The organism is Pseudomonas sp. 28 E 9 (assembly GCF_900004785.1).
Lineage (GTDB): Bacteria > Pseudomonadota > Gammaproteobacteria > Pseudomonadales > Pseudomonadaceae > Aquipseudomonas > Aquipseudomonas orientalis_A.
This window is the reverse complement of the sequence record NZ_CVTK01000011.1, coordinates 1-112,654: the sequence shown is the minus strand read 5'-3', so window position 1 is coordinate 112,654 and position 112,654 is coordinate 1. Positions and strand designations below refer to the sequence as shown.

Sequence of the window (112,654 nt, the reverse complement as noted above, 5' to 3'; positions counted from 1 at the left end):
TGAGGAAGTGCTTGCGGGCGATATTCAGCGTCCGGTCACAGGCTTCGCGGTAGCCGACGGCCGCAACTTTGTAAGCGTCGATAAAGATCATCAGCTCCAGGCCTGTGTGGACGGGGCAGTCGGCCCGTTACGGCCTTCACCGGCGCTCGCCATCAAAACACTGGCGCTGGATCATGAAGCGAATCTTTATGCACACACTCAGGGGGGCGAATTATTCAAGCTCGATCGCCACGCCTGGCAAGGCCGCGAGGGGGCTGCGCCGCGCTGGAGCCAGGTTGAACTGCCGCAGGGTCAGTCTTTGGAGTCCCTGCGGATGGGGGCTGACAAACACTTGATTGGTGGTTGGGACAAGCAATTTCATCGACTGGATAACGCAGACCCAGGCGCAATGACATGGGGGCCAGTGCAAGCGGCGGTGCCGGAGGCTTCATTGGCCGATACGTTAGCGGCCGGCCAGATGCGCACGCCTGTGTCAGGGGGCGCGCTGACGGCCAGCAGCAATGTGCTTGGGCAAACACGCGAAGGGATACCCACCAAGCGCCATTTTTTCCAGGGGATCAAGGCGCACTTCCATCCTTTGCAGGCGCAGGGCGAGAAAGGCCGGTCCATTGCGCATCACATGCAGGGTCGCCGGGGATTGGAGAGCGTATACGTGGACGACAAGCGCCTGCACCAACAGCTCGAGTCGCTCTCCAGGAGCAAGCCGGTTGGCGCCGGCCTGAGCACTCGCCTTGCGGCCCTGAGCGAGCCCGGGCCGCGACAGGCACTGGCCGGGCAGCTCAGCCAGGCGCTGCTCAAGGTCGAAAAAAGCAGCCAGGCGTGCGCCCGCCTGTTAGGCGACCTGCATGGGCTGACAGTTGACTCACAGCCCAGGCTCAGCCGCACGGTGGTGAGCGCCGAGTCGACGCTGCACCGCTTGTTTGAAGCGTTCAAGCGGGTCGAACCTTCATCACAAAAGCTCACCGCCGCACTGCTGGCCAACTTCGAAGGGCAGGGCTTGAGGTTGCCCGAGTGGAAGCCGGAGCGTCAGCGAGATCTCGGTCATCCTTCGGCGCTCGTCGAAGGTGATTTGATTCACCATGCCCGCACGCTTGAACAGTTGGCCGGGATGGTTGAGGCACTGAACAGCACATCCGGCCATAGCCCGAGCGCCTTGAAAAGAATCGAGGCCTCGCTTCAGGCGGTGATGAAAGGCTTTGAAGAGGGCCCGGTGCACAAACTGTCCAGCCAGCAGATCGTCAGCTACGACCAGGCGGAATCGCTGTATGACAACTTCAAACTGCTGGCCAAGGATCTTGGCACTCCAGGGTCCGCCTTGCATTGGCACCTGTCGGGGCTGCTGGGATTGCCCGCCGATGCGTCCATACAGGACGCCATGACGCAGCAAGTGCGGCAACTGCAAAGTGGTCAGACCCTCAGCCCCAGTCGAACCCAGGGCCAGGCCCTGGGTGTGATAGTGACCGGCGTAAAACCGGTGGCGCCGTTGGAGTTTTTCCTGGAGGCCTCGAAGTCCCATACCCATGGTGTGAGCATCAGTCGTACCGACCAGGGGGCACACGTTGAGATCAGCACCGACGACATGCGGCGCATGACCGGCTCCTTGGGTCTGGGGGTGACGTTAGGCCAGGGCGGTGGCGCCGTGGGGCCTGGCCTGAGGGTGGCGGGTGAGTTGTTGGCGAGCGTTGAGAAAAGCAGGGAGACGAGCATTGGTTTTGACGTGAGGGAGGCTGACTTCGGCAAGATGATGTCGATCCTGACGGGGCAGTCCGGAGGGTTCCAGGACTTGTTGGCGTTGGGCAAGGAACACGCGTCTGGAGAAGGTTCCAAGGTCAGCGCTGATCTGAGTCTGGATGGGCTTGCCCAACTGCGGCTGATGTACAGCCCCCAGGATAATATTGCCGAGTTCGACTCGGTGATACGCGCCGGTATCGGCGGGGTGGGCCATCTCAACCTGATACACGCGGATGCGAGCCGGTCCGGCGTGCGTTCAGCGACGGACACCCGTCTTAACGAAGGGCGCAACCTGCAATGGCTGAGGGAGGCTGAAGCAGGGGCCAACTTCGCACCGGTCAACGCGCTGGCGCTGGGCAGAGGTGAGGCGGGCGGGCCGACGGCTATCGCCTTTGCCTTGCCGGAAGTGTCGGCCAGGGTGAAATTCGACCGTGGGCAATCCCGGGCCGTCGATTTGTCCTTCAAGCCTGCGCAACCGGTAACGCAGGCTCAGATCGAGGATATCCACAAGCGTCTGTCGCAGTACTCACCGCAGTTCAGGCAGGACCTGGCCGTCATGGCACCGTCGGCTGACCCGCAGGAGCAGTTGGCGATGTTGCAGCGTTTCATGGCGGCGCATCCTCCTTCAGCGACGAAGCTGGATGACTATCACGCCATCGGCCAGTCGCTGGAAACATGCATGACCCAGCACACCCTGATGAAAGCCGGTTTGCGTCAGCTGGCGTCGGTCGAATCCAGCGTGACAAGGGTGGGGCTGCAGGACAACGGGCGATTTGCCTGGCTGGACGATGTCGCACCGGGCAACAAGGCCGCCATCGTGCAGTGGCTCGGGGAGGACCCGCAGTTCGCGCGGATCATCCAACAACTGCAGCAGGGTGAAGGAACTTCTGTGACGCTCGGCATGGAGCTCAAACCGCAGGTTCTGCGCACGATCGAGCGTCGTCACCTGGCGGGCGAAAGCACCGAGCCGTTGATCAAGCGAGCGCTGAAAGATCCCAACAACCTGCGTGTGAAAAGCATGAGCATGAACTACACCGCGACCCAGACCCATGGCATGTCATTGCCGGCCCTGACCACGCTCAGTTTTTTCAGCAGCGCGTCGCTCAGTCACACGCAAAAACACGTCAACGTCGACTTCGAATACGGAGCGAATGCGGACAAACCGTTGCGCATGAACCTGAACGATACGTTGAGCCCCCTGCCACGCCACGACCTGACCATCGACTTGGCGGACCAGCGTATAAGAACGCCGAATGCGGTGGCCTGAGGGCTGCCAGGATGAAAGCGGCTTGACGTAAGGCAAGCCGCCTCGTTTACAGATAAATCACACCCTGCATGTACAGCACGGCTTTACCGGAGATGATGACCCGGTCACCCTGCAGCTCGCAGCGCAATTGACCTTTGCGCGTACCGCCTTGCTCGGCGGTCAATTGCGATTTGCCCAGGCGCTCGGCCCAGAACGGTGCCAGCGACGTATGCGCGGAACCCGTGACCGGATCTTCATTGACCCCCACATTCGGGCCAAACCAGCGCGAAACAAAGTCAAAACGTGTGCTCCTGGCAGTGACGGCAATCCCGCGTTTGGGCAGGCCCTTGAGCCTTGCGAAATCCGGCGCGAGTGCCGCCACTTGTGCTTCATCTTCCACCAGCACGATATAGTCATCGGTGCCGAACACCTCGGCGTTTTCGATCCCCAATGCACTTAGCATTCCGCTTGGCGGCTCGCAGCGCTCGGGTTGCCTGGCCGGGAAGTCCATGGCCAGTTCATCGCCATTGCGCGTCACCCGCAGCTCGCCGCTGCGCGTGGCGAAGCGCAACACGGCGGGCGCGTCCGGCAACTTGTGAATCAGCACCCACGCCGCTGCCAGGGTGGCGTGACCACACAGGTCCACTTCGACTTCCGGGGTAAACCAGCGCAGTTCATAAAGGTCACCACGGGGTACGAAGAACGCGGTTTCCGACAGATTGTTTTCAGCGGCGATGTGTTGCAGTTGCTCGTCCGTCAGCCACTCGGTGAGCGGGCATACCGCTGCGGGATTGCCGCCGAAGGCGTGCTGGCTGAAGGCGTCGACTTGGTAGATGTCCAGTTGCATCGGGAGCGCTCCGTGGTGGGGGGAGTTGGACACTAACAGCGGCTCCTGGGGGCGTCAAAATACAGATGGGAAGTATTTTTGAGTGTAAGCACCTTTGCGAGACTTTCCTGCGGGCATAAAAAAACGGCCTACCTTTCGGTAAGCCGTTTTTAGTACTTGGTGGTACACAGACATTTGAACCAGTAGCGTAAATTTATGTTTTTGTTGGTTTTATGTTTTTTTTATTTTCAAGGGATACACATGGGGATACACGGCGCTGTCTGCTGGGGTGTTTTTGGCCCGTTTCACTGAGGCTAAGAAAACCGCCGAAGCTCGTTCTTGGTCCCCCGACGAACGGTAAAGACATTTTGATGAGCCCGCTCAGGCGGCAGGCCTGATACTCGTCATCACGTCATTTAGACCACCAGGCCACATCCTCGCTTTTCAGTTATGGTACTGGCATATAGTCGAGCTTTCTTACCGGCACTACCTCGGGGCGGGGTAGTGACTTTTCTTATCCACCCTCAATGGTGGCTCCAATCGTTTGGATCTATGCTGGCGGCAGCAATTAAGGAGTGCTTAGCTATGCCAAAAGGAATGCCGACGGCTGCTCAGTTATGGGAGGGAGAGGTTTCATTCTTTTCGCTGGACACCGATCTGATACAAAGCGCTGGATATAATTTTGCTGAAGGCGCGTTGAAGCAGCTACCAAAGCAACTTCCGGACACGATGTCCTTGTACCTATCAGATGTGGTTGTCCGAGAAATCGTGGCTCACCGAATGGTGAAAGTTATGGAGGCTGTCGATAGTTTCAACGGCGCATCAGCGAACCTAAAACGTCTGACCTCAGTGCCAACAGAGGGAATTGATGCTCTTTTTGCAGGCTTAGAAGTTGAGAAGGCGGCTTCGCAGGCTTTCCGAGAGGTCGTTGAGAATTACGCGACCAATTGCGGCGGCGGCGGTGTGCTTTCCGTCCGTGGTGATGAACTGGTCATGCAAATGTTCAATCTCTATTTTGCTGGCGAACCTCCATTCGCTAAGCGAAAAGATAAGAAATCAGAGTTTCCTGATGCGGCCTCGCTTCTTCTGCTTGAGGGCCATGCCCAGAGGGAGGAGACGATGGGCATCGTTGCGTCCGGAGACGAAGGGTGGAGCGACTTTGCAGATGAGTCGGATTATCTCTATTGCGTAAAATCGATTGAGGCGCTTGCCGCATTATTTGCCGCAACCGATGAGCACGCTCAGGCCGTAGAGAAAAAGATTATTGCGGCAGTCCAGACGGATGGCGCATCGGTAAGGCAAGAAGTTACAGATGCGCTCACGCAGCATGTTGCCAATGCCTCTTGGAGTGCTGAAAACGTTTCAAGTGGTTCCGTGTCACGGGTAGAAGCGGAGGTCTATGAAGCGGTACTTACGAGCTATGAAATTGAATCGGCTGAGGTCTGGTCCCTTAGTGATGACAAGACAACTTGGGTCATCGATCTCGTAATACAAGCTACAGTCGAAACTGCGGTCAGTGTTGATTTTTATGCTTGGGATTCAATTGACCGGGAGGAGGTAACGGTAGGCTCGGAACCTTTTGAAGCATCTACAACAATTGAGGTGCAAGCGTTTCTGACTTGTTCAGGCGTGCAAGGGGATTCCGACCCCGAGGACTGGCAAATTGAAATCGATATCGCTCAAGGAAGCTATGACTGTGAGTTAACGGACGTAGAACCCGATTTTCGCGATTGAATCTTAATTGGCTGAGGTCTGGCTTCGTCTCATCCCTCCAGCTAAAAAAAGGCGCCTGGTCTTCCATACTGGTATGTCAGGTATTGGGCAGTTACCCGGATACTGGATCTCTCAGCCGCTTACAGGCGCATTTCCACGATGATCCGTCGAGAATCTGCGCCTTGTGACAGTGCCCGCCGGACGTCCTTGGTGAGTTGGTCGAGCGCTTGCTCCTCGAATGCTGCGGCCATTGCGCTTGCCTTCCTGACAATCAGCAGCGCCAGTTCCGGCGGAAACACCACCTTGTCGGCGGGTAGATAATCACAGTCAATAACGGACACGGCTCTATCCTCGGTGCGCGGTTGATGCTGGCGCCGGAATGAGGCGGGGCCAGCAAATGACCTGCAGATGTTACCAGCGGAACGTGAGCAGCTACCTGGAATCCGGGGGCTGGCCAAGATGGCAGGCCGACCGGTTTCCGCTCCAGGGTGAACGACTCGTTCACCACCTGCTCCGACCTGCTGTCAGGTCGCTGGAAGCCCCGGAAAATACTAGACGAGCATCTAGCGCCAGCATGCCACCTTTGATGCTGGAAGCGGCGCATTGCTTGGGCTGCGGGCAATTGACTCTTGTTCTGTCGTCGGGAATCCGTCTAGTGCCTGTCTAGTATTGCCTGGGGCCCTAAGGGTTTGTCTGGCCCGGTATTTCACCACCCCATCCCGCCAGCAGGGCCTTGATATTGATCGAGCAATTACCTTGACGGGTACCTCTAGAATTCTTGACGAGGCTAAGGCTGGCCAATCTGCGCGAATGCCCGCAAAGCTTTGTCCTGCGTGGCTTTCAGCGATCCAACTGCTGGTGGCACCAGATAAATCCGTCAAGACCTGTCAAGAATTTCGTCAAGGTTGCGTCAAGGCTGGTCAAGGATTCTGGAGGCGTTTGCCTGGTTCGATTCTGGGCCACTGGTCAAGCAAATGACCGTCGCGGCTCTCCCCGATTCTGGACGAGGTAGCTATCCGGTCGCCTCCCAGATCTGCCGCCAGCCGGCGCACGCGTTGGTTCCTAGGCGGACTTGGATGATCCGCGGCCTCCACATCTGTCCAGAGCCTGTCCAGAATCCGTCAGGGGTATGAGACGGAAAAACCCTTAACTTTGACGGCATCCGCACGGGGTTAGCCTCAGACGGCCACGCTCGCCGAATCCGTCTTATGCCTGTCTCACATTCGCCAGCGATTCGGTAAAGGCCGGGTAAAAGTAAGCGGGACATAAGGGGGTATCCGCCTAGGGGCCTTCAGGGGGTTCAGTAGCACGGATACTTCGTAGGCGAGGGCGATTACAGAACTTCTTACCCCCCACTGGGCGCGTTGTGCCATATGCGTTTTTCATTTTAGATATGAGTCAGGATTCAGCTTCGCTGATGGGAGCGGACTTACTAAGAGCGGGTTTTGTTTACGTCCGAAATTTTATCGTAGATTCGGGCTCTAGCCTTGACGCTTTTGTTCGTCTCTCCTGGGAATGCTCCTGTAGATCCCATCTTGATTAGATCGTTAGGCTCTGGTGCTCGATATCCATTCTCGTCGCAATGTCCGAGCAGCCAGTGATAGTTCGTGGCTATCAGAGTTTTCCATTGCTCTGTTATGTACTCAGCGTCAGTGGAAGATGTGCTGATCAACGACAGGGCAGTAAGCCTACGCTTGATGTCATCAATGTATAAAGGCAGTGTTTCAGCATACCGCAAGGAAATATAATCACTCAGTGAGGCCACGTATATGAGGACGTAGGGGAGTCTGCTGTAAAGAAATGACCACTGCCCTTCTATTTCTTCTTCCCCTGAAAATATAAAGTTCACGTTATGTGGCTCTGTTCTTAATGCATGATGCTCTGTGAATAAGTGCATCGCCTTATTGCATATTCCGTCAAAGCTATCTTGCTCCAATTTGTCATACCGAAGCTTTGCTAAATATTCGGCATCAAATTTATCCTGCTCGCCGATTATCTCTAGCACCTTTTGAATGCGCTTGGTATGCCCCGGTACGCCACCAGCATTTTGCGGGCGTAATTTCAGCGGATCTATAGAAAGCTTCTCGGCAAAATCTTCTTTATTTGCAATTACCGATTCGAGTAGATAAAGGCTTTCTTGCAAGGGCTTCCTAAGCAGCATGTAGGAAATAGCAAGCTTGCCTTTGCGGGAGGTCTCTAACGCCTCAAAAATACAGTGCAACATATCGGATAAAACAGCAGGGAAAACCAAGCTTACTAGTACATCTACCTTATCCTCCAATCGGCCGCTACTTTTGAACCATTCAAAGATGTCATCTGCCTCCTCAAAGGAAGCTTTATCTTCGTGATTTTGAAATTTAATATTTTTTACGAACAGCCCAGCCTCCATACCAGATACAAGTAATTGAGCGATGACGTCATGTGCTGCAAAACATAGCTCAAATGCAGCATGGAATTTTTCAGGTAGGTGGGTGCTAGGTGCTTTGAGCCGTGGGTGCATAGACTTCACTCCTTCGATCCTATGGGCAGCATACAGCTTGCAACTGTGACCAATACGAGGTCCGAGGTAAAAGAAATTCGTAATGAGATAGGTTGGTCTTCGATTACCGTGTGGCACGTCCTGATTGTAGACTTTGTCCTTTTTATAAGTCGACTTTCAGTGGAAACCACTACAAAACCCTGGAAACCAGTGCCTGGCAACCATAACTTTTCATAACAGGCTGGCCGCCTGGTTCGCACCTGGTTCGCGTAAGAGGGTGCGAACCAAAAGTGCGAACCTCCGCGCGAACGTGCTACTGGTACGTACCCGAACGCGTAGCAACCGTGCGCGTACCCAAGCGACGAGCCTTCGTCGTTGCTGGGCTGTTTACGGTGTTGCACGAGCATCACGCTGGTCCAGTGGTGCAGGAGATTCCCGGATTTTCTAGCAATCATAGGTTCAATAGGCGAAGACAAGACTTTGTGCTAAATAAACCCTTGCCAAGATGGCGTCGTGCTATCAAGCAAACTAAAAGGACAAGGGAATGCAATTTGTCACTAATGGTCCTGACATCCCAGAGGAGCTATTGCAGGCTCATGAAGAAGGTCGGGTTGTCTTTTTCTGTGGTGCTGGGATTTCTTATCCTGCGGGGCTGCCAGGCTTCAAGGGATTGGTAGAGCAAATTTATAAGCTGACCGGCACGGCGCTTACAGACATTGAGAAAGAGGTATTCAGTCAAGGTCAGTTTGATGCAACGCTAGATCTGCTAGAGCGACGACTGCCTGGACAGCGCCTCGCGGTAAGACTAGCTCTAGCAAATGTGCTTAAGCCTAAGCTTCGTCGCAAAGGCGCGACAGAGACACATGAAGCTTTGCTTACGTTGGCTCGGAGCCGCGAAGGAGCGTTGCGACTGGTCACAACTAACTTTGATCGCGTTTTCGATACCGCAGCAAAGCGCTCGCATCAGAGGTTCCAAGCATACGCTGCTCCGATGCTGCCTATTCCTAAAAAAAGTCGCTGGAATGGTCTCGTTTATCTGCATGGCCTACTACCAAAAAACGCAGATGAAACGGCCTTAAATCGCTTAGTGATGACGAGCGGTGACTTTGGTTTGGCATATCTCACGGAGCGTTGGGCTGCGCGCTTCGTGAGCGAGTTGTTCCGAAACTATGTGGTTTGCTTTGTGGGATATAGCATCAATGATCCCGTCTTGCGCTACATGATGGATGCATTGGCTGCAGATCGAATGCTGGGGGAGATTACGCCACAGGCTTGGGCATTAGGAGACTGCGTGCCCGGGCAAGAACATCTCAAGAAAGTAGAGTGGGAGGCTAAGGGCGTTACCCCGATCCTTTACGACGTGATTGCCGATAGCCATGATCATTGGGCCCTGCATAAAACCTTACAGGCCTGGGCGGAAACTTACCGTGATGGTGTTACGGGTAAAGAGCGGATAGTCATAAACCATGCCCTAGCTCGACCATCTGCGAGCACACGCCAAGATGATTTTGTTGGTCGAATGCTATGGGCTTTGTCCGACAAGTCCGGACTGCCAGCTCGACAGTTTGCAATGTTTAATCCAGTTCCGTCACTTGATTGGTTGCTCGATGCTTTTTCCTTGGAGCGATATCAACACGGTGATCTGTCCCGTTTTGGCGTTCCTCCGCGTGTCGAGGTTGATGCAAAGCTGCGCTTCAGTTTTGTTCGCCGCCCAGCCCCATACCCCCTTGCGCCAGCTCAGATGCTGGTTTCTGGAGGTCCTTCTGGGTCTCAATGGGATGAGGTGATGTTTTATATTGCCCGTTGGTTAGTGCGGCACCTAAATGATCCCCAGCTCGTTATTTGGATCGCCCAGCGAGGCGGGCAATTACATGAGCGTCTGCAGTTTCTGATCGAAGATCGCCTAAATGAGTTTGCTCGGTTGGAGCGTGAGGGTAAATCGGCAGAGCTGGACGAGATTCGCAAGCATGAGCCCAACGGAATCCCAGGTTCTTTAATGCGAACGCTTTGGCGTCTGTTACTCACTGGAAGGGTCAAGTCGCCTTGGCGCGAGCTAGACATTTATCGTTGGAAAGATCGCTTGAAATGGGACGGGCTGACTGCAACGCTGCGCTTGGAGTTGCGAGAACTACTCGCGCCTAAGGTTACATTGAAGAAGCCATTTCGATGGTATGAAGAGCCAAGTGTAAACGTCGAGCCCACTCGCCTTCGACAGATCGTAGATTGGGAAATAGTGCTGGCAACGGATCACGCTCAATCCACATTTCAAGACTTCTCGGGTGATGACTGGGCGTCCGCGCTGCCGTTGTTGTTAGAGGATTTTCAGCAACTACTGCGTGATGCATTAGATCTACTGTGCGAATTGGGCGAGGCGGATGATCGCAGCGATCGTTCTTATTGGGACCTACCCTCGATTATTCCGCATCGTCAGAACCGCGGCTTTCGTGAGTGGGTTTCCTTAATCGAGCTTGTGCGAGATTCTTGGTTGGCAGTGCGCAAAACTGATGCCCTTCGCGCGCTGCGTATTGCCCAGGGATGGTTCGAAATTCCCTATCCCACATTCAAACGATTGGCTTTTTACGCTGGCGGCCAGGGTGGCTGTATTGCTCCAGAGCAATGGACAGAGTGGCTGTTGGCCGACGAAGCATGGTGGTTGTGGGCACCTGAAACCCAGCGGGAGGTTTTGCGTCTTCTTGTGTTGCAAGGCCAGTTATTGACGCATCCCGCACAAGGCCGGTTGGAGGAGGCAATTATGGTGGGACCTCCTCGTGAAATGTATAAAGAGGACCTCACCCCTGATAGATGGAAACATTTGGTCGAGCGCTCTGTATGGCTCCATCTTTCCAAGTTAAAGCTTTCCGGACTGGTGTTGGGCCCCATGGCGTTAGGACGTTTGGATGAGATTTCAATAGCCCACCCTCAGTGGGAATTGGCTACAAACGAGCGCGATGAGTTCTCCCATTGGATGAGCGGAACAGGAGATCCTGACTTTGACGAGCATCGAGAATTAGAAGTTGCACCGCGTAAGCGGGTAGACCTAGTGCGTTGGCTTCAGCAACCTGCTCCGGAACACCATTTCCGCCATGAAGATACTTGGCGCGAAGTCTGTCGAAAACACTTGCTGAATAGCCTTTACGCGCTGAGTGACTTAGCAGAAGCGGCAGTTTGGCCTGCAGAACGCTGGAAGGAGGCGCTATATGTCTGGAGCGAACAGCGAAGGGCGCAGCAGTCGTGGAGATATGCGGCACCCATCGTACATGGAATGCCGGATGAGATTCTCTTGGAGCTTCCCCATGCCTTGGGCCGCTGGCTGCAAGAAATTTCCAAAGCTATTGGCCGACATGAGTTAATTTTTCTGGAGTTATGCAGCCGGTTATTGGCACTGCCGTTGGAGGCCGACTCGGGCATGATGCAGAATGGCGCACCACTCAACCAACCCGTTACGGAAGCGATCAATCATCCCGTGGGGCACGTCACACAGGCAATAATAAATTTCTGGTTCAAGCGTGGGCCGAATGATGGTGATTTTCTTCCGAGTGATATCGAGCCTATCTTCGCTCAGCTATGCGATGTAAGGGTCGACCGATTCCGTCACGGTCGCGTGTTGTTAGCTGCCTCTTTAATTGCTCTCTTCCGTGTGGATCGCCCGTGGACTGAGCAGTACCTATTGCCCTTGTTTAGCTGGGCTACAAATCCAATAGAAGCCAAGGCCGTGTGGGAGGGTTTCCTGTGGTCACCTCGGCTTTATCGTCCACTACTAGTCGCATTCAAACCATATTTTCTTGAAACGGCAGATCATTATGTTGACTTGGGTGAGCACACCCAACAGTTTGCTGCATTTTTGACTTACGCTGCCTTAGAGCAGATTGATGGCTACACGGTGGAGGAGTTTCGGGCCGCTTTCGGTGCTTTACCTCAAGAAGGGCTTCAAGAATCGGCCCAAGCACTCTCGCAGGCGCTTGAAGGTGCTGCTGATCAACGCGAGGATTACTGGAGGAATCGAGTTCAGCCATTCTGGCAGCATATCTGGCCGAAAAACCGAGCGCTCGCAACCAGTGGTATAGCCGAGTCTTTGGTTAGATTAAGTATTGCTGCGGGCCCTGAGTTTTCGAGTGCGTTTTTGGCTGTACAGGATTGGTTGCTCCCGATAGAACATCCGCACTACGTAGTGCATCAATTATATGAGTCAGGATTATGCAATCATTTTCCTATGGATGCCTTGCGACTTCTAAACGCAATAATTGATGATCAGCCGTGGGCTCCACGTGAGCTGCAGCAGTGTCTCAATGCGATAGCGCAGACAAGCCCTTTGCTGACTCATGAAGCCCAGTATCAGCGACTCACCGAGTACTCTCGTAGACGGGGAAGGTAATTCAGTAAAGGCGGCTAAACGGTCTTTTTTAAAAGGCCGTTGAAGTCCGCTTCAGCAAGAAAAAATAGCTTGAGCGTCTTCGACTTTCGCATTGAGCATTAGCTCGACTGGGCACACCGACCTTCTACGGTGGATACCAGAGTGGATACCGCCCGATCTGGTCAGCGCCGGCGACTTAACAAAACTTAACCTTTTTTCAGGTCGAGAACTTGTCAAAACTTGACATAAAGCGCGCACCAGAACCTGACAAAACCTGACATTGGATCGAGTGCGGGCCTGGCGCGATGTTGATAAATGTTGACATCGGATCGGCCTGGAGTCGATGAGAGCGCTCGCGGACTGTTAGCAAAAGTTAGTCCCTAGGGAGGTTGGCCAACCCGTTACCCTGTTAACAAATGTCAAGCTTGGCGGGCGTCGGGCGACTCGGTGACGGAGATCACTGTGATAGATTGTAACCTGGTGGGTATCGAGTCACGAGTTGAGCGGTAATACACCGTTTACACCCCAGTCACCTAGTAATGCGGGCGACAATGTCGCTGCGGATGAAGCCTCCCGCGGCCAAGCTTTGAAGCTTTTTCACCAGCACTCCTCTCTCAATTTTCGACGTCACCGGGTCGACAATTTGATATTGACGATCGCACCACTGCTCAACTTGACGAAGCCAGAAAGCCTTCACAACGGGTTCTGTATCCAGCCGGTCCAGCAGATATGCCACTTGCTGCCATCCCGGTTTCAATTGAAGTATCGCTTGGCGGCGGGCTGTCGATAGTTCATGCCAGTCTTGATCTAACTTTGCGCCCAAACCCGTGCCCACGGAGTTCCATGGTTGTTTGTCTAGCGCCGTCACCGCCGCGCGAAACACCTTGTCCGACGGATCATCAAGCGCCTCAAACAGTTCGGGCAATTGGTCATCCCCGAGCAGGCGCACAGCCGCATGCCGTACGGTGGAATAACTAGAACGTAGCGCTTCTGTCAGCCATCGCTCGTCGAGTTCGGCGTTAAGCTCTGCTGCCAGGCCAAGAACACCGAGCCAATCACGTTTCCCTGTGGGCACATCTTGGTTCACCCGTTCTGATAGCACCGCCAGTGTGTCGACGTTATTACGTGGTGCCTCAAAGCGTGCCAGGCTACGGATCGAGGGCGATGCATCCAGCAAGGCCTGGCGTAAAAGCTGGCTTGGATTGTCGAGCAACGGGAGCAGCGCTCGTAGTACGCAGACCCGCACTTTGGCTCCTGGCTGTGACAGGGCTTCAAGCAGCATTGGCGAAGCTTGCGCAACTGGCAGCTTCTGGCATGCAGACACGGCTGCTAGCCTTACGGTCAGCTCACGATGAGCCAGGGCGCTACGAAGAAGGGCTTCTGGGGCGGTATTTTTTTCCAGCAAAAGCGCAAACAGATAGCGCGCAGCTTTTCCTTGCCGAGTAAGGAAATTTGCGTAGACCTCATCTTGGATGTCGGGAGACTGTAGTACATCTCGCACGGATATTAACGTGGGGCCATGATCGGCTCTCTGCCGCGCAGCCAGCGCCATAAGAGGCTCCAGCACAAATAACAACGCTTTAGTCTGTGAGATCGACAGATAGTGAGTCATGCCTACTAACGCCAAATCGCGAACCTGTGGAACCCAATCATTCAGCCGATCTATCAAAGCCACTAACGCCTCGGGAGAAGGGTGGCTGCACAATTCCCTGACTGCGACTTCTCGAATAAAACCGTTGTAGTGGGTGCTGAGTTCTACCCAGGTCTCTTTACTCTTGGCATTTTTGAGTAGTTCCAAGGCTTCGTTGCGTCGATGTTCAGACCATGAGGTAGCAGGTACTTGTTTGTTCCTCAGTCTATCTAGCCACTTCTCTATGGAGGTCATGCTTCAACCTTTTCCAGGGACGCTTTCCGAACACCGGGAAGACTGGCCGCGCCAGGTGGGAGATGATTCGCTTCGCGGTGCCCGCATCCCAGTTGGTGAGACGTGAGGCGTACCACTCTCGTGCTAGTGGCTCGAATGTCTCGCCAGCGATATCCCTCTCTGCTTTCTTGCGGGCTTGTTTGGTAACGATCGGTTTTTTTGCCGTCGGCGGCGTCGGTACGCAATTCGGCAGGCTTCTGCCTGGCGAATGATCCGCTCACCTCGGGGTAACCGCCAAGCCCAAGCCATGACCACTTGCCGTCAGGCTTCTTGTAGCGAAGCTGCCAGGACTCTTGGCCCTCAGGATTCAGGGGGAAATAAAGGCCGCTCCCGTCCAGCTCGCGATACTCGTTGGCATCAGGCTCTAGGCCGGCCAATGCGGTATCGGAAAGGGGGCGGCGTTTTATCTCAGATAGCTCCATTTGGACTTGCATCCCCTCGGTTCAATTATTTGTCGAGGATACACGGAGGGAGGGTATGGGGGGATAAAAGGAGATATAGCCAGAAACAAGAAAGCCCGCACGAGGCGGGCTTCTTGAGGTGGTTTAGAGACTCACGTAGACATCTGTAAACCGGTACTTGGTGGCTACACAGGGACTTGAACCCCGGACCCCAGCATTATGAATGCTATGCTCTAACCAACTGAGCTATGTAGCCAAGTGGCGCGCATTATTCGCGTAGAACGGGAATGCGTCAAGGGCTTTTGTTAAGTTTTTTTCTACGCTTTCAACTGTTTAACGAAAAACAGGCTAAATGGCGACGAGTGGCGGGGTGAACGGCGGTGGGCTTTTCAGGCTGCGGTCTTTTGCCGCCGCTTACGTAAAGCGTCGGTCGAGTTGGGCAGATATCCTTTTCGCCCAACGTTTTTCATAGCGAGGGCTTACGGCTGCGGCGGGTTGTGGGTCACGCGTTTAAGTTGTTCGCGCGCCCGTGACAAGCGTGAGCGTACGGTGCCGATGGGAATGTCCAGCGCATCGGCGGTGTCCTGATAGCTACCATCGGTTTCGAGCGAAGCGTATAGCGTCTTGCGCATTTCCACCGGCAGGTGGTCGATGGCGTTCAGGGTTTTTTCCAGGCGTCGGTTGACTTCAAATTCCCAATCCAGGCTGTTGCGTTCCTCCTGACCATGCCACAACGATTCATCGAACTCGCAATGCACGGGTTTGGCATACATGCGCCTGAAGTGGTTGCGGATCAAATTCTGAGCGATCCCGCACATCCAGGTGCTGAGCGTGGCCTGGCCGCTGAAGCGTTCTCGGTTGCGCCATGCTTCCAGGTAGGTCAGTTGCAGCAGGTCGTCCGCGTCTTCGGGGTTGAGCACGCGTTTATGAATGAAACGTCGCAGTTTCTTTTGCTGGTCGTCCGTCAGTTGAACCATGAACTGAGGCGAACTGCCGACGAGGTGAGCGAGATCACCAATAGGTATTTTCATGTTGTTTTTCCTCCGGAAAGGCTCGATCGAAATGGTTTCGATAGGAACCCCTTTTGCACTGGCTGTGCCAAACGGGAAAAACACATAACTAGTTGATTTATATAAATATATATTCTTGATCGTACAGCTGTTTGTGCCGTAACTTGCAAAAGGTTCGATGTGGATGTGCAAGTATTTTCATGCCCATCGGCTTGAAACGTTTTGATGGAACTGGACCGCAGCGGCTTGCCACATAGGGACACAAACTTCCCATTCTGGCCCGCCCATGAAAGTCGAATCCTTCAACGATGTGCAGCAGATCCAATCCCTGGACAAGCCCAGTGTCAGCACTGTCGAAGCGCCAAGCCGTTCGCTGGCCCTGGATGACATTGCGCAGATTTTCGCCGAAGAAGTGACACTTAATGCGCAAGCCCTGGGCCTGCGATCCATTGGCGCGAAAGTTTCGCCTGTGGCGGAGTTCGTGCATCTATATGAACAACTGGGTCACCCTGGCCAAACCACGCTGGAAACCATTGTTCGCCGGCTTCGGTTCGAGTTGCTGCGCAAGCCCACGGTCGAAAAACTGGTCAGCCTTGCCGGCAGTGATCCCGCTCGTGCCTTCGTGGTGCTTGGGCTTATCGCCAGCGAAGCGAAGACCAATGGATTGAGGATCGAAGAGGACCTGGCACGCGGCGCGCTCAGAGAGCTCAAGCGTGATTTCGGCGGCCCGATCCAGGCAGGTCTGAATATCGCCCTGGCATTGAAACAAGCCAGCGCCGACCCGCAGGAGCGTCAGGACGTGCGTGCGCTCTATTACGCCTCTGTGGTCGTGCGCCAATCCTTGGCGTTGATGCTGCAAACACTGTTGAAAATGTACGGCCCGACGGAGTTTTCCAGGGGCGTCGGCCTGATGACTCAGGCGCTGAACGGTGACATCGCAGCCCACACACAGTCTGTGCCCACGGAAAAATTGCGTCTCCTGCTCAAAGGGTTGGGCGAGTGTCGCGAGTTGCGCTCGGTGCTGGGCAACTGCGAGGCGTTGATCCAGCGCCTTAACGTTGAACAGAATGCGGTGGATCTGTTGCAGCGTTTTCTGGGCTACGCCAGTACCGGCATCGATTCGGCCGAGGTGCAAAGGCTGGCCAGTGAATTTGGCGGCACGCTGCTTGGTGCCCGGCTGCGTTCACTCAACGAATTGTCCAGGGAGATAAAGGCCCTGCCCCTGGCCTGGTGGCTTGATGCTCAATCCCAGGCCAGCGCCGTGAAAGCCTTCAAGGACGTGATGCTTGAGTGGGCCCGCGAAGAACGCGGCCCCCTGAAATTCCCCGGCGAGACGAGGACGTACGGGTGACACTGCTGTCGTCGATCAATGGCGTGCTGCTCAAGGTGGCGCGGCGTGCCGAAGTGCTCGGCGCGGTGGTGGTCATGGCCATCGTGTTTATCTTCATTGTGCCGTTGCCCACCTGGCTGGTGGATATCCTGATCGCGTTGAATATCTGTATTTCCTGCCTGTTGATCGTACTGGCGCTCTACCTGCCGGGGCCGTTGGCGTTCTCGTCGTTCCCATCGATCCTGCTGCTGACCACCATGTTTCGCCTGGCGTTATCGATTGCCACCACGCGCTTGATCCTGCTGGAGCAGGACGCGGGTGACATTGTGGAAGCGTTCGGTAATTTCGTGGTGGGCGGCAATCTGGCGGTGGGCCTGGTGATCTTCATGATCCTGACCATCGTCAACTTCCTGGTGATCACCAAGGGGTCGGAGCGGGTCGCTGAAGTGGCCGCCCGCTTCAGCCTGGATGCGATGCCGGGCAAGCAGATGTCGATTGACAGTGACTTGCGCGCCGGGCTGATCGACGGTGCACAGGCGCGGGACAAACGTGAGCAGCTATCGCGCGAAAGCCAGTTGTTCGGGGCTATGGACGGGGCCATGAAGTTCGTCAAGGGCGACGCCATTGCCGGTTTGATCATCGTGGTCATCAACCTGCTGGGGGGCTTCTCGACCGGGATGTTCCAGCACGGCATGAGCGCAGGCGAGTCGATCGCGCTGTATTCGGTGCTGACCATCGGTGACGGCCTGATCGCGCAGATTCCCGCGCTGCTGATCTCCCTCACGGCCGGCATGATCATCACCCGCGTGGCGCCGGACGGGCGCAAGGGCGTCAGCAACATGGGCGCCGAAATTGCCCGGCAAATGACCAGCGAGCCCAAGAGCTGGATGATCGCGTCGGTGGGCATGCTGGCCTTTGCCACGCTCCCCGGCATGCCCACCGTGGTGTTCATTCTGATTTCGATGATGACCGGTGCCCTGGGCTACTACCTCATGCGCCAGCGTCAGCGCGAGGAGGCCCCTGCGGCGGCGGACGAGAAAGCGGTGCGTCCGGAAGAGAACGGCAGTGAAGACTTGCGTGGCTTCGACCCGTCACGGCCGTATCTGCTGCAATTCAACAGTCAGATGTTCGGGGCCCCGGAGGTCATCGACATCGTGCAAAAAATTCGTCAGGCCCGAAATGCGCTGGTTGCCAATATCGGCTTGACGCTGCCGCCGTTCGAAGCCGAGTTCAGTGAGTCACTGGCTGTCGATGAGATGCGCTTTTGCGTGCATGAAGTCCCGGTCGTGACGGCAACCTTCAGTGACCGTGTCGCGGTCGAGTACGCCGCCCTCGCGCAGCCTCCGGACCGGGGCGAAAGAGGACTGCCTGAACGGGACGAAGCCGATTGGCTGTGGCTCAGCCCTGATGATCCGTTGCTCGACGATCCGCAGGTCGAGCGTTTCAGTGCCCACAGCCTGGTCATCGAACGCATGAAGCGGGCGATGTTGCTTAGCGGGCCACGGTTTCTTGGCATCCAGGAAAGCAAGTCGATCCTCAGCTGGCTTGAACACAACCAGCCGGAACTGGTGCAGGAGCTGCAACGCATCATGCCGCTTTCACGTTTTTCTTCAGTGCTGCAGCGCCTGGCGGCCGAGGGCGTGCCATTGCGTGCCGTACGGTTGATCGTCGAATCGCTGATCGAGTACGGCCAGCATGAGCGCGAACCGGATGCCCTGGCCGATTACGCCCGTATCGCGCTCAAGTCGCAGATCTTTCACCAGTACAGCGAGGCCGATGGCCTGCACGCGTGGCTGCTGTCGCCGCACACCGAGAACATCCTGCGCGAAGCCTTGCGCCAAACCCAGAGCGGCGTGTTTTTCGCCCTCGATAACGACAGCAGTGCTGCGCTGGTCGGCCTGCTCAACCAGGCGTTTGCACTACGGCCGAAAACCAAGAGTGTGCTGCTGGTGGCCCAGGACCTGCGCAGTCCCTTGCGCGCGCTGTTGTTGGATGAATTCAACCATGTGCCGGTGATGTCGTTCGCCGAGCTGGGGAGCAATTCCAAGGTAAAGGTCCTGGGCCGATTCGACCTGGGTCAGGACGAGCTGCTGCGCGGGGCCGTGGCATGAACCCTTTATTGATATGCCCGCCGAGGGTGGCCCCATGATGTTCGAGCTGCGAGTGCTGGATGGCTTGCACCAGGGCGCCGCGCTGCCGTTATTTGGCGAGCAGTGGAGCCTGGGCGCCAACCCGGACGCTGATCTGTTGTTGAGCGATCCCGAGGTCGTCGAGCATCACGCACGTTTGCGCTTGGCCAATGATCGTTGGTCGGTGCAGGCCGAAGCCGGACTCATCAAAGACAGCGATGGGCAGGTATTGGCGCAGATCGGCGAGCTGGCGCTGAACACGGTCTTCTTGATCGGCTCCGTTCGCTTGTGTGTCAGCCTTGCCGATCAGCCCTGGCCTCCGGCGCCCGTGGCTGTACCGCCGTCTTCCGAGCCTGGGGGGCAGGCCCCGCTGGCGTTGAAACTGTCATCGATTCCATCGTCCCAACAAAAGCGTTTGCTCAGCCTGGCCCTCGCGTTTGCCGTGCTCATGGCGGCGGTCGGCATTATTTTCAGTGGAGAGCGCAATGCTCAGGCATCGCTGATGCCACCGGTGATTCAAAAGCCTGAACTGGCCTCGCCGTTCGAGGTGCGCCAGCAGTTGTTGAAGATGCTCAACGATCGGGAATTAAGCCAGCGGATCACTTTGCAAGTGATCAATGGGCAAGTTGCGCTCAGTGGGGACGTTTCACAGGACGATGTGGATCTGGTCGCGCGCATGCTCAGCCGTTTCGGCGAGCAGTTCGATAGCGCAGTACCGGTGATCAGTCGTGTGCGCGTGCGGGATGGAGCCCTGCCCTTCAAAATTGTGCAGATCGTGGGCGGGCCCAATGGTCACGTGGTTCTGGAGGAGGGCAGCCGACTTTTTGTCGGTGATGAAGTGGACGGCTTGCGCCTGGTGCTGATCGACAACAGCAAGGTGGTCTTCGATGGCGTACAGCGTTATGAGGTGCGCTGGTGAACGCGCAGTTGCAAGCGCGCCTCGACGCCTGGCAGGAACGCCAGGCGCGCTCGTTGGCCAGTTTCTCGCCTGTAACAATGCGGGGCCGAATCCAGCGCGTAAATGGCATGTTGCTGCAATGCCGGCTGCCTCAGGCGCGCATCGGTGATTTGTGTCAGGTGGAAAAGAAGCCAGGCGACTACATGCTGGCGGAGATCATCGGTTTCGATCAACAGGACGCCGTGCTCAGTGCCTTGGGCAACCTTGAAGGGGTGCAGGTGGGGGCCGGCGTGGAGCGTCTTGGGGTCTCGCATCGGGTGCAGGTCAGCGCGGCATTGCTGGGACAGGTGCTGGATGGTTTCGGCCGGCCGATCACGGGAGAAGGTGTCAGTGCGTTTGTCCAGACGCACGTGTCTGACTCAAGCGCAGTGTTGTGCGAGGCACCGTTGCCCACCGAGCGACCACGCATCAACCGCGCGCTCGCCACCGGGGTGCGTTCGATCGACGGCTTGCTGACGCTGGGCGAAGGCCAGCGTGTAGGCCTGTTCGCCGGGGCGGGCTGCGGCAAGACCACACTATTGGCCGAGATCGCCCGTAACGTTGATTGCGATGTCATCGTGTTCGGCCTGATTGGCGAGCGGGGCCGGGAGCTGCGTGAATTCCTCGATCATGAACTCGACGAGCAACTGCGCGCCAAAGCGGTACTGGTGTGTGCAACGTCCGATCGTTCCAGCATGGAGCGGGCACGTGCAGCCTTTACGGCCACCGCGTTGGCTGAAGGCTTTCGGCGCAAGGGCAAACGGGTATTACTGCTGATTGACTCCCTGACCCGTTTCGCCCGCGCCCAGCGTGAAATCGGCCTGGCCGCCGGCGAACCCCTCGGGCGCGGCGGCCTGCCGCCTTCGGTGTACAGCCTGTTGCCGCGCCTTGTAGAGCGCGCCGGGTTGACCCGCGAGGGTGTGATCACTGCGATCTATACCGTACTGATCGAGCAGGACTCCATGAACGATCCGGTAGCCGACGAAGTTCGCTCGCTCCTCGACGGGCATATCGTTCTGTCCCGTAAGTTGGCCGAGCGTGGGCACTATCCGGCGGTGGATGTACTGGCCAGCCTTTCGCGAATCCTGAGCAACGTCGCCGAGCCTGCGGATATCCAGGCGGGTACGGCCTTGCGACGGTTGCTGTCGGCCTATCAGCAGATCGAACTGATGCTCAAGCTGGGCGAATACCAGCCTGGCAGCGATGCGCTGACTGACCTCGCCGTGGACAGTCGCCAGGCTGTCGATGGTTTTTTGCGCCAGGACTTGCGTGAGCCCGCACCGATGGAAACCACGCTGAGACACCTCAAGGAGCTGACCGCCGATGTCCCATTCTGACGTGCTGCTCGGTGAAGTCGAGACGCTGCGTCGCCTGCGCCGACACCGGGCTGACCGGGCCGAGCGTGCGCTGCGTGAAGCGAAGCGGGCCCAGCAGGCTCTACTTGCGCATATCCAGCAGGCTCAGGATGCGCTTGAGCGAACCCGGCAGGAGGAGGCGCAGCAGAGTGCTCAATTGCTCAACCAGCACCAGGGGCAGGTTATTACCTTGCAGGCCCTGAAATCCTGGGGAAGACAGGAGCGTTCATTGTCTGCCAATACCCAGCGCGAAATGGGGCAGCTAGAGGCATTGAGGGGGCAGCGCGAAGAAAAGCAAGCCAGCGTCGGCAGTGCCCAGAAACACGTCACTGAATGCCTGCGGCAGGTTGAAAAGCTCCAGGAATTATCCCTTTTACTGGTGCAGGAGCCGACATGACCCAGGTTTCTGATAAACCCGCTGAGCGTCCACGCCTGCGTGAAACACGAGAGGACCGTGAGTCTGGAACCGTAGGCGTGGCGCCTGCGGAGTTGACGCGGTTGTTTGCTCAGCTGTGGACTGATGCAGGTGACGGTGAGGGTGCTGGTGCGAAGGCCTCACGGTCGGCGACGCAGCGTTCAGGCAGTGCGGCCATGATCGAGGCGCTCACCGAACAACTGACGCCTCGTATGCAAGCCGTCTCGCAGTGGCCGCTTCAAGCCACGTTGTATTTGCCTCGTCTGGGACGAATCAACGCCCGCGTGCGCCGCGAACAGGGCGCCTGGAGTATCGACCTGGAGGCGCAGGAGGATGCGACGGCGCGTTGGCTCAGCGGCGTGCGCAAACCCTGTGAAGATCAGCTCGCAGCGGCGCTGGGGCAACCGGTCAGCCTGCACCTGTCCACTGTCGGCTGCGCATGATAATGCGGCCGCTGAGTTTGCGTTCGGTCAAGAGCGACACGGTTGCGGCGCGTCATCAACTGGGCCGTGGCCTTTGCCTGCCGTTTCAGGTGGGCGGACAACGGGGGCAATTAAGACTCGAACCGGGCCGTGCTCCCGCGACAGGCGAGGTCATGTGCCTTGAAACCTCGTGTGGTGTGCTGGCGCTCGCTGAAGCGGCGCCGTTGCTCAGCCTGTTGGGTGAATGCCCGGTGACATTGGCCCCGTCCGGCAATGATCCGAACTCCTGGTTCTGGGCGCTGTTCCAGCATCACCTGAGCCCTCAGATAAGAGCGCTGCTGGGTTATGTGCGGTTGCTGGAGGCCCCGCGGCCCAAGGCATTTGGCTGCCGACTCACTGTGGCGCTGGGGGCGGCCCGGGTCGAGGGCTATGTGTGGCTGCTCCCCGAAAGCTTCCTGGCGCTGTGCGACGCCGGGCCATGGCGTACCACGGCCGGGCCGCTGCCGCCGGCGTTTCCATTGGTCATTGCGGTGACCCTCGGGCGTTTGCAGTTGCCTATTGAGCAAGCCCGCAGCCTGGGGGCCGGCGATGTGGTGCTGCTTGAGCAGACGTTTTTTCGTGCCCAGGGAGATGGCTACCTACAGGTGGGTACTCAGCGTTTGCATGGATGCATCGACGATAACAGCGGGCCGTTGTGCCTGACCCTTACTTCAATCGAGGAAGCGTCTGTGGACGAAGAATTCATAACCCCCCACTATCCTGGGGACGAGGAGGGCGAGCCCGTGGTGGATGTGTTCGGCCACGAACCGTTCGATGAGCTGAGCATGGCACTGAACGTGCGCTGCGGCACGCTGAACCTGACCCTGGGCGAGTTGCGCAACCTCGCGCCGGGTGCGGTGCTGGGCATTGCCGGTTATGCGCCGGGGATGGCGGGTCTCTATTACGGTGATCGGCCGATTGGCCAGGGCCAGTTGGTGGAAGTCGACGGGCGCCTGGGTTTGCAACTGTCCCGTGTGATGTTCGGGCGATGACATTTCAGGGGATAGATCCCCTCGTCCTGGCTGTATTCGTCGCCGCGTTGTCGCTGATGCCCATGCTGTTGATCATCTGCACATCGTTCCTGAAGATCGTCATTGTGTTGATGATCACCCGCAATGCCATCGGCGTTCAGCAGGTGCCGCCGAGCATGGCCGTCAACGGCATCGCGCTGGCGGCCACGCTGTTCATCATGGCGCCGGTCGGTTTCGACATCGCCGAGACCGTCAAGGTCGCCCCTCTGGACACGAGCAGCTTGACGATGTTTCTACAGACAGGGCATGAGGCCATCCAGCCGTTGCGCGCATTCATGCTGCGTAACGTGGACCCTGACGTGCTGACGCATCTGCTGGAAAATACGGCGCGCCTGTGGCCTCCAAAAATGGCGCAAGAGGTACAGCGCGAAGACCTGATCCTGGTGATCCCGGCATTTGTGCTGTCGCAACTGCAGGCGGGGTTCGAGATCGGCTTCCTGATCTATATTCCCTTCATCGTCATCGACCTGATTGTCTCCAACCTGCTGCTCGCGCTCGGCATGCAAATGGTCTCGCCGATGACCATCTCACTGCCGCTCAAACTGCTGTTGTTCGTTATGGTGTCCGGTTGGTCGCGCCTGCTGGACAGCCTGTTTCTTTCCTATCTCTGAGCGGCTTATGGAACCGATCGTACTGTTCAAGCAAGGCATGTTGCTGGTCGTGGTGTTGTCGGCACCGCCGTTGATTGTGGCGGTGGTGGTGGGTGTCATGACGTCGCTCGTACAGGCGCTGATGCAGGTCCAGGACCAGACGTTGCCTTTTGGTATCAAACTGGTGGCGGTGGGAATCACGCTGATCATGACCGGGCGCTGGATTGGCGTGGAGCTGATCCAGCTGATTAATCTGACCTTCGACATGATCGGCCGCTCGGCCCTGAACTGAGGTATCGCCAGTGCTGTTGTATCTTGAATACCTGCCCAGCCTGCTCATCGGGATGGCGCGTATTTATCCCTGCGCCATCTTTGTGGCCGCGTTCTGTTTTCAACATATACGCGGCAGGCTTCGGGCCACCATTGTGATGGTCATGGCGCTGCTGCCGGCGCCGGGTATCCATGCGGCGTTGGAAGGGCGGGATTACTCGGCGTTGGTATTGGGCGGGCTGGTGCTCAAGGAAGTCGCCCTGGGATTGTTGCTGGGGGTACTGCTGTCCATGCCGTTCTGGTTGTTCGAGGCGGTGGGAGCGTTGCTGGACAACCAGCGCGGCGCTTTGGCCGGTGGCCAACTCAACCCTTCGCTGGGGCCGGACGCCACGCCGATGGGGCATTTATTCAAGCAACTGGCGATCTTCCTGCTGATGACTACCCTGGGGTTGGGCGCGTTGACCCAGTTGATCTGGGACAGCTACCTTATCTGGCCTCCCACCGTGTGGTTCCCGCTGCCAGCGGCGAATGGCATGAGCCTGTTTGTCGACCTGCTGGGCGACACCTTCACGCACATGATGCTCTATGCCGCCCCCTTCATCGCGGTGTTGCTGTTACTGGAATTCGGCATCGCGCTTTTGGGCGTCTACAGTCAGCAGCTACAAGTCAGTACGTTGGCGCCACCGGTCAAATGCCTGGCAGGCGTCGGTGTCCTGCTGCTCTACTTTGCGCTGCTGCAGGACCTGATCGTCGGACGCATGGGCCTGCTGGGCGACCTTAAACACTCGCTCGGATTTTTGTTCAAGGCGCCGTTGTCATGAGCGACTCGGGCGAAAAAAAACACCCGGCGTCAGCCAAGAAGCTGCGCGACCAACGCAAGAAAGGCCAGGTCGCGCAAAGTCAGGATATTGCAAAGCTGCTGGTGCTGACGGCCATCAGCGAGATTGCTCTATTCACCGCCGAGACCAGCCTGCAACGTTTCCAGCAATTGATCCTGCTGCCGATGTCGCGCCTGTCTCAGCCCTTTACGCGAACGTTGGAAGAAGTCCTGTTCGAAGGCCTGGTGGTGTTTTTCTCATTCGCCCTGTTGATGGTCGGCGTTGCGATTACCACGAAGCTGGTCAGCAGTTGGATGCAGTTCGGCATGCTGTTTGCGCCCGAGGCCTTGAAGTTGGATTTCAATCGACTCAATCCGCTCAGCCAGGTCAAGCAGATGTTCTCTGCCCAGCAGTTGATGAACCTGTTGATGAGTGTCGCCAAGGCCTGCTTCATTTCGCTGATCCTGTATGTGGTGATCCGCCCTTCATTGGGTACGTTGATCAACCTGGCCAACAGTGATCTGCAGAGTTACATCCTGGCGTTGATTGCGTTATTCCGCCACCTGTTGCATGTGTGCCTCGGCATGTTGCTGGTGCTGGCGCTCATCGACCTGGTGCTGGTGAAGCACTTTTTTGCCAAGCGCATGCGTATGACCCAGGTGGAGGTCGTAAAAGAGTACAAGGACATGGAGGGCGACCCTCACGTCAAGGGCCAGCGGCGTTCGCTGGCCTATCAACTGGCGCAGGAGGAGCCGAAGGTCAAGCTGCCCAAGCTGGAGGAGTCCGACATGCTGGTGGTCAACCCGACACACTTCGCTGTCGCCCTGTATTACCGCCCGGGTAAAACCCCGCTGCCCTTGCTGGTCAGCAAGGGCACGGATACCGAAGCCCGCAAGCTGATCCTGCGCGCCAAGGCAGCCGACGTTCCGGTGATCCAGTGCGTATGGCTGGCCCGCACGCTTTACACGAAAAAGCTGGGAGCAAGCATCCCCCGCGAAACCTTGCAGGCGGTGGCACTCATCTACCGTACCCTGCGCGAGCTGGATGATGACGCCAAGCGTGAAACCCTTGAGTTGCCGGAGCTTGAGCGGCGCTGATCAGCGGTTTGAGACCCTGTCCAGGGCTTGCAGATTGGCCAGTGACAGCATCCGGCTGAGGATACTGTCGAGCGCGCTGTTTGTGGCGGGCAGCGCGTGCCAGATTACCAGGGCGTCCTGGGCGTCGAGGTAGACAAAACAGCCATTGAACGCCAGTGCCTGCTCAAAACGCCGCTCCAACACACGCTGCAGTTGCCCGGCCTGCACGGCTTCGCAAGCCACCTGCAGGGCCAGCCCCGGCCGCGTTCCTACCTGCAGCGCGCAGACCTTGATCCCGGGCGCCAGTGGCAAGTGAGCGGCATTGCCGCTCACCAGAGAGTCCAGGAATACCTGGCGTTGATTGTCGGGCATGGGTTGAGGCCTCAGCGTTCCAGCGATACCGTCTGGTAATCCGACCGCTCGCCGGCGGGGCCGGGCTCGACACGCATCTGCGGTGGCCACCAGATCACCATCTTGTCCTTGGTCGATTGCGGGCGCGAGCATGAATCACCTTTGCAGGTGGGAACGCAGCCGGTGATGAGCATCGCTGCGCCGATCAGGGTCATGTACAAGAGTCTGAGTTTCATGGCGTAGCCTTCTGGGCAGGAGTAATCAAGGAAGGGCGCGGCACACTGAGGTGTTCGTCCTTCACCACGGGACGCATGGCGATAAAGACTTCGGCCTCTTCACCTGGCTTGAGCCAGGCGTGCGGCCACACGGTGACCGCCAGGGTCTGCGAGTTGCTGCATTCCTTTTCGTCGATACGTACATTGCGTTTGAACTGATTGCGCAGCACCACGACCGCCACGTTGTATTCCGGGCCGGCGAACCACTGGCTGCGTTCGTTGTTGAGTGCCAGCAAGTCACGGGTGCTGCACAAGGTGTTGAGCCCCAGCGGCATCGGCGCTGCTTTGAAGGCCTTGGGCACTTCCCCGCTGACCAGGCGTGCCAGGGTACTGATGATGTCACTGCGCTTGATCACCGGCTCATGGGGGGAATAGCGCCTGGCCAGTGGCGTGAGTGCGGCTTGCAATTCGGCCTGGTCGGCCTGCGGCAGATAGCGCGACGGGTCGTCCTGGTCGCCGATGACCCGCGGTGTGAGGATAAACAAGCGTTCACGCCGGTTGTTCTTGCGTTCGGTCGACGAAAACAGCGCCTTGCCCAACAGCGGAATATCCCCCAGCACAGGGATCTTGTTTTGTTTGTCGGCACTCTCGGTGACATGGAAACCGCCGACAACCAGCGAACGCTTTTCCTGTATCACGGCCTGGGTGCTGACCTTGCCTCGGCGTACGTCAAGGTGGTCAGGGTTGCGGTCAGGGTTGCTCTCGTCGAAATTACCGTCTTCTATATCCACCGCCAGATGGAGCTGGTTGACGCCGCGGCTGGTGGTGACCCTGGGCACGACCTGAAGACTGGTGCCCACGGTAACGGGCAAGATGGTTACGTAATCTCTGCCGGGGGTGAGGTATTGGGTGCGGTTGAAGTCGATCACCGCCGGTTGGTTTTCCAGCGTCAGCACCGAAGGGTTCGAAACCATGGTCGCCAGCCCCTTGGCTTCCAGTGCGCGGATATCAGCGTAGAAACGGTCACGGTTTCCGATCGACAGCTGCGATGAGCTGCCCGGCGCCATGTTCACGCCGCCCCGAAAGCGGCTGTTCTGGAAGCCCCAGTTCACGCCGAATTCGCGCAACTGCGTGCGCTCGATATCGAGAATGATTGCATCGATCTCGATCAGCTTGCGCGCAACGTCAAGCTGAGTGATCAGCTCACGGTACATGCCCTGGCGTTCCGGCGAGTCATAGATCAACACGGCGTTATTACGTACATCGGCTTCGACGCGTATACGGCTGTTGGACACCGGGGCGCGCGGGGTCAACGTCGGCCCCGGGTCCAACTGCCCTGGATTGCCATTGGCGCCGAACATTTGCCCCAGCAGCGGATTGGCCAACCGAGGTACGTTGGGTGTGAGAGGGGTTGGTTGGGACGTAGGGCGTTGGCTCAGTCCAGAGAGCGACGAGGTGGACCGGGGTTCCAATAGCTGCCGCAAAATCGTGGCAACCCCGGGGACGATGAGCTTCTCGCCGCGGTAATCCACATGACGGTCCGCCGCATTGGCAAACTTCAACGGATAACTCAGCACGCTCAGCTTTTCATCCGGCGAGCGGCGTTGGCTGCTGAACTGCTTGATCTGTTCGATATAGCGTTTGGGACCGGAAACCAGTACCACTCCGTCCTCCGGCAGCTCTCCCCAGCCGAAACGGCTATCGAGCAGGCCGATATCGGTCAGCGCCTGCTTGAGATCTGAAATCGTCTCTGACGAGACCTCCAGGCGTGCGGACTCCTGTTGATCCAGGGTGCTGATGTGAAGGGTGTTGTTGTAGAGGTACCATTGAAAACGGTGCTCGACGCCCAGCCTGTCCAGCATGGATTGCGGGGTGTTAGCGCGGATCTTGCCGTTGACGTCCCCCTCCAGCAGGCCCTCGATCTGCAGTTGCGTGCCAAAGGTCTGGGCGAAGTCTTCGAGTACCTCGCGCAGAGGTTTGTGTTCGGCCTCGTAGGCGTAGGCGGTGTTTTTCCATTCGGCGGGGATGGCCGCAAGGGCACTTTGCACCGGGGCGAGCAAGCAGGCGAGCGCGAGCAGGCATGCCAGTTGGGGACGTCTGGATGAAGTTTCAGACAAGTTGGGGCCCAAGCTGTTGTGCTTGTAAATGTTGTTATACATAGGTGTTTCCCTGATTACGCAACAACGAACGTAGCGAAGTAGGTCTGAGTGGATGGGCCGGCTTGTTCAGGCGTGCGAAGGTGGCACGCCAGGTATCGCGTTGGTTGAGCAGAGATTCGATACTGCGCTGCAAATCCTGCTCGTCGCAGGGCTTATACAAGCAATGAATCAACCAGAGTTCACCACTGGCTGGGCATTGAGCGAGCGCACCCTGATAGTGAGCCAGGCTGATCGCTCCCTGTCGCATCCAAGTTGCCAGCGTTGATTTATTCGGCGCTTGATGGGTCAGTTGAGCACTTAGCAGTATGGCGTCGGAACAGTGACGTAAGATAATTTCGTCATCGCTCTCGAATAAACTGAGTTCCCCGGAGCCACTCTTCAAATACTCCGCAAGTGATTTTTTCACTTACTGTGCGCTGTCCAGGCCGGACTTAAGTAACATGAAATTTACGCGGGTTTGCTCATTGACGAGATATTCGGTTTTACGCTGTTTTGCGATAAGTTCGTAAAACAAAGCGGTGTCTTCTTCTGAACCCGAAAAGTTTTCGGCTGCATAGTTTACTTCCCTGTCAACGAATTTTGCGTCTCTAACAAGCTTGTCTTTAAGGCCATCGAAAAAGTTCATGTGAAATGCCTTTGTGGGTGTGTACTCCTTTATGGCTTTTATTTCGAAATGGTTCCATTTGTAGCTATTTATATGTCATGAAATGTGTCCCTGCCGCTTTCTACCAGGAGGCTTTCATCGTTTTTCATGACGGCGTTGACCATGGATATCCAGTCAATACGAAAATCTCCCTCGTCGGTATTCAATATCAGCGTTTGAGGCTTGATCGTATTTTCCGCGCGTAGCGTCCAGTGAACATCACCGCCGCTGTCGAGGTATTGCCTCACTGTCTCAAGTTCATGTGGATGACAAACCAGTGTCGCCTTAATCGCAGGAATATGGCAGGCCAGCAGTTGCTTGATCAGGGCTCCAATCCGTTGTGTGTGGGGCGTTTCTTCAAGCAAGAGCTGAATAGTCTGGTTGGCAATTGAAGTGGCGTAGTGTTCGAGGTTGTCACACAAGGCCTGGCGCTCGGCTTCCCAGCGCTTGAGCTGGGCATCGGCACGCTGCCATATTTCAAGCCCCGCCTTTTCAAGCAGGTTTTTGCGTTGTTCGTGTGCCTCTCTCAGCAATTGTTTGGCCCCAGCCTTTGCCTGCTCTATCACGTCGCCGGCCTGGGTATAACTTGCCAGGGCTTCGCGGGAGATCAGGCTTCCCGCCAAGGGGGGCGCTCCGCCAGGTGAGTTGATTGTGCGCCGACATAACATTGTTAATCTCCTTGCGCCCATGATTCGTAAGCGCCGTCGCTGTGGCTTGGCGCGCCTATTCGCCAGACCACTGCATGCCAGAGGGTATCGAGACGGCTACGCGAGCCATTGAGCATCAGGGGCTTTTCTTCCAGAAAAAGCACACGCTGGCGAGGGAAACGCAGTCTGATCCGTTGCCAGGTAGCAGCGGTTATCCAGGCGCGTAGCAACCGCAGTGGGTCATTATCAGTCTGCACGATATCCAGGGGCAGAGCCTTGGACAGGCTTTTACACCACAGGAGATGGTGCTCATCCAACGCCGTTGCACTGGCAGGACGGCAGATCCCGTCAACCAGTGCCAGCCCCAGGTCCAGCTGGGCTGCTGGAGCAATTACGAGTTGCAGTAAGGCTGGGTCGGGCATGGGCGGCAGGCAGGGAGCGATACCGTAATGCGTGCCTGTGACTACCAGCCCGCTGCGATGAAGTTCTACAAGCGTTGTATATATATCTGTGCTTTTCCAGTCGTCATGTGCATATAACCAAGGGGCCGCCCACCACTGGGTCCATGCGAGATTACTCATTGCTTGAGTGAACAGGAGCGTCAAGGGATGGCCCATGCGTGCGAGCCGGCGTCATACGTTGCTTTCGCCTCTGCCAGAACATGCCTGCCGACACTATAAATACCAAAGCGAGCAACGAGACCGTCACACTGGTTTGCCAAAAACCCAGGTCATCCCCCGGAACCAGAAAAGGCCCGAAGTAAACCAAACGTTGTTGCTCCAGATAGGCTGTCGCAGGTACGAACACGACTGTTATTTTTTGCGGGTTATCGACCGCCGTGGCCATACCCGGAATGCTACTGGCAACCATCCTGCGAACACGTGCCCTGATGTTGTCGGGGTCGAGCCGCGGATCATGTTTGATGAACACCGACGCGGAGGCCGGTTGCACAGGTTCACCAGGCGCAACGCGTTCGGGTAGAACTACATGTACTCGGGCCACGATAACGCCATCAATGTTCGATAAAGTGGTTTCCAGTTCTTGGGACAAGGCATAGATATAGCGTGCTCTTTCTTCCAGCGGTGTAGAGATCACGCCTTCTTTACGAAAGGTGTCGCCCAACGTAGCGCGTGCTGTTCGAGGGAGCCCCACGGCCTCCAGCGTTCGTACGGCGCGCGCAATATCGGTGACATTGACGACCACGATAACGCCATCTTTTGCGGGAACCTTCGTGGCACGAATATGTTTGTCGGCCAGCTCCGCTATAACTTCATTGGCCTCTTGTTCCGTTAATTGGCGGTGAAGCTCGACACGGTCGCTGCAGGCGCTCAGTAGAAGTGCGAAAGACAGTGTTAAGACAGTAAGCAACGTGCGATTCATTTTTACCTACTGGAGGTTACTGATTTTATCGATGCCCTGAGCGGTTTTACCAACGCACTTCGTTAACATATGCTGAAGCAGCACCGCATTGGAAAGTTGATGCGGGTATTTTCGAGCCTCTATAGATTTATCTTTGCCAGCCAATGCGCGCAGGCTCCTGCTCATGCGATGGGTCAAGGAGTTCAGCGTGTCTGTTGCCTCGGATAACAGGTTCGGTGATTGTGCAGGGCTGGGAGCGCTCGCCACTGGTGAGGGGAGCATCATTGAGTTAAAAAAATCTACATCCGAGCTTAAGACGGGCGTGTCATGCGTCGTTTGAAGTGTACCGAGACCCTTGTCGCGTATGCTTTCTACGATCATAGAACTCCCCTTACTCCAAGCCATGAGTAAACTTATTCGTCGTTGGCAATGACGGTATTGCGTTTGAATTGACTGTCCCGATGCGGCGCGCCGGGACAGTGTATAGGCGTTACTTTATGAAAGTCGGATAGTATCGGTGACGCCTTTTTTACCGTTGGTCTTTTCCGCTTCTGCTTTTTCCATCGCGGTTTCTATGCCATCCCTCCGCTTTTTAGCGTCAATTTGCTTAAAGGCCGCTTGTGCGTCCGCGTCAGAGAGTCCGCCGCCGTAGCCGCCGAACGAGGAGGAACCATAGGGGTTAATTGGGGAAGTCATATTTTTCTCCGTACATAACGTTAGTTTCACTGAACTCGGCGATGCCTGGGTAGTCCGGAACCCTGCCAAAGCCGTTCCATAATTTATGTGGTTCAAAAAATTTATACGTTCCATGCATATTTAGCGGTGGATTTTTAATATGTAACGTTTCTATACCGGGCGCACGACGGGTGCTCTCAGCTCAGCGATACACCCAAGTGTTTCATCCGGTGATAGAGCGTTCTTTTCGCCACCCCCAATTCTGTCGCCACACTGTCGACACAATGGCTGTTTTGACGAAGGGACTGCTCGATCAGCGACTTCTCCATCTGGTGCAGGCGGGCTTTCAGGTTCATCTCTATTGTCTGCCGGCTGGTCACGGTTGTTGAGAGTGGAGGCAGGCCCAATACAAAGCGCTTCGCCGTAGATCGCAGCTCGCGGACATTGCCGTTCCAGGGATGACACAGCAACTGTTGTAACAAGTGGCTGCTGGGAGGGGGAGGGTAGACGAGTTTGAAGTGATCCGCTTCTTGCTCAATCATGTCGAGGAACATAGGGATGATTCTCTCTCGCCGATCCCGTAAGGACGGGAGGTGAATGCTGACGACATTCAAGCGGAAGTAGAGGTCGCGCCGAAAGGTGCCTTGCTCGACCATCTCATGCAGGGCGCGTTGGGCGGATGCTATGACGCGCATATCCACTGGGATGAACCGGGTCGAGCCCAAACGCTCGACTCCACGAGATTCCAACACGCGTAACAGCTTGGCTTGCAGCGTCAGCGGCATGCTGTCGATTTCATCGAGATACAAGGTGCCCAGATGGGCCGCTTCAACGAATCCAGCCCGGGATTGCATGGCCCCCGTATAAGCGCCGCTGTTTACGCCGAACAACTGGCTTTCGGCAAGGCTTTCCGGAATGGCGGCGCAGTTAACGGCAATGAAGTTTCCCTTACGATGGGACAAGTGATGAATATGTTGCGCCAACGTATCTTTACCAGTTCCTGTTTCTCCCAGCAGCAGAATATCTATATCGAGAGCGGCTGTGTTGCTTACAGTCGTTTCGATGCTCGGGTAATCAGAGAAGTTGATGTCTGCTATAAGACTATTCTGATTGAGCGTCGACATATTGATTTTCTCCAATGCGGTGGCCGCAGGATGAGGGCTATTTCCATATGAACTCAGTTAAACAGGATTTTTTTGGAGTGTCATGAACTAGTCAGGACGTTGAATAGCGGGCGGGATCTACGTTGCAGGTAATAAAAAAAAGTTCAAGTCTTACTGGGCGAGTTTGGCCGCTTTAGGTGTAGGGCGAGGCTTAACGTTGCAGGGAATTGTTTTAAAGAGGCGTTTTTGCACTAATTTTTGTGAGCGGATAGTTTCAATTGAATTTTTAAAATTTATGAGCAAATTTCTCATTCATGGAATTTTTTAATCTTATCGTTAGCGAAATTCAGTCGCCCACAAAAAAGCCGATGCAATGCATCGGCTTTAGGTGCGGTATAAACCGCATGTAACCTTTACACGTTGAAGCGGAAATGCATCACATCGCCATCTTTAACGATGTATTCCTTGCCTTCCAAGCGCCACTTACCTGCTTCCTTGGCGCCCGCTTCGCCCTTGTACTGGATGAAGTCGTTGTAAGCGATCACCTCAGCACGGATAAAGCCTTTCTCAAAGTCGGTGTGAATCACACCAGCGGCCTGCGGCGCGGTGGCGCCGACCTTGACGGTCCAGGCGCGGACTTCTTCTACGCCGGCGGTGAAATAGGTCTGCAGGTGCAGCATTTCGTAACCGGCGCGGATCACGCGGTTCAGGCCAGGCTCTTCCAGGCCCAGAGCCTCAAGGAACATGTCCTTTTCTTCGCCGTCATCGAGCTCGGCGATTTCCGCTTCGATCTTGTTGCACACCGGGACCACGATGGCGCCTTCTTCGTCGGCGATGGCCTTGACCACGTCGAGCAGCGGGTTGTTCTCGAAGCCGTCTTCAGCGACGTTGGCGATGTACATCACCGGCTTGGTGGTCAGCAGGTGGAAGCCCCTTATCACCGCTTTTTCGTCGGTGCTCATATTCTTCATCAAGCTGCGCGCAGGCTTGCCTTCGGTGAAGTGAGCGATCAACTGCTCCAGCAGGCCCTTCTGGACCACTGCATCCTTGTCACCACCCTTGGCGTTGCGCGCGACTTTCTGCAATTGCTTCTCGCAGCTGTCGAGGTCGGCGAAGATCAGTTCCAGGTCGATGATTTCGATGTCGCGTTTCGGGTCGACGCTGTTGGAGACGTGAATCACGTTCTCGTCTTCAAAGCAGCGGACCACGTGAGCGATGGCATCGGTCTCACGGATGTTGGCGAGGAACTTGTTGCCCAGGCCCTCACCTTTCGAGGCGCCGGCGACCAGGCCGGCGATGTCGACGAATTCCATGGTGGTCGGCAGGATGCGCTTGGGGTTGACGATGGCCGCCAACGCGGCCAGGCGCGGGTCAGGCATGGCCACGATACCGCTGTTGGGCTCGATGGTGCAGAAGGGGAAGTTCTCCGCTGCAATACCGGACTTGGTCAGAGCGTTGAACAGGGTGGATTTGCCGACGTTGGGCAGGCCGACGATGCCGCAATTGAATCCCATGGTGTTTCCCCTCGGTAAAAGTCAGGCCTTCTGGCTGTGCAGGTTTTTCATCGCACGGTTCCATTCACCGGCGAAGATATCCGGCAGCACGCCGAGGGCAAAGTCGATGCTGGCATCGAGTTTTTCCTGTTCGGCGCGTGGCGCACGACCCAGGACGAAATTTGAAACAATACTGGCAACGCCTGGGTGGCCGATGCCGAGTCGCAGACGGTAGAAATTATTCTGATTGCCCAGCTGCGCGATGATGTCGCGCAGACCATTGTGCCCGCCATGCCCGCCGCCCAACTTGAGTTTGGCAACGCCGGGTGGCAGGTCCAGTTCGTCATGGGCCACCAGGATTTCTTCGGGCTTGATCCGGAAAAATCCCGCAAGTGCCGCGACGGCCTGGCCGCTGCGGTTCATGTAGGTGGTGGGAATCAGCAGACGAACATCCTGACCCTGGTGCGAAAAGCGCCCGGTCAGGCCAAAATATTTGCGATCGGCCACAAGATTGATGCCTTGGGCGTGGGCGATACGCTCAACAAAAAGGGCCCCCGCGTTATGCCGGGTCTGTTCGTATTCGGCGCCTGGATTTCCCAGGCCAACGATCAGTTTTATGGCAGTCACGACAGGGGCCCTTCCTTTGGAGTTGTGGATAACATCGCCAGACCAGCGTGCGGCGAAAGTGGACAACATTACATCATTTACTCAAGAGTAAACGCCGCGTTATCGCCCGCTTTCTCGCTACGTTTCGGTCCGCGATGTTTCCTCAAGCTCCTTCGTTACAGAGCGTATTACTCTGCAGCGGATTCTTCAGCTTCATCTTCCGCTACAACACGTGGCGCGTGGACGTTGGCAACAGCCTTGTCGTCGTTGTGAGCCAGTGCAACGAACTCAACGCCTTTAGGCGCCTTGAGGTCGGAGAGGTGAATGATGGTGCCGATTTCAGCGTTCGACAGGTCGACTTCGATGAACTCAGGCAGGTCTTTCGGCAGGCAGCTGACTTCGATCTCGGTGGTGGTGTGGGAAACAACACCGCCTTTCTTGACCGGAGCTTCTTCACCCACAAAGTGCACAGGCACGATAGCGGTCAGTTTCTGGCCAGCTACAACGCGAACGAAGTCAGCGTGCATGATGAACTGCTTGGAAGGGTGACGCTGCATCGCTTTAACGATCACGTTCTGCTTGGCGCCATCGACGTTCAGTTCGATAACGTGGCTGTAGGCCGCTTCGTTTTCGAACAGCTTGGCGATTTCCTTGGCCAGAATGGTCACGGATTCAGCAGGCTTGTTACCACCGTAGACAACGGCTGGGATGTTGGCGGCGTGACGCAGGCGGCGGCTCGCACCTTTCCCCAGGTCAGTACGCGCTTGGGCGTTCAGAGTAAAATCGTTCATGTTGTATCTCCAAAATAGCCATCATCGAGGGGCGTTTGCGACCAGCGCCGAACTCGATATGGGCAAAAAAGCCCCGCCCCAGCGGAATGCTGGGGCGGGGCGCTTTTCGTCAGTGGATGGTCCGCAGGTCTGACCCTTAGCGGAACATCGCGCTGATCGATTCTTCGTTGCTGATGCGGCGAACCGCTTCGGCAACTACCGGTGCGATATCCAGTTGACGGATACGCGAACAGGCTTGAGCTGCAGCGGACAACGGGATGGTGTTAGTCACCACCAGTTCGTCCAGCATGGAGTTCTCGATGTTTTCGATCGCTCGGCCCGACAGCACAGGGTGTGTGCAGTAGGCGAAGACTTTTGCGGCACCGTGCTCTTTCAAGGCTTTCGCCGCGTGGCACAGGGTGCCGGCGGTGTCGACCATGTCATCAACCAGAATACAGGTACGCCCTTCGACATCACCGATGATATGCATCACTTCAGAGTGATTGGCTTTCTCACGGCGTTTGTCGATGATACCGAGGTCCACGCCCAGGGATTTGGCAACTGCTCGTGCACGCACGACGCCACCAATGTCCGGGGACACGATCATCAGGTTTTCAAAGCGCTGGTCTTCGATGTCATCCACCAGAACGGGGGAGCCGTAGATGTTATCTACTGGAATATCGAAGAATCCCTGGATCTGGTCAGCGTGCAGGTCAACCGTGAGCACACGGTCGATACCTACCACGGTCAGCATGTCAGCAACGACTTTCGCGCTGATGGCCACACGTGCGGAACGCGGACGGCGATCCTGACGGGCATAACCAAAGTAAGGGATTACAGCTGTGATTCGAGTCGCTGAGGAGCGGCGGAAGGCATCAGCCATCACGACGAGTTCCATCAGGTTATCGTTGGTCGGAGCGCAGGTCGGCTGGATAATGAAGACGTCTTTACCGCGGACATTTTCATTGATCTCGGCTGTAATTTCGCCGTCGGAGAATTTACCGACAGAGATGTCACCGAGAGGGATATGCAGCTGACGTACGACACGTCGAGCCAGATCGGGGTTGGCATTCCCCGTAAAGACCATCATCTTGGACACGCGCAGTACCTAGAGGCTGAGGGTAACCTGGATGAGTATTAGAAAATGGCAGGGGCGGCTGGATTCGAACCAACGCATGGCAGGATCAAAACCTGCTGCCTTACCGCTTGGCGACGCCCCTGTATCTGTTGCAACGAGTGCCTAACACTCGATTCCTTTTAGAGCAGATTTTGCAGCTTGCGATGCAACATCGAAACGTTGCTTCCCTTTGCTACAAACCCTGTAAGGGTCTCTGTAAGAAGGGCCGAGACTTTATCAGCTTCAGCTTTGCTTGGGAAGCCCCCAAACACACAACTTCCAGTTCCGGTTAATTTTGCTTCGGTAAATTTACCTAACAAATTCAAAGCGTTACGTACCTCTGGATAACGCCTTGCTACAACCGGTAAGCAGTCATTTCGACTGTTTCCCTTGGGAACGGGGCGCACTTTAATGGGAGAAGAGTTACGTGTCAACAACGGATCTGAAAAAATTTCTGCTGTACTTACAGATACTTGCGGCACAAGCACGAGATACCACGGCTCTTCGGGGTCTACAGGGGTCAGTTTCTCCCCCACACCCTCGGCAAATGCGGCATGCCCACGCACGAAAACCGGGACGTCGGCACCGAGCGCCAGGCCCAGCGCGGCCAGGCGATCCTGGTTCCAGCCCAGCTGCCACAAGTGGTTGAGCCCGAGCAATGTGGTGGCGGCATTTGAGCTGCCGCCGCCGATACCGCCGCCCATGGGCAGGATTTTATCGATCCAGATATCAATGCCGAGTGGGCAGCCGGATTGCTGCTGAAGATTTTTCGCCGCTTTCACGATCAGGTTGCTGTCGTGGGGCACGCCTGGAAATTCGGTGTGCAGCTTGATCACGCCATCGTCACGCACGGCGAACGTCAGTTCATCGCCGTAGTCGAGAAATTGAAACAGCGTCTGCAACTCGTGGTAGCCGTCTTCACGGCGACCAAGGATGTGCAGCATCAGATTGAGTTTGGCGGGGGAGGGCAGCGTGAGTTTTGCGACTGTCACGTTATTGCCCCAGCTTGCGCGGTTGCCAGTCCTTGATCACCAGCGTGACGTCAAGGTCGGTGCCGTGCAGTTTGATGCGCTCGGGCAGCCAGTAACCGTTCTGTTGCACGTAGCTCAGGTACTCGACCTGCCAGCCATCCTGCTCCAGGGAGGCCAGGCGACTGTCGCCATTGAGGCTCAAGCGACTTTTGCTGTCCGGCGCCGGGAGTCCGCGCACCCACCACACCAGGTGCGAGACCGGCAGTTTCCAGCCGATCTGCTGCTCCAGCAGTTCTTCCGGGGAGGTCGCTTCGTAGCGGCCCTGGTTGGCCACTTCAAGGCTCACTTGTCCGGGGCGCCCGGTCAAGCGGGCCGCACCGCGACCCAGCGGGCCGGAGAGGCGAATATCGTAGTAATCCTGGCGCTGCAGCCAGAACAAGGTGCCGCTGCCGGAATCTTTCGGCGCGCGCACCCCGACCTTGCCTTCGATCTGCCAGCCGTCGATGCTGCTGAGCTGGTCCTTGTGCTGTTGCCATTGTGCCGGGTTGCCCTGGCCTTCAACGGATTCGCGGGAACCAAAACCCGCGCAACCGGCGAGCAGGGCGATGAAACTGAAAACGATAACGTGGCGCAAAAACATAAGCTTATAGGGTCTCGGATCCGGTCAGGCGCTTGATGGTGCTGCGCAGGATAGGGCTTTCGGGTTGTTCCTTGAGGAATTTTTCCCAGATCTGTCGCGCTTCGCGTTGCTTGCCGTTGGCCCACAACACTTCGCCCAGGTGAGCGGCGACTTCATGGTCGGGGAAGCGCTCCAGGGCCTGGCGCAGCAAGCGCTCGGCCTCGTCGAGGTTGCCCAGGCGATAATTGACCCAGCCCAGGCTGTCGAGCACGGCCGGGTCTTCCGGGTTGAGCTTGTGGGCCTGTTCGATCAGCACCTTGGCTTCGGCGTAGCGCGTGGTGCGGTCGGACAGGGTGTACCCAAGGGCGTTGAGGGCCATGGCGTTGTCCGGGTCGCGCTTGATGATCAGGCGCAGGTCTTTTTCCATCTGCGCCAGGTCATTGCGTTTTTCCGCCTGCATGGCGCGGGTGTAGAGCAGGTTCAGGTCGTCGGGGTATTGCAGCAACGCCTGTTGCAGCAATTTCCAGGCGCGTTCGCCCTGTTTGTTGGCCGACAAGGTTTCGGCCTGGATCAGGTACAGCTGGATCGCGTAGTCCGGTTCGGCATCGCGGGCGGCGGCCAGGCGTTTCTCCGCTTCGTCCGTACGACCGTTGCTGATCAGGATATCGGCCTGGCGCAACTGGGCCGGCAGGTAGTCATTGCCCGGGCCGACCTGGGCGTACTCAAGCAGAGCCGCTTGCGGATCGTTGCGCTCTTCAGCGATGCGGCCCAGGTTCAGGTGCGCCGAATCCACATGGCTTTCGCGTGCGACCAGCTCTTCCAGGTAGCCCTTGGCCTCGTCCCAGGCCTTGGCTTCCAGGCACACCAGTGCGAGGGAGTAGCGCAGTTCGTCGTCGTCCGGGTACTGCTGGACCAGGTTGGCGAACTGCACTTTGGCGTCTTCCATGCGGTCCTGCTCTACCAGCATCCGCGCATAAGTCAGGCGCAGGCGCTTGTCGTCCGGATACTTCTTGATACTTTTTTCCAGCAGCGGAATCGCTTCCTTGCCGCGGTTGAGGTTCTGCAGCAGGCGTGCGCGCAGCAGGATCGGTGCGATTTCACCGTCTTCCGGCGGGTTCTGCTCCAGCAGCTTGAGGGCGGCGTCGGCTTCATCGTCCTGTTGCAGCAACAGCGCTTTGCCGAAAATCAGCTGGCTGTTCTTCGGATGCTTTTGCAGCAGGCGGTCGAAACTCTTCATCAGGCCATTGCGCGTGTCCGGGTCGGTATCGGCAGCCGACAGCGCCAGGAAGTCGAAATGCGTGTCGCCCTTGCCCTGCAAGACTTTTTCCATGTAGACCATGGAGTCGTCATAGCGCCCGGCGCGTGCCAACTGCACGGCGGCTGCACGCTGAGCCTCCAGGTCGTCCGGGGCGTTTTTCGCCCAGATCAACGAGGCGTCCAGCGCGGCCTGGTCGGCCCCCAGGTACTCGGCGATGCGAAACGCGCGCTCCGAGATACCGGGGTCCTGGGTATTGATGGCCTGGGTGACGTAGTTGTCCAGCGCAATATCGAAGCGATTACGCTGGCCGGCCAGTTCTGCGGTCAGCAGGCTGTAGACCGTTTCTTCGCTGAACGAGGAATAAACCTTGGGCTTTTCAGGGGCTGGGGTGCTGTCTTCCACCGGCTGTGCAGCATCCGGCGGCACGGGTGCCATGGCCTGGCAGCCGCTGAGGAAGACAAAAGCAAGGAGCAACGCGGAAGATCTATTCATATAGGAAGAGGACGACTAACCTGCGGTCGGATCATCATGACACAAGCCTTCGGCCAAACATAACCGAGGCACCCGTAATACGCTTATTGCTCCACCTTGTAGGAGCGAGCTTGCTCGCGAAGATCGTCAACGATAACGCTGGAAGCCTGGCACTCAGCGGTGTTCCTGCGTTTTTCGCGAGCAAGCTCGCTCCTACAGAGTGCCTTTATAGGCACAACGTATAGGGACAATAGACGACGGTGGTTGTTCTGGATCTTTCGAAGTAGGACAATTGTCGGCTTCCCGACATCATCAGCGATATTGAATGGCCTTCCTCGCACTCGGTATTAACCACAAGACTGCCTCAGTAGACGTGCGCGAGCGCGTTGCGTTTACGCCGGAGCAGTTGGTTGAGGCCTTGCAGCAGCTCTGCCGGCTCACCGACAGTCGCGAAGCTGCGATCCTTTCGACCTGCAATCGCAGCGAGCTTTATATAGAGCAGGAGCATCTTTCGGCGGATGTCGTGCTGCGCTGGCTGGCCGATTATCACCATTTGGACCTCGACGACCTGCGCGCCAGCGCTTATGTGCATGAAGAGGATGCGGCCGTTCGTCACATGATGCGCGTGGCGGCCGGTCTGGACTCGCTGGTGTTGGGCGAGCCGCAGATTCTGGGCCAGATGAAGTCAGCCTATGCCGTGGCCCGAGAGGCCGGCACCGTCGGCCCGCTGCTGGGGCGTCTGTTCCAGGCCACCTTCAATTCCGCCAAGCAAGTACGCACCGATACGGCCATCGGCGAGAACCCGGTGTCCGTGGCGTTTGCCGCCGTCAGCCTGGCCAAGCAGATTTTCAGCGACTTGCAGCGCAGCCAGGCGCTGCTGATCGGTGCCGGCGAAACCATTACCCTGGTCGCCCGCCACCTGCATGAGCTGGGCGTGAAGCGTATCGTGGTGGCCAACCGCACGCTTGAGCGCGCGAGCATCCTCGCCGAGCAGTTCGGCGCGCATGCCGTGTTGCTGTCGGACATCCCGGCCGAACTGGTGCGCAGCGACATCGTCATCAGTTCCACCGCCAGCCAGTTGCCGATCCTGGGCAAAGGCGCGGTCGAGAGTGCGTTGAAGCTGCGCAAGCACAAGCCGATCTTTATGGTGGATATTGCCGTTCCCCGGGATATCGAGCCTGAAGTCGGCGAGTTGGACGACGTTTACCTCTATAGCGTCGATGATTTGCACGAAGTGGTCGCCGAAAACCTCAAGAGTCGCCAGGGTGCTGCCCAGGCCGCCGAGGAAATGGTCAGCATCGGCGCTGATGATTTCATGGTGCGCCTGCGCGAGCTGGCGGCGGTGGATGTGCTCAAGGCGTATCGTCAGCAGGGCGAACGCCTGCGCGATGAGGAACTGATCAAGGCCCAGCGGCTGTTGGCCAATGGCAGCAGCGCCGAGGAGGTGCTGATGCAGCTGGCCCGTGGCCTGACCAACAAGCTGCTCCACGCGCCCAGCGTACAGTTGAAAAAGCTTACCGCCGAAGGCCGCCTCGATGCGCTGGCCATGGCCCAGGAACTCTTTGCCCTCGGTGAGGGCGCGTCAGATAGCTCTTCGGATAAAAAACCGCAATGAAAGCGTCACTGCTCAATAAACTGGACGTGCTCCAGGACCGTTTCGAAGAACTGACCGCCTTGCTCGGCGATGGCGAGGTCATCTCCGATCAAAGCAAATTCCGCGCTTATTCCAAGGAATACGCCGAAGTTGAACCGGTCGTGACCACCTACAAAGACCTGCTGAAAGTGCAGGCCGACCTCGAGGGCGCCCAGGCGCTGCTCAAGGACAACGACCCGGACATGCGCGAAATGGCCGTGGAAGAAGTGCGCGAGGCCAAGGAAAAACTCGCCGAACTGGAAGGCGACCTGCAACGGATGTTGCTGCCCAAAGACCCTAACGATGGACGCAACGTGTACCTCGAAATCCGCGCCGGCACCGGCGGCGACGAGGCGGCGATTTTCTCCGGCGACCTGTTTCGCATGTACTCGCGTTACGCCGAGCGTCGCGGCTGGCGTGTGGAAATCCTGTCCGAGAACGAAGGTGAGCACGGCGGCTATAAAGAAGTCATCGCGCGGGTTGAAGGCGATAACGTCTACGGCAAGCTCAAGTTCGAGTCCGGCGCGCACCGTGTGCAGCGCGTCCCGGCGACGGAGTCCCAGGGCCGTATCCACACGTCGGCCTGTACTGTGGCGGTGTTGCCCGAGCCGGACGAGCAGGAAGCGATCGAGATCAACCCGGCGGACCTGCGCGTCGATACCTACCGCTCGTCGGGCGCGGGCGGCCAGCACGTCAACAAGACCGACTCGGCGATCCGGATCACCCACTTGCCGTCGGGCATCGTGGTGGAATGCCAGGAAGAACGTTCCCAGCACAAGAACCGTGCGCGGGCGATGTCCTGGCTGTCGGCCAAGTTGAATGACCAGCAGACCAGCGCCGCCGCCAACGCGATTGCCAGCGAGCGCAAGCTGCTGGTGGGCTCGGGCGATCGCTCCGAACGCATCCGCACCTACAACTTTGCCCAGGGCCGGGTCACCGACCATCGGGTCAACCTCACCCTGTATTCCCTGGATGAAATCCTGGCCGGTGGCGTTGATGCGGTGATCGAGCCGCTGCTCGCCGAATACCAGGCCGATCAATTGGCGGCGATAGGTGAATAAATGACCATCATTGCCAGCCTGTTGCGCGCCGCCGACCTGCCCGACTCGCCCTCCGCGCGCCTGGATGCCGAGCTGCTGCTGGCCGCGGCCCTGGGCAAGTCCCGCAGCTACTTGCACACCTGGCCGGAAAAGATCGTCAGCAGCGAGCACGCCCTGACGTTTGCCGACTATCTGCAACGCCGTCGCGGCGGTGAGCCGGTGGCCTATATCCTCGGCCAGCAAGGCTTCTGGAAGCTGGACCTGGAGGTCGCGCCCCACACGCTGATCCCGCGTCCGGATACCGAACTGCTGGTGGAAGCCGCCCTGGAATTGTTGCCGGCCCTGCCCGCCAAGGTCCTGGACCTCGGCACCGGCAGCGGTGCCATCGCCCTGGCCCTGGCCAGTGAGCGTGCGATGTGGCAGGTCACGGCGGTCGACCGCGTGCTGGAGGCCGTGGCCCTGGCCGAGCGCAACCGCCAGCGGCTGCACCTCAATAATGCGATGGTGCTCAACAGCCATTGGTTCGATGCGCTGCAAGGCCATACCTATGACCTGATCATCAGCAACCCGCCGTATATCGCCGCCAACGACCCGCACCTGGCCGCAGGTGACGTGCGCTTCGAGCCGGCCAGCGCACTGGTGGCCGGCCATGACGGGCTGGACGACCTGCGCCTGATCATCCAGCAGGCCCCGGCCCACTTGAATGCCGGCGGCCGTCTGTTGCTGGAACATGGCTACGACCAGGCCGCTGCCGTGCGTGACCTGTTGCTCAGTGAAGGCTTTGAACAGGTGCACAGCCGTATCGACCTCGGCGGCCATGAACGCATCACCCTGGGACGCCGCCCGTGCTGAGCGACCACGAGCTGTTGCGCTACAGCCGGCAGATTCTGTTGCAGCAGGTCGACATCGACGGCCAGTTACGCCTGAAAAACAGCCGCGCGTTGATCGTCGGCCTGGGAGGGCTGGGGGCGCCGGTCGCGCTTTACCTGGCCGCCGCCGGGGTCGGCGAGCTGCATCTGGCGGATTTCGACACAGTCGACCTGACCAACCTGCAACGCCAGATCATCCATGACAGCGACAGCGTCGGGCAGACCAAGGTTGATTCTGCCCTGCGTCGGCTGAGCGCAATCAACCCCGAAGTCACGCTGGTCGCCCATCGCGCCGCGCTGGATGCCGAATCATTGGCCGCGGCCGTTGCAGCGGTGGATGTGGTACTCGATTGCAGCGACAATTTTTCCACCCGCGAAGCGGTCAACGCGGCCTGTGTGGTCGCCGGCAAACCGTTGGTCAGTGGCGCGGCGATTCGCCTTGAAGGGCAGTTGTCGGTCTTCGACCCACGGCGCCCCGAAAGCCCCTGCTACCACTGCTTGTACGGGCACGGCAGCGACACCGAACTGACCTGCAGCGAAGCCGGCGTCGTCGGCCCGCTGGTGGGGCTGGTCGGCAGCCTGCAAGCGTTGGAAGCCTTGAAGCTGCTGGCCGGCTTTGGTGAGCCGCTGGTAGGGCGCTTGTTGCTGATCGATGCGCTGACCACACGGTTTCGTGAGTTGCGGGTCAAACGCGACCCGGCTTGCAGCGTGTGCGGGACGCACCATGCTTAAGGACGCGCCCATCGGTGTGTTCGATTCCGGGGTCGGCGGCTTGTCGGTACTGGACGAAATCCAGCAGTTATTGCCCCATGAGTCACTCTTGTACGTGGCCGATTGCGGGCATATCCCCTATGGCGAGAAAACCCCGGCCTTCATCCGCGAGCGTTCGCGGCGGGTTGCCGAGTTTTTTCGCGGGCAGGGCGCCAAGGCGTTCGTGATTGCCTGTAACACGGCGACGGTTGCCGCCGTCGCCGATTTGCGCCAGGACTACCCCGATTGGCCCTTGGTCGGCATGGAGCCTGCGGTAAAACCGGCGGCTGCCGCGACGCGCAGTGGCGTGGTCGGCGTGCTGGCCACCACCGGCACCCTGCAAAGCGCCAAGTTCGCCGCCTTGCTCGACCGCTTCGCCACTGACGTGCGGGTGATTACCCAACCCTGTCCGGGCCTGGTGGAGCTGATTGAAACCGGCGACCTGAGCAGCCCGGCCCTGCGCCAGTTATTGCAGGGCTACATCGAACCGCTGCTCAGCGCCGGTTGCGACACCATCATCCTCGGCTGCACCCACTATCCCTTCCTCAAGCCGCTGCTGGCGCAGATGCTGCCCGCAAGCATCATCCTGATCGACACCGGCGCCGCCGTCGCGCGCCAGCTCAAGCGTCTACTGGGTGAGCGGGACTTGCTGGCCGGTTGTGCACCTCGCCCAGCGCAGTTCTGGACCAGCGGTGATGTCAGTCACCTCAGAAATATCCTACCGACACTTTGGAAATATCCTGGAGTTGTGCGAAGCTTCGCCTCGTGAAAATTTCGTGAAATCTCGCTGAACTTCTGGCTCTACGCTGGCTTCTATTGCGAGATGGCCTGTAAATAATCAATAACTTCGTTCGCAAAGGTAGTTTCTATGAAGCGCTTGTTCTGTATGGCTGCTATTGCGGCTGTGATGGTGGGACACTCTATTACCACCCAGGCCGCCGGCCTGGAGTTCGGGCTGGGCAGCACCAGCGATTCAACGCTGACGTACCGTCTGGGCCTGACCTCCGATTGGGACAAAAGCTGGATGCAGAGCAATGTCGGTCGCCTGACGGGCTACTGGAGCGGCGCTTATACGTACTGGGAGGGTGATGACCGTGCAGGCGCCAGCAGCCTGTCGTTCTCGCCGGTGTTTGTGTACGAGTTTGCCGGGGAATCGGTCAAGCCGTACATCGAGGCCGGGATCGGGGTGGCGTTGTTCTCCCGCACCAAGCTGGAAGACAACAACATCGGCCAGTCCTTCCAGTTCGAAGACCGCCTGGGTTTCGGCCTGCGGTTTGTCGGCGGGCATGAAGTGGGTATTCGTGCCACGCACTATTCCAACGCCGGTATCAGCAGCAATAACGATGGGGTAGAGAGCTACGCGCTTCACTACACCATGCCGCTGTAAAAGCACACCGAAAAACCAATGTGGGAGGGGGCTTGCCCCCGATGGCGGCCGGTCAGTCAAATTATAGGTGACTGACCCACCGCTATCGGGGGCAAGCCCCCTCCCACATTTGGATCTGTACTCATTTGAATATCAGCGATACACCGTGGCAATGCCTGCACGCTCTTCAAGGCACTCCGGTGCCCCCATCTCGAATTCCCTGCATATCAACGGCCGAAGCTCATAGATCGTGCACATCATCGTGTCCCGGTCCAGCGCCGCACACCAGCCATCATCCAGGCGCAGCATCACTTCGCCGCCCCAGTCATCGGTGTCGATATAGCGCTGCGGCACGCCGGTGTCGGTGATCAGCATGACTTCCAGCTGGCAGCAGCAGGCTGCGCACGTCGAGCAGGTGACGGCGGGTTCAGTAATTTGGGTGTGAGGGATGTTGGTCATAGCCCGGCAGCTTCAAGCTTTAAGCGGCAAGCTGCAAGCAGAAGCCGACCGGCTTCATCTTTTAAGCGTTGTTGGAAGTTCGCCGCTTGTGGCTGCCGCTGCCAGCAGCGGGAAAACCACGGCCCAGAGTACCGCCAGCCCGGCCATTGTCGGCCCCAGGCCATAGCCGAACTGCACGCCGGCCAGTTGGCTGCCGGCGTAATACGACAGCGGTCCGCCCACTGCGCCCAACAACGCGGCGCGCCACCAGGGGCGGGCGCTCCAGGCCAGGCAATGGCGCAAGGTAGTGCCCAGCAAGGCCCACAGCAACATCAGCCAGAAGGGAATCAACGGCCCCGGCTCGCTGAAGTGGAAAACCCCGAGGGTGCGCAACAGCGTGTCGAGCAACGTGCCGGCGAGTGTCACGCCGATGATCAGCGCGCCTTCATCGGTCAATGAGCTGATCCACAGCAGATGGATGAGCAGCGCCGCCAACCCTGCCAGCAACCATGGGCTGTCGCCGCCGAGCACACAGGCAAACCAGCCGCATTGAAACAGCGCGGCGTTGGCCAGGGATTTAAGCATTAAAGCGCCCGAGCAACGGCGGGTTGATGGCTGCGGGCTTGGCCAGCAGCAACTGCGCGGTGCCGATCGTACGCTCCATGAAGCCGCCTTCGCAGTAGCACAGGTAGAACTCCCACAAGCGCAGAAAGTACTCGTCGTAGCCAAGCTCCGCCAGGCGCCCATGGGCACGGCGAAAGTTGTCATGCCACAGGCGCAGGGTGCGCGCGTAGTGCAGCCCGAAATCCTCCATGTGCAGCAGGTTCATGTCGGTGTCGCGGCAGACGATCTGCAGCATGTTCTGCACGCTGGGCAGGGCGCCGCCAGGAAAGATGTAGCGCTGGATAAAGTCGACGCTGTTCCTGGCCTGCTCATAACGTTGTTCGCGGATGGTGATGGCTTGCAGCAGCATCAGGCCGTCGGGTTTGAGCAAGTGCGCGCACTGTTTGAAATACGTGGGCAGGAAGCGATGGCCCACCGCTTCGATCATTTCGATGGACACCAGCTTGTCGTACTTACCGGTCAGGTCGCGGTAGTCCTGCAGCAACAATGTCACCTGCTCTTGCAGGCCCGCCGCTTCGATGCGCTGCGCGGTGTAGGCGAACTGTTCCCTGGACAGGGTCGTGGTGGTGACCTTGCAACCGTAATGCTGCGCCGCATACAGCGCCATGCTGCCCCACCCGGTGCCGATTTCCAGCAGATGGTCGGTAGGCTTGAGCGACAGTTTCTGGCAGATGCGTTCCAGCTTGTTCAGTTGCGCCTGTTCCAGGGTGTCGTCGGCGCTGAGAAATTGCGCCGCCGAATACATCATGGTCGGGTCGAGAAACTCCTTGAACAGCTCGTTGCCCAGGTCGTAATGGGCTTCGATGTTTTTCCGCGAGCCCTTGCGTGTGTTGCGGTTGAGCCAGTGCAGGCCATGGGTGAACGGCCGCGCCAGGCGGGCCAGGCCACCCTCCATGGCATCGAGCACCTCCAGGTTGCTGACCATTACACGCACCACGGCGGTCAGGTCGGGGCTGCTCCAGTAGCCATGGATAAACGCTTCGCCGGCGCCGATCGAACCGTTGGCGGCCACCAGGCCCCACACCGCCGAATCGAGGATCTGGATTTCCCCCAACAGATGCGCTTCCCGTGCGCCGAACACGTGTCGCTCGCCGTCCTCGACGATCACCAATTGGCCGTGGCGCAATTGGCCGAGTTGGCGCAACACGCCCTTGCGCAGCAGCGCAGCGGTCATGCCATTGACGTTCAGGCGATGGGTCTTGACCGATAAGCTAGGGGATTTCATGGCGGCGATCCTTGGTATACCCGACGGCGGTGCTGGAGGCGCCATCGGCGGCCCGGTGGGAAAAAATCGGTGTGCGTTTGAGCAACAGGCGCAGGGCCTGCCAGTAAATCGCCAGGCAGGTCTTGGCGGTCATCCACGGAAAGCGCCATAGATAGCGATGCAGGCTGGCGCGGTTCAGGGCTTCTTTTCGCAGGCTCAAGGTGGCGTCGAAGACTTTATCCGCGCCCTGCCAATCGGCCATGTGCACGCCGAGCCTGGCGCCGGGCGGGCTGAAGCTCATGCGGTATTCCAGGTCGCGCGGCAGGAACGGCGACACATGGAACGCCTTGGCCACGGCGAAGTGCTGGTGCTCATCGGCGCCCAGAGCCTGGGCCGGCAGCACGTAGTGATAGCGCTCGCGCCACGGGGTGTTGGTGACTTCGCACAGGATCGCCGCCAGTTGCCCGTCGGCTTCGAAGCAATAGAAGAAGCTCACCGGATTGAATGCCAGGCCCCAGCTGCGCGCCTGGGTCAGCAGGCAGATAGCACCCTGTGGCGTGCGTCCCAGCGCCTTGCCGACTTCATGGCGCACCGCATCGCTCAAGGAGGTGCCGTGGCGGGTGAACGCGCGCAGATAGTCCTGCTGGCGAAAGCCGAAGGGCGCCAGGCGGCTGCTGCCTGCCAGGGGCGAGAGCGCGAGCACGGCGTCCTGCTCGCTGAGGTCCAGGTACAGCAGGCCGATGCGGTAGCGAAAGGCATGGGCCTTGGGCGTAAACCGGCGATGGGCGATCCAGCCGCTGTACAGGGCGCTGTTCACAGGGTTTCCCCAAACGCCTGGGCCACGCGCAGGGCGCTGACCACGCCGTCCTCATGGAAACCATTGGCCCAATAGGCGCCGCAGTAGAACGTGTTGCGCGCGCCGTGCAATTCTTCCCAGCGCGCCTGTGCGGCCACTGCGGCCAGGCTGTATTGCGGATGGGCGTAGGTGTAGCGCGCCAGGATCTTCAGCGGGTTGATCACCGATGTCTGGTTGAGGCTCACGCAAAAGGTGGTGGCGCTGTCGATGCCTTGCAGGATGTTCATGTCGTAGGTGACGGCGGCCTGCTGCTGCTGATTGCCGCCCAGCCGGTAATTCCAACTGGCCCAGGCCAGCTTGCGGTCGGGCAGCAATCGTGTGTCGGTGTGCAGCACCACGTCGTTGTCGGCATAGGGCAGGGCGCCGAGGATCTGCCGTTCGGCCTCGCTCGGGTCGGCGAGCAATGCCAGGGCCTGGTCGCTGTGGCAGGCGAACACCACGCGGTCGAAGGTCTCGCTGCCGAGCGGGCTGTGGATAACCACGCCGTCGTCGGTGCGTTGCACGTTTTGCACCGGGCAGTTGAGGCGTATCCGTTCGCGAAAGTTGCGGGTCAAGGGCTCTATATAGCTGCTGGAGCCCCCGTCGATCACGCACCATTGCGGACGGTTGCTCACTGAAAGCAGGCCGTGGTTCTTGAAGAAGCGCACGAAGAACTGCAACGGAAAGTTGAGCATGTCGGCCAATGACATCGACCAGATCGCCGCGCCCATCGGCACGATGTAATGCCGGATAAATCGGGGGCCGTAGCCGCCGGCGTCGAGATAATCGCCCAGGGTCATGTCGGCATTGATGCGCTGCTCTTGCAGATCCAGCGGCGCCTGGCGGTTGAAGCGCAGGATATCGCGCAGCATGCCCCAGAACCCCGGCGACAAAATATTGCGGCGCTGGGCGAACAGGCTGTTGAGGTTATTGCCGTTGTATTCGAGCCCGGTACTTTCGTCGCACACCGAAAAACTCATTTCGGTGGGTTTGAACCTGACCCCGATCTGCCCCAGCAGGCGGATAAAGTTCGGATAGGTCCAGTCGTTGAACACGATGAAACCGGTGTCCACCGCATAGCGCTCGCCTTCGACTGTCACGTTGGCGGTGTGGGTATGCCCGCCGAGGCAGTCGCCCGCTTCGAACAGTGTGATGTCGTGGCGACGACTGAGCAGGTAGGCGCTGGTCAGCCCGGCGATGCCGCTGCCGATAATGGCGATCTTCACAGGTCGTCCTTGTGCGGCGGCGGGCTGCGCAACATGCGTTTGCCGATGATCAGCTGTGCGCGGTTAGGCAGCTTCGACAACGGCCACAGGGTAGCGATGAACAAGGCCGGAAAGGCGATCTCCAGGGGGCGCTTTTCCAGCTTGGCGAAGATATGCCTGGCGGCCTTGTCGGCTGGCCAGCTCAAGGGCATGGGGAAGTCATTGCGTTCGGTCAGCGGCGTGTCGACAAAGCCCGGGCTGATCACGGTGACGTCGATGTTCTCCGGCGACAGGCCGATGCGCAGAGACTCGAACAAATAGCGCAGCCCCGCCTTCGAAGCGCCGTAGGCTTCAGCGCGAGGCATGGGCAGGTACGTCACGGCGCTGGCCACGCCCACCAGATGCGGCGTACGCCCGGCACGCAACAGCGGCAGTGCCGCTTCGATGCAATAACTGCTGGCCAGGAGGTTGGTGCGCACCACGTGTTCGATGATCGACGCATCGAATTGCCTGGCGTCGACATATTCACAGGTGCCGGCGTTGAGGATCACCGTATCCAGCGAGCCCCAGGCCTCGCTGATGCGCTCACCGATTTCGCGCACGGTCTGGCTGTTGGTCAAGTCGCCGGCCACCACCAGCACTCGCCCCGGATAACGCTGGGCGAGCGCCTCGAGTGGGCCCTTGGTGCGGGAACTGAGCGCCACATGGGCGCCGCTGTTGAGCAACTCCACGGCGAGCGCTGCACCGATGCCACTGCTGGCGCCGGTCAACCAATAACGACGGGGCGGTGTCAGGCTCATCCCATTCTCCTTTTCAGCCAACTGATGACGCCGCCGAGGACCGGCAGGTGTTCATAAAGCAGAGCGCCGGCATCGAAATAATCGCGGTGTCGGTAAACCTTGTCGCGCCACATCAGGTGGGAACAACCTTGCACACTGATCAGCTCGCCGCCGGCCAGGCGCGGGTGACGAAAGTTCATGGTCCAGCGCAGGTAGCCTTCGCCTTCGCCCGTTTGGTCGAAGCCGTGGAACTCGAAGTCCAGCTGGTTGACGTTGCTGTACAGCTGCGCGAAGTAGCGATGCAGCTCGGGCAGGCCGTGGACTTCATGCAGCGGGTCGGCAAACAGGATGTCGTCGCTGTACAGGCTGTCGAGCAGGTGCAGGTTGTGCTTGTTCAGCGTGGCAAAGGTGTGGCCGAAATGGCGCAGGAAGTCACTCATGATCGGCCATCTCCTGACGCGAAGGCAGGCTGCGAAAGGCGGCGAGGGCGCGTTCGCGGGATTTCTTCAGGTCGACAATGGCGCGCGGGTAGTCGGCCACGCCGAACAGACCGCCAGCGGCTTCGGGGTTGTGCACTTCTTTTTTATTCAACGTGGCCAGTTCCGGCAGCCAGTGCTTGATGAACAACCCTTCGCTGTCGAATTTTTCCGACTGGCTCAGCGGGCTGAAAATCCGGAAATACGGCGCCGAGTCGGTGCCCGTCGAGGAACTCCACTGCCAGCCGCCGTTGTTGGCTGCCAGGTCGCCGTCGATCAGGTGTCGCATAAAGAAGCGCTCGCCTTCGCGCCAATCGATCAGCAGGTTCTTGGTCAGGAACATCGCCACCACCATGCGCAGGCGGTTGTGCATCCAGCCGGTTTCCAGCAGTTGGCGCATGGCCGCATCGATGATCGGCAAGCCGGTGCGCGCCTGTTGCCAGGCGGCCAGGTCCTTGGGGGCGTCGCGCCAGGCCACCGCTTCGGTTTCGGGGCGGAACGCACGGTGGCGGGAGACGCGCGGGTAGCCCACGAGGATGTGTTTGTAGAATTCACGCCACAGCAGTTCGTTGATCCAGGTGATCGTACCGATGTCACCGCTTTCGAATTCGCCCTGGTTGGACTGCAACGCGGCGTGCAGACACTGGCGCGGCGATACGACCCCGGCGGCAAGGTAGGCGGACAACTGGCTGGTGCCGGGCTTGGCGGGAAAGTCGCGCTCGTCCCTGTAGTAACTGATCTGCTCATCGGCGAAGGCGTCGAGGCGCCGGCGCGCCTCGTCTTCACCGGCGGGCCAGAGGGCGCGCAAGCTTTCACTGGGGGGCGCGAAACCTTCGACGGTGGTGGGGATGGCATCGCTTTGCAGGTCGAGCACGGCCTGGGCCTTGGGGCTTGCCACCAAAGGCGGCAAGGCGCTGTGCAGACGGGTGTAGCAGACCTTGCGGAACTGGCTGAACACTTGAAAGTAGGTGCCGGACTTGGTCAACACACTGCCCGGCTGGAAGAACAGCTGGTCGAGGTAGCTGTGGAAGGTCACGCCGTCTGCTTCCAGGGCCCGGGCCACGGCACTGTCGCGACGGCTCTCGTGAATCCCGTATTCCTCGTTGACGTGCACCGCCTCAACCTTGAGCTCCCGGCATAGCTGGCTCAATACGCCTGGCGCCTGGTCCCAGGTGTCGGCCTGGCGGATCAGCAGCGGGATGTTCACGTCTGCGAGCGCTTGCTCTAACGCGTGCAGGTTGCGCAGCCAGAAGTCCACCTTGCACGGCGCATCATCGTGGGCCAGCCATTGTTGCGGGGTGATCAGGTAAATGGCCGCGACCGGGCCTCGCTGGCTGGCGGCAGTCAGGGCGGTGTTGTCGTGAAGGCGCAGGTCGGTGCGCAGCCAGATCAAGTGCATTTAGACGATTCCACGCTGGATCAATATCTGGTGGGCCGCCAACGGGTCTTCGGCGACGAACAACTCGGGGATATCACGGGTTAATACGGCCAACTCGGCGTGGTGGATGCAGACCGCCGGTCCGGCAATCAATATCGGGCAACCAATGCCCGCCAGCAGTTTCGTGAGTGCCGCGACCTGCAGCGCCTTGCTGGAATACAGCAATACGGCGCGCGGTTGCAGGTGTTCCACCGCCAGCGCCAGTTCGCCGGGGGGCAGCGGCCAGTCGAACACCTCCACCGGGCAGTCGGCGCTGCTGGCCAGCCAGGCGCTGAGCCACAGGTGCGGCTCCAGGAGCAAGTCGGAATGGTTGATCAGCAGCAGCGGGGCGCCGTGTAGTTGCCGGTTGTTGTGGTAAATGCGCGCGCCGAACTTGCTGCGCAACCAGGACAGGAAAAATACCCGCTCCATCTGTGCGCCGAACTGACCCTGCCACTTCTGTTCCAGCTCGCTGAGCAGTGGCAGCATCAATTGCTCGCACAAGGTGCGTGGCGGGTAGAGCGCCATGGCCTGATTGAAGGCATCGTCGACCCGACGTTCGGCCAGCTCAGCGATGGCCGTCAGCAAGGTTTGGCGCAAGGTGTGCCATTCGTTTTCCATCGGTTCGGGGGAGGCTTGGGCGGAGTCGATCAGGCCTTTTACCTGGCTGACCGGCACGCCGCGATTGAGCCAGGTGAGGATGGCATGGATGCGTTGCACGTGGTCGGCGCTGAACAAGCGATGCCCCTTGGGCGTGCGCTGGGGCACGATCAGGCCGTAACGGCGCTCCCATGCGCGCAGGGTCACGGCATTGACGCCGGTCTGGCGCGCCACCTCGCGGATCGGCAGCCAGCCATTTTGCAGGGCTTGGGCGATGTCTTCGCCGGGTTCGTCTTGCAGGGCAACTGTCATGGTCTAGATCGCATTGCGCAGGCTGAGGTTTTCCGGGTGCGGCTGCAGGTAGGCCTGCTGCGCAATGTAGCGGTCCGGGTGTTGACGAAAGTGATGCTTGAGCAGCGTGAGCGGCACCACCAGCGGCACGATGCCCTGGCGGTACTGGCTGATGACGGTTTGCATTTCCTGTTTGTCATCGGCGCTGATCGCCTGCTTGAGGTAGCCGCTGATGTGTTGCAGCACATTGGTGTGGGTGCCACGGGTAGCGCACTTGGTCAGGCCGGTCATCAGGTCGCTGAAGTAGCAACTGGCCAATTCGTCCAGGTGGGTGTCCTTGGTCATGCTGCCCAGCAGGTGGCCGAGGCTTTTGTAATGCGCCGGGCTGTGGGCCATCAACAAGTATTTGTAGCGCGAATGGAAGGCCAGCAGGCGGTGACGCGTCAGGCCTTCGGCGAGCAATTGTTGCCAGCTGGCGTAGACGAATACGCGGGTGAGGAAGTTTTCACGCAATACCGGATCATTCAGGCGACCGTCCTCTTCCACCGGCAGGTTGGGGTGGCGCGCGCAGAACGCCTGGGCGTAGATACCGCGCCCGCCGCCATCCACCGGTGCGCCGTTCTCACGGTACACCTTGACCCGCTCCAGGCCACAGGAGGGCGACTTCTGCATAAAGATGTAGCCGCACAGGTCGGTGTGCTCGGCCGCCATCTGCTGGCCGTATTCATCCAGCGGCTGGGTCACGTTGAGTTCGCGGTGTACGGTGCCCACGGCCTGCGGGTTGGCCGCGTCGCCGACCAGGCGAATGGTTTCACGGGGAATGCCCAGGCCGATGGCGACTTCGGGACACAACGGCACGTAGTGGAAGTAGTCGGCCAGGGTCTGGGTGCACAGGAGGGATTGCTTATGCCCGCCGTTGAAACGCACGTTTTCGCCCAGCAGGCAGGCGCTGATGCCGATCTTGGGTTTCACGGAAGGGGGCATGGGTAAACCTCTGCAAAATTCCTGTACAGTTTTTAATCCCTGTACAACTAAGTCTCATCATAGATTTGATCTTGTACAAGTCAATAATTTTGTATAGGTATTTTCGCCCGGATTTACGTCCAGCCCATTTTCCAGCGTTCAGGGTTCTGCAGGGCCTGCCATGGGAGGCGTTCGCTGCGCCGCGTCATCACCGCTTGCAGTTCGATTTCCAAAACGGTGCCTTCCTCGTCACGGAACAGTTCGGTGACGAGGAAGTGTTTTTCCTTGTTTTTCGGGGATGTCGCGGTCCATTTCGACAGCAACAATTTGGCCGGATTCAAGCGGTTCATTGCAGGTGCTCGATCAACCGTCGCGCCGCCTCCTGGCCGCTGAGCCAGGCGCCTTCGACGCGCCCGGACAGACACCAGTCGCCGCAGACGAACAGGCCCAGGTCGGCATCGGCCAGCACGCCGAACTCATGACTGCTGGACGGCCTGGCGTAGAGCCAGCGGTGGGCCAGGCTGAATGACGGCGCGGGCATGGCGCAGTGCAGCAATTCGGCGAAGGCGCCGTGCAGGTGTTCGATCACGGCTTCCCTGGGCAGGTCCAGGTGTGCCTTGCTCCAGGTGCTGGTGGCATGCAGCACCCAGGTGTCGAGGCTGACGTCACGCCCGGGTTTGCTGCGGTTGCGCGCCAGCCAGTCAAGCGCGCTGTCTTGCACGAAGCAGCCTTCCATCGGCGTATCCAGAGGCGTGTCGAAGGCCAGGGCGATGGCCCAGGTCGGCTCCATTTTCACCCCGGCCACGGCGCTCGCCAGCTTCGGTGCGGCGGCCAGCAGGGTGGTGGCCTGGGGCGCCGGCGTGGCGATGATCACATGGCTGAACGGGCCGTGACTGCCGCCATCGGCATCGAGCAGGTTCCAGTGCCGGGTGCCCTGGAATACTTCGGTAATGCGGCAACCGAACTCCACCGGCAGGTCATCGAGCAGGGCGCGGGTAATGGCGCTCATGCGCGGGGTACCGACCCAGCGGATCTGTTCATCGGGGGAGGGCGTCAGCTGGCCGGCCTTGAAGTTGTACAGCTGGGGTTTCCACTGTTCGGCCCAGCCATGGCTTTGCCAGCGCTGCACCTCGTTGACGAAGCGCCGGTCGCGGGCGGTGAAATATTGAGCGCCCATGTCCAGCGCGCCGGCGTCGCTGCGCTTGCTGGACATACGGCCGCCGCTGCCGCGGCTTTTATCGAAGAGGTGTACAACGTGCCCCGCGTCTCGTAACGCTCGGGCGGCGGAGAGACCGGCGATGCCGGCACCTATGATCGCGATGGGGACAGTCATGGGAGGCCTCGTTTTACCGTTGGGTACAGACTACGCCGACACTAATAGCTGTACAATATTGTTTTTTGGTATAAGTTTTGGCGTGCCTGATTGTGTGACGTGACCTATGGTTAAGCCAACAGGCTAAACGATCGTCACGCTCGAATATCAAATCGATCCCTGCTTATAAAATAGACCAGTGAGCGGCGGCGAACGTTACATGAGGAGAGTCCCATGCATATTTTGCTGACCGGCGGTACCGGCTTGATCGGCCGTCAACTGTGCCGGCACTGGCTTGCCCAGGGCCATCGCTTGACCGTGTTGAGTCGTACACCCGAATCCGTGGCGCGTATTTGCGGCGCGCAGGTGCTGGGCGTTGGGCGCCTGCAGGGCGTGATCGGCGCGGTGGACGCGGTGGTCAACCTGGCCGGTGCACCGATTGCCGACCGTCCCTGGACTCACAAGCGCAAGGCATTGCTGTGGAGCAGTCGCATCAGCCTGACCGAAAGTCTGCTGGCGTGGTTGGAACGCCTGGAGCAGAAACCGGCGGTGCTGATCTCGGGTTCCGCCGTGGGCTGGTATGGCGACGGCGGCGAGCGCGAACTGACTGAAGACAGCGGCCCGGTGCAGGATGATTTTCCCAGCCAGTTGTGTATCGCCTGGGAAGAAACCGCCGCGCGTGCCGAGGCCTTGGGCATTCGCGTGGTGCTGGTGCGTACCGGCCTGGTGCTGGCGGCCGAGGGCGGCTTTTTGTCGCGCCTGTTGCTGCCGTTCAAACTGGCGCTGGGCGGGCCTATCGGCAATGGCCGCCAGTGGATGCCATGGGTGCATATACGCGATCAAATCGCCCTGATTGATTTTCTTCTGCACAAGGCTGACGCCCGTGGTCCTTATAATGCCTGCGCGCCCCACCCGGTGCGCAACCGCGAGTTCGCCAAGACGCTGGGCCAGGTGCTGCACCGTCCGGCGTTCATGCCGATGCCGGCCTTTGCGCTGAAGGTCGGGTTGGGCGAGTTGTCGGGTTTATTGCTTGGCGGGCAAAAGGCACTGCCTGAGCGGCTGCTGGCCGCAGGTTTCACTTTCCAGTTCACTGAATTGCGTGCGGCCCTGGACGACTTGTCCAGCCGCCTCTAAAGATAGGATGTTGCATGACCGATCACGCGTTGTTACTGGTCAACCTGGGCTCGCCAAAGTCCACTTCGGTGGCCGATGTGCGCAGCTACCTCAATCAGTTCCTGATGGACCCTTATGTCATCGACCTGCCGTGGCCGGTACGTCGCTTGCTGGTGTCGCTGATCCTGATCAAACGCCCCGAGCAGTCGGCGCATGCCTATGCGTCCATCTGGTGGGACGAAGGCTCGCCGCTGGTAGTCCTCAGCCGTCGCCTGCAGCAGCAGATGACCGCGCAATGGACCCAGGGCCCGGTAGAACTGGCGATGCGTTATGGCGAGCCATCCCTTGAAACGGTGCTGACGCGCCTGGCCGCCCAGGGCATTCAGAAAGTGACGCTGGCGCCGCTGTACCCGCAGTTTGCCGACAGCACTGTGACCACGGTGATAGAAGAAGCCAGGCGCGTGGTGCGTGACAAGAAACTGAAGGTGCAATTCTCGATCCTGCAGCCGTTCTACGACCAGCCTGAGTACCTCGATGCCCTGGCCGCCAGTGTACGACCGCATGTGGAACAGGCTTACGATCACCTGCTGTTGAGTTTTCACGGCTTGCCCGAGCGTCACCTGACCAAGCTCGACCCGACCGGCCAGCATTGTTTCAAGGATGCCGATTGCTGCAAAAATGCCTCGCCTGAGGTGCTTGCCACCTGTTATCGCGCGCAATGCTTCAGCGTTGCCCGCGACGTGGCCGAGCGGTTGGGGCTGCCGGATGGCAAGTGGTCGGTGGCGTTCCAGTCGCGCCTGGGCCGCGCCAAGTGGATCGAACCCTACACCGAGGCGCGTCTTGAGGCATTGGCGCAGCAAGGCGTGAAAAAACTGCTGGTGATGTGCCCCGCGTTTGTCGCCGATTGCATCGAGACCCTGGAAGAAATCGGTGATCGCGGGCTGGAACAGTTCCGTGAGGCGGGAGGCGAGGAGTTGATATTGGTGCCGTGCTTGAATGATGACCCGCAGTGGGCGGCGGCGCTCAATACCCTCTGCGAAAGAGCGCCGGTTAGGCTGTAATCACGCCTTGCGGTGATCCAATTGTGGGAGGGGGCTTGCCCCCGATGGCGGCCTCTGGGCCGACCAGGATGTTGGATCAGATCGAGTACATATCCGTTTCTGCGGTAACGGCTGCTAACGGTTCCGCTTTTACAGCGGCTCACTTTTGAAAAGTGCAAAAGTAAGCAAAACGCTCTTGCCCCACCACTCGGCACCTCGCCTAGGCTCGGTGTGCCCTCTCTCCGGCTTGAATCCGTGGGCCGCCGCAATGGGCCATCCCTGGCCCAGTGCGGCTAACCCGGCGTCCTGCCGGGTTACCCACGGATTCAAGCCTGCGTTCGGCCAGCGTGGTTTAACGGGGCGCCTGAGATCAAAAGCAAAAGCGCGGCGGCCTTAGAGCCGACCGGTATCATTTGCCGGTCCGCGATCCAAATGTGGGAGGGGGGCTTGCCCCCGATGAGGGAGAGTCAGTAAGTACATCAGTGACTGACACATCGCCATCGGGGGCAAGCCCCCTCCCACATTTAGCCCCATATCTGTCAGAGGTTTAGGCTCAGGCTGACGGTGACGTTGCGCGGCTCGCCGGGGTTGACCCAGTAGCTGCTGTAGGACCGCTCGTAGTACTTCTCGTTGAACAGGTTGTTGAGGTTCAGCCCCACGGTGACATTCTCCGTCGCCTTGTAATGCGCCAGCAGGTCGACGGTGTGGTAAGCGGGCAGTTCAAAACCTGTCCCCGCCTCACCGGAGCGATCACCGACATAGGTAAACGCCGCCCCCAGGTCCGAACCGCGCAATGCGCCGTCCTGGAATTGGTACACCCCCAACAGACTGCCGCTGCGTTTGGCGACGCCGAGGATACGGCTGCCGGCAGGAATGGTTTTATCGCCCTTGGTCACTTCGGCGTCGATGTAGGCCAACGCGCCGATCACGCGGATGGCGTCGGTGACCTGCCCGGTCAGTTGCAGATCCAGGCCCTGGCTGCGCGCCTTGCCCATGGCGCGGTTGGTGTTGGTCGCCGGGTCCAGGGTCAGCACGTTTTCCTTCTCGATATGGAAGGCGGCGAGGGTGGCGCTGAGGCGGTCGTCAAACAGCTCGCTCTTGACCCCGACTTCATACCCCACACCTTCTTCGGGCTTGAAGGTCTTGCCACCGGCATCCAGGCCGCTGTTGGGCTTGAATGAGGTGGAGGCGTTGGCGAATACCCCAACCTGCGGTGTGAGTTGATAGAGCAGACCGGCGCGTTGGGTGAAGGCGTCGTGGGTTTGCCGGCTTTTGGCGTGGTTGCGGGTGAAGTCGTCGGTGCTCTGGTCGAAATGCTCGAAGCGCGCGCCCACCATGCCGCGCAGGCGGTCGGTGAAGACGATCTGGTCCTGCAGGTTCAGCGCATGGCTTTGGGTCTGCTCGAAGAAATCGGTACCGGTGCGCGTGCCATTGGGTTTTGGCTGGCCGTAGACCGGGTTGTAGAGATCAATGGGGTAGTTGCTGCCGCCAATGGCGGTCACTCGTTCCTTCTTGCGGTAGTCCTCGTACTCGGTGCCGACCAGCAGTTCATGCTGCCAGCTGCCGATATCGAACAGCCCGCGCAGTTCCAGTTGGGTGATGCTGTCGTGCCAACCGGTAGAGCGCTCGCGGTAGCGGCGGTTGACGGAGTGGCCGTCGGCGTTCAGCGCACGGCTTTCCGAGGCGTCGCCCCACAGGCTGCCTTGTTTGTAATGACTGGCCAGGCGCAGCTTCCAGGCATCGTTAAGGTGATGTTCCAGCGCGGCCTGGATGCGGTTGTTGTGGTTGCGGATATTGCCGTCGTCCGGCTCGCCAAGGAACGTGGAGTGGGACATGCCGGTGTTGGCGACAATGCCGCGGTCGAAGGTGGAGGCATGGCGCACGAATTCGCTTTCCACCAGCAGAGTGGTATCCGGGTCCAGTTCCCAACTGAAGGACGGCGCGACGAACACTCGCTTGGCGTCCACGTGATCGCGGAAACTGTGATTGTCTTCAACCGCCAGGTTCACCCGCGACAGCACGCGGCCTTCGCTGTCGAGCGGCGTATTCACGTCCAGCGCGGTGCGGTAGCGATCCCAGCTGCCCGCGCTGGTTTGCAGCGTGGTGAAGGCCTCGGGCTGGGGTTTCTTGCTGACGATATTCACTGTACCGCCTGGATCGCCACGCCCGTACAGGCTGGCGGCCGGCCCCTTGAGCACTTCGATGCGTTCGATGTTCGCCGCGTCCGGCGTGCTCGGGTAGCCGCGATTGGCGCTGAAGCCGTCCTGGTAGAACTCTGAGGTGGTGAAGCCGCGCACGCTGTATTCGTAAAGGGTCAGGCCGCCGAAATTGTTTTGCTTCGAGACGCCGCCGGCAAATTCCAGTGCACGCTCCACACTGGTGCTGCCCAGGTCCTTGAGCACCGTGGCGGGAATCACGCTGATCGATTGCGGGATATCGCGCAGGGCGGTGTCGGTCTTGGTGGCGCTGGCTGAGCGGGTCGCGCGGTAACCCTGCACCGGGCCGGTTGCCGACTCATAGGCATCGGTGGTGACGCTGATGGTGTCCAGTTCCAGGGTGTTTTCTTCGGCGTAGGCAGGGTCGAGCAGCAAACCCAGGGCCAGGCCGGCCAGGGGGGCAAATTTTCGAGACGGCATGATAGAGCGTTCCAATGTCGATATTGAAACAATATAACATGTCTAATGAGAAAGATTGCTATGTCATATCAATGCACCAGCGCCCGCGAACGGGCACGGGTGCACTGCCGCTTATTCCTCTTCCTTCACCGGTGCCGTGGCCGGCGGCGGGCGCAGGCCGATTTCCGCCGAAAGCTTGATTTCCTTGCCGTTGCGCATCACCTGGATCGCCACCTTGTCAGTCGGCTTGATCCGCGCCACCTGGTTCATCGACTTGCGGCCATCACCGGCGGGTGCGCCGTCGATGCTGAGGATCACATCGCCCAGTTGCAGGCCGGCTTTCTGCGCCGGGCCGTCGCGGAAGATCCCCGCGACCACGATGCCCGGGCGCCCGGTCAGGCCGAACGACTCGGCCAGTTCCTTGGTCAAGGGCTGGACTTCAATGCCCAGCCAGCCGCGAATCACCTGGCCGTGTTCAATGATCGACTTCATCACCTCCATCGCCAGCTTCACCGGGATCGCAAAACCGATGCCCTGGGAGCCGCCGGACTTGGAGAAAATCGCCGTGTTGATGCCTGTCAGGTTGCCATTGGCATCCACCAGCGCGCCGCCGGAGTTGCCGGGGTTGATCGCCGCGTCGGTCTGGATGAAGTCTTCGTAGCTGTTAAGGCCCAGCTGGTTACGCCCGGTGGCGCTGATGATGCCCATGGTCACCGTCTGGCCGACGCCGAACGGGTTGCCGATGGCCAGCGCCACGTCACCCACGCGCAGGCCGTCGGAGCGGCCGAGGGTGATCGACGGTAAATCCTTCAGGTCGATCTTCAGTACCGCAAGATCGGTTTCCGGATCGCTGCCCACCACGCGGGCCAGGGTCTCGCGGCCGTCACGCAGGGCCACCACGATCTGGTCGGCGCCGGTGGTCACGTGGTTGTTGGTGAGGATGTAGCCTTCCGGGCTCATGATCACCCCGGAACCGAGGCTGGACTCCATGCGGCGCTGCTTGGGCCCGTTATCACCGAAATAGCGGCGGAACTGCGGGTCTTCGAACAGGGGATGCGCCGGTTTGTTGATCACCTTGGTGGTGTACAGGTTGACCACGGCGGGGGCGGCGATGACCACGGCGTCGGCATAGGTCACCGGGCCTTGCACCACGGTGCTGGTTTGCGGGGCCTGCTGCAGGTTCACATCCAGGCTGGGCAGGCCGACCCACTGGGGATAACGCTGAATAATCAGCATCGCGATCAGCACGCCAGCCAGCAATGGCCATCCAAAAAAACGCAGCGCCTTGAGCATCAAGTAAGTCCTGACAGGTTGCAGGGGGCGCGGGAGCGCCCATAATGTCGCGCATTATACGAGGCTGTGACGCCTGCGAACCGGATATTTAGGAGTCTTTTATGGCCGTCCCCCTTACCACCCTCGTCGAGGAAGCGGACCGCTACCTTGGCAGCCTGAAAATCGCCGATTATTGCCCCAACGGCCTGCAAGTCGAGGGCCGGCCCCAGGTGATGCGCATCGTCAGCGGCGTCACTGCCAGCCAGGCCCTGCTGGACGCCGCCGTCGAAGCCCAGGCTGACCTGATCCTGGTGCACCACGGGTATTTCTGGAAGGGTGAGAACCCCTGCATCACCGGCATGAAGCAGCGTCGCCTGAAAACCTTGCTCAAGCACGACATCAGCCTGCTGGCCTACCACCTGCCCCTGGATCTGCACCCCGATGTCGGCAATAACGTGCAGCTTGCCAGGCAACTGGACATTACCGTCGAAGGCCCGCTGGACCCCGGCAACCCCAAAGTGGTTGGCCTGGTCGGCTCGCTCGCCGAGCCGCTGTCACCACGTGACTTTGCCCGTCGCGTGCAGGACGTGATGGGCCGCGAGCCGCTGTTGATCGAAGGCAGCGAGATGATCCGCCGCGTCGGTTGGTGCACCGGGGGCGGCCAGGGCTATATCGACAATGCGATTGCCGCGGGCGTCGACCTGTTTATCAGCGGCGAAGCGTCCGAGCAGACCTTCCATAGCGCCCGCGAAAACGACATCAGCTTCATCGCCGCCGGCCATCACGCCACCGAGCGTTATGGCGTGCAGGCACTGGGCGATTACCTGGCGCGACGCTTTGCCCTGGAACACCTGTTCATCGATTGCCCGAACCCGATCTGAGCCATACAGCGGGACTTAATGTGGGAGGGGGCTTGCCCCCGATTGCGGTGTGTCAGTCAGTACCTATTTCACTGATCCACCGCTATCGGGGGCAAGCCCCCTCCCACACTTGACCGCATTCCAGGCCAAACTCAGGGGTATATTCATATACCGTTTCGATCTAGTTGGCGCCCTGAATAGAAGCAGGTGCTGTGCTAGCATGCCCCGCTCGAACACGGCCCGCTGGCCGTCCACAAGATCGTTTTTCCGTGAGTAGCCATGGTCGACAAACTGACGCATCTGAAACAGCTGGAGGCGGAAAGCATCCACATCATCCGCGAGGTCGCCGCCGAGTTCGACAACCCGGTGATGCTCTACTCGATCGGTAAAGACTCCGCCGTGATGCTGCACCTGGCACGCAAGGCCTTCTTCCCGGGCAAACTGCCGTTCCCGGTGATGCACGTCGACACCCGCTGGAAATTCCAGGAGATGTACACGTTCCGCGACAAAATGGTCGAGGAACTGGGCCTGGACCTGATCACCCACGTCAACCCGGACGGTGTGGCGCAGGGCATCAACCCCTTCACCCATGGCAGCGCCAAGCACACCGATATCATGAAGACCGAGGGCCTCAAGCAGGCCCTGGACAAGCATGGTTTCGACGCTGCCTTTGGCGGCGCGCGTCGCGATGAAGAGAAATCCCGTGCCAAAGAGCGCGTGTACTCATTCCGCGACAGCAAGCACCGCTGGGATCCGAAAAACCAGCGCCCGGAGCTGTGGAACGTCTACAACGGCAACGTCAACAAGGGCGAGTCGATCCGTGTGTTCCCGCTGTCCAATTGGACCGAGCTGGACATCTGGCAGTACATCTACCTGGAAGGCATCCCGATCGTGCCGCTGTACTTCGCCGCCGAGCGCGATGTGATCGAGAAGAACGGCACGTTGATCATGATCGACGACGACCGCATCCTCGAGCACCTGTCCGACGAAGACAAAGCCCGCATCGTCAAAAAGAAAGTCCGTTTCCGTACCCTTGGCTGCTACCCGTTGACGGGCGCGGTGGAGTCCGAAGCCGAGACGCTGACGGACATCATTCAGGAAATGCTCCTGACGCGAACTTCCGAGCGCCAGGGCCGTGTCATCGACCACGATGGTGCAGGCTCGATGGAAGATAAAAAACGTCAAGGCTATTTCTAAGGGGCTGTCATGTCGCATCAATCTGATTTGATCAGCGAGGACATCCTCGCCTACCTGGGCCAGCACGAGCGCAAGGAAATGTTGCGCTTTCTGACCTGTGGCAACGTCGACGACGGCAAGAGCACCCTGATCGGGCGCCTGCTGCACGACTCCAAGATGATCTACGAAGATCACCTGGAAGCCATCACCCGCGATTCGAAAAAATCCGGCACCACTGGCGATGACATTGACCTGGCCTTGCTGGTCGACGGCCTGCAGGCCGAGCGTGAGCAGGGCATCACTATCGATGTGGCCTACCGCTACTTTTCCACCGCCAAGCGCAAATTCATCATCGCCGACACCCCGGGCCATGAGCAGTACACCCGCAATATGGCTACCGGCGCCTCCACCTGTGACCTGGCGATCATCCTGATCGACGCCCGCTACGGCGTGCAGACCCAGACCCGTCGCCACAGCTTCATCGCCTCGCTGCTGGGTATCAAGCACATCGTGGTCGCCGTCAACAAGATGGACATCAACGGCTTTGACCAAAGCGTGTTCGAGTCGATCAAGGCCGATTACCTCAAGTTCGCCGACGGCATCGCCTTCAAGCCGAGCACCCTGGCCTTTGTGCCGATGTCGGCGCTCAAGGGCGACAACGTGGTGAACAAGAGCGAGCGTTCGCCCTGGTACACCGGTCAGTCGCTGATGGAGATCCTCGAAACCGTCGAGATCGCCAACGACCGCAACTACACCGACCTGCGTTTCCCGGTGCAGTACGTCAATCGTCCGAACCTGAACTTCCGTGGTTTTGCCGGCACCCTGGCCAGCGGCATCGTGCACAAGGGCGACGAAGTCGTGGTGCTGCCGTCGGGCAAGAGCAGCCGCGTCAAATCCATCGTCACGTTCGAGGGCGAGTTGGAACACGCAGGTCCCGGTCAAGCGGTGACGCTGACCATGGAAGACGAGATCGATATCTCCCGTGGCGACCTGCTGGTACACGCCGACAACGTGCCGCAAGTGACCGACGCCTTCGACGCCATGCTGGTGTGGATGGCCGAGGAGCCGATGCTGCCGGGCAAGAAATACGACATCAAGCGCGCCACCAGCTACGTGCCGGGTTCCATCACCAGCATCGTGCACCGTGTGGACGTGAACACCCTGGCCGAAGGCCCGGCCAGTTCCCTGCAGTTGAACGAGATTGGCCGGGTCAAGGTCAGCCTGGACGCCGCCATCGCCCTGGACGGTTACGACAGCAACCGCACCACCGGCGCCTTTATCGTCATCGACCGTTTGACCAATGGCACCGTTGCGGCGGGCATGATCATTGCCCCGCCCGTGACCCATGGCAGCGCGGCGCAGCACGGCAAGTTGGCCCATGTGGCCACCGAAGAACGTGCCCTGCGCTTCGGCCAGCAGCCGGCCACGGTGTTGTTCAGCGGCCTGTCCGGCGCCGGCAAGAGCACCTTGGCTTACGCGGTTGAGCGCAAGCTGTTCGACATGGGCCGTGCGGTGTTCGTACTGGACGGCCAGAACCTGCGTCACGACCTGAACAAAGGGCTGCCGCAGGACCGCGCCGGGCGTACCGAAAACTGGCGGCGTGCCGCTCACGTGGCGCGCCAGTTCAACGAAGCCGGCCTGCTGACCCTGGCCGCGTTCGTCGCCCCGGATGCCGAAGGTCGTGAACAGGCCAAGGCGCTGATTGGCAGCGATCGCCTGCTGACGGTGTACGTGCAAGCGTCGCCATTGGTGTGCGCCGAGCGTGATCCGCAAGGTCTGTACGCTGCCGGTGGGGATAACATCCCGGGTGAGTCGTTCCCGTACGACGTGCCATTGAATGCCGACCTGGTGATCGACACCCAGGCCCTGTCGCTGGAAGACAGCGTCAAGCAAGTGCTGGAACTGTTGCGCCAGCGCGGCGCGATCTAAACCAGTACTCGGTCAAATGTGGGAGGGGGCTTGCCCCCCGATAGCGGTGTGTCAGTCAAAAGATGCAGTGACTGACACTCGGTAATCGGGGCATAGGTATCTACACAACTCAGCAGCGCCCAACCGTAACCACGATGCGAAGCGAGCCGCTCTTGATCTGCTTTTGATCTCAGGCGCCCCGTTAAACCACGCTGGCCGAACGAAGGCTTGAATCCGCGGCGGCCCACGGATTCAAGCCTTCGTTCGGGCACACCGAGCCCAAGCGAGGTGCCGAGTGGTGGGGCAAGAGCGTTTTGCTTACTTTTGCGCTTTTCAAAAGTGAGCCGCTGTAAAAGCGGAACCATTAGCAGCCGTTACCGCAGAAACGGATATGTACTCAACCCAATCCAACATCCCGCCCAACCCAGAGGCCGCTATCGGGGGCAAGCCCCCTCCCACATTTTGCTCATCTTTTGTCTGGGAAATCGGTGTGCAGCTTGTCCAGCAAGGCATCCTTGTCTTCCCACAGCTGGTTGATCCAGCCCTGGAACGCCAACCGATACTCCCCATCCTGCTCATAATTCCTGCCAATAAACTCGGCCGGAATCCGCACTTCTTCGAACTGCACCAGCACGTCCTTCACATTTCCGCACAGCAAATCCCAATACCCCGGACGCCCGGCCGGGTAGTGGATAGTCACATTCACCAGTGACTTCAATTGCTCACCCATGGCATCCAGCACAAACGCGATTCCGCCGGCCTTGGGCTTGAGCAGATAGCGAAACGGCGACTTCTGTTGCGCGTGCTTGCCCGGGGTAAACCGCGTGCCCTCGGCGAAGTTAAAGATGCCCACGGGGTTGTCGCGAAACTTCGCACAGGTCTTGCGAGTGGTTTCCAGGTCCTTGCCTTTCTTTTCCGGGTGTTTTTCCAGGTAAGCCTTGCTGTAGCGCTTCATGAACGGAAAGCCCAGGGCCCACCACGCCAGGCCAATCACCGGGACCCAGATCAGTTCCTGCTTGAGAAAGAACTTCAGCGGGCGAATCCGTCGATTGAGCACGTATTGCAGCACCATGATGTCGACCCAGCTCTGATGGTTGCTGGTGACCAGATACGAATGCTGGTAATCCAGGCCTTCGAGGCCGCTCAGGTGCCAACGCGTGCGCCGCACCAGATTCATCCAGCCCTTGTTGTTGGTGACCCAGGCTTCGTGGGTGTGATTCATCAACCATTCGCTGAAGCGCTTGGCGAAGGGCAGCGCCTTGAACAGCGCGACGATAAACAGGAACGAGCACAGCAGGATCGTGTTCAGTGCCAGCAGCAGGGACGCGATCACCCCACGTACGGCGGCAGGTAGAAAATCCAGCATTTAGATATCCATAGGTCGGTTGGCGGCTTGGATCGCGGTGAGGGCGATGGTGTATACGATGTCGTCCACCTGGGCGCCGCGTGGCAGGTCGTTGACCGGTTTGCGCAGGCCCTGGAGCATCGGCCCCAGGCTCACGCAATCGGCGCTGCGCTGCACGGCTTTGTAGGTGGTGTTGCCGGTGTTCAGGTCGGGGAACACGAATACCGTGGCCTTGCCGGCGACCTGGCTGTTGGGCGCCAATTGTCGGGCCACGCTTTCGTTGGCGGCAGCGTCGTATTGCAGCGGGCCGTCGATCAGCAGTGAGCTTTGCTGTTCGTGGGCGAGCAGGGTGGCCTCGCGGACTTTTTCCACTTCCTCGCCGCTGGCCGAATCGCCGCTGGAATAACTGATCATCGCCACGCGCGGGGCGATGCCGAACGCGGCCGCCGAGTCGGCGCTTTGCAGGGCAATTTCCGCCAGCTCCGCAGCGCTGGGGTGCGGGTTCATCACACAGTCGCCGTACACCAGCACCTGCTCGGGGAACAGCATGAAGAACACCGACGACACCAGGGTGCAGCCCGGCGCTGTTTTAATCAGCTGCAGGGCAGGGCGGATGGTATTGGCGGTGGAGTGGATAACACCGGAGACCAGGCCGTCCACTTCGTCCAGGGCGAGCATCATGGTGGCGATCACCACGGTGTCTTCCAACTGTTGCTCGGCCATCGGCGCGTTCAAACTCTTGCTCTTGCGCAGGGCAACCATGGGCTCGACGTAGCGCTGGCGGATCAGGTCCGGGTCGAGAATCTCCAGGCCTTCGGGCAAATCGATGCCGTGGGCGCGAGCGACGGCTTCCACGTCCGCCGGCTTGGCCAGCAGCACGCAGCGCGCAATGCCCCGCGCCTGGCAGATCGCAGCGGCCTGCACGGTCAGCGGCTCGCTGCCTTCGGGCAACACGATGCGCTTGTTGGCAGCCTGGGCGCGCTGGATCAACTGGTAGCGGAATACCGCAGGGGACAGGCGCATCTCCCGTGGCGTGCCGCAGCGTTGGTGCAGCCAGCGTGCATCGAGGTGGCTGGCGACGAAGTCGGTGATGATCTCCGCGCGCTCGCGGTCATCGATGGGGATTTCCTTGTTGAGGCTATTGAGCTGGTTGGCGGTGTCGTAGGAGCCGGTGCTCACCGACAGCACCGGCAACCCGGCCTGGAATGCACCGCGGCACAGCTCCATGATGCGCGGGTCGGGCAGGGTGTCGCTGGTCAGCAGCAGGCCGGCCAGCGGCACGCCGTTGATCGCGGCCAGGCTCACGGCGAGGATGATGTCGTCGCGATCGCCGGGTGTTACGACCAGTACGCCGGGCTTGAGCAGCTCCACGGTGTTGCGCATGGTGCGCGCGCAAATGATGATCTTGGTCATGCGCCGGGTTTCGTAGTCGCCGGCATTGAGGATCTGCGCACCCATCAGGTCGGCCACGTCGCGGGTGCGCGGCGCGTTGAGTTCCGGCTGGTAGGGAATGCAGCCGAGCAAGCGGAAATCACCGCTGCGCAACAACGGCGAGTGCTCCTTGAGACGCGCCGAGAACGCCTCCATGCTTTCGTCGGTGCGCACCTTGTTAAGGATGACGCCGAGTACTTTCGGGTCTTTCGGGCCGCCGAACAGTTGAGCCTGCAGTTCCACGCGACCGGACAGTTCGGTGAGCACTTCGTTTTCCGGGGCCGAGACCAGGATCACTTCCGCATCCAGGCTCTTGGCCAGGTGCAGGTTGACCCGGGCCGCGTAACTGGCGCTGCGGGTCGGCACCATGCCTTCGACGATCAGCACGTCCTTGCCCACGGCGGCTTGCTGGTACAGCGTGATGATTTCTTCGAGCAACTCATCCAGCTGGCCGTCGCCGAGCATGCGCTCCACATGGGCCAGGCCCAGGGGTTGGGGCGGTTTCAGGCCGTGAGTGCGCGCCACCAGTTCGGTGGAGCGCTCGGGGCCGGTATCGCCAGGGTGTGGCTGGGCAATCGGTTTGAAAAAACCGACTTTCAGCCCGGCTCGTTCCAGGGTACGCACCAGCCCAAGGCTGATGGAGGTCAGGCCCACACCAAAATCGGTGGGCGCGATAAAAAAAGTCTGCATGCGAATTCTCTGGAGGTGCATGGCTGGGGTGGCGCTCTATGCTTGAGCACCTACCGCGAATCAGGCGCCAAGGTTATCGTTATTCGTGCTGTTGCGCACACCAGCCGCAGGCAAAGGGTTGGCCTATTTTTTCAAGGCGTTGCGCGGGGTCGAGCACCCAGGCGCGCGACTGCCACGGCGGCTGGTGGCGCAGATGCTGGGTGTGGCCGCAGGACAGCTCGGCGACCCAGTGCAGGTCGTCGTCCTGGTGGAATCCGGTTATCGTCGAGACCGTTGGTCGGTCCCGTCCGTCCGGGTTCTGTTCGCTTTCGGACAAATCCTTGTTTAGACTTGTCCGTTCTTCATTCTTATGCAAAAGGTCTCGCCCCATGACGATCGCCGCTAACAAGGCTGTCTCCATCGACTATACCCTGACCAACGACGCTGGTGAGGTCATCGACAGCTCCGCCGGCGGCGCGCCGCTGGTCTACCTGCAAGGCGCGGGTAACATCATCCCTGGCCTGGAAAAGGCGCTGGAAGGCAAGGCAGTCGGTGATGAACTGACCGTTGCCGTCGAGCCTGAAGATGCCTACGGCGAATACTCCGCCGAACTGGTCAGCACCTTGAGCCGCAGCATGTTCGAAGGTGTTGATGAGCTGGAAGTCGGCATGCAGTTCCACGCTTCCGCGCCGGACGGCCAAATGCAGATCGTGACCATCCGCGACCTGGACGGCGACGACGTGACCGTTGACGGTAACCACCCTCTGGCTGGCCAGCGCCTGAACTTCCAGGTGAAGATCGTTGCCATTCGCGACGCTTCCCAGGAAGAAGTGGCTCACGGCCACGTTCACGGTGAAGGCGGTCATCACCATTGATTGTGGTTTGATCAATCGGTAGCAAGAACGCCCCGACTGGTTCGGGGCGTTTTTTTGTGCTCAAGAAAACACTGGAGTTCAAATGTGGGAGGGGGCTTGCCCCCGATGACGGTGTGTCAGTCAAAGTATTTCTTACTGATACACCGCCATCGGGGGCAAGCCCCCTCCCACATATTCCAGAAAACAAAAATGCCCCGGACCTTTCGGTACGGGGCATTTCTTAACTGTTACGCAACCTGAGGTCACGTGGCAGTTGTTACCACTTAGGCTGCAGCAGCAACGTTCAGAGCCTTGATGTGGCCATTCAGGCGGCTCTTATGACGAGCGGCCTTGTTCTTGTGGATGATGCCTTTATCGGCCATACGGTCGATAACTGGCACGGCCAGAACGTAAGCAGCTTGGGCTTTTTCAGCGTCTTTGGTGTCGATGGCTTTAACTACATTCTTGATGTAGGTACGAACCATGGAACGCAGGCTGGCGTTGTGGCTGCGACGCTTCTCAGCCTGTTTTGCACGTTTTTTGGCGGAAGGTGTGTTGGCCACCGTCGAGCTCCTCGAAAGACTTTTTAGGAAATAGCAAACAAAATAGGCCGCGAATCATGCCGATGACTTGATGGGTTGTCAAGAGCGGCTGATGCGAACTGCTGAGTGGTCGATCTGAAGAGGCGGGTGATTTATTTCCGGCGCTTGACCTGTAAACTCGCGAGCTTTGGCGCTGTGCTGTTGCAGGCGCGCAGTATCGCATAAGTAGGCGCTTTGTTCGCCTGCTCTTTATCTATAGGCGCAAACTCTTTCAATGAATCTGCTCAAATCGTTGGCTGCCGTCAGCTCTATCACGATGATCTCCCGGGTTTTGGGGTTTGTGCGTGACACCCTGCTGGCACGCATTTTTGGCGCCAGCATGGCCACGGACGCCTTCTTCATTGCCTTTAAACTGCCCAACCTGTTGCGCCGGATTTTCGCCGAAGGCGCGTTCTCCCAGGCCTTCGTGCCGATCCTGGCCGAATACAAGACTCAACAGGGGGAGGAGGCGACCCGCACCTTTATCGCCTATGTCTCGGGCCTTCTGACACTGGTGTTGATGCTGGTGACCGTGCTCGGCATGCTCGCCGCGCCCTGGGTGATCTGGGCCACGGCTCCCGGCTTTGCCAATACCCCGGAAAAGTTCGCACTGACCACTGATCTGCTGCGCGTGACCTTTCCTTATATATTGCTGATCTCGCTGTCATCGCTTGCCGGGGCGATTCTCAATACCTGGAATCGTTTCTCGGTGCCGGCCTTCGTGCCGACGCTGCTTAACGTCAGCATGATTATCTTCGCGCTGTTCCTCACGCCGTACTTCGATCCGCCGGTGATGGCCCTGGGGTGGGCCGTCCTGGCCGGCGGCCTGGCACAACTGCTCTACCAGCTGCCGCATTTGAAAAAGATCGGCATGCTGGTGCTGCCACGCCTGAACCTCAAGGACACCGGCGTCTGGCGCGTGATGCGCAATATGTTGCCGGCGATCCTCGGTGTGTCCGTCAGTCAGATTTCCCTGATCATCAATACGGCGTTCGCGTCGTTGCTGGTATCCGGTTCGGTGTCGTGGATGTACTACGCCGACCGCCTGATGGAGTTGCCGTCCGGCGTGCTCGGGGTGGCCCTGGGCACTATTTTGCTGCCGACCCTGGCGCGCACCTATGCGAGCAAGGACCGCCAGGAATACTCGCGCATTCTCGACTGGGGCCTGCGCCTGTGCTTCCTGCTGGTGCTGCCGTGCTCCCTGGCCCTGGGAATCCTGGCCGAACCCTTGACGGTCTCGCTGTTTCAATACGGGCAATTCGACGCGTACGACGCCCTGATGACCCAGCATGCGCTGGTGGCGTACTCCGTGGGGTTGCTCGGCATTATTGTGATCAAGGTGCTTGCGCCGGGCTTCTATGCCCAGCAAAACATCCGTACACCGGTGAAGATCGCGATCTTCACTCTGATCGTCACGCAACTGCTCAACCTGGTGTTTATCGGCCCGCTGGCCCATGCCGGCCTGGCGCTCGCGATCAGTGCCGGTGCCTGTATCAATGCCGGCCTGCTGTTTTATCAACTGCGCAAGCAGCAGATGTACCAACCGCAGCCCGGCTGGGGCGCGTTCACCCTCAAGTTGCTCGTGGCGGTCGCGGCGATGTCGGCCGTGCTGTTTGCGCTGATGCACGTGATGCCGGCCTGGGACCAGGGCCATATGCTGGAGCGCTTCATGCGCCTGGGCGTGCTGGTAATGGCTGGCGTGGTGGTGTACTTCGGGATGTTGCTGCTGCAGGGTTTTCGCCTGCGCGATTTCAATCGCAAGTCGCTGGGGTAGAGAGTTTGCCGCGATAAAACGGCTGTTTTATCGAATCGATCCATTTGGCCTGCGCTGTTGCCTGTCGTCCGGGGCCGGGTGTGGTTATAATCGACCACTTTATGAGCAAGAAGCGCGTTATGCAGCTGGTTCGAGGTCTCCACAACCTGCGCCCCGAGCACCGGGGCTGCGTCGCCACCATTGGCAACTTTGACGGTGTTCACCGTGGCCACCAGGCTATCCTGGCCAGGCTGCGCGAGCGTGCGGTCGAGTTGGGCGTGCCCAGCTGCGTGGTGATTTTTGAGCCACAGCCGCGGGAGTTCTTCACCCCGGAAACGGCGCCGGCCCGCCTGGCCCGCCTGCGAGACAAACTGCAACTGCTGGCTGAAGAAGGCGTGGACCGCGTCCTCTGCCTGGCTTTCAACCAGCGCCTGCAAAGCCTCAGCGCCGCCGAGTTTGTCGACCGCATCCTCGTCGATGGTCTCGGCGTGCAGCATCTGGAGGTCGGCGACGACTTCCGTTTTGGTTGCGACCGGGTAGGCGATTTCGATTTCCTGCAACACGCCGGCGTCAACCAGGGTTTTACCGTCGAAGCCGCGCAAACCGTCGAACTGGACGGCCTGCGCGTGAGCAGTACCCAGGTGCGTAATGCCCTAGCCGCTGCCGACTTCGCCTTGGCCGAGCGTTTGCTCGGTCGCCCGTTCCGCATCGCCGGGCGGGTACTGCACGGCCAGAAGCTGGCGCGCCAACTGGGCACGCCAACCGCCAACGTGCAACTCAAGCGCCGTCGTGTGCCGCTGACCGGGGTCTACCTGGTGAGTGTCGACATCGACGGCCAATCGTGGCCGGGAGTCGCCAACATAGGCGTCAGGCCCACGGTTGCAGGTGATGGCAAGGCCCACCTGGAAGTTCACCTTTTGGATTTTGCCGGTGACTTGTATGACCGGCGTTTAACGGTGGTTTTCCACCAGAAGCTGCGTGAAGAGCAGCGTTTCGCCTCCCTTGAGGCGTTGAAAACGGCGATCAATGCGGATGTCGCCGCCGCCCGTGCACTAGCCGCACCTAGCGCCCATCGCTAACCGAAGAGCCTTAAATGACCGACTATAAAGCCACGCTAAACCTTCCGGACACCGCCTTCCCAATGAAGGCCGGCCTGCCACAGCGCGAACCGCAGATCCTGCAGCGCTGGGACAGTATTGGCCTGTACGGAAAGTTGCGCGAAATTGGCAAGGATCGTCCGAAATTCGTCCTGCACGACGGCCCTCCTTATGCCAACGGCACCATTCACATCGGTCACGCGCTGAACAAGATTCTCAAGGACATGATCCTGCGTTCGAAGACCCTGTCGGGCTTCGACGCGCCGTATGTCCCGGGTTGGGATTGCCATGGCCTGCCGATCGAACACAAAGTCGAAGTGACCTACGGCAAGAACCTGGGCGCGGATAAAACCCGCGAACTGTGCCGTGCCTACGCCACCGAGCAGATCGAAGGGCAGAAGTCCGAATTCATCCGCCTGGGTGTCCTGGGCGAGTGGGACAACCCTTACAAAACCATGAATTTCAAGAACGAGGCCGGTGAAATCCGCGCCCTGGCCGAAATCGTCAAGGGCGGTTTCGTGTTCAAGGGCCTCAAGCCCGTGAACTGGTGCTTCGACTGCGGCTCGGCCCTGGCCGAGGCGGAAGTCGAGTACGAAGACAAGAAGTCCTCGACCATCGACGTGGCCTTCCCTATTGCCGATGAGGCCAGGCTGGCCGAGGCCTTTGGCCTGGCATCGCTGGCCAAGCCGGCGGCCATCGTGATCTGGACCACCACGCCATGGACCATCCCTGCCAACCAGGCGCTGAACGTGCACCCCGAGTTCACCTACGCGCTGGTGGATGTTGGCGATCGCCTGCTGGTGCTGGCCGAAGAAATGGTCGAGCCTTGCCTGGCGCGTTACGAGCTGCAAGGTTCGGTGATCGCCACCACCACCGGCTCCGCGCTGGAACTGATCAACTTCCGTCATCCGTTCTACGACCGCCTGTCGCCGGTGTACCTGGCTGACTACGTCGAACTGGGTTCGGGTACTGGCATCGTTCACTGCTCGCCTGCCTACGGCGTGGACGACTTCGTGATCTGCAAGAAATACGGGCTGGTCAACGATGACATCATCAACCCGGTGCAGAGCAACGGCGTGTACGTGCCGTCGCTGGAGTTCTTCGGCGGCCAGTTCATCTTCAAGGCCGACCCTGCAATCATCGAAAAGCTGCGTGAAGTCGGTGCGCTGATGCAAACCGCCACCATCCAGCACAGCTATATGCACTGCTGGCGCCACAAGACCCCGTTGATCTACCGCGCTACCGCGCAGTGGTTTATCGGCATGGACAAAGAGCCGACCAGCGGCGAAACCCTGCGCATACGCTCGCTCAAGGCCGTCGAAGGCACCAGGTTCGTCCCGGCCTGGGGCCAGGCGCGCCTGCACTCGATGATCGCCAACCGTCCGGACTGGTGCATCTCCCGCCAGCGTAACTGGGGCGTGCCGATCCCGTTCTTCCTGCACAAGGAAAGCGGCGAACTGCACCCACGTACCGTCGAGTTGATGGAGCTCGTGGCCCAGCGCGTTGAACAGGAAGGCATCGAAGCCTGGTTCAAGATGGACGCTGCCGAGTTGCTCGGTGATGAAGCGCCGCAGTACGACAAGATCAGCGACACCCTCGACGTATGGTTCGACTCGGGCACCACTCACTGGCACGTGCTGCGCGGTTCGCACCCGATGGGCCACGAGACCGGCCCGCGTGCCGACCTGTACCTGGAAGGTTCGGACCAGCACCGCGGCTGGTTCCACTCGTCGCTGCTGACCGGTTGCGCCATCGACAACCACGCGCCGTACCGGGAGCTGTTGACCCACGGCTTCACCGTCGACGAAAACGGCCGCAAGATGTCCAAGTCGTTGAAGAACGTGATCGAGCCGAAAAAGATCAACGACACCCTGGGCGCCGACATCATGCGTCTGTGGGTCGCCTCGACCGATTACTCAGGCGAGATCGCCGTCTCCGACCAGATCCTGGCCCGCAGCGCCGATGCCTACCGTCGCATCCGTAATACCGCGCGCTTCCTGCTGTCGAACCTGACCGGTTTCAACCCGGCCACCGACATCCTGCCGGCCGAGGACATGCTCGCCCTCGACCGTTGGGCCGTGGACCGCGCCCTGTTGCTGCAGCGCGAGTTGCAGGAACACTACGGCGAGTATCGCTTCTGGAATGTCTATTCCAAGATCCACAACTTCTGCGTGCAGGAGCTCGGTGGTTTCTACCTCGACATCATCAAGGACCGCCAGTACACCACCGGTGCCAACAGCAAGGCGCGCCGTTCGGCGCAGACCGCGCTGTACCACATCAGCGAAGCGCTGGTGCGCTGGATCGCACCGATCCTGGCGTTCACCGCCGACGAATTGTGGGAGTACCTGCCGGGCGAGCGTAACGAGTCCGTCATGCTCAACACCTGGTATGAAGGCTTGACCGAACTGCCGGCCGACTTCGAACTCGGCCGCGAGTATTGGGAAGGCGTGATGGCCGTGAAGGTTGCGGTGAACAAGGAGCTGGAAGTGCAGCGCGCGGCCAAGGCCGTGGGTGGCAACCTGCAAGCCGAAGTCACCCTGTTTGCCGAGGACGGCCTGACCGCCGACCTCGCCAAGCTGAGCAATGAACTGCGCTTTGTGTTGATCACCTCCACCGCAAGCCTGGCGCCTTTCGCCCAGGCTCCGGCAGATGCCGTGGCCACCGATGTACCGGGCCTGAAGCTCAAGGTGGTCAAGTCGGCCTTCCCTAAATGCGCCCGTTGCTGGCACTGCCGTGAAGATGTCGGCGTGAACCCCGAGCATCCGGAAATCTGCGGTCGTTGCGTCGATAACATCAGCGGTGAAGGCGAGGTTCGTCACTATGCCTAACGCTGCCAGTCGTTTCGGACGTCTGGGCTGGCTCGTATTGAGCGTGCTGGTGCTGGTCATCGACCAGGTCAGCAAGGCTCATTTCGAGGGCAGCCTGGAGATGTTCCAGCAGATCGTGGTGATCCCGGATTATTTCAGTTGGACCCTGGCCTACAACACCGGTGCGGCCTTCAGCTTTCTCGCTGATGGCGGTGGCTGGCAGCGCTGGCTGTTTGCGGTGATCGCCGTGGTGGTCAGTGCGGTGCTGGTGGTCTGGCTCAAGCGCCTGGGCCGGGATGACACCTGGCTGGCCATCGCGCTGGCCCTGGTGCTGGGCGGCGCGCTGGGTAACCTGTACGACCGCGTTGCCCTGGGCCATGTGATCGATTTCATCCTGGTGCACTGGCAGAACCGCCATTACTTCCCGGCGTTCAACTTTGCCGACAGCGCTATCACCGTCGGCGCAATCATGCTGGCGCTGGACATGTTCAAGAGCAAGAAAACCGGAGAGACCGTCAATGACTGATCAGGTATTGGCTGAGCAACGCATCGGCCAGAACACGGAAGTCACTTTGCATTTCGCATTGCGCCTGGAGAATGGCGACACGGTCGACAGCACCTTCGACAAAGCCCCGGCGACCTTCAAGGTCGGTGACGGTAATTTGTTGCCGGGTTTTGAAGCGGCACTGTTCGGCTTCAAGGCCGGCGACAAGCGCAACCTGCAGATCCTGCCGGAAAATGCCTTTGGCCAGCCCAACCCGCAAAACGTGCAGATCATCCCGCGTTCGCAGTTCGAAGGCATGGAGCTGTCGGAAGGCCTGCTGGTGATCTTTAATGACGCGGCGAATACGGAATTGCCCGGCGTGGTCAAAGCCTTCGATGACACGCAAGTGACCATCGACTTCAACCACCCGTTGGCCGGCAAGACACTGACCTTTGATGTTGAAATCATCGACGTTAAAGCGCTCTAACTGACGATTCCGGCCTATTGTAGGAGCGAGCTTGCTCCCGAAGGTCTTCAACGATAATCCTGGCATCCTGAATGATCGCGGTGCCTGTGAAATTTTCGCGAGCAAGCTCGCTCCTACATGGCAAGACACGAGGCACAGCATGCAAATCAAACTCGCCAACCCCCGTGGCTTCTGTGCCGGTGTGGACCGGGCGATCGAAATCGTCAACCGCGCCCTGGAAGTCTTCGGCCCGCCGATTTACGTGCGGCATGAAGTCGTCCACAACAAGTTCGTGGTTGAAGATCTGCGTGCTCGCGGGGCCATCTTCGTCGAAGAACTCGACCAGGTGCCTGACGATGTCATCGTTATCTTCAGCGCCCACGGTGTCTCCCAGGCCGTGCGCACCGAAGCGTCCGGCCGTGGCCTGAAAGTATTCGATGCCACATGCCCGCTGGTGACCAAGGTGCACATCGAGGTGGCGCGCTACAGCCGTGATGGACGTGAATGCATCCTGATCGGCCACGCCGGTCATCCGGAAGTCGAAGGCACCATGGGCCAGTACGACGCCAGCAATGGCGGCGCCATCTACCTGGTGGAAGACGAAAAAGACGTCGCCAACCTGCAAGTGCAGAACCCGGAGCGCTTGGCGTTCGTTACCCAGACCACCTTGTCCATGGACGACACCAGCCGCGTTATCGATGCCCTGCGCACGCGATTCCCGGCCATTGGCGGCCCACGCAAGGACGACATCTGCTACGCCACGCAAAACCGCCAGGACGCGGTCAAGCAACTGGCCGACGAGTGCGATGTGGTGCTGGTGGTCGGCAGCCCCAACAGCTCCAACTCCAATCGCTTGCGTGAGCTGGCCGAGCGTATGGCGACACCGGCGTACCTGATCGATGGCGCCGAGGATATGCAGCGTAGCTGGTTCGACGGTGTCGAGCGCATCGGCATCACGGCGGGCGCCTCGGCCCCGGAAGTCCTGGTGCGTGGCGTCATCCAGCAATTGCACGCCTGGGGGGCCACCGGTGCCGATGAGTTGGCGGGGCGCGAAGAAAACATTACGTTTTCGATGCCCAAGGAACTGCGGGTGCGCTTGCTGCTCTGAACCCGGCTCGCTCAACCACCGCATAACGCCTGCTCGGTCTTGTCACTGCGCAGGCTGACGCGTCCACTTGGCGCCAGCACTATCTGATACAGGCTTTGTGCCTGCGTCGCGTCGCACACATGCACGGTGCCGGCACGAAACCCGCCGCCCGCAAACACCGGCTCCCCCAACGCGCTGAAACGCACCTGGCTGCTGACCGGGCCGTTACCGGCCACCGGCACGCGCCCGCTGTCCTGTCGCTCCAGCAGCACCGGATTCTCGTCATCCAGATGGCCGCGACCACTGATATCCAGGATCACCCGCCAGCCCTGGCTCCAGTCTTGCTCCCTTGCATGAATGACCACTGCACGACTGCGTGCGATCGCCTCCGTTCGCGCATAACGCAGCCCGTCGGCCAGTGACCGGGCCACGCTTTGTTGCTGCTGCGATTCCAGCAAACCCTTGAAGCCGGGTATGGCCAGTTGCGCCAGAACGCCCGTGACGATCAGCCCCAGCAGTAATTCGATCAAGGTGAACCCTCGTTGTGTCATGTGCGTCCCTCCGTGGATGCGGTTGATCTTTAAGTGACAGGCATAGGTATAGCGTTTGCTCCCTGATGCTGAATGATGGCCTTTACGTCCAATGTATTTCCCTTTGTTCCGATAGCGGCAGCCGCCAAAAACCGGCGCTAGTCTTGGGGCGTACAGCAGGGTTCTGCTGTTTTTCTACGGCCCTCGACATGGACGACGACGGTAATGCCTTTGTGCAGCAACACTTTATTTCTACGCGCAGTTCATCGACCTCAAGCCGGCATGACCCTGATCGAGGTACTGGTAGCGGTGCTGGTCCTGGCTATCGGACTGCTGGGGGCCGCGGCTCTCCAGCTCAACGCGCTCAAATACACCGACAATGCACGGATGACCAGCCAGGCCAGTTTCATTGCCTACGATATGCTCGATCGAATTCGCGCCAATGCCGGGGTCGATTACGCCTGGGCCCAAGCCGAACACGCGCCGCCCGGCACCTCGACCGCCAGCGTGCGTGACCTGGACTTGCATGATTTCGAGGCCAATATCATAGGTTTTGCCGGCAAGGACGCCAAAGGTGCCGTGGCGGTCAGCGGCAATGAAGTCACTATCAGCATCACGTGGGAAGACGCCAGGTTGGAGAGCAGCCTGGGTGCGCGGCAAACCTTCACCCTGAGCAGCCGTATCGCCAGTGGGCAAGGCAGATCGCAATGAACCGTCCCGCACGTGGTTTCGGGCTGGTGGAGTTGCTGCTGGCGCTGGCCGTCGGGCTGGTGCTGATCCTTGGCGCGAGCCAGGTGCTGATCGGTGCGCGGCTGACCCAGGCCAGCCAGCAGGCCGCTACGGTGCTGCAGGATGATGCGCGATTCGCCCTGAGCAAGCTGGTCCAGGATATTCGCCAGGCAGGCATGCTGGGATGTTTGGCCCCGGCGTTTATCGACAACGCCCCGGCGACCTTTGATCGACCGATTGGCTGGCAAATGTCGGCAAGCGCAACGTCACTGACGCTGGTAACCGCCAATACCGGCGACGGTGCCGGCAAGCCAGACTGGACGGTGGTGTCCGACTGCAGGGACGCGGCACAGGCTTACGCCGGCACGCCGCCTGTGGTCGCGCCCGGCCAGGTTCGGTTTGCCATACGTGAGCTCACCTACACCCATGAGGGGGGACAGTTGAAGATCAGTACCCCGTCGGCACCGGCCAAGGCGGTGCTGATAGACAACGTGCGGGCCTTCGAGATCAGTTTCGGGGTAGCCGCCGGGCCTGAATCGACGGACGTGGCGCGCTACGACAGCCACCCGGCCGACGCATCGTTGATACGCAGCGTGCGCATCCGCATGACCCTGCAGGACCCGACCGGGCGAGTGAAGGATCAGGCCTACAGCGTCGTGGCCGCACTGCGCAACCGGCTGGAGTAGGGCGATGATCATGAGTGGGGGGAGCCCTGTGCGCCAGGCGGGGATGGTATTGCTGATCAGCCTGGTCTTTCTGCTGTTGCTGTCACTGGTGGGGTTGTCATCCATGCAGGGCGCGATCTCTCAGCAGAAGGTCGCCAGTAGCCTATGGCAGCGTAATCAGTCGTTCCAGACGGCCGAAAGCGGCCTGCGACTGGGGGAGTCGGCGTTGCGCAGGGGCGGACCTGCGCCGCCACCTTGCCACTCGATCATCAGCTGCGCGCCGCCCGCGGAGGCATTTTCGGTGGTTGGCCCTGGGCCAAATCCGATCTCTGCGGTGAATTGGGTGGCGTTCAAGGACGGGGTGTATGGCATTCAATCCCTGGGCGTGGGGATGGGCCAGGCGCATTTACCGCCGCTTATCCCGGCCGCGCTCTTTCGGGTGACGGCCGTGGGGCTGGGTGGCCAGTCGCGCACGGTGCTTGAGACGGTGTATGCGCGGGTGGGGGAGGGCGACGGCGCGCGGTTTAGGCGAGTCTTATGGCGGCAACTTCAATAAGGAGCAATTCAATGGGCATGGATAGCCAGGGCTTTACCCTGATCGAGTTGTTGATCGCGGTGGCGATCATCGCGTTGCTGGCCGGGATCGCTTACCCCGGATACACCGACCAGGTAAAAAAGGTGTATCGGGTGCAAGTCGTCGCGCTGCTGAGCGAGCAGGCTCACCATCTGCAGCGTTTTTACACGCGCAACGGCACTTTTATTGATGCAGGCGGCGTCAGTACAGGCAATGATCACTATAGAATCAGCGCCGTATTGAACCCTCATGATTTTGTCTTGCTCGCCACGCCTGCCCCGCACTCAGTCATGGCGGACGACGCCTGCGGCCAATTCAGCTTGACCAGCACCGGTATGCGCAGCAATCCGGGAGCGGTGCCGCAAATGCCGCTCAAGGCATGCTGGGGGCAGTGATGAGAGTGCTGGATGAATGGGCGCCGGGCGCGCTTTTCCCTTTTTATCGGCTGGATCAAATGATGGCTAAGCAACAGCGAGTAGTGATTGTCGGCGGCGGCGTGATGGGTTTGTTGACGGCATACAACCTGGCGAACCGGGGGCAGGCGGTCATATTGCTGGAGCGCGGCGGGCTTGGGCAGGAGTCTTCCTGGGCTGGCGGCGGGATTGTTTCGCCGTTGTATCCATGGCGCTATAGCCCGGCGGTGACCGCTTTGGCCCATTGGTCCCAGGATTTCTACCCGCAACTGGCACAACGTCTGTTCGCTGCGACCGGCGTCGATCCCGAGGTTCACACCACAGGTCTGTACTGGCTCGACCTGGATGACGAAGCCGATGCCCTGGCCTGGGCTGCGCGAGAGGGCAGGCCCTTGAGCAAAGTGGACGTATCGGCGGCCCATGATGCAGTTCCGGCGCTGGGCGGCGGATATTCGCAGGCGGTCTTCATGGCCGATGTGGCCAATGTGCGTAACCCGCGCCTGGTCAAATCCCTCAAGGCGGCGTTGTCGGCGCTGCCCGATGTGATGATTCACGAGCAGTGCGAAGTCGATGGCTTTATTTTGCAGGGCGACACCGTGGTCGGCGTGAATACGAGCGCCGGCGCCATGACGGGTGATCAGGTCGTGCTCGCAGCGGGTGCCTGGAGCGGGGATTTGCTGAGAAAACTGGGCTTGTCACTGCCCGTTGAGCCGGTCAAGGGCCAGATGATCCTCTACAAATGCGCGTCTGACTTCTTGTCGAGCATGGTCCTGGCTAAAGGGCGTTATGCGATCCCGCGGCGGGATGGGCATATTCTGATTGGCAGCACCCTGGAGCATGAGGGATTCGACAAGACGCCGACGATAAGCGCGCTGGAGAGTCTCAAGGCCTCTGCGGTGGAACTGCTTCCCGCCCTGGCGGGCGCCGAGGTGGTGGGGCACTGGGCGGGGTTGCGGCCCTGCTCGCCGGAAGGTATCCCGTATATCGGCGAGGTACCCGGCTTCAACGGCTTGTGGCTCAATTGCGGGCATTACCGCAATGGCCTGGTGCTTGCCCCGGCGTCCTGCCAGCTATTTGCCGACTTGCTGCTGGGGCATGCGCCGATTATCGATCCGGCTCCTTACGCGCCCGCCGGTCGAGTCAGCGCTGGATAGACTTCGGCCCCTGCTGCAGATGCGCCTGGGTGCAATACCATTGCTGGCCCGAGCTCAGCGCCCGATCCTGCGGCACGTGCACGCCGCAATGGGCGCAACGCACCATCAAGGCGGCATTGGGTTCGCCGGCGCGGGGTTGTCTGGCGGCAGGGTTTTTGAATTTGCGCCAGAGCCATACCGCGGCGGCAATGACGGCGATCCAGAACAATAGACGAAGCATGATGGGCAGTTTCTCGATAAGGAATGCGCCAGTTTAGCCAAGGTGGCCATGGGCGCACAGCGCAATAAATACTCGCCCATGAAAAAGGGAGCTCCTGAGAGCTCCCTTTTGCGTTGCGTCGAACGGTCAGTCGAACACGCCGAAGGTCATGTAGCTGAACCACGAGCGGTCCTGGTTGTTACCCAGGGCTTGCGGCTCTTCTTCTTCGATCACGTCGCCGTTCTCGTCGTGCGGCTTGAGGTCCGAAGGAATCGCGTCCTTGGCGTCCTGATACTGCTTGATCACGTCCTGGTTGGCGCGTGTTTCGCCTGGCGGCAGCGGCGGACGGGACTCGATCAGGCCCAGGGTGTACTTGCTCAGCCACGAACGGTTGTCGGCTTCGTCAACCTGAGGCACGAACTGGCCGTCTTTCAGGCTCGGGTGGTCCGGGTAGTTGAGCTTCAGGGTTTCCAGGCTGGTGGTCGCCAGCTGATCCAGGTGCAAGCGCTGGTAAGCCTCGGTCATCACGGCCAGGCCGTCACCCACGGAAGGGGTTTCCTGGAAGTTCTCCACCACATAACGGCCACGGTTGGCAGCGGCCACGTACGCCTGACGGGTCAGGTAGTAATGGGCCACGTGGATCTCGTAGGAAGCCAGCAGGTTGCGCAGGTAGATCATGCGCTGCTTGGCGTCCGGCGCGTAGCGGCTGTTCGGGTAGCGGCTGGTCAGCTGGGCGAACTCGTTGTAGGAGTCGCGTGCTGCGCCCGGGTCGCGCTTGGTCATGTCCAGCGGCAGGAAGCGCGCCAGCAGGCCAACGTCCTGGTCGAACGAGGTCAGGCCCTTCATGTAGTAGGCGTAGTCCACGTTCGGATGCTGCGGATGCAGGCGGATAAAACGCTCTGCAGCGGACTTGGCAGCTTCCGGCTCGGCGTTTTTATAGTTGGCGTAGATCAGCTCGAGCTGGGCCTGGTCGGCATAGCGTCCGAACGGATACCGCGACTCCAGTGCCTTGAGCTTAGCTGTGGCGCTGGTGTAGCTATTGTTATCCAGGTCTGTCTGAGCTTGCTGGTAAAGCTCGACTTCGCTCAGGTTTTCGTCGACGACGTCCTTGGTTGACGAGCAAGCAGCAGTCATGGCGAGGATGGCGATCAGCAGCAGGTGTTTCACTTGCATGGCGGCTTGCGTCCCTATGACGGCCGCTGTCTTGGGCGGGGCCGTCCTGTTATGATGAGCGCCCCGTTGAAAGCCTCGGGGCAAAAGACGCCGTATTTAACCACAAGCGCGCAGCCGAAACCAAAGGCTGTGCCACGCCTAGTCTGAGCATGTCCGATAAAATTGAACTTCGCGCAGAGGTGCCGTCCGAATTGGGCGGCCAACGCCTCGATCAAGTCGCCGCACAATTATTCGCTGAGCACTCGCGCTCGCGCCTTTCCGCCTGGATCAAAGACGGCCGCCTGACTGTGGATGGAGCGGTTATCCGCCCGCGAGACACAGTGCATGGCGGTGCGATTCTTGAGCTGACTGCCGAGCAGGAAGCCCAGGGAGAGTGGGTCGCCCAGGACATCGAGCTGGATATCGTCTATGAAGACGATGACATCCTGGTCATCAACAAACCCGCAGGCCTGGTGGTTCACCCGGCGGCCGGGCACGCTGATGGCACCTTGCTCAATGCCCTGTTGCACCACGTGCCGGACATCATCAACGTGCCGCGCTGCGGCATCGTGCACCGTCTGGACAAGGACACCACCGGCTTGATGGTGGTGGCCAAGACCATTCAGGCGCAGACGCAACTTGTTACTCAATTGCAGAGTCGCAGCGTCAGCCGGATCTACGAATGCATCGTGATCGGCGTCGTGGTGGCCGGTGGCAAGATCAATGCACCTATTGGTCGCCACGGCCAGCAGCGCCAGCGCATGGCGGTGATGGAGGGCGGCAAGCAGGCCGTCAGCCACTATCGCGTGCTGGAGCGTTTCCGTTCCCACACTCATGTGCGGGTCAAGCTGGAAACCGGTCGAACTCACCAGATCCGCGTGCACATGGCCCACATCAACTTCCCGTTGGTCGGCGATCCGGCCTACGGTGGTCGCTTCCGCATTCCGCCTGCGGCCAGCCAGACCATGGTTGAATCGCTCAAGACGTTCCCGCGCCAGGCACTGCATGCACGCTTCCTGGAGCTGGATCATCCGACGAGCGGTAAGCGCATGAGCTGGGAATCGCCGCTTCCGGACGATCTGGTGTGGCTGTTGTCGCTGCTCAAGCAGGATCGCGAGGCGTTTGTCGGATGAGTGACTGGCTGATACCTGACTGGCCCGCGCCGTCTCAGGTCAAAGCCTGCGTCACCACCCGTGCGGGCGGCGTCAGTGTGGCGCCGTTCGACAGCCTCAACCTGGGCGACCATGTGGAGGACAGCCTTGAGGCCGTCCTGGAAAATCGTCGTCGCCTTACCGCAGCGTTCGATATCCAGCCGGCCTGGTTGCGCCAGGTCCACGGCACCACGGTGGTCGAGGCCGATCCGGGCCGGATCGCCGAAGCCGATGGCAGTTGGACCAGCACACCGGGCATCGCCTGCACCGCCATGACGGCCGATTGCCTGCCTGCATTGTTCTGCAATCGAGCAGGTACCCGTGTTGCGGCGGCTCATGCCGGTTGGCGTGGGTTGGCGGCAGGGGTGCTGGAGGCGGCGTTCGAAAGCCTTGAGAGCCCGCCCGCCGACGTTCTGGTCTGGCTCGGTCCGGCCATCGGCCCGCAGGCCTTTGAAGTCGGTCCCGAGGTGCGTGAAGCGTTCATGCAGCAACTGCCGGCAACTGCCCAAGCCTTTGTTCCCAGCCGTAATCCCGGCAAGTTCATGGCCGACATCTATCAACTTGCACGCCTGCGCCTTGCCGCGCGGGGTGTCACCGCTGTCTACGGTGGCGGCTACTGCACCGTGACCGACCCGCGTTTCTTTTCCTATCGACGCAGCCCGCGTACGGGCCGATTCGCCTCCCTTGTCTGGCTTGACCGCTAGACTGTCCTGATCTGTATCAACCATCCACTGCTTGAATCCCGCAGAATCCACCCCATCTATAGGGGTATCTGGCAGGTTTCTTCATTCAGGATGTGTTTGTTCATAGCTCCGGCCTGCTCAAAAGGAAGGTGACTAATGCGTATTGATCGTTTAACCAGCAAATTGCAGTTGGCCTTATCGGACTCCCAGTCCCTGGCCGTCGGTCTCGACCACCCGGCGATTGAACCGGCGCACTTGATGCAGGCGCTCCTCGAGCAGCAAGGTGGTTCTATCAAGCCCTTGTTGATGCAGGTGGGCTTTGACGTCAACAGCCTGCGCAAGGAGTTGAGCAAAGAGCTCGACCAACTGCCGAAAATCCAGAATCCCACCGGCGACGTGAATATGTCGCAGGACCTGGCGCGGCTGCTGAATCAGGCCGACCGCCTGGCCCAGCAAAAAGGTGACCAGTTCATCTCCAGCGAACTGGTGCTGCTCGCCGCCATGGACGACAACAGCAAGCTTGGCAAGTTGTTGCTGGGCCAGGGCGTAAGCAAGAAAGCCCTGGAAAACGCCATCAACAACCTGCGTGGCGGCGAGGCGGTGAATGACCCCAATCATGAGGAATCGCGCCAGGCCCTGGATAAATACACCGTTGACCTGACCAAGCGCGCCGAAGAGGGCAAGCTTGACCCGGTCATCGGCCGTGACGACGAAATCCGCCGCACCATCCAGGTGCTGCAGCGTCGCACCAAGAACAACCCGGTGCTGATCGGTGAGCCTGGCGTGGGTAAAACCGCCATCGCCGAGGGCCTGGCCCAGCGCATCATCAACGGTGAAGTGCCGGACGGGCTCAAGGGCAAGCGCCTGCTGTCCCTGGACATGGGCTCGTTGATCGCCGGCGCCAAGTTCCGTGGCGAGTTTGAAGAGCGCCTGAAATCCCTGCTTAATGAATTGTCCAAGCAGGAAGGGCAGATCATTCTGTTTATCGACGAACTGCACACCATGGTCGGCGCGGGCAAGGGCGAGGGGTCCATGGATGCCGGCAACATGCTCAAGCCTGCCCTGGCGCGAGGCGAGTTGCATTGCGTCGGGGCGACCACGCTTAACGAGTACCGCCAGTACATAGAAAAGGATGCGGCGCTTGAGCGACGTTTCCAGAAGGTCCTGGTGGAAGAGCCCAGCGAAGAAGACACCATCGCCATCCTGCGTGGCCTGAAAGAGCGCTATGAGGTTCACCATAAAGTCGCGATCACCGACGGTGCGATCATTGCGGCGGCCAAGCTGAGCCATCGCTATATCACTGATCGCCAGTTGCCCGACAAGGCCATCGACCTGATCGACGAGGCGGCCAGCCGCATCCGTATGGAGATCGATTCCAAGCCGGAAGTGCTCGACCGCCTGGACCGTCGCCTGATTCAACTGAAGGTCGAATCCCAGGCGCTGAAAAAAGAAGAGGATGACGCGGCGAAGAAACGCCTGGAGAAACTCCAGGAAGAAATCGTGCGCCTGGAACGCGAGTATTCGGACCTCGAGGAAATCTGGACCTCGGAAAAAGCCGAGGTGCAGGGCTCTGCGCAGATCCAGCAGAAGATCGAGCAATCGCGCCAGGAGCTGGAGGCCGCGCGCCGTAAAGGCGACCTGAACCGCATGGCCGAGTTGCAGTATGGGGTGATCCCGGACCTGGAACGCAGCCTGCAGATGGTCGACCAGCATGGCCATAGCGAGAACCAGTTGCTGCGCAGCAAGGTGACCGAGGAAGAAATTGCCGAGGTGGTCTCCAAGTGGACCGGTATTCCGGTGTCGAAGATGCTTGAAGGCGAACGCGACAAGCTGCTGAAGATGGAAAGCCTGCTGCACCAGCGCGTGATCGGTCAGGAAGAGGCGGTGGTGGCGGTGTCCAACGCGGTGCGGCGTTCCCGCGCAGGGTTGTCCGACCCGAATCGCCCGAGTGGTTCGTTCATGTTCCTTGGGCCTACCGGCGTGGGTAAGACCGAGCTGTGCAAAGCCCTGGCTGAATTCCTGTTCGATACCGAAGAGGCCATGGTGCGCATCGACATGTCCGAATTCATGGAGAAACACTCGGTGGCTCGCCTGATCGGCGCCCCGCCAGGCTATGTGGGCTATGAGGAGGGCGGTTACCTGACCGAAGCCGTACGGCGCAAGCCCTACTCGGTGATCCTGCTGGATGAGGTCGAGAAGGCGCACCCGGATGTGTTCAACATCCTGCTGCAAGTGCTGGAGGATGGTCGCCTGACCGACAGCCACGGACGCACGGTGGATTTTCGCAACACGGTGATCGTAATGACCTCCAACCTGGGCTCGTCGCAGATTCAGGAGCTGGTGGGCGATCGCGAGGCACAGCGGGCCGCTGTCATGGACGCGCTGACCACCCACTTCCGGCCGGAATTTATCAACCGGGTGGACGAAGTGGTGATCTTCGAGCCGTTGGCGCGGGATCAGATAGCCGGCATTACCGAGATCCAGCTGGGACGCCTGCGTGCACGTCTGGCCGAGCGCGAGCTGGCCCTGGAACTGAGCAGCGAGGCGTTGGACAAGCTGATTGCGGTGGGTTACGACCCGGTATACGGCGCGCGGCCGTTGAAGCGTGCGATCCAGCGCTGGATCGAGAACCCGCTGGCACAGCTGATCCTGTCGGGCAGCTTTATGCCGGGCACCAGCGTCGAGGCGACGGTGGAGAACGACGAAATCGTCTTCCATTAAGCCCTGCGGCCAGTGCCATAAGAGGAGGCCCCGCATTGCGGGGCCTTTTTTTTCGATAGGGCGTTGAACTGTAAGGCAAAGGCTTGTAAAGTGCGCCCCGCAGCAACGTCAGCCCACGGGTTTCTTCTCCCCAAGAAGAAATCAGAAAGAAGCGCAAATCATTGTCTTAAAAGCAATTTAAAGGGTTGACAGGGGTTTTTAAGATTGTAGAATAGCGCGCCTCAGAGACGCTAACGTAGCGATACGGACAGGGTCGAAGAGAAGCTACACAGCGGTAAATGTTGTAGTTTGAAATATGTTGTACTTTGAAATATATAGTTCCGTGATAGCTCAGTCGGTAGAGCAAATGACTGTTAATCATTGGGTCCCAGGTTCGAGTCCTGGTCACGGAGCCAATTTCAAACCGGGGTATAGCGCAGTCCGGTAGCGCGCCTGCTTTGGGAGCAGGATGTCGGGAGTTCGAATCCCCCTACCCCGACCATATTTGGGTCGTTAGCTCAGTTGGTAGAGCAGTTGGCTTTTAACCAATTGGTCGTAGGTTCGAATCCCACACGACCCACCATTTTTGAGACCAGTTCACGCTGGAATCAGATCTTAAGATCAGAGGCCAAAAGCGCTGATCGAAGAAGGCGACTGAAAGGTCGCCTTTTTATTACCGGGGTATAGCGCAGTCCGGTAGCGCGCCTGCTTTGGGAGCAGGATGTCGGGAGTTCGAATCCCCCTACCCCGACCATTTTGAGAAAAGGCGCCTTTATGGCGCCTTTTTTTTGTTTATAAATTTAATGGATGCCTTTTCCTACAATCCAGGTTGGTTTCCTCAGAGAATTTTCTCGCAGGCACGAAGTACGTTGCCGCTGGTATTTACCTTTCGATCTCAGGCCCAAAAAATATTACCCACGTACGGAAGTCCTCGCTGAACTCCAAGAAGCGATGCTCCACGCCGGCAGGTACGAACAGCGCATCCCCGGCACGAACGGACACTATTTCTTCGCCCCGCTGGAATTTCGACAGGCCACTGCTAATTACATATATTTCATCCTGTGCATGAGGCGATTGGGTATCTTTTCCACGAGGGACAAACAGTTCCATGGAAAAATCATTACGCTTGAATAGCACATGGAAGAGGTTGCCTGAAGATTTCAGGCGGTTAGCTTCATCGATTTCTGCCAATTTTAGAAATTCATTATTCATTGGTTTTTCTCTTCTACTCCGGTCACGACGTGAACTCACTCTTCAGCAAGTGGCACGTAATTATCTGGCTGGCTAAACTCTGGGCACACTTGACCGCAGACCCATTGCATCCATAGAACCGTAGATGGTTTTGATGCACCTCTACTTTGGGGCGGCCATTCGGGGTACGAATGAACGCACAGGGAGCTAGTTGCAGATCTTCGATCTCGAAGCCCATCCTGCGGATCTCTTCCACTGCCCAAGGCAGTTTAGGATGGTTCCGATAATCGTTCTGAAACCACACCCGCAGTCGCTCGTGGTCGTTCAAAAAAATCGACTCGGCGTCTGCTATCACGAACTTGCTCGTCTGTGTCCGGACGTCACGGTCTAAGTGTGAACAGGCAAAGAACTCTGCAACCTGAGGGTCCGAGAGCTTTGTCCGAATGAAACAATGGCTCTCGTGGATTGGGCGATGTCGCACCAGTAAGGTGGTGCGGGCCACGGTCACACCCTGACCAACAGGCACGACATGAAGCCCACGGAAATCGACTACCGCTTTACATCTAAGACTACCGCCATCAGAGGTTTGTATATCATGGCCCCCCTTAAAAAATTGAGTCGATGTAACTACTGCTGTTCTTATCTCGGTGTTCTGCTCACGGGCTGCCTGATTCAGAGCACTGATGTAAATCAGTGGGTCCAGGATTCCACCGTTGGGATCTTGATGGGTGAAGCTGTTGCGGGTTAAGTAGCGTCGTTCAGGACGTTCTATAGGTGATGCCCCGCCATCGTAATATACCGGTACAGGACGAAAGAAATCGAGATCTGTACGCTGTTGGAGGTCTAGCATTAGCGTATGGTTGGCCTCGGCCAGAGATGTCCAATAAGGGTCGACGTGGAGTGTCCGGTAAATACGCGAATGATCATTGTGGCTACAAACCCGCTCTTCCGGACGAGCGCCGATCAAGCAGACTTTGGCGCCTTCCTTTGAAAGAAACCAAGCCGCTGCGGCGCCGAGAGGACCGTTTCCCAGCACGCAGAAATCAAAAGACATAGTTACGAACACTCCAAACAATTATCTCCAAGTAGCGCCGTTGCAGTATTGAGAATCCAGCGGTGCCCTCGCATATTGCCTGTGTGGTCGAACTCCAATGTCCCATAGGGCGATTCAATGCGCTGTCTGAGCAGGACATTGCGCAAAAGATCGGTTGACGCTTCGGGGCTATCTCGCAGCGATATGCACAGTGCTTGGCATGCCAGGTATGAAGTGAGGAAATAAGGCCCGGGCGGGCGGCCGATAAGATTATCGGCGCGCTCGATCAGACGAGCGAATCGATCGTCATCGGGTGAGCCCAGCTGGCATTGCAACGCAGCTACGCGCGTATAAGTAGACAATCGGAGTTCTGTTGCCATTTCCACGCGGCAGTCATCGCTAAGTAGAAGCGTCTGGCCTGGTGTGAGCGGTAGCGCGCTGGCGACGCGTTTTGCGAACTCACTCGAGCCAGCAATAAGGACCAGATCGGTGTCCAGTATTCTTGAGCGACATTGCTCTCCCTCTGCATTCAGAAAGTCTATGGTCGCCGCTGAGGCATGTGCGGTCAGACGCTGATGCAGGACTTTACCAAGTCGATAGCCGTAATTACCTTGTTGCGCCAGGATGCGCACTCGCGCGCCTGCCGGAATAGCGCCGAGCAGGCAGTCTGCTTGCTCGTCATCGTTGCCGAAGAAGCGTACGGCATGTTTACCGGGTCCAGTGCTTGAGCAAAGCCTGGGGTCGGAGCAGCCAGGCGCCAAAAACAACAGCGGATAATTATCATAGACACGTGCCGCGCTTAGCGCTGCGGTGGCCGCGAAATGCCCAATGATGACTTTTACGCCGTCGCTGGCCAACCTTTGGGCCAGGGCTTGCGCAGCGGATGGATCGCGCTGGTCATCAAAGCAGCGCAGATTCAGTGTCGTTTGCTGATCGAGCGTCGCTAGATAGATCGCTGCCATCAAATCAATGGAATTTTCCCCGCGGCTCTCGCAAGCTGCGACCTTCAGCCCCTGCTTTTCCTGCAGCCACGAAGCATTCTCCAGCCAGCGTGGACAATTCAGTTCTTTTATCGTTTCGCCCACTGGCCCGGTCATAGTTTATTCATCTGCACAGGTCCACCCTGGTCGTCGAACGGCCGCCGGAACGTGAAGGCGTAGGGTGTTGAACCGTGGTCATGCAAGTGTTCCAGACGAGTACAAGCTTCTCGCCAGTTGGTCTGATGATCGTCCTGTACCCACCAGACAACATAGATTGGCCATCGTTGATCCAGAAACCATCCATCGCGCAATTTCAGGGCCTCTCGATGCAGCGGCCCACGATAAGCGAAGTCCCAAACTGACTTAAGATCCTGCCACACCGAAATAGTCTGGGCCTGCGTAGAATGACCCTGCGTCACCCCGTCATTGTAGAAGCGCGGGACTGCAAAGGGCCCCCAGGGGCCCCACTCACGTTGGTAATTGGTTAACCACTCTTGGTCATCCTGCTGCTTTGCTCTGCTGATAAAACCTGCGGAGTTCTCTGCCTCAGCAAATACGTCGGGGGTGCGATCGTCAAAATCCTGGACCAGGCTATCGCCATAGGGTGCCCGCAGCACCGAGTACGTCATCAAGCAAACTTTAGACATGACTGACCTCGCAAGTAGCCTCCTGTCGGAACAGCTCGATATCCAGAGACTGCGGGAGAAGACCTTCCTTGGGTATCTCCATGCCGATGGCCACACCGTAAAGTGCTTGGTGCAGTAGATTGCTACCGTGAGGCATGAGTGGATGGCTTCCACGCGCGAAAGCGGCGAGCAACTGCACAACGTCAATTAGAACTGTATTGGGCTGATCCAAAGCATGATTGATCCAAGTCAGCAGGTGCAGGCAGTCTTCTGCCGCTTGACGCACATGGAAGCGCTCAACCGTCATGCTTCGCAAAATGGTGTTTTCAGCGCTGGTCGCAACCTGCAGCACGCTGTCGCTGCAAACGCCCTGAAATTGCGCTGCAGTAGCCCCAGCCAAGGCCGCGTTGAATTTTTCCGCGACTTTTCGCCATAACTGATGCAGTGACTTATCAAGTGCCGCGACCATTGCCCCTTCGTTATAGTTGGACTTCTCAAACCCTGGGCAATTGAGCGCAGAGTAGAAGCGCAGCTCATCGGCGCTATAGCGCTCGACGCTATCGTCGGCCCAGATTACGTGACCATTGCTTGTGGAGAACTTGGCATGGTCCAAGTTGTAGAACTCGTTGATCAAAGTCACGTCCGGCAACCATTTACCGTTGTCAATTTGGCTTAGCAACGCTACGTGGAGGATGGCGTAGAAGTAGGAATTGTCATAACCGAAGAAATTCACGTAATGGACAGGCAGATTGCTGACTTGCGTGTGTTCGGCACGCCGATAGGAATGAATCAGCTGGGCCATGATTTCCGGCCACGGATTGAACATCTGACCCTCGAACCCATCCAGCCCGACGGCTATACCCCATGACGATGGAACACTGACGGGAAAGTCTGGTAATGGCCCGTTCAAAGCATCTTCGACCAACCACAAGTAACGTTGGCGGAAGTGTTTGGCGTGTTCATAAAACGCCGTGATTGACTGCCGATACCGCTCCAATTCAACAACCATTACTTCCAGCCAAACCACCTCCAAGTCGCGCAAGCCGCTGAGCGTATTGCGAGGGTCGAGCAAGTCCAGCGCAGAGGTCAACTTACCGCACGCTTCGCAGATGCCACATTTACACGCAGCCAGACAGTGGGGGCAGAAACCGGAAACGCCTGCCTCATCTAACAATTGTCCGGTGACACGCTCGCGAAAGAAGGGGTACGGTTTTTTCACCAATACACCTTCCTGATACAGCGCTAGGAACAAATTGCGAACGAATTGGTTGGCCTCTTCGTCGGGCGCGTAGTAATCATCCACCGCAATATTGCAGGCCGACAACGTACGTCCGATTTGCGTGGTCCATTGTGATGCCAGCGTATGCGGGTCAACACCCTGACGCCCTGCCGTGACTCGTACATAAGACTGATTGACGTCGCTGTAGCATGTCACGAAGCTTTCTTCTCCCCGCAGTCGAGCTGCCCTCGCGAGGATGTCACCGGCCAGAAAGGGCCCGCTCAAGTGGCCCAGATGCAAGCCCCCATTAGGGGTTGGAGGCGGCAAAGTGATGACGTAACGTTTAGTCGCAGGCATGTCCATGTCCCTTCAAAATTCAACTGTGCAATGGATTTATTAGAGCGAACTGTCTGATTGGCCACCCCAGTCCCAGTAGATGTCCAGCATCACAAAGGCCTCTTTTGAGTGGTTGCGCAACTGATGCTGAGAATGGCGGGGCAGGTAGATCACGTCACCGAAGGTGATAGTGGTGCTATCGGACTCGATAGATAACTCAGCTTGCCCTGCGATCACAATGAAGCTTTCCTCTTCATCGTGGGCGTGACGGTCCACCTCGGTGCCCGGTTCAACTTGTACCCAAATGCAGCCAAACTCTGTCATTGGCCGCTTGGTGTTAACATTGCCTGGCCAGGGAAATAATCTGCGCAAGTTACAGTTGTATTCATGGGTAAACGTCATGTCCTTATAACGCCGAATATATGACTCAATGGGCAGAGCGTTGTCTTTAGGGATATCGTTCATCAGATTGCGACTTCACGGTTAGAATGTGTGTGGATGGAGGCAGTGCCGCGGGCGATAAGGGCTTCAATTTTTTCAGCGATAGTCCAGGAGCGAAGCGAGAGCAGGCTGAATGATCCGGCGTCACCAAAGCCGTGAGTGGACTCACACAAACCGTTGAGGAATATCGGAGGGAAGTTGGGATCGGATGATGCGATCAGATAGTCCCGCTCAATTTTCACCGAGCCATCACTGCGTCTGCTGGCGTCGCTGGCCACGTTCTGGAGGAGCGGGGGAAGAAACTCGTCGTTATGTGCACTACCCAGGTTACGGAAACCTGTTGCCAGCACGACTGCATCGACCATTAATTCCGTGTCGAGATCCTTGAGGGTGTTGTGCAGCTTTAACTCGACTTGGCGATCTTTCAATACGGCAGTTGTTATTTCGCTCATATTATGCAGGTGAATTCGCTCACGGCCGTCAAGCTTTTGCACATAAAGTTTGTGATAGAGAGTCTTGATCACATCCATGTCCGCAGAGCTGTAGTTGCTACGTAATACCTCTTTCGTCAATTTCTTCTGCAGTTCTATTGGCGCATTATAGAAATCGTCGACAAACTCTGGAAAATAGACATTTTCGGTGAACGGACTCGTATCTTTGAGCTGATAAGAGAAACTGCGAAAAATATTGTGAATCTGAGCGTTGGGGTAGCGGGCGTTCAGGTCCAGGGTCAGTTCCACGGCGCTTTGGCTGCTACCAATGACTGCAATGGAGCGGGGCACGCCTTCGGCACTCCAGCGTGCGTTAGCAGTAATATAACCAGTGAAATGGCTAACTCGTCCAGCAAAGTCTTTGTCGAAGGCCTCGGGCACGAAGGGCGTTCGACCAGGGCCGAATGATAGCGTTCGAGCCAGCAGACTTCTTCCAAGGCTGGTATCAACGCGTACCAGTTCTCCTGAATTGCCCGCCTTGGAAATAGCAGTGACCCGTTCGCCGTAGCTCACCCAGCGATCAAATTGACGTGCGACCCAGCGCACATAACGGGCGTACTCCAGACGATAGGGGAACTCAAGGCCCAAGTTCAGATAATCGAACAAGCGGTTCTTGGCTTTAAGGTAGCTGAGAAAACCGTACGGACTAACAGGATTTCGGGGTGTGACAAAGTCACGCAATGGATTATGTTGAGTGTCAGAACCTTCAATCAGCATTTCTGGTTGCCAATCCGGAGCGGTATTGCCCTCCAGGAACAGATAACGCCCCCCCAGTGCTTTCTCCTCTAGTGCGACGGCCAGTGCTATATTTGCCGGCCCAAAGCCGACGCCGATGACATCATAGATTTCGGTCATGGTGTTATTCCTTCAACGCGACAATGTTTGGGCAGCTTTGATAATGCGTTCACCACCGTCAGATATATCCTGTGAGGCAATAGTTAACGCCGGCATGCATTTGAGCACTTCGTTTGACGGGCCGCAGGTTTCGGCAATCATTTGTTCGTTGAATAGTTGAGCGGATAGCTTTTTGGCAAAGGTAATGTCGTTAAAAGCGATGCCGAGCATCAACCCCCTGCCACGCACTTCGAAATCACTGGAGATCCCCATAAGCCCTTCGCTAAGCTGCTGGCGAAGTTGCTGACTCTTATATAAGACATCTTTAGATAAGCGCTCATCACTCCAAAATTTTTCGAGTGCAATTCGTGCGGTAATCATGGCGAGGTTATTACCACGGAAGGTGCCATTGTGTTCGGCGGGCTCCCATATATCGATCTGTGGACGCAGCAACGTAATGGCGAAAGGCAAGCCCAAGCCGCTGAGCGACTTCGAAATGCAAATAATATCTGGAACAATGCCAGAACCTTCAAAGCTGAAAAACGTACCACTGCGACCATTACCGGCCTGTATGTCATCAATGATAAGCAGAGCGTCCAGCTTCTTAGCCAAGGCGGCGACGCCTTGCAGCCAGGCGTGGGAGGCACAGTGAATACCACCCTCTCCCTGGATGACTTCCAACACGAATGCTGCCGGCAGGTCATTGCCATATCCTGGGCGACAGAACATGTCTTCCAGCATTTTCAGTTGAGCCGGCACATCAGTCAGATGGACTCCGTCATAGGGCAACCTGATTACACCTGGTATCTGCACCCCCATGGATTGTTTTTTGGCTGGGTTGGCGGTAATGGCCAAAGCCCCCAAAGACATACCATGATACCCGCCCGTAAAACAGGCTATTGCATGACGTCCAGTCACTTTACGCGCAAGCTTGATTGCAGCTTCAATACAGTTAGTCCCTGTTGGGCCTGTAAACTGGATTTTGTGATCGAGCCCACGTGGGGTAAGAACTGTCGACTTGAACGCGGTAAGAAACTGCTGCTTCGACTGCGAGTACATATCCAGCGAATGCAAGATCCCGTGGCCGCCTAGATAGTCAATGCACGCTTTTATCATGTCCGGGTCGTTGTGACCGTAATTAAGGGTGCCCGCGCCGGAGAAGAAGTCCAGGTAGTGTCGGCCGTTTATATCAGTCATGTAACTACCGATCGCCGACTGAAATACAGTTGGAAACGAACGGCAATAACCTCGAACGTTTGATTCGATCTGCTCAAAAACTTCCATGTAAGCTCCTTTAGCCAGCCTTGACACAGGCGTCATAAAACAGCGCCTGTTGGGAGACAGGCGGTTTCATTAAGATAGGTTTACTGTTTTTGCAACGCTTGGCGCTCTACCTTTAAACCTAGCATCGCGAAAAAAAGAACGACCGCGATTGCCAATATTGAATAACCGGAAAGAATTAAGCGATTATCGAATAACTGGAATACAAAGACTAGAATCGGGGTGAGTAACAACACATAGGATACTAATGCGGGCTCGCTCATGCTTATGCCTTTTTGCAGGCAGTAGAGAGGTACCACATTCCCTAGCAGGGCAATAATCAAAAACGCCCATCCGCTGTGTACTAACGTTTCGCCTATCCCTTGGCTGTAAAAAGCACAGACTGCGATCAGAAGAAAGAAACGCATCGACATGAGTTGGTGCAGTTTGTAGCCTTGGTCATATATTCTCTTGGATATCACGTTTACCAAGGCCATGGCGCAGCCTGTCAGCAGCGCCATGAGCAGGCCATACAAGCTGGTTTCACTGTCTTGCCGGCCCATGCCGGAATTACCCTGCAATACAGTATGCGCCACCATCCACATACTGGCGACGGTCGCAATCCCCACTAGAAAACGTCCCATCGTGAGCCCTCGCAGACTGCCGGCAAGAATCAACGTAATCAGAAGAGTTGCTATTGGATTCGCACCGTAGAGCACTGCAGCAGTCATTGCCGGCTCCACGAAACGTAGCGACTCATAGAGGAACAGCCAAGTTGCCAATGTGCCAAGGTTCAAGCCCGCAAAGAGCATTAAGCGCTGCTTATCCAGGGGAGGCCAAGGGTCTCGACGATAGAAAGTGAGAAGAAGGAAGAACCCCGCTACGATCGAAAATATCGCCAGCAGGGAATGCTTCACCGGGACCCCCTGAAGCAGGCTACCCAACCACACGGATTGCGCGGCGGAGAGCATATCGAAAGCCATAATAAATATCAGGCCATTGTTTATGCGACGGTCCATAGTTTGCCCTCAGCCTCCATTCTACGGATGAGTCGCATGTCTGACTCCAGGGCTTCAACTTTTTCATGAGCCAGGAAAATACCGCCAGGGCTGTCGAATAGACCACACGTAGGCTCTATGCAATCACCTTCGGCAATATTCCAAAACGCAGTGGTGTAGCTGGCTAAGCTATTGGCCCAGTCTTTTCCGGGAATAGAGGTAACCGTGCCACGCTGGCTATTGATAAGGCACACGGCTCTTGAGTGCTTGTGATGAATGGGGGGGCGCGAAATGCGTGAGTCGAAGCGCTGTGGATCGACTGCGGCGTCCACTAATAGATCTATCTGCGATATGTCTGAGAAAAATTGAGCGTTGCGAGGCGCTTTAGCTCCGTGTAAGCGGGCACCCACTTCTATTAATACGGGACCCTTCTCATCCACCATAATCTCCATGTGTGCGGCGCCAAAGTTTATGCCCAAACAGGCGAGAACCTTAAGCGCATAGTCGACGATGTGCAAAACTTCGGGATCTGTCGGATGGATAAAGTGTTCTTGTAGGTAAACGAAGGAACCGTTGAGTTGTGCTTTGTCGTATCGCGAAGTGTTTGTAACGTAATGCCTGCCTTCGCGCGAGACAGTGTCAACGACATACTCGATGCCACTTATATATTCCTGTACCAGCACGCCATCGTTAAGGCTGCCAAAACAATTATCTTGACCGAGAATGCTTTCAGCAGCTTTCTTTACCTGGTCTGCACTTTCGCAAAAATTTACACCGTCTGTACCGCAAGAGCTTAGCGGTTTTACAACTGTGCGGGCAGCTTGTAAATCGGGTAATAGTTCCAGGGTCTCTTGCAATGAAGAAGCTCGAAATTGCCGAATAGAGCGCAGGCCATCACGGCGAATTTGCTCCTGCATTAAAAACTTGTCTCTGAGCGCCTCAAGTTTACTGGGCGCGCAGGACGGCAGGCCAAGAGCATGCGCCAGGCGATTGGCAAGGATTACCCCACTTTCAGCGCCCGTAACTATTGAAACACAACCGGAATCACGAAGCGATGTAAGCACGTCGTCAAACGTGTTGTCGGTTAGAAAAAGCTCGCGCTCAAAGTTGTCGGGGTAGTACGACTTCGCAAAGACACTTGGGATTGGATAACAACTATGAATTGCAATGCAACTGTAGTTTCTACTGAAAAATTCTGCTGCTAAGAATTGACCACTTGAATAAGGGTCAACGATTGCTACATTTTTCATTAATCATCCTTGATAGTTTCATAGGCGTCCTACCCAACTAACACCAAATCTAAACCAGATCATTGAGGACGCGCAATAGCCCAAAGATGAAGTTTTTTTGAAAAAACTCATCTTTCACCGTCATGTGACTTGAGGGCTGCTGAAACCCTCGACTTAGAGCCTTTTTTAGATAGCGGGGAAAAAGCAGTATTGACGTTTTTTCGACGCAAGGCGTCGTTTTTCACTGGTAGTGGCACGCAGCCCTTCTTCGCCCCTTCCCGTAAACCGAATTTCGACATGTGTGGAATGGTGCCCAAGCTAAACCCGCTATGGGGGTGGACTATGCCCGTTTTCCTTGAGTTTGAGCCGTTTAGGCAATAGCCTCCAGAGCGATGATGGCCGATAGGGACAAATGGCCACTATTGCGGCAGGGCACTTAGAGTCAACTATTTGCAGACCATTCGGACTCTGGACTACCGAGCAGTCCATTCACGGTGAAGTCCAAGTGGTTGCCCCAACCCAATTAAAAATCCCCGTATCGAAAGAGACGGGGATTTTTTTGCCTGCAAAAAATTCAGTAACGGTGGAGATCGAATGTGGGGCGAGGCCCCCTTTGTTTTATGCTGTCAGTGCAGCTTCAGACGCGGCTCGGTGCCACGCCCGATCTTGCTGCCCAGCATCAGCATCGCCGTGCGGAAAAAGCCATACAGCGCCATTTGGTGCATACGGTACAGCGACACGTAGAACATCCGCGCCAGCCAGCCCTCGAGCATCACACTGCCGGTCAGGTTACCCATCAAGTTACCCACGGCGGAAAAGCGCGACAGCGAGATCAGCGAGCCGTAGTCGGTGTATGTGTAGGTCGGCAGCTCCTTGCCTTCAATCCGCAGCTTCAGCGACTTGGCGAGCAATGAAGCCTGTTGGTGAGCGGCTTGCGCGCGTGGCGGCACATTGCGGTCGGTGCCTGGTTGCGGGCAGGCGGCGCAATCGCCAAAGGCAAAGATGTTTTCGTCGCGGGTGGTCTGCAGCGTCGGCAACACCTGCAGCTGGTTGATGCGGTTGGTCTCCAGGCCATCGATGTCCTTGAGAAAACCCGGTGCGCGGATCCCGGCAGCCCAGACTTTGAGACTGGCCGGGATCACCTGGCCGCTGCTGGTGATCAGCGCGTCGGCGGTCACTTCGCTGACGGCCGAGTTGGTCAGCACGGTCACTCCGAGTTTCTCCAGAGTCTTGTGCACCGGCCCGCCAATCCGCTCCGGCAGCGCGGGCAATACCCGTGGGCCGGCTTCGATCAGGGTGATGTGCATGTTTTCTGGCTTGATGCGGTCCAGGCCATACGCCGCCAGCTCATGGGCGGCGTTATGCAATTCGGCGGCCAGTTCAACGCCGGTGGCGCCGGCGCCGACGATGGCGACGCTGATTTGTTCGACCGTGTCGGTCTGCCCCGCGTGGGCGCGCAGGTAATGGTTGAGCAACTGCTGATGAAAGCGCTCGGCCTGTTTACGGGTGTCGAGGAACAGGCAATGTTGCGCGGCGCCCTCGGTGCCGAAATCGTTCGTAGTGCTGCCCACTGCAATGACCAGGCTGTCGTAGCCCAGGACGCGCGCGGGCACCAGTTCCCGGCCTTCTTCGTCGAGGGTGGCGGCCAGTTGGATTTTCTTCTGTTCGCGGTCAAGCCCGCTCATACGACCCAGTTGGAACTCGAAGTGGTTCCATTTCGCCTGGGCGACGTAATTGAGTTCGTCTTCCGAAGAGTTCAGCGACCCGGCGGCTACTTCGTGCAGCAACGGCTTCCAGATATGCGTCAGGTTGGCGTCCACCAGCGTGATGCTGGCTTTGCCGCGTTTGCCCAGGGTCTTACCCAGGCGGGTCGCCAGCTCCAGGCCGCCGGCACCGCCGCCGACGACAATAATACGATGGGTCATGGGGATATCTCGCAAGGCTAAAAGAAATCGGAGCAGTTACCCCCGCGAGCGCCAGGCAGCTCATAGCGTCAGGTAACTCAAAAGGCGGCTCAGCAAACCGAGCCCGATCACCACCACCAGCACCACACCAAGGAGCAGCCACGGCCTGAAAGGCTTGCGCTCGACTCTGTGCTGGGAGAGTTGCAGGTACTCTTCGACATGCTGTTGGTCATCGGGTTTCAGGCGGCTGCTCATAAAGGCCTCGTCAGGTAGACGTTGCAAAAGGGCGTCACGTTACAGCCTGTGGATCAAAGGCTGATGCCCACATCGAACACTATGCTGCGGCCCAGGTTGTTGCGCAAGAAATCCGGCGCGTCTGGATGAGCGAACAGTACCCGCGCAAAGGTCGGCCCCACCAGTGACAGGGAGCGCCAGCCCTGGCGCAGATATTCGGTTGGCGGCGGAAAGTGGCTGTTGAGGTCCAGCACTTCGCGCTTGAGGCTGGCGAAGGCGATGAGGTCCAGCTCCCCCAGGTCCATGCCGCGTTCCTTGTAGTTGTGCGCTTTCTTGCGCAGTGTCGGTGCCAGGCGCAACAGGAACTCATGGGCGGGAATGCGCCTTGGCTTGGCTTCGCGCCGCACCAGTTGGCTCAAGGAGAAAGCGCTGCGCCTGCGCAGCAATTCGTCGCGCCATTCGTCGTTCAGGCGGCGGCCTTCGTCCAATACGAAGAACACTTCAAAACTGGCGTCGCGAAACAGCACGTCCGGCGGCTCGGTGCCTGCGGCGTGGAACTCTTCGGCGCGATAGGGCACGTTCAAGCCTTGCAGCAGGCGCTGGCAGACCCAACGCTCACGCTCCCATTTGCGGGCATTGGACAAAAACGCGTTGGCCTGTTCGGCTGCTACGGTGAGCAAGCGCAAATAATCTGAGTCGTCCATCTGCCTAGCTTAGCGTTCAAATGATGACCGCAGGAAGTCTTGCTTTAAACGCGGGTGTAGACTGTTCATCTGGCAGCAAGCCCAGGGATGAGGTGTGCGGTGAGGCGGTCTATAAAGGTGGTGCATCCGTGATCAGTGCGGCTGTTCTAGCACTCCCGACGCTCGGCATCGGCTGGTTGTTGTATGCCCCGCTGGTGATCTGGGCGATTGTGCGTGCGCCCTGGGTCGAACTGTTTGCCGACCGACGTCGCCAGCATTTGCTGTTCGGCACGGGGTTCGCGCTGTTCATGTTGTGGCTGGTGCGGCGGGATTTCGACACGGGCGTGTCGTACCACTTTATTGGCATGACCGCGGTGACCCTGTTGCTGGATTGGCCGCTCGCAATCGTCGGTGGGGTGGCCGCGCAGTTGGGGTTGGTATGGCTGGGGCGTCAGGACCTCGCCGCTGTCGGCGTCAATGGCCTGTTATTGATTGGCCTTCCGGTACTCATCACTGAGCTTTGCGCGCGACTCGTGGAGCGGGCGCAACCGCGAAACCCCTTTGTGTATATCTTCTGTTCCGGCTTTTTCGCTGCGGCGCTGTCGGCGTTGCTTTGCCTGTTGGTCGGCCTGGGGTTGCTGTGGTTCGATGGTCGATTTGAAATGCCGCAATGGCTGGAGGATTTCGTCGGCTACCTGTGGCTGATCATCTTTCCCGAAGCCTTTATCAACGGCATGGTGATCAGTGCCCTGGTGGTGTTTTGCCCGGAATGGCTTGAGACTTTCAACCGCACCCGCTACCTCTCGGCGCCGTGGAAGGATGACGATTCGGCGCGTTGATCCAGATCAAAAAGGCGATGAGCGCACAGGCCCATGCTCTGCGAAATTTTAGGAGCACCAATCATGAGTGTGTACGAATGGGCAAGGCAGGAGTTGCGCAGAAGCCAGGACGCAGCGCAGGAAATCGGTTTTGATCCAGGCTTGACCCTGCGCGCAATGCTCAGCGCGGTGGTGCAGCAGAGCAAGGGCGTTCGCAGCTTTGAAGACTTGGCCGACGAGTTGCAATACCTTGCGGAAAACCTCGACGACCAGCAGGAATATGCCTTCATGCGGCCTTAGTGGCGCGGCGGCAGGTCTTCGGAAAACAACTCGTCTTCGGCGTCCGGGGCTACCGGAATCTTGTGTTCTTCAGCGGCCCAGGCACCCAGGTCGATGAGTTTGCAACGGTCCGAGCAGAACGGCCGGTTGAGGTTGTCGGGTTTCCATTCCACGGGTGCACCGCAGGTTGGGCAATCGACGGTCAAGGGTTGGCTCATGATCGGCCTCCACGCAAAGTAAGGTAAAAGTGGTGCAGTCGCTCGACCTCACCGTGCAGCCAGGCAAGGTCCTGGTCATTGACCAGTACGTCATCGGCATGGTTCAGGCGGTCTTCGCGGCTCGACTGGGCCTTGAGAATCGCCTGCACCTGTTGCTCGCTGATGCCGTCGCGCTGCAGGGTACGCTGAATCTGCAGGGATTGCGGCACGTCGATCACCAGGATGCGCTGGGTCATGCGGTATTGGCCGGACTCGATCAGCAGCGGTGACACCAGGATCGCGTAGGGCGACCGGGCGCGTGCCAGGTGATCGCGAATCTCGTCAGCGATCAGCGGGTGCAACAGGCCCTCGAGCCAGCGACGTTCTTCGGGTACTTCAAAAATCAATGTGCGCAACGCGGCGCGGTCCAGTTGGCCGTCCGCCTGCAGCACAGCGCTGCCGAAATGCTCGGCTATGCGCGCCAGTGCCGGCCGGCCGGGCTCGACCACCCAGCGGGCGGCATGATCGGCATCGACCAGGTCGACACCCAGCGTGGTGAAGTGCTCGGCCGCAGCGCTTTTACCGCTGCCGATACCGCCTGTGAGGCCGAGAATCCAGGGTGTTGCAACAGGAGTGGTCATGTGAAACCGACAGACTGCAGATAGAAGTCGGTTATTTGACCACCCCAGAGCAATGCAATCCAGCCGGCAATTGCCTGGCAGGGTCCAAATGGCATGGGGGCCGATACGTGCGTCTTGCGCCAGCGCATCGCCAGCAACCCGGCAAACACGCCGAGCAGTGACGCCATCAGCAGCGTCATCGGCAGTATCTGCCAGCCGCCCCAGGCACCGAACAGCGCCAATAGCTTGAAGTCGCCATAGCCCATTCCATCCTTGCCGGTCACCATCTTGAACAGCCAGAACACGCTCCACAGGCTCATGTAGCCCAGCACCGCGCCCCATAACGCATCGGGCAATGTTGCGAACAGGCCCAGACTGTTAAGGATAAGCCCCAGCCATAGCAGTGGCAGCACCAGGGCATCCGGCAGCAGTTGGTGATCCACATCGATCAGGCTCATGCCCAGCAACCCCCAACTCAGCAGCATCACCGCGCCCGCCTGCCAGCCAAAACCGAAGTGCCAGGCTACGGTGGCGGAGATCAGCGCACAGGCCAGTTCGGTGAGCGGATAGCGCGCGCTGATGGATGCACGGCAGTGGCTGCAACGGCCCTTGAGCATCAGGTAGCTGAGCAGGGGGATATTCTCCCAGGGCCGAATCGGCTGGTCGCAGTGTGGACAGCAGGAATTCGGGCGCATCAGGTTATAGACCGGCCCCGCCGGCGCGTCGGGCAGGCCGAGGATCTCACGGGCCTGGGCGCGCCATTCGCGCTCGATCATCTTGGGCAGGCGCCACACCAGCACATTGAGAAAACTGCCAACGATCAGCCCCAGCACCAGCGCCATGGCGACAAACGCCCAGGGCTGCTCGCCCGATAACGCGCTCAAAATGCCGAACCCAGTTGAAACACCGGCAGGTACATTGCAATCACCAATGCGCCGACGATGCTCCCCAGTACCACCATGATCAGTGGTTCCATCAAGCGGGTGAGGTTATCGACGAGGCTCTCTACGTCCGCCTCGTAATGGTTTGCGACCCTTTCCAGCATGTGGTCCAGGGTGCCGGACTCTTCGCCAATGGCCGTCATCTGGATCGCCATGCCTGGAAACAGGCCGCTGGCGGCCATGGACTGATTCAACTGCATGCCTGTGGATACATCGTGACGCATATGTTCGATTGCCTGTTTGAAAGGGCCATTGCCGACGGCGCCGGCCACTGAGCCGAGCGCCTGCACCAGGGGAACACCTGCCGCAAAGGTGGTTGCAAGCGTGCGGGCGTAGCGGGCGACGGCTGCTTTGTTCAACAGTTTGCCTGCCAGGGGGACTTTCAACAAACCCGCCTCCAGCCGGTAGCGAAACCGCGCAGAACTGCGGTAGGCGTGGCGCAGCCCGCCGATGAGCGTGCCCAGGCCCAGCGCCAGTATCCACCAGGCCTGTTGCAGAAAGTCGGAGAGGGCGATGACCCCCAGGGTGAAACCGGGCAATTGGCTGTCGACTCCGGCAAACAGGTGCTGGAACTGCGGCACCACCTGTATCAACAGCACGGCGCTGACGAGGCCGGCCACCACCAGCACGGCAAGCGGGTAAGTCATGGCTTTCTTGATTCTGGTCTTGAGCCGCTGGCTTTTTTCCAGATGAATGGCCACGCGCTCCAGCAGCGTTTCCAGGGCTCCGGCCTGTTCGCCGGCGGCAATCAGGTGGCAGTACAGGTCATCGAAATAACGGGGGTACTGGCGCAACGTGCCGGTCAGGCTGTTACCGGCGGCGACGTGTTGCTTCATACCCTTGACCAACTCGCGCAGTGTGCGGTTTTCGACGCCGTCGCCGATAATGTCGAAGGCTTGTAACAGCGGGATACCGGCCTTCAACAGCGTCGCCAGATGGCGGGTGAAAAGGGCGATGTCAGCCGGCAGTATCGGCGCCGCCAGGCGTGGCAGGCCTGACGATCGCTTGCGCACATGTTCGGGGCAGATTCCCTGCTGGCGCAGTCGTGCCTTGACCCAAGCGGGGTCATGCCCCGAAATTTTCCCGCACACCCTGCGGCCGTTGCGGTTGATGCCCTGCCAGGCGTAGATCGTCGAGGTGTCGTTCATGTCGCGTTCGCACATGCAGATTAAGAATTTACAGCTTAGCCAGCGGGCGGATACAGGCAGGCTGGCGTTGGCCGATAAAATGTCAGATTGTGCTTCTGGTATGCGATTGGCCGCGCAGGGATGAGTACACTGGCGCCGCTGCACAATACGGGGCGCAGGATGCGCCTTGTCATGGTTCTATTCTGGAGAGTGAGAGTGATGCATCAGAAAGGCTTTACCTTGATCGAGTTGTTGATCGTCGTGGCAATCATCGGCATTTTGGCCACGATTGGCTTGCCCATGTACACCAAGCACCAGGCCAAGGCCAAGTTCACCGCGGGGTTGGCCGAAATCAGCGCGTTGAAGGCCGGCTACGAAGATGTGATTAACCAGGGCACCGTGCCCACGCTGCCGTTGATTGGCGGCAAGAGCCCCACCGCCAATTGCAAGGTCGATGTGACAGGAGATGTCGCTACGGGCAGCGGCTCCATCAGCTGTGAAATCGTTGATGCGCCTGCGCCCGTACTGGGCAAGACCATCACCTTGACACGCAGCGCCACCAGCGGCTGGACCTGTGCAACCACGGCCGAGGCGCAATACGTCGCCAAGGGTTGTGGCGCCAACGGCGCATGACGGCTGGCGGGTGGTGAGCGAGCCGGTTGCCGCATGCCCGATGCGGTGCTAGCTTTAGCCCACCGCCCGTGTAGCTCAGCCGGTAGAGCAGCGCACTCGTAACGCGAAGGTCGCAGGTTCGATTCCTGTCTCGGGCACCAAGGCAGCACTGTTTCAAGGGCCTGTTTCAAAAGGCCTGTTTCAAAAGGCCTGTTTCAAAGGCACAGTTTTCAGATGATCCCAGAATGGTTCTGAAGGCCAGACGAGCCGGCATTCGCGCCCGCTCTTTCGTATCTGCGCAACCTTGATGACCCAGATGCATCCCCATTCCTCGATCTAAGAGAACGACATGACCACGACTGAGATGACCCAGGAAGTTCGGCACCAAGCAGCCCTCGACAAATACCTCGAGGCAACGCCGCAGCTCAAAGACGAGATCAAGGACCTGAGCGCTGACGACCAGCGTGATCAGATTCAGTGGGCATTCGAGGACGAGGCGGAGAGCCAGAATCTCCAGCCTTGGGAACTGACCCTCAAGTACACCTGCGCACCGGAAGAGTTCGAAGCCGCACGCCTGGCCTTGCACAAGGAGGCCGCCGACGTGCTGGGGGTCGAATGGGACGAGTACTGCGAGATGAATAATCTCGTAGTCTAAACGCCGCCGGTAGGAGCGAGCTTGCTCGCGAAAAACGTTAACGATAACGCGTGACATCCGAGTGCACGCGGTGCCGTTGAGTTTTTCGCGAGCAAGCTCGCTCCTGCTGCCAAGGCTCTTTAGATACTGAGCCGCATCGACAAGTCCACAGCTTTCACATCCTTGGTCATCGCACCAATGGAGATGTAGTCCACGCCGGTCTCGGCGATGGGCAGCAGCGTGCTTTCATTGATCCCGCCGCTGGCTTCCAGCCGGGCCTTGCCCGCGTTCAGCCGCACGGCTTCGCGCATGTCGTCCAGGCTCAGTTCATCGAGCATGATGATGTCGGCACCCGCCGCCAATGCTTCGCGTAACTCCTGCAGGCTTTCCACTTCGATCTCCACCGGCTTGCCGGGGGCGATTTTGTGGGCCGCGCTGATGGCCTGGGCAATGCCCCCGCACGCGGCGATATGGTTTTCCTTGATCAGGAAGGCGTCATACAGCCCGATGCGATGATTGTGGCAACCGCCGCAGGTCACCGCGTACTTCTGCGCCAGACGCAGGCCCGGCAACGTCTTGCGCGTGTCCAGCAGCTTGACCTGGGTGCTGGCGACGAAATCCGCCAGGTATCGGGCACGGGTGGCGACACCTGACAGCATCTGCAGGAAATTCAGCGCACTGCGTTCACCGGTGAGCAGCGAGCGCGCCGGCCCTTCAAGGTGAAACAGCGGCTGGTTGGGACTGACGCGCTCACCGTCGGCCACCTGCCAATGCACGGCGACGCGGGGGTCCAGTTGGCGGAAGACCGTATCCACCCAGGCGGTCCCGGCAATCACGGCCGCATCGCGGGTAATGATCGTGGCCTTGGCCAGCCGTTCGGCCGGGATCAACTGTGCGGTGATATCACCACTGCCGATGTCTTCCAGGAGTGCGCGGCGCACGTTGGCTTCGATTTCGGCGGCGAGGTCGGCAAGACGCAGGTTCGGCATAACAGGCTCCACAGACTAAGTGCCGCGATTATAGGGGCTGTGTGAACTGGAACCCAGACGCGTCACTCATTTACCGCGCCGGGCAGAGTTTACTGGCGCAATGTCCATGATTTGCCGATAATCTCGCGCCTTGCAATTGGCGTCATAGCTTTGACGTCCTGATGGTGATCGGGTATTTGCAATGCCCAGCGGGTCAGGCCCCGTTCCTACCCATCTCAACACCCGCCGTTTCAGGAGGCCAGGATGCACAATGACGGGAAGGTGGTGCCTATCAAGCAGGCACAGGCCACGCCATCGCCGCTCGCACGTCTGCCGGTGGTGGTGCTGCAGGTGCGTGACAAAGCGGCGCAACAGTTGCAACAGGGGTTGCAGGAACTGTTCGATAACGCCGACGACACCCTGTTTGAAATGGCCGACAAGGCCCGCAGCACGGTTGACCAGCATATTTTCTTTCAGGCCATGCGCGACCTGCGCCTCAAGCGCAAGAACTTCGAGCGCGTGTTCATGGAGCAACTGTATGCCGCCTTCGCCAACCTGAGCCAGGCCGATAGCGGTGCGTTGCACCCGATGCCTGTGGTGTCCTATGAGGTGGCCGGCGCTATCCGGGCCGATGACCGGGAAAAGGCTGTGGCACTGGAGGCAATGCTCGGTCGGGTACGCCACCGTGACGGCGTGGCGCTCGGGCAATTGAGCGCGCGCCTGAGTGAAGTGTTGGGCAGGCCCATGACCGATCATGAGAACCCTCTGGGCCCTGCACGGCTTTGCCAGTTTTTCTTGCAGGCGGGCCGCAGCCTGGGGGTGGAGATCCGGGTCAAGCTGATCATGCTCAAGCTCTTCGAGAAATACGTGCTCAGCGATGCCGACCACCTGTATGGCGAAGCCAACCAACTGCTGGTTGCCACCGGGGTCCTGCCCGGACTCCAGAGCGTGCCGTCCCGTCGTGCGGGTGGCCGCGCGGCGGGTGAGCTCCCGCAACCGGCGCGTCCGCCGGCCGCCGAAGCGCCTTGTGACGAAAGCGGCCAGCAAGCCTTTGCCGCCCTGCAAGCCTTGCTGGTGGCGGTGCGCGGCAGCGTAGTGCCAACCCTTGAAGCCAGTGCGCAACCGCAACCCATCGCCAGCCGAGACTTGCTGCGCCTGCTGTCGCATTTGCAGCAATACGTACCGGAGCCTGGCGCCGAGGACGATTTCGACCTGCGCAACCAGCTCGAACAGTTGCTGACCCGGGTCAGCGTCAAGAGCGGCAAGTCGCGGGTGGTGGAGGCGGCCGATGAGGATGTGATCAACCTCGTCGCGCTGCTTTTCGAGTTCATCCGCAATGATCGCAGTGTGCCCCACGCCTTCAAGGCCCTGATCGCTCGCCTGCAGATCCCGATACTGAAAGTTGCCGTGCTCGACAAGAGCCTGTTCAGTTGCCCCGGGCACCCGGCACGCCGCTTGCTCAATCAAATCGCCAGTGCCGCCATGGAGTGCAGCCCGCACGATGGCGATCAGAACGACAGCCTGTACCTGCGTATCGAACAGGTCATCCAGCGCCTGTTGAATGAATTTGCCGAAGATCCGCTGATTTTTTCGCAGTTACTGGCGCCATTCAGCACCTTCATCGATCAAGAGCAGCGGCGCAGTGAGTTGCTCGAACAGCACACCCGCGACGTCGAGGAAGGGCGCCTGCGTACCGAGGTCGCTCGCCAGCGCGTGGCGCACGCGCTGAACCGGCGGCTATTGGGCAAGGTCCTGCCGCCGTTCGTGGTGCAATTTCTGCAACAAACCTGGAGCCAGGTATTGTTGCTGGCCACTCTCAAGCACGGCGAACACTCGGTGCAGTGGCAGACCGGGCTGCGCACCATGGATGAGTTGATCTGGAGCGTCGGCCTGCACGAAGACACCGAGGCAGGCCGGCATCTGCTGGCGCAATTGCCAGGGTTGCTCAAGTCGTTGCGCGACGGGTTGGCCAGTGCGGCGTTCGATCCTTTCAGCACGCGGGAGTTTTTTTTACGCTTGCAGACCGTACATGTTCAAACATGCGAAGGCGGGGGCGACGACGGGCTGATTGAAGTCCGCGAGCCCTTTGTTCTCGGCACCCCACTGTCGGACGCCGGCGAGGACTGGCCGCATGATGACCCGGACCTGCTCAAGGTGCTCCCGTTGCGGGTCGGCGGTTGGGTGGAGTTGCGCCAGGACGACGACACGGTATTGCGCTGCAAGCTCACGGCGATCATGGCGCCGAACCATCGTTATATTTTCGTCAGCCGCACGGGGCTCAAGGTCCTGGAGCAAACCCCCGGGCAATTGGCTGCGGCTTTCAAGCGCGGCACCCTGCACAGCCTGGACGAGGGGCCGCTGTTCGACCGCGCGCTGGCGGCGGTGATGGGCAACCTGCGCCAACTCAATCGCGGCAAGTGATCGCAACCGCAGGGCGGAACGCGGCATACTGGTAACACTTTGTCTCAGTCAAGGAGCCTGTATGCAGTTGGACCCCGTCAGCGGTTGGTTCGAGGGCATTGGCCATTGCCCTTCGCCCAACTTCAACGAGCGCCCGGCAGGCGAGGTATCGTTGTTGGTGATACATAACATCAGCTTGCCCCCGGCGCAGTTTGCCACCGGTAAGGTGCATGAGTTTTTCCAGAATCGCCTGGATGTGACGGAGCATGCCTACTTTGAGGGGATAGTCCACCTACGGGTCTCTGCGCATTTTCTGATTGAGCGTGACGGTACAGTGACGCAGTTTGTGGCATGCCGGGACCGAGCCTGGCACGCGGGCGTCTCCAGCTTTGAAGGGCGCGACACCTGCAACGACTTCTCGTTGGGAATCGAGTTGGAAGGCACGGATGATCTGCCGTTCACCGATGCCCAGTACCAGGCGCTGATTGAGCTGACGCGTCAGTTGCTCGCAGCTTATCCAGCGATCACCCCCCAACGTATCTGCGGTCACAGCGACATCGCCCCAGGCCGCAAAACCGATCCGGGCCCGGCTTTTGATTGGAAGCGCTTTCGTGGCGCGCTGCAGGATGGAGGACACAAACTATGAGTTTTCTGGTGCTGGTGCTGGCAGTGTGGATCGAGAAATTCTCGGCCTTGCGCCAGCGATTGCAACGCGACGGCGGCTGGCTGCGCGAGCTGGCCAGGCTTGAATCGAGCACGCGCATGGGCAAGCGGCCCTGGCTGATCCTGCTGGCGCTGGTGGTGCTGCCCGCGGCGCTGCTGGGCTTGTTGCTGCTGGTGCTGGAGCCCGTGGCCTATGGCTTGTTGGCGTTGCCGGTGCATGTGCTGGTGGTGATCTACAGCCTGGGCCGTGGCGATCTGTTGGCCGCGCTGGGACCGTTTCGGGATGCCTGGCGGCGGGGTGATCTGCAAGCCGCCGAGCACGTGGCCGAACGTGACCTGAAGCTGGGTGCCGACAGTGGCGAGCAACTGCTCGAGCGGGTTCAAGGCCACTTGCTGTGGCAGGCGTACCAGAGCTTTTTCGCGGTGATTTTCTGGTATTTCCTGCTGGGCCCGGTGGCCGCTCTGGCCTATCGCCTGCTCGCGCTGGCCAGTGAGCACAGCCAGAACCCCCTGGTGGCCGAACGCGCCACGCAAATGCGCCACGCCTTTGACTGGCTGCCGGTGCGCCTGCTGGCCGCGAGCTTTGCCCTGGTGGGCAATTTTGTCGGGGTCAGCCGGGTCATGCTCCACGAATTGCTCAGCTGGGATATCAGCGCTGCACAACTGGTGGAAAAAGTCGGCCTGGCCGCTGCGGAAATACCGCCACCGGTGGTGGGCGCCGAAGGCATCAGCAGTCTTGATCAACTGTGGGAATTACTGCTGCGTGCGGCGGTGCTGTGGTATGCCGGATTTGCAATCTGGACGGTGTTGCCCTGAGACCGCCATCGGGGGCAAGCCCCCTCCCACATTTGACCGAGCAGGGATCAGCGAAAATCGGGGAGGCGCAGTCAGCGTGCGAGGGGGCTTGCCCCCGATAACCAATATCTACACAACTTCGTAGGCTATAGCCGCCAACACTAACCACGATGCGAAGCGAGTCGCCCTTGATCTGGCTTTTGATCTTGATCTCAGGCGCCCCGTTAAACCACGCTGGCCGAACGCAGGCTTGAATCCGTGGGTAACCCGGCAGGACGCCG

108 protein-coding genes, 7 tRNA genes and 2 pseudogenes (1 of these 117 cut by a window edge) are annotated in these 112,654 nt (G+C 58.9%); 52 read left to right on the top strand and 65 right to left on the bottom strand.

Translation table 11 applies throughout. The annotated features are described in order from the left end of the window. Positions 1-2,998, top strand: partial view of an AvrE-family type 3 secretion system effector gene (locus BFQ00_RS01840; RefSeq protein WP_065932456.1) — the 3' portion only. It extends 1,316 nt beyond the left edge of the window; only the last 2,998 of its 4,314 coding nucleotides appear in the window; the start codon falls outside the window, past its left edge; it ends in the stop codon at positions 2,996-2,998. Between the two features lie 46 nt (positions 2,999-3,044). On the opposite strand, the gene BFQ00_RS01835 is transcribed toward BFQ00_RS01840, so the two are convergent. Then, positions 3,045-3,824 (bottom strand): PhzF family phenazine biosynthesis protein, encoded by a 780-nt coding sequence (locus tag BFQ00_RS01835; RefSeq protein ID WP_065896600.1) that lies wholly within the window; start codon positions 3,822-3,824, stop codon positions 3,045-3,047. Between the two features lie 564 nt (positions 3,825-4,388). Here BFQ00_RS01835 and BFQ00_RS01830 point away from each other — a divergent pair. Next, the gene (locus BFQ00_RS01830; RefSeq protein WP_065932455.1) at positions 4,389-5,537 is read left to right on the top strand and encodes a PIN domain-containing protein; all 1,149 of its coding nucleotides are present in this window, start codon (positions 4,389-4,391) and stop codon (positions 5,535-5,537) included. Positions 5,538-5,656: 119 nt separating this feature from the next. Here BFQ00_RS01830 and BFQ00_RS01825 read toward each other — a convergent pair whose 3' ends face one another. Both BFQ00_RS01825 and BFQ00_RS01820 read right to left on the bottom strand, forming a co-directional pair. Next, positions 5,657-5,857, bottom strand: coding sequence for a hypothetical protein (locus tag BFQ00_RS01825; protein WP_065932454.1), 201 nt, complete (start codon positions 5,855-5,857; stop codon positions 5,657-5,659). A gap of 1,091 nt (positions 5,858-6,948) precedes the next feature. Beyond that, on the bottom strand, positions 6,949-8,016 hold the full coding sequence (locus tag BFQ00_RS01820; protein WP_065932453.1) for a hypothetical protein: 1,068 nt from the start codon (positions 8,014-8,016) through the stop codon (positions 6,949-6,951). 523 nt (positions 8,017-8,539) lie between these two features. Between BFQ00_RS01820 and dsr1 the strand changes: the two genes are divergently transcribed. Further along, entirely contained in the window at positions 8,540-12,367 is a 3,828-nt protein-coding gene (gene dsr1, locus BFQ00_RS01815) for an anti-phage defense-associated sirtuin Dsr1 (RefSeq protein WP_065932452.1), read from the top strand. 508 nt (positions 12,368-12,875) lie between these two features. On the opposite strand, the gene BFQ00_RS01810 is transcribed toward dsr1, so the two are convergent. The 4 genes and pseudogenes from BFQ00_RS01810 to BFQ00_RS01795 form a co-directional block, all read right to left on the bottom strand. After that, the gene (locus tag BFQ00_RS01810) at positions 12,876-14,231 is read right to left on the bottom strand and encodes a PBS lyase (protein WP_065932451.1); all 1,356 of its coding nucleotides are present in this window, start codon (positions 14,229-14,231) and stop codon (positions 12,876-12,878) included. 4 nt (positions 14,232-14,235) lie between these two features. Then, positions 14,236-14,692, bottom strand: a pseudogene (locus BFQ00_RS01805) (integrase arm-type DNA-binding domain-containing protein); the annotation flags it as partial. Positions 14,693-14,850: 158 nt separating this feature from the next. Further along, positions 14,851-14,927, bottom strand: a tRNA-Met gene (locus tag BFQ00_RS01800). A gap of 223 nt (positions 14,928-15,150) precedes the next feature. After that, positions 15,151-15,702, bottom strand: coding sequence for an RNA polymerase sigma factor (locus BFQ00_RS01795; RefSeq protein WP_065888063.1), 552 nt, complete (start codon positions 15,700-15,702; stop codon positions 15,151-15,153). Positions 15,703-15,967: 265 nt separating this feature from the next. Between BFQ00_RS01795 and BFQ00_RS01790 the strand changes: the two genes are divergently transcribed. Genes BFQ00_RS01790 through sctU form a run of 11 tightly spaced genes read left to right on the top strand, consistent with a single transcriptional unit; the run spans position 15,968 to position 26,114 of the window. Beyond that, positions 15,968-17,032, top strand: coding sequence for an HrpJ domain-containing protein (locus BFQ00_RS01790; RefSeq protein WP_065932450.1), 1,065 nt, complete (start codon positions 15,968-15,970; stop codon positions 17,030-17,032). Further along, the gene (sctV, locus tag BFQ00_RS01785) at positions 17,029-19,122 is read left to right on the top strand and encodes a type III secretion system export apparatus subunit SctV (protein WP_065932449.1); all 2,094 of its coding nucleotides are present in this window, start codon (positions 17,029-17,031) and stop codon (positions 19,120-19,122) included. Before BFQ00_RS01790 ends, sctV begins: the two co-directional genes overlap by 4 nt. Before the next feature lie 37 nt (positions 19,123-19,159). Next, positions 19,160-20,059, top strand: coding sequence for an FHA domain-containing protein (locus tag BFQ00_RS01780; protein ID WP_170827525.1), 900 nt, complete (start codon positions 19,160-19,162; stop codon positions 20,057-20,059). After that, the gene (locus BFQ00_RS01775) at positions 20,056-21,414 is read left to right on the top strand and encodes a FliI/YscN family ATPase (RefSeq protein ID WP_065932448.1); all 1,359 of its coding nucleotides are present in this window, start codon (positions 20,056-20,058) and stop codon (positions 21,412-21,414) included. The genes BFQ00_RS01780 and BFQ00_RS01775 overlap by 4 nt, the downstream gene beginning before the upstream one ends. Then, a complete protein-coding gene (locus BFQ00_RS01770) occupies positions 21,401-21,829 on the top strand; it encodes a type III secretion system stalk subunit SctO (protein ID WP_065888059.1) in 429 nt (142 codons plus the stop codon). The genes BFQ00_RS01775 and BFQ00_RS01770 overlap by 14 nt, the downstream gene beginning before the upstream one ends. Then, the gene (locus BFQ00_RS27530) at positions 21,826-22,290 is read left to right on the top strand and encodes a type III secretion system HrpP C-terminal domain-containing protein (RefSeq protein ID WP_083208145.1); all 465 of its coding nucleotides are present in this window, start codon (positions 21,826-21,828) and stop codon (positions 22,288-22,290) included. The genes BFQ00_RS01770 and BFQ00_RS27530 overlap by 4 nt, the downstream gene beginning before the upstream one ends. Next, the gene (locus BFQ00_RS01760) at positions 22,287-23,300 is read left to right on the top strand and encodes a FliM/FliN family flagellar motor switch protein (protein ID WP_065932447.1); all 1,014 of its coding nucleotides are present in this window, start codon (positions 22,287-22,289) and stop codon (positions 23,298-23,300) included. Before BFQ00_RS27530 ends, BFQ00_RS01760 begins: the two co-directional genes overlap by 4 nt. Further along, positions 23,297-23,950: a type III secretion system export apparatus subunit SctR gene (gene sctR / locus BFQ00_RS01755; protein ID WP_065896526.1), complete on the top strand. Its 654-nt coding sequence runs from the start codon at positions 23,297-23,299 to the stop codon at positions 23,948-23,950. The genes BFQ00_RS01760 and sctR overlap by 4 nt, the downstream gene beginning before the upstream one ends. Positions 23,951-23,957: 7 nt before the next feature. Then, entirely contained in the window at positions 23,958-24,221 is a 264-nt protein-coding gene (gene sctS, locus BFQ00_RS01750) for a type III secretion system export apparatus subunit SctS (protein WP_065888055.1), read from the top strand. A 10-nt stretch (positions 24,222-24,231) separates the two neighbouring features. Continuing rightward, positions 24,232-25,020 carry a type III secretion system export apparatus subunit SctT gene (sctT, locus tag BFQ00_RS01745; RefSeq protein WP_065888054.1) on the top strand — a complete coding sequence of 263 codons (789 nt, stop codon included), beginning with the start codon at positions 24,232-24,234 and terminating at the stop codon, positions 25,018-25,020. Further along, positions 25,017-26,114, top strand: a complete 1,098-nt coding sequence (sctU, locus tag BFQ00_RS01740) for a type III secretion system export apparatus subunit SctU (RefSeq protein WP_065888053.1) — start codon at positions 25,017-25,019, stop codon at positions 26,112-26,114. Before sctT ends, sctU begins: the two co-directional genes overlap by 4 nt. Here the strand turns inward: sctU and BFQ00_RS01735 are convergent, their stop codons facing one another. From BFQ00_RS01735 to BFQ00_RS01650, 19 genes are all read right to left on the bottom strand, one after another. Next, the gene (locus tag BFQ00_RS01735) at positions 26,115-26,465 is read right to left on the bottom strand and encodes a transcriptional regulator (protein WP_065888052.1); all 351 of its coding nucleotides are present in this window, start codon (positions 26,463-26,465) and stop codon (positions 26,115-26,117) included. An 11-nt stretch (positions 26,466-26,476) separates the two neighbouring features. Beyond that, entirely contained in the window at positions 26,477-26,680 is a 204-nt protein-coding gene (hrpT, locus tag BFQ00_RS01730; RefSeq protein WP_065888051.1) for an HrpT family type III secretion system protein, read from the bottom strand. Beyond that, positions 26,677-28,818, bottom strand: coding sequence for a type III secretion system outer membrane ring subunit SctC (sctC, locus tag BFQ00_RS01725; RefSeq protein WP_065932446.1), 2,142 nt, complete (start codon positions 28,816-28,818; stop codon positions 26,677-26,679). The genes hrpT and sctC overlap by 4 nt, the downstream gene beginning before the upstream one ends. After that, the gene (locus tag BFQ00_RS27525) at positions 28,811-29,224 is read right to left on the bottom strand and encodes a hypothetical protein (RefSeq protein WP_083208144.1); all 414 of its coding nucleotides are present in this window, start codon (positions 29,222-29,224) and stop codon (positions 28,811-28,813) included. Before BFQ00_RS27525 ends, sctC begins: the two co-directional genes overlap by 8 nt. Further along, the gene (locus BFQ00_RS01720; RefSeq protein ID WP_065888049.1) at positions 29,225-29,443 is read right to left on the bottom strand and encodes a hypothetical protein; all 219 of its coding nucleotides are present in this window, start codon (positions 29,441-29,443) and stop codon (positions 29,225-29,227) included. It lies immediately after the preceding gene. Between the two features lie 68 nt (positions 29,444-29,511). Beyond that, the gene (sctL, locus tag BFQ00_RS01715) at positions 29,512-30,129 is read right to left on the bottom strand and encodes a type III secretion system stator protein SctL (protein ID WP_065932445.1); all 618 of its coding nucleotides are present in this window, start codon (positions 30,127-30,129) and stop codon (positions 29,512-29,514) included. A 2-nt stretch (positions 30,130-30,131) separates the two neighbouring features. Beyond that, entirely contained in the window at positions 30,132-30,713 is a 582-nt protein-coding gene (locus BFQ00_RS01710) for a type III secretion protein (protein ID WP_242527109.1), read from the bottom strand. Further along, a complete protein-coding gene (sctJ, locus tag BFQ00_RS01705) occupies positions 30,682-31,488 on the bottom strand; it encodes a type III secretion system inner membrane ring lipoprotein SctJ (RefSeq protein WP_065888046.1) in 807 nt (268 codons plus the stop codon). The genes BFQ00_RS01710 and sctJ overlap by 32 nt, the downstream gene beginning before the upstream one ends. A gap of 6 nt (positions 31,489-31,494) precedes the next feature. After that, positions 31,495-31,848 carry an EscI/YscI/HrpB family type III secretion system inner rod protein gene (locus tag BFQ00_RS29860; protein WP_242527108.1) on the bottom strand — a complete coding sequence of 118 codons (354 nt, stop codon included), beginning with the start codon at positions 31,846-31,848 and terminating at the stop codon, positions 31,495-31,497. Positions 31,849-31,962: 114 nt separating this feature from the next. Beyond that, positions 31,963-32,163 carry a hypothetical protein gene (locus tag BFQ00_RS01695; protein WP_065888045.1) on the bottom strand — a complete coding sequence of 67 codons (201 nt, stop codon included), beginning with the start codon at positions 32,161-32,163 and terminating at the stop codon, positions 31,963-31,965. Positions 32,164-32,339: 176 nt separating this feature from the next. Then, positions 32,340-33,266 (bottom strand): sigma 54-interacting transcriptional regulator, encoded by a 927-nt coding sequence (locus BFQ00_RS01690; protein WP_065888044.1) that lies wholly within the window; start codon positions 33,264-33,266, stop codon positions 32,340-32,342. Positions 33,267-33,658: 392 nt separating this feature from the next. Then, positions 33,659-34,759, bottom strand: coding sequence for a redox-regulated ATPase YchF (gene ychF / locus BFQ00_RS01685; RefSeq protein WP_065932443.1), 1,101 nt, complete (start codon positions 34,757-34,759; stop codon positions 33,659-33,661). A gap of 21 nt (positions 34,760-34,780) precedes the next feature. Further along, positions 34,781-35,365, bottom strand: coding sequence for an aminoacyl-tRNA hydrolase (gene pth, locus BFQ00_RS01680; RefSeq protein ID WP_065932442.1), 585 nt, complete (start codon positions 35,363-35,365; stop codon positions 34,781-34,783). 167 nt (positions 35,366-35,532) lie between these two features. Next, positions 35,533-36,135 carry a 50S ribosomal protein L25/general stress protein Ctc gene (locus tag BFQ00_RS01675; RefSeq protein ID WP_065932441.1) on the bottom strand — a complete coding sequence of 201 codons (603 nt, stop codon included), beginning with the start codon at positions 36,133-36,135 and terminating at the stop codon, positions 35,533-35,535. 136 nt (positions 36,136-36,271) lie between these two features. Beyond that, on the bottom strand, positions 36,272-37,213 hold the full coding sequence (locus tag BFQ00_RS01670; RefSeq protein WP_003208392.1) for a ribose-phosphate pyrophosphokinase: 942 nt from the start codon (positions 37,211-37,213) through the stop codon (positions 36,272-36,274). A gap of 46 nt (positions 37,214-37,259) precedes the next feature. Further along, positions 37,260-37,334 (bottom strand) — tRNA-Gln (locus BFQ00_RS01665). Positions 37,335-37,371: 37 nt separating this feature from the next. Then, entirely contained in the window at positions 37,372-38,175 is an 804-nt protein-coding gene (ispE, locus tag BFQ00_RS01660) for a 4-(cytidine 5'-diphospho)-2-C-methyl-D-erythritol kinase (protein WP_242527110.1), read from the bottom strand. Positions 38,176-38,224: 49 nt separating this feature from the next. Beyond that, on the bottom strand, positions 38,225-38,842 hold the full coding sequence (gene lolB, locus BFQ00_RS01655; protein WP_065891723.1) for a lipoprotein insertase outer membrane protein LolB: 618 nt from the start codon (positions 38,840-38,842) through the stop codon (positions 38,225-38,227). Positions 38,843-38,846: 4 nt separating this feature from the next. Further along, positions 38,847-40,571: a tetratricopeptide repeat protein gene (locus tag BFQ00_RS01650; protein WP_065932439.1), complete on the bottom strand. Its 1,725-nt coding sequence runs from the start codon at positions 40,569-40,571 to the stop codon at positions 38,847-38,849. 304 nt (positions 40,572-40,875) lie between these two features. Here BFQ00_RS01650 and hemA point away from each other — a divergent pair, with 304 nt between their 5' ends. From hemA to BFQ00_RS01620, 6 genes are all read left to right on the top strand, one after another. Next, the gene (gene hemA, locus BFQ00_RS01645; protein ID WP_065888037.1) at positions 40,876-42,165 is read left to right on the top strand and encodes a glutamyl-tRNA reductase; all 1,290 of its coding nucleotides are present in this window, start codon (positions 40,876-40,878) and stop codon (positions 42,163-42,165) included. Continuing rightward, a complete protein-coding gene (gene prfA, locus BFQ00_RS01640) occupies positions 42,162-43,244 on the top strand; it encodes a peptide chain release factor 1 (protein WP_065891721.1) in 1,083 nt (360 codons plus the stop codon). Before hemA ends, prfA begins: the two co-directional genes overlap by 4 nt. Continuing rightward, entirely contained in the window at positions 43,245-44,075 is an 831-nt protein-coding gene (prmC, locus tag BFQ00_RS01635) for a peptide chain release factor N(5)-glutamine methyltransferase (RefSeq protein WP_065932438.1), read from the top strand. Next, entirely contained in the window at positions 44,069-44,824 is a 756-nt protein-coding gene (locus BFQ00_RS01630) for a molybdopterin-synthase adenylyltransferase MoeB (RefSeq protein ID WP_065932437.1), read from the top strand. The genes prmC and BFQ00_RS01630 overlap by 7 nt, the downstream gene beginning before the upstream one ends. Then, positions 44,817-45,611, top strand: a complete 795-nt coding sequence (gene murI, locus BFQ00_RS01625) for a glutamate racemase (RefSeq protein ID WP_065932436.1) — start codon at positions 44,817-44,819, stop codon at positions 45,609-45,611. The genes BFQ00_RS01630 and murI overlap by 8 nt, the downstream gene beginning before the upstream one ends. Before the next feature lie 99 nt (positions 45,612-45,710). Beyond that, entirely contained in the window at positions 45,711-46,229 is a 519-nt protein-coding gene (locus BFQ00_RS01620) for an acyloxyacyl hydrolase (RefSeq protein WP_065932435.1), read from the top strand. A 132-nt stretch (positions 46,230-46,361) separates the two neighbouring features. Here the strand turns inward: BFQ00_RS01620 and BFQ00_RS01615 are convergent, their stop codons facing one another. From BFQ00_RS01615 to BFQ00_RS01560, 12 genes are all read right to left on the bottom strand, one after another. After that, positions 46,362-46,667, bottom strand: a complete 306-nt coding sequence (locus BFQ00_RS01615) for a YkgJ family cysteine cluster protein (protein WP_065888031.1) — start codon at positions 46,665-46,667, stop codon at positions 46,362-46,364. 54 nt (positions 46,668-46,721) lie between these two features. Then, the gene (locus BFQ00_RS01610; RefSeq protein WP_065932434.1) at positions 46,722-47,231 is read right to left on the bottom strand and encodes a DUF2878 domain-containing protein; all 510 of its coding nucleotides are present in this window, start codon (positions 47,229-47,231) and stop codon (positions 46,722-46,724) included. Then, positions 47,224-48,495, bottom strand: coding sequence for an SAM-dependent methyltransferase (locus BFQ00_RS01605; protein ID WP_065932433.1), 1,272 nt, complete (start codon positions 48,493-48,495; stop codon positions 47,224-47,226). Before BFQ00_RS01605 ends, BFQ00_RS01610 begins: the two co-directional genes overlap by 8 nt. Then, the gene (locus BFQ00_RS01600; RefSeq protein ID WP_065932432.1) at positions 48,482-49,291 is read right to left on the bottom strand and encodes a DUF1365 domain-containing protein; all 810 of its coding nucleotides are present in this window, start codon (positions 49,289-49,291) and stop codon (positions 48,482-48,484) included. Before BFQ00_RS01600 ends, BFQ00_RS01605 begins: the two co-directional genes overlap by 14 nt. Further along, entirely contained in the window at positions 49,288-50,535 is a 1,248-nt protein-coding gene (locus tag BFQ00_RS01595) for an NAD(P)/FAD-dependent oxidoreductase (protein WP_065932431.1), read from the bottom strand. Before BFQ00_RS01595 ends, BFQ00_RS01600 begins: the two co-directional genes overlap by 4 nt. Beyond that, a complete protein-coding gene (locus BFQ00_RS01590; protein WP_065932430.1) occupies positions 50,532-51,314 on the bottom strand; it encodes an SDR family NAD(P)-dependent oxidoreductase in 783 nt (260 codons plus the stop codon). The genes BFQ00_RS01595 and BFQ00_RS01590 overlap by 4 nt, the downstream gene beginning before the upstream one ends. Further along, positions 51,311-51,733, bottom strand: a complete 423-nt coding sequence (locus BFQ00_RS01585; protein WP_065932429.1) for a nuclear transport factor 2 family protein — start codon at positions 51,731-51,733, stop codon at positions 51,311-51,313. The genes BFQ00_RS01590 and BFQ00_RS01585 overlap by 4 nt, the downstream gene beginning before the upstream one ends. After that, entirely contained in the window at positions 51,726-53,168 is a 1,443-nt protein-coding gene (phrB, locus tag BFQ00_RS01580; RefSeq protein ID WP_065932428.1) for a deoxyribodipyrimidine photo-lyase, read from the bottom strand. The genes BFQ00_RS01585 and phrB overlap by 8 nt, the downstream gene beginning before the upstream one ends. Next, complete coding sequence (locus BFQ00_RS01575; RefSeq protein WP_065932427.1) at positions 53,169-54,098, bottom strand: MerR family transcriptional regulator; 930 nt, start codon at positions 54,096-54,098, stop codon at positions 53,169-53,171. 3 nt (positions 54,099-54,101) lie between these two features. Beyond that, a complete protein-coding gene (locus BFQ00_RS01570) occupies positions 54,102-55,061 on the bottom strand; it encodes a YbgA family protein (RefSeq protein ID WP_065932426.1) in 960 nt (319 codons plus the stop codon). 113 nt (positions 55,062-55,174) lie between these two features. Then, a complete protein-coding gene (locus BFQ00_RS01565; RefSeq protein ID WP_065932425.1) occupies positions 55,175-55,390 on the bottom strand; it encodes a TIGR02450 family Trp-rich protein in 216 nt (71 codons plus the stop codon). Further along, complete coding sequence (locus tag BFQ00_RS01560; RefSeq protein ID WP_065932424.1) at positions 55,387-56,373, bottom strand: NAD(P)/FAD-dependent oxidoreductase; 987 nt, start codon at positions 56,371-56,373, stop codon at positions 55,387-55,389. The genes BFQ00_RS01565 and BFQ00_RS01560 overlap by 4 nt, the downstream gene beginning before the upstream one ends. A gap of 213 nt (positions 56,374-56,586) precedes the next feature. Here BFQ00_RS01560 and BFQ00_RS01555 point away from each other — a divergent pair, with 213 nt between their 5' ends. Both BFQ00_RS01555 and hemH read left to right on the top strand, forming a co-directional pair. Continuing rightward, positions 56,587-57,486: a TIGR01777 family oxidoreductase gene (locus BFQ00_RS01555; protein ID WP_065932423.1), complete on the top strand. Its 900-nt coding sequence runs from the start codon at positions 56,587-56,589 to the stop codon at positions 57,484-57,486. Between the two features lie 14 nt (positions 57,487-57,500). Further along, complete coding sequence (gene hemH / locus BFQ00_RS01550) at positions 57,501-58,526, top strand: ferrochelatase (protein ID WP_065932422.1); 1,026 nt, start codon at positions 57,501-57,503, stop codon at positions 58,524-58,526. 518 nt (positions 58,527-59,044) lie between these two features. On the opposite strand, the gene BFQ00_RS01545 is transcribed toward hemH, so the two are convergent. Both BFQ00_RS01545 and algW read right to left on the bottom strand, forming a co-directional pair. Further along, positions 59,045-61,141, bottom strand: a complete 2,097-nt coding sequence (locus tag BFQ00_RS01545) for a TonB-dependent siderophore receptor (protein WP_065932421.1) — start codon at positions 61,139-61,141, stop codon at positions 59,045-59,047. 111 nt (positions 61,142-61,252) lie between these two features. Further along, positions 61,253-62,413 carry a Do family serine endopeptidase AlgW gene (gene algW / locus BFQ00_RS01540; protein ID WP_057725862.1) on the bottom strand — a complete coding sequence of 387 codons (1,161 nt, stop codon included), beginning with the start codon at positions 62,411-62,413 and terminating at the stop codon, positions 61,253-61,255. A 101-nt stretch (positions 62,414-62,514) separates the two neighbouring features. Here algW and BFQ00_RS01535 point away from each other — a divergent pair, with 101 nt between their 5' ends. The 3 genes from BFQ00_RS01535 to cysN all read left to right on the top strand — a co-directional run bounded on the left by BFQ00_RS01535 (position 62,515) and on the right by cysN (position 66,357). Then, on the top strand, positions 62,515-63,273 hold the full coding sequence (locus BFQ00_RS01535; protein ID WP_065891506.1) for a Nif3-like dinuclear metal center hexameric protein: 759 nt from the start codon (positions 62,515-62,517) through the stop codon (positions 63,271-63,273). A gap of 258 nt (positions 63,274-63,531) precedes the next feature. Beyond that, complete coding sequence (gene cysD, locus BFQ00_RS01530; protein WP_012722132.1) at positions 63,532-64,449, top strand: sulfate adenylyltransferase subunit CysD; 918 nt, start codon at positions 63,532-63,534, stop codon at positions 64,447-64,449. Between the two features lie 9 nt (positions 64,450-64,458). Continuing rightward, entirely contained in the window at positions 64,459-66,357 is a 1,899-nt protein-coding gene (cysN, locus tag BFQ00_RS01525) for a sulfate adenylyltransferase subunit CysN (RefSeq protein ID WP_065932420.1), read from the top strand. Between the two features lie 445 nt (positions 66,358-66,802). On the opposite strand, the gene BFQ00_RS01520 is transcribed toward cysN, so the two are convergent. From BFQ00_RS01520 to BFQ00_RS01510, 3 genes are all read right to left on the bottom strand, one after another. Further along, a complete protein-coding gene (locus tag BFQ00_RS01520) occupies positions 66,803-67,702 on the bottom strand; it encodes an acyltransferase (protein WP_065932419.1) in 900 nt (299 codons plus the stop codon). Continuing rightward, positions 67,703-69,802, bottom strand: a complete 2,100-nt coding sequence (pta, locus tag BFQ00_RS01515) for a phosphate acetyltransferase (RefSeq protein ID WP_065888013.1) — start codon at positions 69,800-69,802, stop codon at positions 67,703-67,705. It abuts the gene before it with no gap. Positions 69,803-69,881: 79 nt separating this feature from the next. Next, positions 69,882-70,172, bottom strand: coding sequence for a DUF3565 domain-containing protein (locus tag BFQ00_RS01510; protein WP_122463691.1), 291 nt, complete (start codon positions 70,170-70,172; stop codon positions 69,882-69,884). Between BFQ00_RS01510 and BFQ00_RS01505 the strand changes: the two genes are divergently transcribed. Beyond that, a complete protein-coding gene (locus BFQ00_RS01505) occupies positions 70,171-70,656 on the top strand; it encodes an FKBP-type peptidyl-prolyl cis-trans isomerase (protein ID WP_003171645.1) in 486 nt (161 codons plus the stop codon). The two genes, BFQ00_RS01510 and BFQ00_RS01505, sit on opposite strands and share 2 nt — an antisense overlap. 263 nt (positions 70,657-70,919) lie before the next feature. On the opposite strand, the gene rpsT is transcribed toward BFQ00_RS01505, so the two are convergent. Further along, complete coding sequence (gene rpsT / locus BFQ00_RS01500) at positions 70,920-71,198, bottom strand: 30S ribosomal protein S20 (RefSeq protein WP_003171647.1); 279 nt, start codon at positions 71,196-71,198, stop codon at positions 70,920-70,922. A 253-nt stretch (positions 71,199-71,451) separates the two neighbouring features. Here rpsT and murJ point away from each other — a divergent pair, with 253 nt between their 5' ends. From murJ to ispH, 6 genes are all read left to right on the top strand, one after another. Then, positions 71,452-72,990: a murein biosynthesis integral membrane protein MurJ gene (murJ, locus tag BFQ00_RS01495; RefSeq protein WP_065932418.1), complete on the top strand. Its 1,539-nt coding sequence runs from the start codon at positions 71,452-71,454 to the stop codon at positions 72,988-72,990. Positions 72,991-73,109: 119 nt separating this feature from the next. Beyond that, positions 73,110-74,048, top strand: coding sequence for a bifunctional riboflavin kinase/FAD synthetase (gene ribF, locus BFQ00_RS01490; RefSeq protein WP_065888011.1), 939 nt, complete (start codon positions 73,110-73,112; stop codon positions 74,046-74,048). A gap of 14 nt (positions 74,049-74,062) precedes the next feature. Further along, positions 74,063-76,894 carry an isoleucine--tRNA ligase gene (gene ileS, locus BFQ00_RS01485; protein WP_065932417.1) on the top strand — a complete coding sequence of 944 codons (2,832 nt, stop codon included), beginning with the start codon at positions 74,063-74,065 and terminating at the stop codon, positions 76,892-76,894. Next, the gene (gene lspA, locus BFQ00_RS01480; protein ID WP_065932416.1) at positions 76,887-77,399 is read left to right on the top strand and encodes a signal peptidase II; all 513 of its coding nucleotides are present in this window, start codon (positions 76,887-76,889) and stop codon (positions 77,397-77,399) included. The genes ileS and lspA overlap by 8 nt, the downstream gene beginning before the upstream one ends. Before the next feature lie 7 nt (positions 77,400-77,406). Further along, entirely contained in the window at positions 77,407-77,844 is a 438-nt protein-coding gene (locus tag BFQ00_RS01475; protein WP_170827526.1) for an FKBP-type peptidyl-prolyl cis-trans isomerase, read from the top strand. A 139-nt stretch (positions 77,845-77,983) separates the two neighbouring features. Beyond that, the gene (ispH, locus tag BFQ00_RS01470; protein WP_065932414.1) at positions 77,984-78,931 is read left to right on the top strand and encodes a 4-hydroxy-3-methylbut-2-enyl diphosphate reductase; all 948 of its coding nucleotides are present in this window, start codon (positions 77,984-77,986) and stop codon (positions 78,929-78,931) included. On the opposite strand, the pseudogene BFQ00_RS01465 reads toward ispH, so the two are convergent. Continuing rightward, positions 78,885-79,461, bottom strand: a pseudogene (locus BFQ00_RS01465) (GspH/FimT family pseudopilin). The gene ispH and the pseudogene BFQ00_RS01465 sit on opposite strands and share 47 nt — an antisense overlap. Positions 79,462-79,665: 204 nt before the next feature. Between BFQ00_RS01465 and pilV the strand changes: the two are divergent. The 5 genes from pilV to thiO all read left to right on the top strand — a co-directional run bounded on the left by pilV (position 79,666) and on the right by thiO (position 82,975). Further along, on the top strand, positions 79,666-80,151 hold the full coding sequence (gene pilV / locus BFQ00_RS01460; protein WP_065932413.1) for a type IV pilus modification protein PilV: 486 nt from the start codon (positions 79,666-79,668) through the stop codon (positions 80,149-80,151). Further along, positions 80,148-80,855 carry a PilW family protein gene (locus BFQ00_RS01455; RefSeq protein ID WP_065932412.1) on the top strand — a complete coding sequence of 236 codons (708 nt, stop codon included), beginning with the start codon at positions 80,148-80,150 and terminating at the stop codon, positions 80,853-80,855. The genes pilV and BFQ00_RS01455 overlap by 4 nt, the downstream gene beginning before the upstream one ends. Before the next feature lie 4 nt (positions 80,856-80,859). Next, positions 80,860-81,390, top strand: a complete 531-nt coding sequence (locus BFQ00_RS01450) for a pilus assembly PilX family protein (RefSeq protein ID WP_065932411.1) — start codon at positions 80,860-80,862, stop codon at positions 81,388-81,390. An 11-nt stretch (positions 81,391-81,401) separates the two neighbouring features. Then, entirely contained in the window at positions 81,402-81,803 is a 402-nt protein-coding gene (locus tag BFQ00_RS01445; protein WP_065932410.1) for a type IV pilin protein, read from the top strand. A 62-nt stretch (positions 81,804-81,865) separates the two neighbouring features. Further along, a complete protein-coding gene (gene thiO, locus BFQ00_RS01440; protein WP_065932470.1) occupies positions 81,866-82,975 on the top strand; it encodes a glycine oxidase ThiO in 1,110 nt (369 codons plus the stop codon). On the opposite strand, the gene BFQ00_RS01435 is transcribed toward thiO, so the two are convergent. Further along, positions 82,962-83,195 (bottom strand): PP0621 family protein, encoded by a 234-nt coding sequence (locus BFQ00_RS01435; protein ID WP_065932409.1) that lies wholly within the window; start codon positions 83,193-83,195, stop codon positions 82,962-82,964. The genes thiO and BFQ00_RS01435 overlap by 14 nt on opposite strands. A 126-nt stretch (positions 83,196-83,321) precedes the next feature. Further along, complete coding sequence (locus BFQ00_RS01430) at positions 83,322-84,347, bottom strand: outer membrane protein assembly factor BamD (RefSeq protein ID WP_065932408.1); 1,026 nt, start codon at positions 84,345-84,347, stop codon at positions 83,322-83,324. Positions 84,348-84,496: 149 nt separating this feature from the next. On the opposite strand from BFQ00_RS01430, the gene rluD reads away from it, so the two are divergent. From rluD to BFQ00_RS01395, 7 genes are all read left to right on the top strand, one after another. After that, positions 84,497-85,459 (top strand): 23S rRNA pseudouridine(1911/1915/1917) synthase RluD, encoded by a 963-nt coding sequence (gene rluD, locus BFQ00_RS01425; RefSeq protein ID WP_057725842.1) that lies wholly within the window; start codon positions 84,497-84,499, stop codon positions 85,457-85,459. Further along, positions 85,456-86,181 (top strand): peptidoglycan editing factor PgeF, encoded by a 726-nt coding sequence (gene pgeF / locus BFQ00_RS01420; protein WP_065932407.1) that lies wholly within the window; start codon positions 85,456-85,458, stop codon positions 86,179-86,181. The genes rluD and pgeF overlap by 4 nt, the downstream gene beginning before the upstream one ends. A gap of 135 nt (positions 86,182-86,316) precedes the next feature. Then, positions 86,317-88,881, top strand: a complete 2,565-nt coding sequence (gene clpB, locus BFQ00_RS01415; protein ID WP_065887998.1) for an ATP-dependent chaperone ClpB — start codon at positions 86,317-86,319, stop codon at positions 88,879-88,881. 319 nt (positions 88,882-89,200) lie between these two features. Beyond that, positions 89,201-89,276, top strand: a tRNA-Asn gene (locus BFQ00_RS01410). Positions 89,277-89,285: 9 nt separating this feature from the next. After that, positions 89,286-89,362 (top strand) — tRNA-Pro (locus tag BFQ00_RS01405). A gap of 5 nt (positions 89,363-89,367) precedes the next feature. Continuing rightward, positions 89,368-89,443 (top strand) — tRNA-Lys (locus BFQ00_RS01400). Positions 89,444-89,537: 94 nt separating this feature from the next. Continuing rightward, positions 89,538-89,614 (top strand) — tRNA-Pro (locus BFQ00_RS01395). A gap of 128 nt (positions 89,615-89,742) precedes the next feature. On the opposite strand, the gene BFQ00_RS01390 is transcribed toward BFQ00_RS01395, so the two are convergent. From BFQ00_RS01390 to BFQ00_RS01330, 13 genes are all read right to left on the bottom strand, one after another. Further along, positions 89,743-90,072, bottom strand: a complete 330-nt coding sequence (locus BFQ00_RS01390; RefSeq protein ID WP_065932406.1) for a cupin domain-containing protein — start codon at positions 90,070-90,072, stop codon at positions 89,743-89,745. A gap of 22 nt (positions 90,073-90,094) precedes the next feature. Beyond that, positions 90,095-91,105 carry an FAD-dependent oxidoreductase gene (locus BFQ00_RS01385; protein WP_065932405.1) on the bottom strand — a complete coding sequence of 337 codons (1,011 nt, stop codon included), beginning with the start codon at positions 91,103-91,105 and terminating at the stop codon, positions 90,095-90,097. A gap of 2 nt (positions 91,106-91,107) precedes the next feature. After that, the gene (locus BFQ00_RS01380) at positions 91,108-92,181 is read right to left on the bottom strand and encodes a hypothetical protein (protein WP_065932404.1); all 1,074 of its coding nucleotides are present in this window, start codon (positions 92,179-92,181) and stop codon (positions 91,108-91,110) included. Continuing rightward, positions 92,178-92,711, bottom strand: a complete 534-nt coding sequence (locus BFQ00_RS01375; RefSeq protein ID WP_065932403.1) for a DUF3291 domain-containing protein — start codon at positions 92,709-92,711, stop codon at positions 92,178-92,180. The genes BFQ00_RS01380 and BFQ00_RS01375 overlap by 4 nt, the downstream gene beginning before the upstream one ends. Beyond that, entirely contained in the window at positions 92,704-94,266 is a 1,563-nt protein-coding gene (locus BFQ00_RS01370) for a class I tRNA ligase family protein (protein ID WP_165386117.1), read from the bottom strand. The genes BFQ00_RS01375 and BFQ00_RS01370 overlap by 8 nt, the downstream gene beginning before the upstream one ends. 39 nt (positions 94,267-94,305) lie before the next feature. Beyond that, positions 94,306-94,710 (bottom strand): cupin domain-containing protein, encoded by a 405-nt coding sequence (locus tag BFQ00_RS01365; RefSeq protein WP_065932401.1) that lies wholly within the window; start codon positions 94,708-94,710, stop codon positions 94,306-94,308. Continuing rightward, positions 94,710-96,032, bottom strand: coding sequence for a SidA/IucD/PvdA family monooxygenase (locus BFQ00_RS01360; protein WP_065932400.1), 1,323 nt, complete (start codon positions 96,030-96,032; stop codon positions 94,710-94,712). Before BFQ00_RS01360 ends, BFQ00_RS01365 begins: the two co-directional genes overlap by 1 nt. A 12-nt stretch (positions 96,033-96,044) precedes the next feature. Beyond that, a complete protein-coding gene (locus tag BFQ00_RS01355; RefSeq protein ID WP_207223917.1) occupies positions 96,045-97,295 on the bottom strand; it encodes an aspartate aminotransferase family protein in 1,251 nt (416 codons plus the stop codon). Positions 97,296-97,375: 80 nt separating this feature from the next. Beyond that, positions 97,376-98,290, bottom strand: coding sequence for a hypothetical protein (locus BFQ00_RS01350; RefSeq protein ID WP_065932398.1), 915 nt, complete (start codon positions 98,288-98,290; stop codon positions 97,376-97,378). Continuing rightward, positions 98,275-99,519: an ATP-grasp domain-containing protein gene (locus BFQ00_RS01345; protein ID WP_065932397.1), complete on the bottom strand. Its 1,245-nt coding sequence runs from the start codon at positions 99,517-99,519 to the stop codon at positions 98,275-98,277. Before BFQ00_RS01345 ends, BFQ00_RS01350 begins: the two co-directional genes overlap by 16 nt. Before the next feature lie 605 nt (positions 99,520-100,124). Next, positions 100,125-101,423, bottom strand: coding sequence for an NAD(P)/FAD-dependent oxidoreductase (locus BFQ00_RS01340; protein WP_065891873.1), 1,299 nt, complete (start codon positions 101,421-101,423; stop codon positions 100,125-100,127). 60 nt (positions 101,424-101,483) lie between these two features. Then, positions 101,484-101,657, bottom strand: coding sequence for a DUF3094 family protein (locus tag BFQ00_RS01335; RefSeq protein WP_065887994.1), 174 nt, complete (start codon positions 101,655-101,657; stop codon positions 101,484-101,486). Positions 101,658-101,710: 53 nt separating this feature from the next. Then, a complete protein-coding gene (locus BFQ00_RS01330; protein ID WP_065887993.1) occupies positions 101,711-102,340 on the bottom strand; it encodes a DUF1780 domain-containing protein in 630 nt (209 codons plus the stop codon). A gap of 128 nt (positions 102,341-102,468) precedes the next feature. Here BFQ00_RS01330 and BFQ00_RS01325 point away from each other — a divergent pair, with 128 nt between their 5' ends. Beyond that, the gene (locus BFQ00_RS01325; protein ID WP_065932396.1) at positions 102,469-103,158 is read left to right on the top strand and encodes an energy-coupling factor ABC transporter permease; all 690 of its coding nucleotides are present in this window, start codon (positions 102,469-102,471) and stop codon (positions 103,156-103,158) included. Positions 103,159-103,221: 63 nt separating this feature from the next. After that, positions 103,222-103,437 carry a hypothetical protein gene (locus BFQ00_RS01320; RefSeq protein WP_003171680.1) on the top strand — a complete coding sequence of 72 codons (216 nt, stop codon included), beginning with the start codon at positions 103,222-103,224 and terminating at the stop codon, positions 103,435-103,437. On the opposite strand, the gene yacG is transcribed toward BFQ00_RS01320, so the two are convergent. Genes yacG through BFQ00_RS01300 form a run of 4 tightly spaced genes read right to left on the bottom strand, consistent with a single transcriptional unit; the run spans position 103,434 to position 106,322 of the window. Next, positions 103,434-103,634: a DNA gyrase inhibitor YacG gene (gene yacG / locus BFQ00_RS01315; protein ID WP_065887991.1), complete on the bottom strand. Its 201-nt coding sequence runs from the start codon at positions 103,632-103,634 to the stop codon at positions 103,434-103,436. The two genes, BFQ00_RS01320 and yacG, sit on opposite strands and share 4 nt — an antisense overlap. After that, entirely contained in the window at positions 103,631-104,254 is a 624-nt protein-coding gene (coaE, locus tag BFQ00_RS01310) for a dephospho-CoA kinase (protein ID WP_065896498.1), read from the bottom strand. Before coaE ends, yacG begins: the two co-directional genes overlap by 4 nt. Further along, complete coding sequence (locus BFQ00_RS01305) at positions 104,251-105,117, bottom strand: prepilin peptidase (RefSeq protein ID WP_065932395.1); 867 nt, start codon at positions 105,115-105,117, stop codon at positions 104,251-104,253. The genes coaE and BFQ00_RS01305 overlap by 4 nt, the downstream gene beginning before the upstream one ends. Then, positions 105,114-106,322, bottom strand: a complete 1,209-nt coding sequence (locus tag BFQ00_RS01300) for a type II secretion system F family protein (protein WP_065932394.1) — start codon at positions 106,320-106,322, stop codon at positions 105,114-105,116. Before BFQ00_RS01300 ends, BFQ00_RS01305 begins: the two co-directional genes overlap by 4 nt. Positions 106,323-106,520: 198 nt before the next feature. Between BFQ00_RS01300 and BFQ00_RS01295 the strand changes: the two genes are divergently transcribed. The 3 genes from BFQ00_RS01295 to BFQ00_RS01285 all read left to right on the top strand — a co-directional run bounded on the left by BFQ00_RS01295 (position 106,521) and on the right by BFQ00_RS01285 (position 107,568). Beyond that, positions 106,521-106,934, top strand: a complete 414-nt coding sequence (locus BFQ00_RS01295; protein ID WP_065887987.1) for a pilin — start codon at positions 106,521-106,523, stop codon at positions 106,932-106,934. 64 nt (positions 106,935-106,998) lie between these two features. Beyond that, a tRNA-Thr gene (locus BFQ00_RS01290) sits at positions 106,999-107,074 on the top strand. Between the two features lie 188 nt (positions 107,075-107,262). After that, the gene (locus BFQ00_RS01285; RefSeq protein ID WP_065887986.1) at positions 107,263-107,568 is read left to right on the top strand and encodes a DUF6388 family protein; all 306 of its coding nucleotides are present in this window, start codon (positions 107,263-107,265) and stop codon (positions 107,566-107,568) included. Between the two features lie 119 nt (positions 107,569-107,687). Here BFQ00_RS01285 and nadC read toward each other — a convergent pair whose 3' ends face one another. Next, positions 107,688-108,536, bottom strand: coding sequence for a carboxylating nicotinate-nucleotide diphosphorylase (gene nadC / locus BFQ00_RS01280; RefSeq protein WP_065891885.1), 849 nt, complete (start codon positions 108,534-108,536; stop codon positions 107,688-107,690). A gap of 243 nt (positions 108,537-108,779) precedes the next feature. On the opposite strand from nadC, the gene BFQ00_RS01275 reads away from it, so the two are divergent. The 3 genes from BFQ00_RS01275 to ampE all read left to right on the top strand — a co-directional run bounded on the left by BFQ00_RS01275 (position 108,780) and on the right by ampE (position 112,394). Further along, complete coding sequence (locus tag BFQ00_RS01275; RefSeq protein WP_065932393.1) at positions 108,780-110,936, top strand: DUF1631 domain-containing protein; 2,157 nt, start codon at positions 108,780-108,782, stop codon at positions 110,934-110,936. Between the two features lie 61 nt (positions 110,937-110,997). Further along, positions 110,998-111,561: a 1,6-anhydro-N-acetylmuramyl-L-alanine amidase AmpD gene (gene ampD, locus BFQ00_RS01270; RefSeq protein WP_065887983.1), complete on the top strand. Its 564-nt coding sequence runs from the start codon at positions 110,998-111,000 to the stop codon at positions 111,559-111,561. Beyond that, the gene (ampE, locus tag BFQ00_RS01265) at positions 111,558-112,394 is read left to right on the top strand and encodes a regulatory signaling modulator protein AmpE (RefSeq protein ID WP_065932392.1); all 837 of its coding nucleotides are present in this window, start codon (positions 111,558-111,560) and stop codon (positions 112,392-112,394) included. Before ampD ends, ampE begins: the two co-directional genes overlap by 4 nt. Positions 112,395-112,654: the final 260 nt, after the last annotated feature.

Bases quoted from the DNA above. Each gene is read 5' to 3' on its own strand.
- BFQ00_RS01535 (WP_065891506.1), top strand. From the start codon at position 62,515: ATGGCCGTCCCCCTTACCACCCTCGTCGAGGAAGCGGACCGCTACCTT.
- BFQ00_RS01695 (WP_065888045.1), bottom strand. From the start codon at position 32,163: ATGACTTCCCCAATTAACCCCTATGGTTCCTCCTCGTTCGGCGGCTAC.
- nadC (WP_065891885.1), bottom strand. From the start codon at position 108,536: ATGCCGAACCTGCGTCTTGCCGACCTCGCCGCCGAAATCGAAGCCAAC.
- BFQ00_RS01570 (WP_065932426.1), bottom strand. From the start codon at position 55,061: ATGCCCCCTTCCGTGAAACCCAAGATCGGCATCAGCGCCTGCCTGCTG.
- BFQ00_RS01520 (WP_065932419.1), bottom strand. From the start codon at position 67,702: ATGCTGGATTTTCTACCTGCCGCCGTACGTGGGGTGATCGCGTCCCTG.
- phrB (WP_065932428.1), bottom strand. From the start codon at position 53,168: ATGCACTTGATCTGGCTGCGCACCGACCTGCGCCTTCACGACAACACC.
- BFQ00_RS01610 (WP_065932434.1), bottom strand. From the start codon at position 47,231: ATGCTTAAATCCCTGGCCAACGCCGCGCTGTTTCAATGCGGCTGGTTT.
- BFQ00_RS01295 (WP_065887987.1), top strand. From the start codon at position 106,521: ATGCATCAGAAAGGCTTTACCTTGATCGAGTTGTTGATCGTCGTGGCA.
- BFQ00_RS01575 (WP_065932427.1), bottom strand. From the start codon at position 54,098: ATGACAGTTGCCCTGCAAGACGAACCCGGCGAAGACATCGCCCAAGCC.
- BFQ00_RS01335 (WP_065887994.1), bottom strand. From the start codon at position 101,657: ATGAGCAGCCGCCTGAAACCCGATGACCAACAGCATGTCGAAGAGTAC.
- prfA (WP_065891721.1), top strand. From the start codon at position 42,162: ATGAAAGCGTCACTGCTCAATAAACTGGACGTGCTCCAGGACCGTTTC.
- BFQ00_RS01615 (WP_065888031.1), bottom strand. From the start codon at position 46,667: ATGACCAACATCCCTCACACCCAAATTACTGAACCCGCCGTCACCTGC.
- BFQ00_RS01545 (WP_065932421.1), bottom strand. From the start codon at position 61,141: ATGCCGTCTCGAAAATTTGCCCCCCTGGCCGGCCTGGCCCTGGGTTTG.
- BFQ00_RS01385 (WP_065932405.1), bottom strand. From the start codon at position 91,105: ATGTCTTTTGATTTCTGCGTGCTGGGAAACGGTCCTCTCGGCGCCGCA.
- BFQ00_RS01735 (WP_065888052.1), bottom strand. From the start codon at position 26,465: ATGCCCGACAATCAACGCCAGGTATTCCTGGACTCTCTGGTGAGCGGC.
- ispH (WP_065932414.1), top strand. From the start codon at position 77,984: ATGCAAATCAAACTCGCCAACCCCCGTGGCTTCTGTGCCGGTGTGGAC.
- sctU (WP_065888053.1), top strand. From the start codon at position 25,017: ATGAGCGACTCGGGCGAAAAAAAACACCCGGCGTCAGCCAAGAAGCTG.
- hemA (WP_065888037.1), top strand. From the start codon at position 40,876: ATGGCCTTCCTCGCACTCGGTATTAACCACAAGACTGCCTCAGTAGAC.
- BFQ00_RS01590 (WP_065932430.1), bottom strand. From the start codon at position 51,314: ATGAGCCTGACACCGCCCCGTCGTTATTGGTTGACCGGCGCCAGCAGT.
- BFQ00_RS01770 (WP_065888059.1), top strand. From the start codon at position 21,401: ATGTCCCATTCTGACGTGCTGCTCGGTGAAGTCGAGACGCTGCGTCGC.
- BFQ00_RS01450 (WP_065932411.1), top strand. From the start codon at position 80,860: ATGATCATGAGTGGGGGGAGCCCTGTGCGCCAGGCGGGGATGGTATTG.
- BFQ00_RS27530 (WP_083208145.1), top strand. From the start codon at position 21,826: ATGACCCAGGTTTCTGATAAACCCGCTGAGCGTCCACGCCTGCGTGAA.
- coaE (WP_065896498.1), bottom strand. From the start codon at position 104,254: ATGACCACTCCTGTTGCAACACCCTGGATTCTCGGCCTCACAGGCGGT.
- BFQ00_RS01620 (WP_065932435.1), top strand. From the start codon at position 45,711: ATGAAGCGCTTGTTCTGTATGGCTGCTATTGCGGCTGTGATGGTGGGA.
- cysD (WP_012722132.1), top strand. From the start codon at position 63,532: ATGGTCGACAAACTGACGCATCTGAAACAGCTGGAGGCGGAAAGCATC.
- BFQ00_RS01605 (WP_065932433.1), bottom strand. From the start codon at position 48,495: ATGAAATCCCCTAGCTTATCGGTCAAGACCCATCGCCTGAACGTCAAT.
- yacG (WP_065887991.1), bottom strand. From the start codon at position 103,634: ATGAGCCAACCCTTGACCGTCGATTGCCCAACCTGCGGTGCACCCGTG.
- BFQ00_RS01285 (WP_065887986.1), top strand. From the start codon at position 107,263: ATGACCACGACTGAGATGACCCAGGAAGTTCGGCACCAAGCAGCCCTC.
- BFQ00_RS01510 (WP_122463691.1), bottom strand. From the start codon at position 70,172: ATGGGGCGAGACCTTTTGCATAAGAATGAAGAACGGACAAGTCTAAAC.
- BFQ00_RS01340 (WP_065891873.1), bottom strand. From the start codon at position 101,423: ATGACCCATCGTATTATTGTCGTCGGCGGCGGTGCCGGCGGCCTGGAG.
- ampE (WP_065932392.1), top strand. From the start codon at position 111,558: ATGAGTTTTCTGGTGCTGGTGCTGGCAGTGTGGATCGAGAAATTCTCG.
- BFQ00_RS01455 (WP_065932412.1), top strand. From the start codon at position 80,148: ATGAACCGTCCCGCACGTGGTTTCGGGCTGGTGGAGTTGCTGCTGGCG.
- murI (WP_065932436.1), top strand. From the start codon at position 44,817: ATGCTTAAGGACGCGCCCATCGGTGTGTTCGATTCCGGGGTCGGCGGC.
- BFQ00_RS01555 (WP_065932423.1), top strand. From the start codon at position 56,587: ATGCATATTTTGCTGACCGGCGGTACCGGCTTGATCGGCCGTCAACTG.
- BFQ00_RS01820 (WP_065932453.1), bottom strand. From the start codon at position 8,016: ATGCACCCACGGCTCAAAGCACCTAGCACCCACCTACCTGAAAAATTC.
- ileS (WP_065932417.1), top strand. From the start codon at position 74,063: ATGACCGACTATAAAGCCACGCTAAACCTTCCGGACACCGCCTTCCCA.
- BFQ00_RS01380 (WP_065932404.1), bottom strand. From the start codon at position 92,181: ATGACCGGGCCAGTGGGCGAAACGATAAAAGAACTGAATTGTCCACGC.
- ribF (WP_065888011.1), top strand. From the start codon at position 73,110: ATGCAGCTGGTTCGAGGTCTCCACAACCTGCGCCCCGAGCACCGGGGC.
- BFQ00_RS01830 (WP_065932455.1), top strand. From the start codon at position 4,389: ATGCCAAAAGGAATGCCGACGGCTGCTCAGTTATGGGAGGGAGAGGTT.
- BFQ00_RS01435 (WP_065932409.1), bottom strand. From the start codon at position 83,195: ATGCTTCGTCTATTGTTCTGGATCGCCGTCATTGCCGCCGCGGTATGG.
- BFQ00_RS01375 (WP_065932403.1), bottom strand. From the start codon at position 92,711: ATGTCTAAAGTTTGCTTGATGACGTACTCGGTGCTGCGGGCACCCTAT.
- algW (WP_057725862.1), bottom strand. From the start codon at position 62,413: ATGCTCAAGGCGCTGCGTTTTTTTGGATGGCCATTGCTGGCTGGCGTG.
- pilV (WP_065932413.1), top strand. From the start codon at position 79,666: ATGCCTTTGTGCAGCAACACTTTATTTCTACGCGCAGTTCATCGACCT.
- rluD (WP_057725842.1), top strand. From the start codon at position 84,497: ATGTCCGATAAAATTGAACTTCGCGCAGAGGTGCCGTCCGAATTGGGC.
- lspA (WP_065932416.1), top strand. From the start codon at position 76,887: ATGCCTAACGCTGCCAGTCGTTTCGGACGTCTGGGCTGGCTCGTATTG.
- BFQ00_RS01330 (WP_065887993.1), bottom strand. From the start codon at position 102,340: ATGGACGACTCAGATTATTTGCGCTTGCTCACCGTAGCAGCCGAACAG.
- sctR (WP_065896526.1), top strand. From the start codon at position 23,297: ATGACATTTCAGGGGATAGATCCCCTCGTCCTGGCTGTATTCGTCGCC.
- BFQ00_RS01690 (WP_065888044.1), bottom strand. From the start codon at position 33,266: ATGTCGACGCTCAATCAGAATAGTCTTATAGCAGACATCAACTTCTCT.
- BFQ00_RS01355 (WP_207223917.1), bottom strand. From the start codon at position 97,295: ATGGAAGTTTTTGAGCAGATCGAATCAAACGTTCGAGGTTATTGCCGT.
- hrpT (WP_065888051.1), bottom strand. From the start codon at position 26,680: ATGAAACTCAGACTCTTGTACATGACCCTGATCGGCGCAGCGATGCTC.
- BFQ00_RS01390 (WP_065932406.1), bottom strand. From the start codon at position 90,072: ATGAATAATGAATTTCTAAAATTGGCAGAAATCGATGAAGCTAACCGC.
- prmC (WP_065932438.1), top strand. From the start codon at position 43,245: ATGACCATCATTGCCAGCCTGTTGCGCGCCGCCGACCTGCCCGACTCG.
- BFQ00_RS01795 (WP_065888063.1), bottom strand. From the start codon at position 15,702: ATGAAAATACCTATTGGTGATCTCGCTCACCTCGTCGGCAGTTCGCCT.
- BFQ00_RS01275 (WP_065932393.1), top strand. From the start codon at position 108,780: ATGCACAATGACGGGAAGGTGGTGCCTATCAAGCAGGCACAGGCCACG.
- ispE (WP_242527110.1), bottom strand. From the start codon at position 38,175: ATGCTGCACATCCTTGGTCGCCGTGAAGACGGCTACCACGAGTTGCAG.
- clpB (WP_065887998.1), top strand. From the start codon at position 86,317: ATGCGTATTGATCGTTTAACCAGCAAATTGCAGTTGGCCTTATCGGAC.
- BFQ00_RS01345 (WP_065932397.1), bottom strand. From the start codon at position 99,519: ATGAAAAATGTAGCAATCGTTGACCCTTATTCAAGTGGTCAATTCTTA.
- ampD (WP_065887983.1), top strand. From the start codon at position 110,998: ATGCAGTTGGACCCCGTCAGCGGTTGGTTCGAGGGCATTGGCCATTGC.
- BFQ00_RS01675 (WP_065932441.1), bottom strand. From the start codon at position 36,135: ATGAACGATTTTACTCTGAACGCCCAAGCGCGTACTGACCTGGGGAAA.
- BFQ00_RS01370 (WP_165386117.1), bottom strand. From the start codon at position 94,266: ATGCCTGCGACTAAACGTTACGTCATCACTTTGCCGCCTCCAACCCCT.
- BFQ00_RS01365 (WP_065932401.1), bottom strand. From the start codon at position 94,710: ATGAACGATATCCCTAAAGACAACGCTCTGCCCATTGAGTCATATATT.
- BFQ00_RS01780 (WP_170827525.1), top strand. From the start codon at position 19,160: ATGTTCGAGCTGCGAGTGCTGGATGGCTTGCACCAGGGCGCCGCGCTG.
- BFQ00_RS01430 (WP_065932408.1), bottom strand. From the start codon at position 84,347: ATGCAAGTGAAACACCTGCTGCTGATCGCCATCCTCGCCATGACTGCT.
- ychF (WP_065932443.1), bottom strand. From the start codon at position 34,759: ATGGGATTCAATTGCGGCATCGTCGGCCTGCCCAACGTCGGCAAATCC.
- BFQ00_RS01360 (WP_065932400.1), bottom strand. From the start codon at position 96,032: ATGACCGAAATCTATGATGTCATCGGCGTCGGCTTTGGGCCGGCAAAT.
- BFQ00_RS01585 (WP_065932429.1), bottom strand. From the start codon at position 51,733: ATGAGTGACTTCCTGCGCCATTTCGGCCACACCTTTGCCACGCTGAAC.
- BFQ00_RS01300 (WP_065932394.1), bottom strand. From the start codon at position 106,322: ATGAACGACACCTCGACGATCTACGCCTGGCAGGGCATCAACCGCAAC.
- BFQ00_RS01320 (WP_003171680.1), top strand. From the start codon at position 103,222: ATGAGTGTGTACGAATGGGCAAGGCAGGAGTTGCGCAGAAGCCAGGAC.
- cysN (WP_065932420.1), top strand. From the start codon at position 64,459: ATGTCGCATCAATCTGATTTGATCAGCGAGGACATCCTCGCCTACCTG.
- BFQ00_RS01835 (WP_065896600.1), bottom strand. From the start codon at position 3,824: ATGCAACTGGACATCTACCAAGTCGACGCCTTCAGCCAGCACGCCTTC.
- lolB (WP_065891723.1), bottom strand. From the start codon at position 38,842: ATGTTTTTGCGCCACGTTATCGTTTTCAGTTTCATCGCCCTGCTCGCC.
- BFQ00_RS01790 (WP_065932450.1), top strand. From the start codon at position 15,968: ATGAAAGTCGAATCCTTCAACGATGTGCAGCAGATCCAATCCCTGGAC.
- BFQ00_RS01760 (WP_065932447.1), top strand. From the start codon at position 22,287: ATGATAATGCGGCCGCTGAGTTTGCGTTCGGTCAAGAGCGACACGGTT.
- hemH (WP_065932422.1), top strand. From the start codon at position 57,501: ATGACCGATCACGCGTTGTTACTGGTCAACCTGGGCTCGCCAAAGTCC.
- BFQ00_RS29860 (WP_242527108.1), bottom strand. From the start codon at position 31,848: ATGATCGTAGAAAGCATACGCGACAAGGGTCTCGGTACACTTCAAACG.
- sctC (WP_065932446.1), bottom strand. From the start codon at position 28,818: ATGTATAACAACATTTACAAGCACAACAGCTTGGGCCCCAACTTGTCT.
- BFQ00_RS01445 (WP_065932410.1), top strand. From the start codon at position 81,402: ATGGGCATGGATAGCCAGGGCTTTACCCTGATCGAGTTGTTGATCGCG.
- sctJ (WP_065888046.1), bottom strand. From the start codon at position 31,488: ATGAATCGCACGTTGCTTACTGTCTTAACACTGTCTTTCGCACTTCTA.
- BFQ00_RS01560 (WP_065932424.1), bottom strand. From the start codon at position 56,373: ATGACTGTCCCCATCGCGATCATAGGTGCCGGCATCGCCGGTCTCTCC.
- dsr1 (WP_065932452.1), top strand. From the start codon at position 8,540: ATGCAATTTGTCACTAATGGTCCTGACATCCCAGAGGAGCTATTGCAG.
- BFQ00_RS01565 (WP_065932425.1), bottom strand. From the start codon at position 55,390: ATGAACCGCTTGAATCCGGCCAAATTGTTGCTGTCGAAATGGACCGCG.
- BFQ00_RS01505 (WP_003171645.1), top strand. From the start codon at position 70,171: ATGACGATCGCCGCTAACAAGGCTGTCTCCATCGACTATACCCTGACC.
- pgeF (WP_065932407.1), top strand. From the start codon at position 85,456: ATGAGTGACTGGCTGATACCTGACTGGCCCGCGCCGTCTCAGGTCAAA.
- pta (WP_065888013.1), bottom strand. From the start codon at position 69,802: ATGCAGACTTTTTTTATCGCGCCCACCGATTTTGGTGTGGGCCTGACC.
- BFQ00_RS01350 (WP_065932398.1), bottom strand. From the start codon at position 98,290: ATGGACCGTCGCATAAACAATGGCCTGATATTTATTATGGCTTTCGAT.
- BFQ00_RS01650 (WP_065932439.1), bottom strand. From the start codon at position 40,571: ATGAATAGATCTTCCGCGTTGCTCCTTGCTTTTGTCTTCCTCAGCGGC.
- BFQ00_RS01720 (WP_065888049.1), bottom strand. From the start codon at position 29,443: ATGAACTTTTTCGATGGCCTTAAAGACAAGCTTGTTAGAGACGCAAAA.
- murJ (WP_065932418.1), top strand. From the start codon at position 71,452: ATGAATCTGCTCAAATCGTTGGCTGCCGTCAGCTCTATCACGATGATC.
- sctS (WP_065888055.1), top strand. From the start codon at position 23,958: ATGGAACCGATCGTACTGTTCAAGCAAGGCATGTTGCTGGTCGTGGTG.
- thiO (WP_065932470.1), top strand. From the start codon at position 81,866: ATGGCTAAGCAACAGCGAGTAGTGATTGTCGGCGGCGGCGTGATGGGT.
- BFQ00_RS01810 (WP_065932451.1), bottom strand. From the start codon at position 14,231: ATGACCTCCATAGAGAAGTGGCTAGATAGACTGAGGAACAAACAAGTA.
- sctL (WP_065932445.1), bottom strand. From the start codon at position 30,129: ATGTTATGTCGGCGCACAATCAACTCACCTGGCGGAGCGCCCCCCTTG.